Below are 111,370 nucleotides of genomic sequence, written 5' to 3'. Positions count from 1 at the left end.
TGCACGAAGCCTGGAGGCTCAGCGACAAGCTGGTTCCGGACCAGCGAGGATGATCTGGGGGCAAAGTGTCAGGAGTGTCTTGCTGTTAAGCACGGACACAAGTCTCCAGGCGCCGGAGGTCACCCACCTGAAAGGGGATCATGAGCGTTCGGAGCGTGTCTTTTCTCTGCTCAGTTCCCGGGGCTTTGCTCCGGGTTTTCAGGATGAAACGTGTGAGGGTAGAGAGAATTTTCTTCGGGCGTTGCTTTCCGAAGAACCGGCGGACCTCTGTGAGCTCCGACTTAATACCGGGATGAGTGAAGGAGAGTACCGGCTTGTCGGGCAATGTCTGGAAACCATTCGGGAGCAGGGTGTCCTCGTGATCTGTCTGGATGACAAGCGCGAAAGCCAGGTATCGCTGCATGACCGGCACCTGCGTGAGATGATCAACGGCTGGGTTCAGGACCAGCAGTGGGGTTCCGCGATCTCGGTCAAGGGCGGCCTGTCCGGTAACAGGCATAACCGTAAACTGGAAGATCCAACCGTGTGCCTCCTCAACGCCGCGTTTACGCTTGGCGGATGTAAATTCCCTCAGCGGATGTTCAGCAGCGGTATGAATAATGCTGGCCAGATGCTGTCCGGATTTGGCTGGATGCGGTAATCCCAATGGCCGGGAAACAGTTGCTGTCGATGCCATTGCGCGATCTTGCTGATGGGCTCCGATCCCGGGACATGACAGCGGAGTCTCTGGTTGAAGCCTCGATAGAAGCCAGCAAGGACTGTGATAACCGAGCCTATATCAGCTGGCGCCCCGAGCCGGCATTGGAACTTGCCCGCGCCGCTGATCAAGTCAGGGCTGCCGGTGGTTCCACCGGGCCTTTGATGGGTATACCGGTATCGGTAAAGGACATGTTCGGGGTGTCGGGTTTTCCCACCTACGCCGGTTGTGCGAGAGCCTTGCCGAAAAGCTGGGAGGCTGAAGGGCCTCTGGTTCGAGCCTTGCAATCCCAACTTGCTCCGGTGGTGGGTAAAACCCACTGCGTGGAGTTCGCTTTCGGGGGGCTGGGAACAAACGCCCATTGGCCAACCCCCCAAAACCCCTGGTGCAAGAATGAGCATCGGGTGCCTGGCGGGTCGAGTTCAGGTGCCGGAGTGTCTTTGATCAATGGAACCGCGGCGCTGGCTCTGGGCACTGATACCGCCGGCTCTGTGCGTGTTCCTGCAGCAATGACGGGTGTGGCCGGCCTCAAGACCACAGGCGGGCGCTGGTCCACCCGCGGAATTGTTCCGCTGTCGAGCACCCTGGATACACCCGGTTTGCTGGCCCGTCGTGTTGAGGATCTGGCCTTTGCGTTCGAGGCGCTTGACCCGATGTTAGCTCGCAGAGGCGCCGGGATACCTGCCAGCCCGGACCTGTCCCATTTGACCCTGGGGGTTCCGGATGGTTTTTTTTGGGAGAATTGCAGTCCCGGCATTGCGGAAACTGTCGAAGCATCCCTTAAACAGCTTGAAGCTGCCGGCGCCCGGCTGGTGAAGTTTGAGTTGTCCGGTCTGGCAACGGTTCATTCAATGTTCCTCAAGGGCGGCGTGGCAGCACCGGAACTGGCGGCTTTAATCAGGGAAGAGCTACCGGATTACAGATCGTCGCTTGATCCCGATGTGGCGGCCAGGCTTCACAAAGCCGAGGGATTACCCGCGTGGGAGTACATTCAACGCCGTACCCTGATTGATCGTTTGTCTGCTCAGGCGGCCGAAGAACTATCAACAGTGGATGCTCTTCTGACACCGACGGTTACGCTTACGCCGCCAACCGTGAGCAGTCTGGCGGACCCTGATGCCTATGTAGCGGCCAATATGCAGGTTCTGCGCAACACAGCCGTGGCGAATTATCTGGGCCTGTGTGGGCTGAGTTTGCCGGTCGGTTTCGATTCGATGGGTTTGCCGGTAGGGCTTCAATTGTTGATGGGGCCCTGGCGGGAAGAGCGGCTGCTGGCAGTCGGTCAGGCCGTTGAGCGCTGCCTCGGCACAGGTCCTGATATAATGGGCCTGGCGCCTGCAGACTAACGGCTTGTCTGCTTCCTCTGGGTGTCAAATTCGGCGGGCATTTTCTGAGCGGTGAGGTTCCCTTGGCAGGTCTGAAGATTTTAATGATGGGTGCCGGTGGCATTGGTGGATATTACGCGGCAAGACTCGCCCAGGCGGGACACGAGCTGGTCCTGACCGCGCGTGGTGATCATCTCAAGGCGTTGAAAACCGGTGGCCTGACTGTGGATTATGAAGGCGAGATTCTGCATCAGGCACTGCCGGCCTTTTCCCACACAGAGCTGATGCAGAAGCATGAACCCGATGACTTTGATCTGATCGTCATCGCCCTGAAGTCCACGGCGACAGCGCCGGTCATGGATGAGATTTCCGATTGGCTGGAGAACGCGTCTGTTCCGATACTGTCGCTCCAGAACGGGGTCGACAACGAGCTGGTGATTGCCGGGGTGGTTGGTGAGGATCGGGTACTGGGTGGGCTTGCGGTGCGCATTGGCGGCCACATTACCGAACCCGGGCATGTGTTCGCCGAGGGCGTTGCCCAGGTTGTGATGGGTGCCTGGCCCAGGCAGCGACCTGACGATCCCCGCGTTTCCCTGCTCAGACGGTTGGAAGCATTGTTCAACGCGGCCGGCATTCCAACCACCGTCTCTGAAAACATCCGTTACGAACTCTGGCGCAAGCTGGTGATCAACAACGGTGTGAATCCGCTGTCCGCCCTGACCGGTCTTGATACCCGGAGCCTCACACACCACCCAGAATTCCGGAAGATTGTCCATGGAATGATGGCGGAAACAGTGGCTGCATCGGAGGCCGACGACGTCAACCTCGGGCCGGAGGATCTGGCCGAGATGTTCGACCTGATCAGCAACTTCAACGCCATCAAGACATCCATGCTGGTCGACAAGGAAAAAGGGCGGCCCCTGGAGCTTGACAGTATTGCCGGCGCGGTCCTGCGACGCTGCGAGCGACTGGGCATTGAGGCGCCCTACACCATGACGGTCAGCGCCCTGCTGAGCCATTCCCAGGGCTAGCGATCCGTCAGCTTGAGCTCGATTCTCCGGTTTCTCTGAAGCGCTTCCGGTGAGGTGCCTTCCGCCACCGGGAAGAACTCGCCAAAGCCGGCAGCTGCCATGCGCCGTTCCGGTACACCCTGGGCGGCGAGATAGCGAACGACGGCGACGGCCCGGGCGGTGGACAGTTCCCAGTTCGAAGGGAATCTCTCGGTGTTGATGGGCAGAACGTCGGTGTGGCCATCAATCCTCAGGATCCAGTCTACGTCTTCGGGGATTTTTGCCGAAACATCCAGTAGCAGGTCGGCGAGCTTGTCCAGTTCCTGGCGGCCTTCCTCGCCCAGTTGGGCCGAGGCGGAAGCAAACAGCAGTTCGGACGGCAGCAAGAAACGGTCGCCGACAATCCGGACGTTCTCGTTACCTGCCAGAATATCCCGCAGACGGGCAAAGAATTCCGACTGATACTGTTCCAGCTGGCTGACCCGCTCCGCCAGCAGCGTATTCAGCCGTCGACTGACCTGCTCCAGTTCCTGCTCTTTCTCGGCGGTCATCTGTTCCTGGAGCTCCAGCGCGGAGGCAATCTGTCTGAGCTGTTCCCGGAGTGAGGCAATCTGGTTGGACAGCCTCAGGATCATGGCCTGCTGGCTGGCGGACATTTCGTCCTTCTCGTCGATGGACTCTTCCATGCTGGCCAGCCGTTCCGACTGGGCATCGGCCATGGCGGTCTGCCGCATCAGCTGCTCGCGGGTGGATTCAAGCTGACCAACCAGACTGTCGTTGCGAGCCTGAACACTGGTCAGCTGTTCTTCCAGCGCCTCGCTTCGACTTTCCTCAAGGCCCAACAGCTCCGAGAGTTCGTTCAACTGGGCATTCAGGCGCGCAAGCTGGGTATCCCGGTCGGACAGGGTCTGGGACAGATAGAGCTGGCTGACCACATACACAAGCAGCATGAAGATCACCAGCATCAGCAGTGCCGACAAGGCATCCACATACCCCGGCCAAACGTTGGTGGTGCTTCGGCTTCGGCGCCTGGATCCGATCATGACAGGTCTTTCTCGCTGTCTACGCGGTCTACAAGATTGGTCACGCCGGTCAGCCACTCCTCAAGGGCGTCATAGAAGCGGTTCTGGGCATGGCCGGCCTGGATGTCGAGAAAACCAAGAATCAGCGAGCCGCCAAGGCCCAGCAGGGAGGAACTGAAGGCCGTGCCCATGCCCTCAAGCGGTGTGAGCAGGCCTTCTTGCAGTTCGGCAAACACCTTGCCGAAATCCTCCTGGCTCATATCAAGGCCGGTGATCACCTGGCCGACCGAGTTGATGGTGCCGAGCAGGCCCCAGAAGGTACCCAGCAGGCCGAGGAAAACCAGAAGACTGATGAAGTAACGGGTGATCTCGCGCTGCTCATCCATACGCGAGTGAATACCATCAAGCACGGTCCGCAGGGAGAGCGTAGACAGAGTGAACCGGTCCTTGGTTGCATCTTCTCCGAGCTGTCTTGCCAGTGGCTTCAGCAGTTTAGGCTCCTGAACCACCGACAGTCCGGCATGCCCGGTCCGGAACTGTGCAATCCACTTTAATTCCGGAAAGAGGACAAATACCTGCCGGTATGTGAGTGCGATACCGACGATCAATACGCCGAGAATCAGCAGGTTGAAAACCCAGTTGGCCATGAAGGCCGAGATCAGAGGTTTGTGGATCAGGGCGCCGACGATGACGACCACGCCGAGGAACAGCGTCATCCAGAAAAGGGTGTGCTTCGGGTTGCTCATAGCGGTGGCCAGCTTTTTTGAGATATTCCTCAAAACGTTAGCACAGATATGAGAAGCTGTTGGCGACAGTAACTGAACTTTAATCGGAGCGCTTCATGGCTGGTCATCTGCCTTTCCGCTTTCGCTTCCGGGTTCGCTATGGCGAATGCGATGCCCAGGGTGTGGTGTTCAACGCCCGCTATGCGGATTTCGTTGATATTGCAGTGAATGAGTATATTCGCACGCTGTTTGGCGACTACCAGCATCTGCTGGATCAGGATCTGGATATTCAGGTTGTGAGTCTCACCGTAAACTGGAAAGCCCCGGCAAAGTTCGATGATGTGCTGGAGGCGCGTATTCGGGCGGGGCGAATCGGCAACACTTCGTTCACGTTGCATCTTGAATTCTTCAGGTATGGGGATGAGGCGTTTATCGCCGATGCCGATGTGACCTACGTGGTGATTCAGCCTTCAGTGATGGGAAAAGTGACGATACCGGATCATATTCGTGAACTGCTGGAGCAGGGCGCTCCTGGCCAGTTGATCAGTCACGCGGGGGAATGAACTCGAAGCGTAAGAAAAAGGCCAGATGAGAATCTCACCTGGCCTTGGGTTCATCTTCCGGTCTTTACCGGATCAGGCCTCCTGCAAAGCCTGCACAACGGCTTTCGCGGCACCCTCGGAGGACGCCGGATTCTGACCGGTGATCAGCTTGCCGTCCACCACGATGTGCGGTGCCCAGTCGTCACCGCGGGTGTAGGTGGCGGTATTTTCCTTCAGCATGTCTTCCAGCAGGAAGGGCACCACACCGCTCAGGCCTACCGCTTCTTCCTCGCTGTTGCTGAAGCCGGTGACTTCCCGGCCGCCAACGATGTTCTGGCCCGGCTTGACTTCCACGTTCTTGAATACGGCTGGCGCATGACAGACGGCACCAATGACTTTGTCCTGCTCGTAAGCCGTTTTGATCAGGGCAATGGACTTTTCGTCATTGACCAGGTCCCACAGCGGGCCGTGGCCGCCCGGATAGAAAATTGCGTCGTACTCGTTCATGTCCACATCGCTCAGCTTCTTGGTGCTGGCAAGGGATTCCTTGGCGTGGGCATCCTGCTGGAAACGACGGGTGGTTTCCGTGAGTGCCTCTTCCGCCTCGCTGTTGGGGTCCACTGGCGGCTGGCCGCCTTTTGGGGAGGCGATGGTGATGTCTGCACCGGCATCCCGGAAAACATAGTAGGGCGCGGTGAACTCTTCGAGCCAGAAACCGGTCTTATGGCCGGTGTCGCCCATCTGGTCATGTGAGGTGAGAACCATCAGAATCTTCATGGTGTCCGTCCTTTCTGTTGACGAATGAATGGCACTTTCGACGGCTATTGGTAAATAACGTGTAGCCGGTTTGGTGAATCACTTACTGACTGATCTGGTAATCGACCTTGTGCCATGGGTGGTTGATTTCAACCGTGATTACGTAAATCCGACGTTCCCGGATCTTGAACCGTCTATACTGGACACACATGACAAGACTGCATAAGAACCTGAAAGGCTCACAGGCAAGGACGACAGGAATGCGAGTGCTAACAGCCGCCCTTCTGATGATGTTGGTGTTTCCGGCTTGGGCCCAGCAGGGCACAGAAACTGTGGAACCTCTGACCATCACCGTGGGTGCCAACCATGCCCCCCCATACCGGATTCTCGAGGGTGGGGAGAGAACCGGCCTCTACGTGGAGATCTTCGAGGAGATTGCCGATCGGCTCGGCTGGGAAGTGCACTACCGGGAAGCCCCGTTCAGGCGCGTGTTGAGAATGGTCCAGCAAGGTGAGGTTGATGTCATGCTTGGTCCTTTGGAAACCGAGGAACGGGCCGAATTGATGGAATTTGTGGCACCGGCGTTTCCGCCAGAACGACGACTTTTCTTTTATCTGAACAAGGAGCACCGCATTGACCGTTACGCCGATCTGTACGGCAGGTCCATTGGCGTGCTGGAAGGCGCGTCGTATTTTCCGAGGTTTGATGATGACGAAGACCTGCTGAAAGAGCCAGCGCCTCGATATGAAAACCTGATGCTGATGCTTCAGAAGGGCCGGGTGGATGTGGTGATTGCGCCAGAACTGGTGGGTTTGTACGCGGTTGAGAAACTGGGTCTGGATATTGAGGTCTCGCCGTTCTTTGTGCCCGGAGAGCGCTCTTACATCGCCGTTGCGAAAAACTCGCCGGTGATTCAGTACGCCGACGATATCCGGGCGGCGCTGAAACTGATTGAAATGGAAGGCATACACGAGGACCTGGTGTTGAAGTATCTGGACCGAGCCGCCGAATGATTCCTGCGCAGTCTGATCTCTGGTTTCTGCCCCTGGGAGGCACCGGCGAAATTGGCATGAACCTCAACCTCTATGGCCACGACGGTGCCTGGTTGATGGTGGATTGCGGCGTCACCTTTCCAAAGCCTGGCCGTATTGCCGCTGACGGAACCGTGCACCACCGGGGGGAACCGCCGGTACAAATGGCGGATCCCGCTTTCATCGCTGACCGCCGTGACCGCCTGGCAGGCCTGATTATTACCCATGCCCATGAGGATCACGTTGGAGCCGTACCCTATCTCTGGCCGCTGTTGCAGTGTCCGATCTACACCAGTCGGTTCACTGCGGAAATTCTGCGACGAAAACTGTCGGAGTTCGATCTGCTGCACCGGGTTCCGATCATTGAAGTGGAGACCGGCCAGAGCAAACAGATCGGGCCGTTCAGCGTGCAGTGGCTGGCGCTGACGCATTCCATTCCGGACCCCAACGCCCTGATGATTAGAACCGCCGCAGGTAACATCTTTCACAGCGGTGACTGGAAGCTGGATGAGCAGCCGCTGGTCGGCCATGGCTATTCGCCACAGACCTTTACCGATCTGGCAAAAGAGGGTGTGAACGCCATGGTATGCGACTCCACCAACGCAACGGTGTCAGGTCACTCGGTGTCCGAGGCGGCCTTGCATACCGGATTGTTGCAGGCTATACGATCCGCTGAGGGGCGCGTTGTAGTGACCTGCTTCGGCAGCAATATTGCCCGCCTGCATACGCTCTCTTCGATTGCGCGACAAACCGGGCGCTATATGGGGCTTTTGGGCCGTTCGCTGATCAATATGAGCGGCGCCGCCAGGGCCGCCGGGCTGTGGGATTCGGCTGACCAGTTGATCAATCCCGCTCATCTTGGCTATCTGCCCCGGGATGAAGTCATGGCCGTGGCCACCGGCAGTCAGGGTGAACCCAGAACGGCCCTGCGCAGACTGGCTGCTGGTACGCATCCGGATTTCGAGCTGGAAACCGGCGATACGGTCATCTTTAGCGCCCGCGCCATTCCCGGCAATGAAGAAGCCATAGAGGCACTCGTGGCGAGACTCAGAGAGTTGGGTGTCCGGGTCATCACCGCCGAAGATGCGGATTTGCCAATTCATGCCTCAGGTCATCCTGCGCAGGAAGAACTGGAGTTAATGTACAAATGGGTCAGGCCTGCCATTGCCATTCCGGTGCATGGTGAGGCTGAACACATGGAAACGCACGCTGACATAGCCAAAGCAACTGGTGTACCCCGGGCCATGGTGGGCAGAAACGGCGATCTTTTCATGATCCGGCCAGTGCCGGGGATACGTCGCCAGGTTGTCGAAACCGGCCGTTTGGGCTGGCATAAAGAAGGTCTTGTCAGAGTTGAATAAGCTATTGTCTTCTGTTGTTGGTAAGTCACTTGTCTTTTTTGCAGCCGCGATGATTCTGGCGCCGGCTAATGCCACGGCAGTAACCCCGTGCAACACACTCACCGTGAGTGGTAATCCGGAATATCCGCCCCTGCTCTGGCGAGACGAGCAAAATCCTGGTTTCCTGAATGGCGCGGTACCAGCTTTGCTCCGGGAAATTACCCAACCCCTCGGCGTAACCGTGGAAGTGAAAGATATCGGTTCCTGGGCCCGGGTCCAACGGATGGCGCGCGAGGGGGAGATTGATATGGTGGCGGGGGCGTTCATCACGTCGGAACGCATTCGCTACATGGATTATCTGCTTCCTCCGATCACGCACTTGCCAACAGCGGTCTGGGTGCCTAAAGGGCGAGAATTTGTCTATCGCCACTGGCCAGACCTGAAGGGCAAGCGCGGTAGCACCCTGATCAACAACAGCTTTGGCCAGAACTTCGACCGGTATGCCGAGCAGAATCTGCGCATTGAAGGTGTCAGGTCCATTGAGCAATCCTTCCAGATGGCATTGATCGATCGTGTTGATTATGTGCTCTATGAAGTCCTTCAGGGAGAGGTGAAACTTGAATACTTGGGCATTGCTGACGAGTTCGTTCCGCTGGAAACGCCGGTCAGCCGTGAGGGCCTTTTTCTTACCTTTTCCAAAGCGTCACCGTGCAATTCCTTTGAGTTGAGAGAGCTTATTGCAGAGCGCCTTTATGAGCTTGTGAACTCCGGCTGGGTCGATGAGCTAATCTTGCAATACAAAGCAAGGTATACGAAGGCGAGTTGATGGGATGTAGCGTCGGCGCGTGAACCTTCAATGGTCATTCGTCGTAAACGAATACAGGCAGTTCCCTCGCAAGACAAATTTTATGAGAAGTATTGCTGGGAAGGAGTCCGTAGCAATGGGAAAGGCAGTTACATCGGACCAAAAGGATTTCGTGTACAGGTTGTCGCTCAACCTTGCCCGCTCGAAGATTGACGAACTGGATGGTTGCATCCATGGGGTTATTACTGAGCTCGGCGATTGGCTGGGAGCTGATCGCGCTTACCTGATCAATTTCGAAGAAGCCACCCAGACAATTTCCATCTCCCATGAGGCCTGCAGAGAAGGGGTCACACCCCAACGGGATGCCATTCAAAATCTTCCGAAGGACCGATATCCCTGGCTTATGGAACAGCTTCAGATCCTTCCGGTTCTGGTGATCCCCGAAGTCGAACAACTTCCCCCCGATGCAGAAGAAGAGAAACTGGAATTCCTTCGTGAAAGTATCCGGAGTCTGGTTCTCATTGGTTTGAAGTTGGAGGAGCAAGTCAGCGGTATTCTGGGGTTCGATTTTCTTGACCATTCCTGTGCACTGGATCCGGGTACAGAGGATTTTATGCTCCAGGTAGGCGAAGTTCTGGGGGCTGCGGTGCACCGACAGATATTGGCCAGTCGCAATGTGCGATTCGAAAACAGCCTCTATCGGTATTCAGACCAGTTTCCGGGGGTTATTTTCCAGTTCAGGATGTACCCCGACGGGCAAACTACGTTTCCCTTCATCAGTGAAAAAGTGAAGGAGCTGTTCGGACTCACGGCCGATGCACTCAGCTTCGATGCGAAGCCCCTTTTAGACCTCATTGATCCAGAAGACAAGAAATCCTTCGACGAAGATGTAGATGAATCAAGGCGGCAAATGACGCCGTTTGAAACAAACTTCCGGGCCAGGAAACAGGACGGAACAACGGCTTGGATGGAAGCGCGGTCGGTTCCTGCCCGGTTGGCCGATGACAGCATGATCTGGTACGGGTACTTCTACGATGTGAGTGACCGCAAGCAATCGGAATCAGAGATAGAGAAACTGGCGTTCTATGACGCGTTGACGGGCCTTCCAAACCGGCGCTTGTTGCGGGATCGCCTGGCCCAGGCGTTAACTGGAAGCACCCGGGATCATAACCACGGCGCCCTGGTCTTTATCGATCTGGATCACTTCAAGAACATCAATGACTCGGCGGGCCATATGACAGGAGATGAGCTGTTGATTCAGGTCGGCAAAAGGCTCAAGCAGACAGTCAGGGAGTGGGATACCGTCGCAAGGCTTGGTGGCGATGAGTTTGTTCTCGTTCTGAAGGGGTTTCCGGCCGATGCTGCCAGCGCTGCGGCCCGTGTGGAAAAGGTCTGTGAGAAAGTCCGGGAAGCACTGAACGAACCCTATGAACTGAATGGCTTTGAGTACACCGGTACGCCAAGTATTGGTGTCACCCTGTTTTTTGATCACGATGATTCCCTCGAAGAGCTCCTTGGTCAGGCCGACATGGCCATGTTTCGTGCCAAGGAAGACGGTCGCAACTGCATCCGTTTCTACGATGCCATGATGCAGAAAAAGGTGTCCGAACGCCTGGCCATGGAATCCGACCTTCGACTGGCCATTCGGAAGAACCAGCTGGCGGTGCACTATCAGGTTCTTGTTGACGAGAAAGGAAAGCCGATAGGTGCCGAGGCGTTGCTTCGGTGGCATTGCCCGGGCCGCGGCATGGTGTCTCCCGCCGAGTTCATTCCGTTGGCAGAGGAAACGGGCCTCATTGAATCGGTGGGCTACTGGGTACTTGAAGAGGTCATGTCCACGATAGCCAGTTGGAAGCAACGCGGCGGTGCTCTGGCACGGCTCCAGGTGTCGGTAAACGTGAGTGCGAGGCAGTTCCATCTGCCGTCTTTTTGCTCAACTGTGATGGCATTGCTCAGAAAAACGGGTGCATCCCCCAGAAACCTGAAAGTGGAAATTACCGAGAGTGCACTGGCTTACGATCTTGATTTGGTGGAGGAAACACTGCGAACCCTGAGAAGCATGGGCATACGCATTTCCCTGGACGATTTCGGCACGGGCTATTCATCCCTTGGTTACCTGAAACGGCTCTCGCTGGATGAGCTGAAGATTGACCAGGGGTTTGTCCGGGACATCCTTGATGATCCCAATGACGCAGCCATCGCCGAGACTATCCTGGCTCTTGCCTCTGCCCTGAAGTTATCCGCGGTGGCCGAAGGTGTCGAGACCAAAGGGCAGTTGGAACGCCTGGTGAGCATGGGGTGCACCCGCTTCCAGGGCTACTATTTCAGCCGGCCACTGCCTGCGACTGAGTTTGAGAGGTTGCTCGAAAAGTCCGGGACAGGTGAGCAAAGAAGGGCTTGGTAGTTCGCATCCTATCTGTATAAACTGGGCCCTTGCGTTTTTCCTGTTTCCAACAATATCGAGAGCAATTTCCCTATGGCAATCTGGACCCGCACCCCCAACATCGAACAACTGGCCAAATCCAGCGAAAACACCGCTGTCAGCTACATGGGCATCGAGTACCTTGAGATTGGCGATGATTATGTGAAGGGTCGCATGCCCGTTGATGAACGCACGGTGCAGCCATTCGGCATTCTTCATGGTGGCGCGTCGGTGTTGCTGGCGGAAACCCTGGGAAGCATGGCGGCCAACTGCTGCCTGAAAGATCCGGAAACCGTCGCAGTGGGGCTGGATATCAACGCCAACCACATCCGTCCGGTCACCAAAGGCTGGGTATACGGCACGGCCAGGCCCATTCATATTGGTGGTGCCACCCAGGTATGGGAGATTCTGCTTGAGAACGAAGAAGGGAAAACCACCTGCATTTCCCGGCTGACCATGGCGGTAACCAAGCGGCCGGGGTGACTAGTGTGATTTATTCCGGGTGCGGTTCAGGGCTTGATTCGCACCCGGCCCCTGCCAAGTGCTTTTGACTCATACATGGCGTTATCGGCCCTGGCCAGAAGGTTTTTGAGATCTGGCTCCTCGGGGTGAAGTGCTGAAATGCCGAAACTGGCAGTTGGCCGGATACGCACGTCACGGTACCGGACTGGCGTTTTTTGCATGAGTTCCAGTAGCCGCTCTGCCAGCTCTGAAGCCTGAACCGCATGAGCATCGGCAAGGAGGATTGCGAACTCTTCGCCGCCAATGCGTGCCGCGATATCCGCCTCACGTACATTGCTTTCCAGAAGCTGCCCGATGTGCCGCAACACCTCATCTCCGGCCTCGTGGCCGTGGTTATCATTGATCTTTTTGAAGTAGTCCAGATCAAACATGATGATCGCCAGGGGCGAACCGTTTCTTCGGGATTGCTTCAAAAGCTGGTTACCCAGTTCGAAAAAGGCTCTTCTGTTTCGAAGTCCGGTAAGATCGTCCTCCAAGGCAGCAGCCCGGGCTTTTTCATGGGCTTCCTTGAGTGCCAGTTCCATTTCTTTTCGCCCGGTGATGTCGGTAGCGATCTCCAGGCGGACCAGCCGGCCATCTATCCAGGGAATTGCCTGATCCCGGCACTGGTACCAGCGTTTATCCAATCGGTTCTGGAACTCCCAGATATGAGGTGGGGATGCTGTTCCTTCGGAATCAATCAGCAGGTGATTGGTGCAGAAGTTACATGGGCTGTCGTTGTTTTGCAGGACTTCCCAACACTTTCTCCCGTCTATAGAGCCCCAGACTCTCTGGCCATAGGCATTCATGTAAAGAAGTTCATACGTCTCGAAATCAGAGACGTAAACCAGGGCGTCCAGATTGTCGAGTATGGCTCTGAGTCCTTCGGGCGGAGTTATTTCCGAAGTACCAGCACCTTCTGGCGTGACCGGAATGTTCAGGGACGGGATGCCGGAATTCATGTTTTGGTGTGCCGCAGATTGTTTGAGGGCAGTATAGCAGGGCATTCCCGGTTAGAAAGTAACAGACTGTCCCTTTTATGTGGCGTCAGTGCCCGGGTTTGGCTTGGTTACAATCAGACCCTGGTCAACAAACTCCTGTAGCACGATGTCGTAGGTGCCGTCAGGGACTTCCCGGGCGATGCGATAGATTTCACCCGCGGCGTCTTCAGGACTGACTTTCAGGTCGACTGTCCGGTAGGGGTTCGTCAGGCTTTTATCGGCCTCCCTGACCAGAAGAACGCAGGGCTTCAGCTTGTGCTCTGGCCTGCTCTCCACAACGATGCCAACCTCGCCGTTCACCATTTCCACGATGGAGCCCGGCGGATACACGCCAATCATCTGGATAAAGGCATCTGCCAGTTCTTCATCGAACTGTGTGCCGCGGTGCTTGTGGATGATTTCCAGCGCCTGCATGGAGGCCCGACCCTTGTCGTAGACCCGGTTGCTGGTAATGGCATCGTAGGTATCCACCAAACCGATGATCTTGGCAAAGTAGGGGATCTGCTGGGCATGAAGTCCGCGAGGGTAGCCAGAACCATCCATCCGCTCATGGTGGCTGAATGCGACATCCACGGCGGTATTCAGGGAGTTGCTGGTACCCATCAGGATAGTGCGGCCGTGGGTGGTGTGGTGACGCATCACGTCGAACTCTTTCGGCGTCAGTGCTCCCGGCTTGTTCAGGATCTCATCGGGAATCCGGGTCTTGCCGACATCGTGGAGCAGGCCACACAGGGCCAGATTGCGGATTTCTCCTTCAAGCAATCCCAGATGCTTGCCAAAGGCCGCCGCCAGAATGGACACGTTGATGCAATGCTCGGCGGTGTATTCATCCTGGTGCTTGATTTTTGTGAGTAACAACAGCGCGTTTTCATTGCGGAGGACGCTTTCCACGCAGTGGTTTACCACTGTCCGGGCATTGTTAAGGTCCAGTGTGCGGCCCACCCTAAGGCCCGACATGATGGACTTGGCGGTCTTCTGAGCCTCTTCGAAGCGTATGATCGCGGTTTCCATCTCCCGGCCAGCGTCGATCTTGTTGATGTATCGAACGCGCTTTCGGGGTGGTACAGATTTAGGAGGATTGTGCACCGGTACGGTCGTCTGTTTCCTGCGGAAGAGTCCCATCAGGCCTGAAGGCTTTCGCCCGTGGCCGTTACCGTGTTGTGGAAGCGGTGCCCCATCGATACGTCCTTCAATGAAGACAAATTCGCACTGTGCCCGCAGCGCATCAATCTCCGTCTGGTCACGAATAACAAACCCCTGAATCAGGAAGTCCGTATCTTCCCAGGGGCGGTCCAGGCGTGTGACGTGCATGCCGATGGCGAGTTCTGACACGTCGATCTGGCTTTCAACAATTTCCTGATGGGGTGCACTCATACTCTAATCCTGAATCCCTGGAGCACTATTTTGAGGCAAAATCGCTCTAACAGGATGGACCGGATTGCAAAATCTGGTCAAATAATGTTCATTCAATGCATTGGCGAACAAGTTCGCCGGTGTTGCGTTGCCGGGCAAGGAGTCGGTCAGAGGGATTTTTCCAATGAATGACCATCGTTCCTTTCATCTGTGGTGGCTGGCTCTGGCAGCGGCTCTTATTCCGCTGTTGACCATACACACCACGTTTACCGTATCGGTGCTGGAAGGGTATGTGGAGCTGTGCAACCCCTACTGGGATAGCTGTACCAGCATCAGTCGTACCGGCCGTCACGGAACATCTTACTTCATTTTCAAAGGTACCATGCTGCCGGCGGCCTTGCTCGGGATTCTGTTCTGGTGGCTCAACGGCCGGTGGTTGCGCCAGCTCGGCGTACATTCGTCCGGGGTTGCCTGGATCCCGTGGCTGGGTATGGTGGCCAGTGTGTCGCTTGCCGCCTATACCCTGGCGCTGGGCCATGCCGGCGACGGCTTCAATCTGGTCCGCCGTGTTGGTGTGGTTCTGTATTTTTCGCTCACCTTCATCTGTGAGTTGCTGGTTAGCGCCGGCTTGCGCAGCCATCCACTTTGGAAACACACGGGCATGAGGCTGTTGAATCTCTGCCAACTGACCCTCGCTGTGGGGATTCTTTCAGTGATCCTGAATGGCGTGGCCCCGGAGTTCTATAGCCGCAAGGACGATGCTTTCGAGTGGATCCTGGCTTTCCTGATCAACGCCAATGCCATCTGGCTGGCGCTGCTCTGGCGCAAGAATCGGTTCCGTGTCCGGCTCTGGGCCGATTCCTAGAGCGGGAGCAGGCCGCGAATGAGGGCTGCGGTTCCGGCGATGGCCGCGATGCCGAGAATGACCGGGCGAAGGCCTTCAAAGGGCATGCGGTTGACGAGTTTGCCGGAAAGCCAGAAGCCCAGGAATACGCCCGGGAAGGTCACTGCGAACAGGAACAGCTCCCGCGTTCCCAGGTAGCCGGAAGCGAGCAGGCCTGACAGGCTCAGGACGCTGGCCGCCAGAAAGAACGCGGACATATTGGCCCTGACCAGAGGCCCCTTTTCATTCTGGTAGATCAAGGCGATCGGTGGCCCACCCACTGCGGTAATCGTGCCCATATAGGTCGAGGCGGCTCCGGCCATCACGCTGTTGCGGGCGTTCAGCGCAGGCTTTAGCCCACCAATGCTGAGCGCTACCCCGGCGAGAATCAGCACACCAAAAATCAGCTCGAAGCCCGCCGTCGAGATCACCAGCAATGTCAGAGCCGCCAGAATTGCGCCGACAACTCCGCCCACAATGGCAAAGCGCACTTCCCGGACCTGCAATGCGCCTCGATTGCGTATCAGCATGAAGACAGTAAGCAGAGTGGCATTCAGTATCAGGGGGCCGGGGACCAACACCGGGCTGATAAGAAAAAGCAATGGCGCAGCCAGTGTACCAATGCCATAGCCGGCCACGCCCTGCAGGCAGGCCCCGGCGAGAATGGCAAGGTTGGCCAGAAGAATCTGTAACAGCGATACATCCGTCAAAGGAAATCACCAGGAAGTCGTTGGAAAAGGCCGGAGCAGTACCGGTCAGATATTGATACACTGCGGGGCCAGGAGCAAAGTCGAAAAGAATGATCCCCGATGACCCAGCAGCCTGAACACCAAAGTTGCCCCTGTGGCAGCGGCAAATCCTACCCCGAATGCTGCCAGCCGTTCCATCAGGATAAACCGGCTCCGTCGCCGGAGGCACTGATGCGGTCCCGTTACGCAGCGTTCGTTCTCGATCTTCCGGATTACCTGCGAGCCACCTGGCACCAGAGCACACGACCACAGACGCTCACTCTGGCAGACTCGCCGGAATGGACCGGTTTGCAGATCCTGGACACCAGTGAGTCGGGCAATCGCGGCAGGGTTCATTTCCGAGCGCTCTACCGCCTGGGTAAAGACTGGGGCTTTCTCGAAGAAAAATCCGATTTCGTTCAGGAGCAGGGCCGCTGGTATTACCTTCGGGGAGACACCAGCGAGGGCCAGTTGAAGCCCGGTCGGAACGACGCCTGCCCCTGTGGCAGTGGCCGGAAGTACAAGACCTGCTGCCTGTAGGTATCCATTACTCGAACGAGGGCAGTTCCGGCTTGGCGACCGGTTTGCCTGCTTCCTGCCAGGCATCGAATCCACCGGCGATGGACTGCACATGCATGTAGCCCATTTCCTTCAGGGCCTTGGCGCTCAGGGCGGCTCGCCCGGATGTTTTGCAGTAGCAGACAATGTTCATGTCGCGGCTCTCAAACGCCGGATCGTTGGTAAACTTGAACTCCAGCAAGCCGCGGGAAATGTTCACCGCGCCCGGTATATGGCCAGCCCGGTATTCATCCGCATCCCGCACATCCAGCAGAAGATCGGCATTCCTGATGGCATCGTCCGCCTGATCCAGGGGCACTTCCTGGATTTCTTTCCTGGCGGCTTCTACAAGGTCATGGGCAGTTTTCATGGCTGAGCTCCTCAAACTTATGGAATAAGGTTATTCCAGAGGATAAGTGATTGGGCCGCAGTGAGTCACCCGCAGATATACGAAGGAGGTCCGATGAAGCAACCCATTACAGGCTATCACAAGGACGAAGAAGACCACTGGGTGGCCCAGTTAGCGTGTGGGCATAATCAGCATGTGCGCCACACGCCGCCCTGGGTGAATCGCCCATGGGTGACTACGGAAGACGGACGGGCATCCATGCTCGGGTTTGAGCTTGAGTGCCGCAAATGCGAAGAGGGGGCGCCGCCTGATTAGAGGCCAGCCTTCCACCATTAGGCCGCCCTGTTGTCGCCAATGGCACAGGCGTATTTCCGTTCATACCGCTTATCTGCCCATCTCCCGTAGATACGCGAGGCAATCTGGAAAATGCCGGGCCACAGCAGGGGCTTGAACAGAAAGCCATAGGGCGTGTGGGACCAGGCCCGAACGTTTGCAGGCAAGCCGATGACCCATTCCCCGGTCCAGGTCATCAGGTGCAGGCGTCGCAGCAGAGCTTCATGGCTCGGCAAATTGCCGCTGCCATCACGCTGTTCGTGGATGTCTGCGAAGATGAGATTGCCACGCTGCAGTTTGCGCAAGGTGCGAATCTCCTTGGCACATAGTGGGCATTGTCCGTCGTAAAACAGGGTGTCATAACGGGGCTCCATCAAGTCCTCCAAGGGTCAGAATCTGTTTCCGGGCGTCCACTTTGCGCTCTTCGAGGGTTTCCAGAATCCCGTCGAGGGCGGCGGGTAAGACCTCCGGGGCCGCCTTGCGGAACTGGTCAAGCAGTTCGATCTGAACATGTAGATCCTGGAAGCGGCCATACAGCTTTTGGCGTGCTTTCATCGTTTTCAGCTCGGACTTCCAGGTTTTCGAGTCCAGCTCCATCAGGTAACGGATTCGCTTGAGTTGCTTGCGAAGCCGATGAATATCCTCATCCGGGGAGGTATGCATCAGCTCAGCGGTCAATTTGTTGAATCCTTTTATACGGCTCTCCACCGCCTTTCGGATGTCTTTTGCCCTCAGAGTCTCCGCCAACTTCTGGAACTTTCGGGACTCAATGAGGTTCAGCCAGTGCTCCATGCTGTCGTGATAGCGCTTGCTCTGCAGGCGCTTGACCAGTTTTTTGTGGCGGTTGGCGGTTTCCTGTTCGAACCAGATCTGCAGGGCTGCCCGGATTTCCGAATTGTCGCCACACAATTCAGGCAAGTCCTGGAGAAAAACATGCAGATCGCGTAACGGTCCCGTCGCACGGGCATGACGTTTCAGGGTTTTAACCGCTTTTGCCAGCGTCTTGTCACCGGTCACTTCCTGCACCGATTCGGCAATGGCCCGGCTGCGCCGAATCGCAATCCGGTATTGGTGCAGGAATTCGTCGTCCAGGCCCAGGATAACACCACGCTCCAGTTGCCTTAGCCGATCATGTTGGTGGTGAAGGGCCTTGGGGATGTCCCTTGCCGGGTCGTCTCCCTCGGTTCTGGCTTTCTTTTTAAGTTTCCGTTCGAAGTGGGCATAGCTGTAATCCTGTGGCGTCATCAGAGCCACCAGCTTGCCCTTGCCCCGGTCTAGCTGGTGCCAATGTTTGATCGGGAGGCGGATGTGAATGAAGCTGGCGGTAGGTAGCTGTTCGGGAGGATGTTTCAGCAGCCACTGGGCCAGTTCCAGCAAGGCAGGATTGTGACCTACAAGCGTGATTCCGGAATCAGCGTCGCGATGTTCCAGCCAGGCGAGCAGACGCCGGTAGTCAAAGGTGTACAGCTCGGCAAGATGCTGGCAGCGCTCGCGAGCAGCCATCTCAGGCACTGCCCCCTCAAGTGTGGCGATGGCGCGGGTGGCATCACTGGTGAAGATCTCGCCCTGGAACGCGCCCGCTGCTTCCAGAGCCTTGCCCAGAGGTACCAGTTGACTCTCGCCCCGGGCGTTCAGTGGCCGCTCCCGGTCACAGAGCGTTTCATCGGCCCAGCTGGATTTGGCATGGCGTACCAGAAACAGGTGCTTCATTGGCCTACCTTCGTAGTGGTCCTTTAGTCTGACGCTTGCTCAAGACATTTACGTTACTGCCGTTACTCTACTTGTCTGAAAACATTGGCGGAAGGTCCGTTTATCCGTAGCGCTGAACACGCGCAGAGAGAGTCAGTGAAATCTCTTTTAACAAACTGGAACAGATCACCTGAGTTGGTCTGTGGATAATCCGCATCAATAGCAAGTTCCCGGGAGTTTGAAAGCATGAATGTTCTGAGCCGGTTAAAAATCCGAAGCCGCTTACTTATCGCCGTACTGATGCCTGTACTGATAACGGCGGCAACCCTCGCTTGGATCACCGCCAATCAGATTCAGGCGAACGGAGAAGCCGAACTCAAACGCCTGGAGACCAGTCTTCTCGAAGCACGCAAGACCGGGCTGCAGAACCTGATTGATGCTGCTGAGGCAGTGGTGTTGGAGGCCAAGAACGACCCCTCAATGACAGAAGCAGAGGCGAAGGAGGCGGCTGCCGCGCGTCTGCGTTCTATCCGTTTTGACGAAACCAATTACGTATTCGCCTACACCCGGGATGTTTTCAACCTGGCGTATGCTCCAGATCCTTCGAAAGAAGGCCCCACGTCAAACCCGGTTGTCAGGAAACTGGTTGGCAATCTTTTCGACGCGGCCCGCGGTGAGGGCTTCTATGGCTATGACTGGATGAACCCGGCCTCTGGCAATGAAGAACCCAAGATGTCCTACTCCACGATCATCCCGGACTGGGACTGGATGATCGGTGCTGGCGTCTACATTACCGACATTGATCGGCAGGTAGCAGCAGCTCGCGAAAAAATTGAAGCCGGTATGGCCGAAACCCTGGGCTTTATCCTGCTGGTGACAGTGCTGGTGGTTGTGATTGCCCTGGTAATCGGCATCTTCGTGGGTCGTAGCGTGACCCGGCCACTGAAGAGCGTGAGCAACATGATGCAGGAAATCGCCGACGGTGAGGGTGACCTGCGCCAGCGACTGCCAGACGAGGGCAATGACGAACTGGCCGAGCTGGGCCGGCGTTTTAACGCCTTCGTGGTCAAGATCCAGGACACCATGCGTGAGGTGGGCGCGACAACAGACCAGGTGGCTTCTGCAGCGGAAGAACTGAGCCGGGTTGCAAACGAGACCCGGGCTTCGGTTCAGGAGCAGGGGTCCGAGACGGATCAGATTGCCTCAGCCATCAACGAAATGGCCGCCACCATCCAGCAGATTTCCGGTAATGCCAATGAAGTTGAAAGTTCGGCCTCAGACGCCGATCGCATGGCCCGGGAAGGTGGCGAAACCATCAGCAGTGCTCAGGGCGCCGTGAACAAACTGTCCGAAGAGATTGAAGATACCGCCCGAAGCATCAATGCCCTGGCGGAAAAGTCCGATGAGATCCAGCAGGTGCTGGATGTCATTCATGCTGTGACTGAGCAGACCAATCTGCTGGCCCTTAATGCCGCCATCGAGGCTGCACGGGCTGGTGAGCATGGGCGTGGTTTCTCAGTGGTTGCGGATGAGGTTCGCCAGCTGGCGAAACGCAGCGCCGAGTCTGCTGATCAGATTCGCACCATGATTGACGGCTTTGTTACCGAATCCAAGGCATCGGTTGAGCGGATGAACAAATCACGCAACCGCTCGACGGAAACCGTCGAAAGAATCAATCATGCAACCAGCGCGTTGCGAACCATCGAAACGTCGGTCGGCAAGATTCATGACCAGGTGACTCAGATCGCCACGGCGTCAGAGCAGCAGAGCCAGGTTGCCGAAGAAATCAACCAGAACGTGGTCCGCATTGTCGATGCTGCCCAGCGCAGTGATACCGGCGTAAACCAGACCAACGAAGCCAGCCACGAACTGGCGCGCCTGGGTGAGAGCCTTCGGGAGCTGGTCGGTCAGTTCAAGGTTTGAGCCGGATTCATGGTGTTCTGCCGATTGGCGGAACACCATGAGGAAGCTATGATGGTTGCGCGAAAGAAATACCTGTTTTCATACCAACAATAATGGAAGCCAACACAATGACAATCCGGAAAACACTGTTTGCGGCCGTGGCCGCTGCGGCTACCGTGTTCAGCGTGTCCTCGGTGGCCGAGGAAAACTATACCTTGCGCCTTGCGCAAACCTGGGGGCCCAACTCTCCGGTACTGGGAGAGACGGTTCAGCACATGGCCGACATGGCAGAAAGCATGTCGGATGGCCGGTTGCAGATTCGTATAGATCCGTCCAACAAGCACAAGGCGCCGTTCGGGATTTTTGATCTGGTGCGTAACGGCCAGTACGACATGGGGCACACTGCGTCCTACTACTACAAGGGCACCATCCCGAACGCCATGTACTTCACCACCATCCCGTTCGGACTGATTGCGCCTGAAATGTACGCCTGGTTCTACCATGGCGAAGGCATGGAACTGATGCAGAAGGTCTACGAGCCGTACGGCATGCTGTCTTTCCCGGGCGGTAATACCGGTAACCAGATGGGTGGCTGGTTCCGCGAGGAAATCAACTCGCTGGAAGACCTGCAGGGTCTGAAGATGCGCACCCCCGGTTTTGCCGGCGAAGTCATGTCCGAGCTGGGGGTTGCCGTGACCAACCTGCCGCCGGGTGAGCTCTATACCGCACTTGAGCGTGGCACCGTGGATGCCGTTGAATGGGTCGGTCCCGCCCTGGATTTCCAGATGGGCTTCCATCAGATCGCCAAGTACTACTATTCGGGCTGGCAGGAGCCGGGCGCGGAAGTCCAGTTCCTGATCAACAAGAAGACCTGGGAAGAGCTGCCAAAGGATCTTCAGGAAATCCTGCGTGTGGCCATGCGCACCGCCGCCTATGACATGTACATCCAGAGCACCCACCAGAGTGGCGTGGCCTGGGATCGGATGAAGGAAGACTACCCGGATGTGACCCACAAGGTGTTCCCGCCGGAAGTCATTGATGCCCTGCGTAGCACCACCAACCGGCTGCTGGCCGAGGCCGCTGAGAACGATCCGCTGGCGAAGGAAATCATCGAGTCCCAGCGCGACTACCTTAAGCAGGTTCGTCAGTGGACCAACATTTCGGACAAGGCCTACCTGAACAGTGTGGCTGAGGACTGAAGCCTGACAATACCTGAGAGCCAGCCAAAGGCTTGAGGGCTTTGTCAGTCAAAGGGGCGCCGGGGCTGTAATACCCCAGCGCCCCTTTTTGTTTGCGTCGGTTTCTGGAAAAATAGGCCGCTCATTCTTTGGGCAGCGCCGATGAAACAGACACTGCTATCCCTGAGCAATCTTTCCAAGCAATTCGGTGGCAAAACGGTGCTCGACGGTCTGGATCTTGAGATCTACGACGGCGAGTTCATTACCCTGCTGGGCCCTTCCGGGTGCGGAAAAACCACCCTGCTGCGGCTGATGGCCGGTTTCGAACATCCCGATGAGGGCAGCATCACCCTGGCGGGACAAGATCTCACCCACACTGCCCCGGAAAAACGTCCGCTCAATACCGTATTCCAGCATTACGCGTTGTTTCCCCACATGTCGGTGTTCGACAACGTGGCCTATGGTCTGAAGATGGAAAAGCGCCCGAAGGACGAGATTCGCCAGCGAGTCGATGAAGCGCTGGCCATGGTCCAGTTGCAGGATTTTGCCCGCCGCAAGCCGCATCAGTTGTCCGGCGGCCAGCAGCAGCGGGTGGCCATCGCCCGGGCAGTGGTCAAGCGGCCGAGGCTGCTACTGCTCGATGAACCGCTCTCGGCCCTGGATTACAAGCTTCGCCGTACCATGCAGGTGGAACTGAAGCGTCTGCAACGAGAACTGGGCATCACCTTCGTGTTCGTAACCCACGATCAGGAAGAGGCCCTGTCCATGTCGGATCGCGTAGTGGTCCTCAAGGATGGCCTGGTGCAGCAGCTCGGCACTCCGCGGGAGGTTTACGAGCGGCCAGCCAACCTCTTTACCGCCCGGTTTGTGGGGGAAACCAATTTTTTCCCCGGCACGGTCGAGTCGGTTCACGATGGCTCTATTACCGTGGATGTCTTTGGCCTCAAACGAACCCTGCGGCGACCGGACTTCGCGGTAAGCGAAGGCCAGCCCTTGAGCGTGCTGCTGCGGCCTGAGGACATCCGGGTGCTGGATCCGGCCGATGCGCAGGGTGTCGCGGGCAAGATTGTCGAGCGTAACTACAAAGGCAGCACGCTGGATTCTGTCATTCACCTGGACGACGGCACCGAGGTATTGGCCAGCGAATTCTTTGATGAGGACGATCCCGCCTTCGATTACCGCCTGGGCGAGCCGGTCAAGGTCAGTTGGGTGGATGGCTGGGAATGGCTGCTGCCCGGCGAAACCGCAACGGAAGAGGAACTTGCGGCCGATGCATAGCGTTATGCAGCAGCCGTTCAAAACTGCCGTCCTGATCCTGGTCTGGGGTTGGCTCCTGTTTCTGGTGTTGGCACCGAATCTCCTGGTGGTAGGCGCCAGTGTCATGACCCGGGATCCGGCAACCTTTCTGTCCTTGCCCCTGAATCTGGATGCCTATCGCCAGCTGTTTGACCCGCTGTATCTGGAGGTTTTTCTCCACTCCCTGTACATGGCGGCGATGACCACCCTGGTGTGCCTGCTGATTGGTTACCCGTTTGCGTGGGCCTTGTCCAAAGTGGGCAAGCAGCGACAACTGATCCTGATCTTCCTGCTGATCGTGCCCTTCTGGACCAATTCCCTGGTGCGCACCTACGCCCTGAAGCTGATCCTGGCTACCAACGGTCTGCTGAACAGCGCCCTGATGTCGATCGGGCTGATTGATGAGCCCCTGCAGCTCCTCTATACCGAGGGCGCGGTAATCATCGGGCTGGTGTATCTGCTGCTGCCGTTTATGATCCTGCCGCTGTATTCGGTGTTCGAAGACCTGAAGCAGGAGTTGCTGCTGGCCTCCCACGATCTGGGCGCGGGTCGGCTGTCCACCTTTATCCATGTGATTGTGCCGCTCACCCTGCCGGGGGTTCTGGCCGGCGTGATGCTGGTCCTGCTGCCCGCCATGGGGCTTTTCTTCGTGCCGGATATTCTTGGCGGTTCGCGCAATCTGCTGGTGGGTAACGTGATCAAGAACCAGTTCCTCGATGCCCGCAACTGGCCCTTCGGGGCGGCGGCCAGCATTGTACTGACCCTGACCATGGCGTTCCTCATGTTCGCCCATCGCCTGAGTAAACGGCGAATCGGCGAGGAGGGTGCCTGATGACACGATGGTTGCCCCGGACCTATCTCAGCCTGGTCTACATTCTGCTCTATGTGCCCATCGTGGTGCTGGTGGTGTTCTCATTCAACGAATCCCGCACCGGTTATGCCTGGGGCGGGCTCAGCCTGCGCTGGTATGAGGCGCTGTTTGATAACCGGGCCATGGTCAATGCCATGTGGAATTCCCTCTGGCTGGCGCTGTCTGCCGCCACCGTGTCCACGGTGATTGGCGCCCTGACCGCCCTGGCCCTGCATCGTTACCGGTTCCGGGGCAAGAAGCTGCTCAATGGCATGCTGTTTGTGGTGATGATGTCGCCGGAGATTGTCCTGGCCATTTCGTTGCTGGCCCTGTTTCTGTTGGTGGGGCTGCAGCTCGGCTATGTATCGCTGCTACTGGCTCATGTCACCTTCTGTCTTCCGTTTGTGGTGATCACGGTGATGGCGCGGCTGAGCGGATTCGATGAGAGTCTTCCAGAGGCCGCCCGGGATCTTGGTGCTTCTGATTTCACCATGACCCGTACCGTGCTGATCCCGGTGATCATGCCGGCATTACTGGCAGGCTGGCTGCTAGGGTTTACACTGTCCCTCGATGATGTGGTAGTGAGTACTTTTGTGAGTGGCCCGAGCTACGAGATTCTGCCCCTGCGCATTTACTCCATGGTGCGTGTGGGCCTGAAACCCGAGGTGAATGCCCTGGGCACACTGTTGCTGGTGTTTTCACTGGTTATGCTGATGTTGTCTCAATGGATTCTGATAAGGAGCAAACGATGAAGAAACTGGCACTGGCCGGCTTGCTGGCAGTGGGATTGACGGGGTGCAGTTCTGAGGAGCCCCAGGTTCTCAACCTCTATAACTGGTCCGAGTATATGCCCCAGGAAGTGCTCGACCGCTTCACTGAAGAAACCGGTATCCAGGTGGTCTACACCACCTACGACAGCAACGAGGCCATGTATGCCCGCTTGAAATTGCTGGATGACAGTGCAGCCTACGACCTGGCGGTACCTTCTACCTACTACGTCAGCAAGATGCGTCAGGAAGACCTGCTGCTGCCGATCGATCGCAGCAAGATCGAGGGCTTCGATAATCTGGACCCGGAACTGGTGAACCTGGATATTGATCCGGAGAACAAATTCTCCGTCCCGTACCTCTGGGGTACCACGGGGCTGGCCGTGGACACCGCAGACATCGAAGGTGAGCCTGTCACTGCCTGGGAAGACCTGTGGGAAGACCGTTTCGATGGCCGGGTGATGCTGACCAACGACATGCGGGAGGTTTTCCACGTTGGCCTGCGGGTATTGGGCTATTCCGGCAACAGCACCAATCCGGATGAAATCGAGGCGGCCTATGAAAAGCTGTCCGAGCTCATGCCCTCGGTTCGTACTTTCAATTCCGATGCGCCCCGCATGCCTTACCTGGAGGGTGAGACCGACGTGGGTATGATCTGGAACGGCGAAGCCGTGATGGGCAAGGACACCATGGAGTCGCTGGAGTACGTCTATCCGGAAGAAGGCATCATTGCCTGGCTGGACAGTTTCGTGATTCCGAAGAACGCGAAGAATCCGGAAGCGGCCCACCAGTTCATCAGTTTCGTGTTGCAGCCGGAAATCTCCGCTTTGATCAGTAAGGAGATCGGTTATGCCACTCCGAACCTGGCAGCGCGGGACTTGCTGCCGGACGAAGTGGCGAATAACCGGGCAAGCTATCCGAACGCCACCGATATGATCAACGCGGAGTTCCAGACCGACATCGGCGACGACGCCCTGCAGGTCTACGCCAAGTACTGGGAAATGTTGAAGTCTGGCCGCTAAGCGCGCGGATTGTTAATGGTCCTGAAAAAGCGGAGGCTGCGGCCTCCGTTTTTTTGTATCGGGTTTCACAAAACTGCAATACATGGTCTATAACTTCCTGATAACAAATGGTTAGCAAACTTCTGAACTTGCCATCAGTAAGGACACGTTATGATCATGCCCTCTCGCTCGACACGGAACCGTGCTTTTTTGCTGTCTGCAGCCCTTGCCACCACAGGTTTTTCTGGCAGTACCCTGGCTGAAGAGCTGCGCCTGATTACCTGGGGTGGCTACGCCCCGGATGATGTGGTCGCCCAGTTTGAGGAGGAGACCGGCATCGATGTGAAGGTGACCCTCTCCAACAATGAAGACATGATTTCCAAGCTCCGTGCCACGGGCGGTGCCGGGTTTGACCTGGCCCAGCCGAGCCAGGACCGGATTGTTGGTGTGCAGCGCCAGTTCAATATCTACAAGCCGATCGATTTCAGCCGGGTGAACACGGATCAGTTGCAGCCGTCCATGGTCAAGGCGACCCAGGATTCCACCGAACTGGATGGCCAGTTTTATGGAGTGCCCTCGGTGTGGGGAACCAGTGGTCTGATCGTGCACAGCTCGGTAGCGGATACCGTGTCTGACTATACCGACCTGTGTGATCCTGCTGTCGAAGGACAGGTCAGCTACCGCCTCAAGCGACCCACACTGATCGGTTTTGCCTTTGCGATGGGTCTGGATCCGTTCGCAGCCTACGATGACCGGGACCAGTACGAGTCGATCATGGCAAAGGTTGAGGACAAACTGATCGACTGCAAAAGCAATGTGAAAACCTACTGGACCGGTGGCGACCAGTTGCTGGCCCTGCTGCGTACCGGTGAAGTGAAAGCGGCCATGGCCTGGGATGCCGGCGGCTGGAAGCTCAATGCCGAGAACCCGGACATCCGGTTTGTGGCCCCCGAATCCGGTGCCCTGGGCTGGATCGATACCTTCGCGATTCCCCGCCGTAGCGAGAACGAAGAAGCCGCCTACAAGTGGATCAATTTTGTGATGCAGCCGGAGATTGCGGCCCGTATTACCAATGCGTCAGGCAACTTTACCGCCTCAAAAGGTGCCGATGAGTTTGTCAAAGCTGATCTGAGGGACGCTTACCGCGAAAGCTTTGATGAAGCCGCCATCAACAATATCAAGTGGTATCCGCCGGTTCCCCCGGGACTGGAAACCATGGAAGGCCAGGTGCTGGATCGCGTCCAGGCCGCGAACTGATCCCTATGGGAATGGATTCGGATCTGTTCTGTGAGGGACTGGTCCGCCGCTTTGGCAGCAGTGCCGCGGTGGACCATGTGTCCCTGGACGTGCCTGCGGGCACGTTTTTCTCCATTCTTGGCCCCTCCGGTTGCGGCAAAACCACTCTCCTGCGACTGCTGGCCGGTTTTGACAAGCCCGATGCAGGTGACATCCACATCCGTGGCCAGCGCATGAACGATGTGCCACCAAACCGGCGGCCCGTGAACATGGTGTTCCAGCATCTGGCCCTGTTCCCCACCATGACCGTGGGCGACAACATCGGTTACGGGCTCAAGCGCCGGAAGATGCCACTGGCAGAACGTCGAAAGCGCATTGCCCGGGTGCTGGAGCAGGTTGGCCTGCCGGATCTTGAGCACCGAAATCCACAGGAGCTATCCGGTGGACAGCGACAGCGGGTGGCGCTGGCGCGCTGCCTGGTACTGGAGCCCACGCTTCTGCTGCTGGACGAACCCCTCGGCGCCCTCGATCTGAAACTCCGTGAGCAGATGAAGGTGGAGCTCAAGCACCTGCAGAAGCAGTTCGGCACCACCTTCGTGTACATCACCCACGACCAGTCGGAAGCCATGGTGATGTCGGATCAGGTGGCCGTCATGCGGGACGGGCGGTTTGATCAGGTGGCGCCACCGGAGGAACTTTACCGGGAACCGGCCACACCCTTCGTAGCCGGGTTCGTCGGCGATAACAATCGCCTGTCCGGTGAGCTGGTAGCGGTGCGGGATAATCTGGCAGACATCCGTCTGGATGACGGTGTTCTGGTTCAGGGACGGGTGGCATCGGACAACCTCAGAACCGGCCATCGGGCCGAACTGTATATCCGGCCCGAATCGCTGGTGCTGTCAGGTGATGCCCTCAGTGCCGGTTTCTCCTCGATGCAGGCGAAAGTGCGAACCACCCTGTTCGATGGTGCCAACAGTCGGATTGAGGCAGAGAGCTGTGGCCAGCCGGTGTATGCCCGCCTGCCCCAGGATGGTTCGGCACCCCGGCTGTCTGCCGACAGTTCAATCCGGCTGGCCTGGAATCCGGCTTTGGCCAGGGTCTTTGGAGCCGACAGTCCGTGAAGTCATCGGTCAGTCGCTTATCCCTCTGGTTGCTGCTTACCCCGTTCCTGCTCTGGATTGTGTTGCTGGTGTTGTTGCCCCACCTCCAGATGTTGCGGGTGTCGTTCCAGGTGCGGGAAAGCTGGGACACCATTGCCTGGGGCATTGAGCAGTATCAGAACTTCTTTACCGAGTCCTATTACTGGCGAACGTTCGTGCGTACCGGGGTGATGTCGTTGTTCACTACCTTTTTGACGCTGATCATCGCCTTCCCCATTGCCTGGTACATAGCCCGTCTTGCGAGGGGGCGCTCCAAGGGCATTCTGTTTCTGGCCTGCCTGATTCCGTTCTGGGCGAGTGAGTTGGTACGTACTTACGGCTGGATGATCCTGCTGCGTGAAAGTGGCCTGTTCAGTTCCTGGCTACAGGCCCTGGGCTGGGTGGATGGTCCGGTGGAAATGCTCTATAACGACGTGGCGGTCATTATCGGTCTGGTCTACAACGGGCTTCTGTTCATGGTGGTGCCACTGGTAACCACCCTCGATGGCATGGATGAGAACCTGGTGGAAGCCGGCTACGACCTGGGTGGCGGCCACGGTACCGTATTGCGCGAAATCGTTGTGCCCTGGGCCATGCCCGGCATTGTTTCCGGCTGCATCGTTGTGTTCATGCTTACCCTGGGTAGCTATCTGACCCCGGTGCTCATGGGCGGGAAGGACAGCGCCTGGTTTACCGAGAAGATCTTTACCCAGTTCATTACCCGCTTTAACTGGGAGCAGGGCGCCGCACTGGGTGTGCTGCTGCTGGTACTCTCTTCGGTCATCGTCTGGCTCGGGCTGAAAATCTCCGGCCAGTCGTTGCGCAAGGTGATGGGATGAGGGTGAAGCCATGATCCGTTCCGTCCCCCGGTCCCGTCTGTTCGATTGCCTCTACCTGGCGTACCTGGTGGCGTTTTTCGTTTACCTCGCACTGCCGCTGCTGGTTACAGCCGTGTTTGCCTTCAATGACGCGCCGTTTCCGTCGCTCCCATGGAAAGACTTCACTCTGGACTGGTATTTCGCCGATGGCAGCGAGGGCCGCACCGGACTCTTCCACGACGATGGGCTGCTTACGGCGCTCTGGGTCAGTGCCAAAATTGCGTTCTGGGTAACGCTGGTGAGCGTTGCCCTGGGGTGTGTTAACGCCGTGTTGTTCGAACGGGTACAGTTCCGGGGCAAGGAGTTCCTGTACCTGCTCATGTTGCTGCCTTTAGTGATTCCCGGTGTCATTCTGGGGGTGTCCATACTGGTGTTTTACAGCGGCATGGCCAATGATATGTCGGCCGCCTGGGGTATCGAACTGGACCTGTTCTGGCCCGGTATGACGCTGGTGGTAATGGGGCAGGTGACCTTCATCGCGACTCTGAGTACGTTGGTGATCGCTGCCCGTCTTCGCAAGTTTGATCCCCAGCTGGAAGAGGCTGCCCTTAACCTGGGCGCCACGCCCCTGGTGGCCTGGTTTACCGTTACCCTGCCATGGTTGTTGCCATCCATTTTCGGAGCGGCCGCCATGGCCTTCCTGATGTCATTTGAAAACTTCAATACCACCGTTATGCTGACAGGTAGTGATACACCATTGACGGTGGCCCTCTTCAATCGCCTTCGGGAAGGGTCGACGCCCGTGCTCAATGCGGTGGCACTGTTGCTGATGGTGGGCTCTGCGCTCCTGGCGTTGCTGGTGATGGGTCGCTCCTCACGTTAACGGTGTTCGCCGCCATCATGGGATAACGCGACCCGATTGAGCCGGCAGTCACCGGGAGGTCTCATGAAATTTATTTTCGAAGTGCATATCCGGGAAGGCCATACTGCCGAGGAATACGCGGATGCCTGGGTAAGAGCGAGCGAAATTATCCAGCAGGCGCCGGGGGCCCGCGGCACCGAGCTGCACCGCAAGATTGGCGACCCCAATACGCTGATTGCCATCGCCTCCTGGGAGAGCAAGGAACAGCGGGATGCCATGGAAGGGCAGCATAACCCCGAGGTGGCCGCGATCATCCGCAGCGCTGCGCCTTTCGTGGATATCAAACCCATCGGTGAGTTTGAGGACCCGGAATGGGTGGTGGAGCCGCCTCGATCATCGCATGGTCACGAATCGCCTTGAGCGCACCGGTCGTATGCCCCGAAAGAGTGCTCCGGATTTTCGGGGACTGGACTATAATCAGATCTGATCGCCCCACAACTCAGGTTTGCCTTCCTGATGCCACAGATTAGCCTGCTTCGTCTGGTTACCGCGTTTCTGGCCTTGATACTGCCTGCACTTACCTATGGAGCGTCTCAGCCGGTAGCCGAAGGTTGGGAGTATCGCTGGGGTGATTCTCCCTTTACCGAGGACGGTGTTCCGGAGTGGGTGGTGCAGGATGCACCCGAAAAGTGGCAAAGCATTGGTTTTCCCTCCAATCCACCCGGCCGTGAAGGGCGTGAGAATGTCTGGTTCCGGGTCACCCTGCCAACCGGCGAGTGGCAGGAGCCCGTCCTTTACATCTTCAGTGTCGATCTGATCGTTCAGGTCTGGGTTGAGGGTGAAAAAATCTACCAGTATGGCGAGTTTGATGACCAGGGCCGGGGCCGGTTTGAGGGCTGGCCGTGGCATGAAATCGTGCTGCCGGAGAACTATGAAGGCAAGCCGGTGTATTTCCGGATTTTCTCCAATTACACGGATATCGGGCTGTGGGGCGAAGTCTCCATCATGGATCATCCGGATCTGGTTCTCTACATTCTCAAGAATTCCCTCGAAGCACTGGTAATAGCGGGTTTCGCCACCTTGATTGCGTTGTTGGCGATCATCTTTGCACTGTTACAGGCGGAAAAGAAAACCTTTGCGACTATCTCTCTGTTCACTCTCTCATCTGCCCTGATGCTGGTTTCTGAGAGCCAGGCCAGTCTACTGATTGCTTACCAGCCGTTGATGTGGGATTACCTGGCTGCCGGCTCCTATTACATGCTGCCGGTGGCCCTGGCACTGCTGCTGGAGCAATGGCTGACCAATCATCGCCCCTGGGTGATAAATCTGATCTGGAAAGTGCATCTTGTTTACCTGGTGGGTGCGTTGCTGGGCGCGCTGGCGGGTGTGTTTGATCTCTCATCCACGTTCCCGCCATTTGATGCCATGTTTCTGGTTTCTCTGGTTATTATTTTTGCCGTCGTGCTTCGTCGTATCGGTAAAATGTTGCGCGAGCAACAGGTACTGCTGTTGGCCTTTGGCTTTTTCTGTGCGCTGCTGATTGTGGATATGGCAGTGGCCCATGGTGTGCTTCCCTGGGGCCGGGTCCCGGTCAGTTGGGGAATGCTCCTGTTCTCTCTGGCGGTGGTGGTTATTTCACTCTGGCACTACGCAGGCACCCAGGAGGCGTTGAAGCGGCTGAACGTGTCACTGGAAGAAAAGGTTGCCGAACGTACCGCCAAGGCGGAGGCTTTGGCCCGGCGCGAGCAGGCGCGGGTCCGGATGCTGACCTTTGAAAATGAGAAAAACCGGATTCTGGGCGACGTGATAACCGAGCTTCAGGACTGTCTGGGCCTGAAGCAGGCGTTCGGGTTGCTTATCCGGGCGCTCCCGGATATTTGCAGCCCGCTTAAAGGCGCCTTTTATCAGCGGGGCTCAGACGAGCGGTATGATCGGGTTGCCGTCTGGGGTTTCAGTCGCCCGGTTCCGCTCCCGGTGATTCTGGATGCCCGCAAAGGCCTCCCGGAGCCCTCCAGGCTGCCGCAACTGAAACAGTGGCAGGGCGCCGAGGGGGAGGGGAGAGAGGCTGAGAGCAGTACCTTGTGTTTCTGGGTGAATGTGGAGTCAGCCAGTGCCGGCAATGTGACTGAAGGTGTGCTTCTGCTCGAGGGCGATGGCGTTTTCGGTAAGGCAGAGAGCGAGTATGGCTCGGCACGTCTGCTTACGGCACTGGATCAGGCCATTCAGAGAATCGGTATCACCCTCTCAAGCATTGCCCTGCGGGAAGAGTTGCAGAAGTTTTCCTACGAGGATGCACTCACCGGACTGAAAAACCGCCGCTACTTTGATCAGCTTTTCGAACATGAAAGCGCCGTGGCGCAGCGTAATGATTTGTCGCTATCCCTGTTGATTGTCGACATCGATCACTTCAAACGGTTCAACGATACCCACGGCCACGAAGCGGGAGACCATGCCCTGAAGATCGTCGCTGGCATTCTTCAAAAGCAGTTCCGGGAGAGTGACATAGTTTGCCGGTACGGCGGTGAAGAGTTTGTGGTGGTCATGCCGGGAGCAACCTCCGAAGCAGCCCGGGATAAAGCGAACCAGCTGTGCGAAGCCGTTCGCAAGGTGCCTATTATTCATCGGGAGCAGGATCTTGGGGCACTGACGGTCTCGGTGGGCGTTGCCAGCTGGCCTGACGATGCTGAAAAGCCACTACAGATTCTGACCCTGGCCGACAAGGCGCTATATCGCGCCAAGGAAGCCGGCCGTAATCGGGTCGAAATCTCGGTTTAGACGGTCACACCACCAGGACCGGGCACTTGGCATGGGACGCAACCCGGTGGGAAACGCTGCCAAGGAACATGCCATCCTTGTCACTGTGCGTTCCTTTGGTGCCTACGACAATCAGGTCTGCGCCCTTGTCTTTGGCAAAATCGATGATAACTCTCGACGGCCTGCCCGCCTTCACAAAGCCCCGAACGTGGGTGGCGCCACGTTCCTTGGCAAGTTCCTTTGCGTGATTGACGACTTCCTTGGCGTATTCCGACAGCACCTTGTCCGGGATATCCATGTCGTCCGGGCGTCCTATCGACAGCGACGCCTCAAACAGGCTGTGGTGTTTGTAGACGCAGAGGAGAAAAATCTCTGCGTCGGTCAGTTTTTGCAGTTCGATGGCCTTGGTCAGAGCATCGAAGGAGGTCATCGAGCCATCGACTGCCACCAGAATCCGTTTGAACATCTTGCTCTCCTTTGTATTCACCCTTCAGGGTGATCAGATCACCTGAAGGCCAGGTCGCGCAGGAACAACGCAATTTGCGGGAACGCAATCAATAACCCGGCAGCGGCTATCAGCATGATTACGAACGGCGGCGTGCCGCGAATAACCTCCAGATAGGGGCGCTTGAATATCGCGATGGCGGTAAAGATGTCACAGCCGAACGGCGGCGTTGCCGAGCCGATGGCTACCTGCAGGGTAATGAGCACGCCGACCAGTACCGGGTCGATGCCCGAGGCCTCGATGGCTGGTGCAAAGATTGGCGTCAAAACCAGGATCACCACAATCGGGTCAACGAACATGCAGGCAATAAAGAAGGCGATACAGATGGTAATCATCACGCCTATCGGGCCCATGTCACTGATTCCGACCGCGTCCAGAATAGCCTGGGGGATTTGGGCAAAGGAAATAATCCAGGAGAAGCCGGTGCCCACGGCTACCAGAATAAATACGACAGCGGTGATCAAGCCTGTGGACTTCGCGATCCGATAGATGTCAGCAAGCTTGAGTGATCGGAACACCACGAACTCAAGCAGGAAGGCGTAGAGTACGCAAACTGCTGCAGCCTCTGTCGGACTGAAGATACCCCCGTAAATGCCGCCCACGATAATGACCGGGAAAAACAGCGGCCACAAAGCCTCGCGCATGGCTACGGCTCTCTGGCTCCAGGTGGACTTCTCCTCGGTCGGAAGGTTGTTGACGCGAGCATAGATCAGGCAGTAGATCGAAAACATTATCAGAATCATCAAGCCTGGCCCGATACCGGCAATGAACAGCTCGGCAATGGAGGTCTCCGAAATAACACCGTAAATAATGAAGCCGATGCTCGGGGGTATCAGAAACGCAATGTCACTGGAGTTGATAATCAGCGCGAGCGAGAACGGATCCGAATAGCCGGCCTTGAGCAGTTTGGGCCGCAACGGCGAGCCAACCGCCACAACCGTTGCCTGGGTAGAACCTGATACGGCACCGAAAAGGGTGCAGGAGGTGGCGGTACTGATCGCCAGACCGCCTTTTACGTGGCCGATGAACGCCATGACCATATTGATCAGGCGGTCAGCGGATTGACCGCGAGTCATGATGTCTGCGGCGAGAATGAACATCGGGACGGCAATGAGAGAGGCTGGCCGGATGCCACCCATCATCTGCTGGACGAAGGTGCCCATCTGGCCGAAGCCATCAAACATCATTACAAAACCGACCACAGCGCCGGTGATCAGGGGAATCATCATCGGGAAGCCCAGCAGCAATAGCCCGATCATGATCAACATCATTATAGTTGCCATGATTTCTTATCCTTCCTTTATGTCAGCTGCAGGGTTCATACTTCCGATTCGGTATCCGCGTAACCGTCTACCACCCCGGTAGAGAGGTACACGTCCTTGCTGGTGAAGTTCTTGATGGCCGTAAGGAGGTACTGAATTCCCGTAATGGCAAAACCGATGGGCACCCAGATATAGATCCACCAGATTTCAAAACCCAGCGCAGGCAGAATGCGGCCCCGGCTGTACAGGGTCTGGATATATTCGAACGAGTGATAGCAAAGGAAGAACATAACCACCGAGGTGAACAAAGCGATGATGATCATCAGCACTTTTCGCCCCTTGACCGGAATGGCGTCGTATATTGCAGACATCCGGATATGCCTGCCATGGCGCGCCGCATAGCCGATGCCGGCAAAGGTGATCAGGATAATGAGAATCCGGTTGATTTCACCGGAGAAGAAAAGGCCTTCGCCGAACACATACCGCGCAATAACATTCACACAGGTATTGATGGCCATCAGGATGACGCCAACGGCCAACATGAACGCCTCGACCTTGGCAATTATTTCATCGATGGTTCCAAGAAATCCGGGCAGGCCGGACTCGTAGATGCCGGTATCGTCTTCAAGATCCGGGGAATTCTCGGACATGGGGTCTGCTCCAGAGAATGTCGCTCCCGGCCGGTAGGAAGTCCCCGGCGGGGCGGGGTTAGTACAGCTACCCGCCGGCCGGAGCCGGCGGGAGTGGTTCCATCAGGTTCAGTTGTTCTGAACTTCTTTGAGGTCTTCCTTGAACTGGTTCAGCAGTTCTTTGCCGCTCTCGCCAGTCATTTCGATGAACTTCTCTTCAACCTGGGGCGCACGGGCCTTGAAGGCTTCGATCTGCTCATCGGTCAGACGGGTAACGGTGACCTCATCGCTGGCTTTCTTGATCTTGGCCAGGGCTTCATCGGCAAGACCGTTGATGTGCACGATGATTTCTTCAAAGGCATAGTCAGCGGCGTCTTGCACCAGCTTCTTGTCTTCATCAGACAGGCCGTTGTAGAAATCCTGGTTGGCCATCATGGCAGTGGTGAACCAACCGTGCTTGGTGAACACGAGGTTCGGAGACACTTCGTACAGACCGCCGGACTCGATCCAGAAAATGGGGTTTTCCTGACCCTGGATCATGTTGGTCTGCAGTGCGCCGTACACTTCGCCCCAGGGCAGCGGTGTGGGCGTTGCGCCGAAGGCAGAATAGGTTTCTGACAGAAGAGGGTTGGTCATGACCCGGATCTTCTTGTTGTTGAAGTCCTCAGGCTCAGTGACCGGCTCGTCCACGGTCACAACCATTTCACCTTCCGGGTACATCTTGAGGAGCTCGAGGCCCTTCTCTGCGTATAGCTCCGGGAAGTCCTCGTTGATGGCTTCACTCGTGCGGAAGAACTCGATAACCGTATCCATGTCGGTCGGCATCAGGTAAGGAATGAAGAAGATCTGGGCTTCAGGAATCAGGGAACCGGTAAAGCCGGGCGACTGGTTAACGAAGTTGAGGATGCCCGCCTGGGTCTGCTCCATGATGTCATCGGACTCACCCAGCTCGCCAAAACGGTAAACCTGCAGGGTGTGGTCGGAATTTTCCTCGATGTATTCCTTGAACTTGTAGGCGAACACATCCTGTACGTCGCCCTCGTATTCCTCGTGCGCGTACCGCCAGTTTGCGGCGTTTACAGAATTCGCCATGGTCATCGCAGCGAACGCGAACGCTGAAATTCCGGCCAGTTTTTTGAACTTGCTCATGCTGCTCATCGGGTTTTCTCCGTTCGTTTTTTTGCTGAAATTTATTGTTACGTTAATAAAGACTGGCAAAACAAAGTGGTTTTCGCAAGAAAATGGCCAAAACAATAAATTCCGAAGCGGTCGTTTCCCGATTTCGCAAGTTCATGAAATCACGGTTGATTCATATCTGAAAGGCAGGTTTGGAGGAATCCGCGGAACTCACTGACAACCCGATCGAGACTGTTTTCCAGCCGGTGGCCATCGGGCAGAACCAGTATGGGAAGGCCCTGCTCCCGTGCCAGGTCAAGCACCGGAGCGACCGGCACTACGTCATCCTCCCAACCGTGGATGATCTGGCAGTGGCGGGCCCGGATGATCGGGCTGGACTGGGGGTACCGGGTCATGGCAAGGGCTGGCGCCAGGATAAAGCAGCCCAGAACCGGAGTGTCAGAACTGGTTTGAGCGCACACCCAGCCGCCCATGCTGGAGCCGGCCAGTATGGTGTTTGCCGGATTGGCGCCGCTCTGAGCCATGGCCTCCTGCATTTGTTTCAGGCGGGTAGAAGGATCCTTGGTACTCCTGTGATCAATCGCATGGGCCTTGATGTTCGGGAAGGTTTCGGCTTCGGCTTTCATGGCCTGGATTTTCGTGCTGCCAGGGCCGCTTTCCAGGCCGTGGGAGAGGAAGACATGGATCGGGGTATCGGTCATGATGAAAATGGCTCCTGCTTTGAACACTGTTTACCCGGGATGATGAGCAGCCGAACCCTTTATGTCCACTTTGCAGGCTGAGCCAGCCGTCCGGTCGGCGCGTATAAAAAACAGCGAAGCGAACAGGGAAACGGGATCCATGAAACACCTTAAAAGCCTTCTGATGATGCCGGCAGTGGTTGCCAGCCTTGTGGGCGCGCCTGTGGCGCAAGCCGAGAGCTGCCCGGCGTTTCTCGATCATGAAATGCGCAAGCTGCACTCCTCCGACACCGTTAATCTCTGCGACCTGGCGGCCGGCAAGCCGATGCTGGTGGTCAATACCGCCAGCCGCTGCGGTTACACCGGCCAGTTTGGGGGGCTCGAGGCCCTGCACAAGCAATACGCGAAGGATGGGTTGGTGGTGGTCGGTTTTGCCAGCGACGATTTCCGTCAGGAGGCAGATTCGGAAGCCGAAGCAGCGACTGTCTGTTTCAAGAACTTCGGTGTGACCTTCACCATGATTGCCCCGGGCGCGGTTACCGGACCCGGGGCAAACCCTGTGTTCCAGGCCATTAACGAGCAGAGTCAGCCCCCGCGCTGGAATTTCACCAAGTATGTGATTGATCGATCAGGCACGGTGGTGGAGAGCTTCCCGAGCCGGGTGCGTCCCCAGGATCCGGAGCTGATCGATGCGGTGGAGTCTGTGCTCTAGGATAGTGCCTGCGGGGCCTTTCTGGTTTGACCAAGGATATCGAGCGCATGCCTGCGCTTCGCGGGATCGTAAATGTCCACGGTAAACATCAATTCATCGACCTCAATGCCTGAAAGGATCTGTTCAAGCTGGCGCTGGATGGTGTTGGCATCGCCGAGCAGCTGGAGCCCGAGGAAATCCTTTACGCTGGCTTTTTCGCCGGCGTTCCACAATCCCTCCATGGTGTCCACGGGAGGCTTCATCCAGAGTGGCTGGCCCCGGAACAGCGCGAGAATACGCTGGTAGCTGGTTGTGGCCAGATGCTCGGCTTCCTGCACCGAGTCCGCCGGAATGGCCGGCAGTGCGAGCATGGCGTAGGGCTTTTCGAGTCGCTCCGAAGGTTGGAAGTTGTCGCGGTAGACTCGCAGGGCTTCCCGATACAGTCTGGGGGCAAAATGCCCGGCGAAGGCATAGGGCAAGCCTCGCATGGCGGCAAGCTGGGCACTGTAAAGACTTGAACCCAGCAGCCACAGAGGCACGTTGGTGCCGGCCCCGGGTATCGCCTTCACGGGCTGGCCAGGCTGCAGAGGGCCAAGCAACGACTGAAGCCGCGCGACATCCTCCGGAAACTGTTCTGCCCCCAGGCCATCACGCCTGAGAGCCCGTGCGGTTACCGGGTCAGTGCCGGGTGCGCGGCCGAGTCCGAGATCAATCCGGCCAGGGTACAGGCTTTCCAGCGTTCCGAACTGCTCGGCGATCACCAGTGGGGGATGATTTGGCAGCATGACGCCGCCAGAACCGACCCGGATAGCTTCCGTCTTGCCCGCGATGTGCCCGATCAAAACCGAAGTAGCGGAGCTGCTGATGCCCTCCATGTTGTGATGTTCGGCCAGCCAGAAGCGCTTGAAGCCGAGTTTTTCAGCCCGTTGGGCATAGGCCACACTGTTGGCAAGCGTGGTGCCGACCGAGTCGCCCTCGCGTACGGAGGCCAGTTCGAGCAGCGAGTATTCAGGACAGTCAGGCATGGAGCTCCCGATGCAGAAAAGTCATTCGCGAACTCGCAAACATGGTGCCTGCGGGCGCTGGTTTCAAGATTAGCCCCAATCGGTGCTACAGATCGATCACAATCGGTGGGTTCAGAGGCTTGAAGCTCCCATTACAGGTGCTGGCGTTCACGTAGAGGCAGTCACCGATCTGTTCCCGGCCGTGGTCTTCGTGAATATGGCCGAAGATATGCAGCTTCAGAGTCAAGCTGGCTACGCGTTCGGCCAGTGCTTCGCAGCCGGGACGAATAATGCCGGTGGGCGAATCGATTTTGTCCCGGATACCCGCCGGAGGACCGTGGGTGATCAACACGTCGGTGTCTTCGGGAATACGGGCCCAGCGTTCGGCAAGAGCATCGCCCCGTTCAAGGTTGAACGCCCAGTTGAAGAACACCGGCGTCCATGGGCTTCCCCAGAACTTCAGGCCTTCCAGTTCCACCGGGCTGTCCTGCAAATAATGGGCATGGCGTATCAGTTCGCGAGCTTCGGCCGGCTCATCCTGGAAACACCAGTCGTGATTGCCGGCAATCAGGATTTTGTTTCTGTGGGGTAACTCGGAAAACCACCGGTCGAGATCCTCCAGTTCATCCAGGGTCCCGACGCCGAGGCAGTCGCCGGCGTGAATCAGCAGGTCGCCGTCAGGCACCTGGATCTGGCGATGCATGCTGTGGGTGTCGGAGATGCAGACTATTCTCATGGTGTTGAAGGTTCCGATCGGTGGCATTCGCGCATTATTGTTGAAACTACGATAGCATTTACGGCCCGTTCAGCCCTCATGATTTTCCAGTGATGCCATGCGATTGATTCTGAGCCGGAAGGGGTTCGATTCTTCTGCCGGTGGTTGTCCCAGCCCGGTTTTACCGGACGGTTCCCTGTGTGTACTGCCCATTCCGGATGCCCAGTCCCGAATCCGCTACAGCGAAGTCGTTTTCGAAGAACGCCGTCTGGGCAAGATCGCCCGGGATCTCACCGGCGGCAGAATTCGAGGCGGGGATGGCGCCCACCTGGACCCGGACCTGGTGGCTGATGCCTACCCACGTGAAAATGGCTGGCGACCTGTATTGGGGCAAACCGGTTCTGCCCAGGGGCATTTGCGCAATCAGGGGATTGAACCCGGAGACCTGTTCCTGTTCTTCGGGGTCTTCCGGCGCGCTGAACTGCATAATCGTCGCTGGCGCTTTGTGCCCGGTTCACGCCCGTTTCATGCCATCTGGGGCTGGCTGCAGATTGGCCAGATACATGTCATTGATGAACTGGCACCCGATGCGTTGCCCTGGGCCCGATATCATCCCCACTTCCACGGCCAGCCGGACGCTGGCAACACGCTCTATGAGTCTTCTGATGCCTGCCAATTGGCAACCGGGACAGCGGTCTTTCCCGGCAGTGGCGTGTTCCCGATGTTGCGGGATGATCTTGTACTTACGGATCCGCAAAGCCGGCTGCCGACCCGATGGCGTCTGCCGGCTGCATTTTTTCCGGGCGAGGACCGCCCGCCCCTGAGCTATCACACCAGAGCGGACCGCTGGCAGCTCGATTCACCCTGGTGCTACCTGACTTGCGCGGCCCGCGGACAGGAATTTGTGCTGGATCTGGATGCCTATCCGGATCTGATCGACTGGCTTGCGAGCCTGCTCAGAACTGGCCGTGGCGGCCAGCCCCCTCTTTAAATTTCCGGGCCCCGGCAATGGCCTCTTCGAAAACCACCGGGTAGCCCCCGGCCCCCTCGGCTTCCAGGGCTTCCCGGGTATCCAGATCCCATTGATGAATGGCAGACGCCCTGTCTGCCCGCATGCAGCGTTGCGGGAATCCGGCAATGGTTGCCGCCAGTTCCTGGGCCGCTTGCAGTGCTGTCCCGTCCGGAACGACCCGGTTTGCCAGTCCCATTTCCATGGCCTCCTCTGCGTTGACGGGGCGCCCGGTCAGTATCATGTCCATGGCTCGCCCATGGCCGACAATGCGGGGCAGCCGGACGGTGCCACCATCAATCAGGGGAACGCCCCAGCGCCGGCAGAAAACGCCAAATACCGAAGAGGCTTCCACAACCCGCAGGTCGCACATCAGTGCCAGCTCCAGACCTCCGGCCACGGCATAGCCGGAGACGGCAGCGATCACCGGTTTGGTAAAGTGCATACGGGTCGGGCCCATGGGGCCGTGGCCGGTGCCGTGGGGATCAATCCGGTTGCGCCGCTGCTCATCGCCGATCGCTTCCAGGTCGGCGCCGGAGCAGAAATTTCCCCCGGTGCCGCACAGCACCGCAACCTTCAGGGCATCGTTTTCCTCAAACTCGATGAATGCCCTGCGCAGGGCATCGGCTGTCGGGCCGTCCACGGCGTTGCGTTTGTCGGGCCGGTTGAGCGTGATAGTGTAGATGCCCTCATCGATACTGGTCAGAACCGCGTGCTCGGTCATTGCTTTACCCTGCAGTTGATCTGTCGGTGTGATATTCCCCTAAGATAGTAGAACAACGCGTCTCAGGGAGAGGGCAATGTATCGGTACAGTCTGGGTGACCGGCGATGGCAGTTCGCAACGCTGGCGGAGTTGATGGCCAAGGCCACGCCAGCGCGCTCTGGTGATCGCCTGGCGGGTGTCATCGCGCACACCGCCGAAGAGCGGGTGGTGGCCCAGATGGCTCTGGCGGACCTGCCTTTGAAAACCTTTCTGAACGAAGCGCTGATTCCCTACGAGCAGGACGAAGTCACCCGACTGATTTTCGACGATCATGATCCTGTGGCGTTCGAGCCGGTGTCCCATCTGACCGTCGGCGATTTCCGCAACTGGCTTCTCAGCGACCACGCCACTCCGGAGATGCTCGCAAGCATCCGGGCGGGTATCACACCGGAGATGATAGCGGCGGTCTCCAAGATCATGCGCAACCAGGACCTGATCCTGGTGGCGGCAAAGTGCCAGGTGCAGACTGCCTTTCGCAGCACCATCGGCTTGCCGGGGCGAATGTCGACACGGCTCCAACCCAACCATCCAACCGACGACATGACCGGCATCGCCGCCAGCATCCTGGATGGATTGCTTTACGGCAGTGGCGATGCCGTTATCGGGATCAATCCCGCGACTGACAGCGTGTCCCAGAGTGTCCGGCTGTTGCAGATGATGGATGAGGTGATCCGACAATACGAGATTCCGACCCAGTCCTGCGTCCTGACCCATGTTACCAACACCCTGGAAGCCATCGAACAGAAGGCGCCTGTGGATCTGGTATTCCAGTCCATCGGCGGTACCGAGGCGACTAACCGCAGCTTCGGATTTGATCTGGCAACTCTGGCCGAGGCCCGGGATGCGGCGCTCTCGCTGAACCGAGGCACCGTGGGCAACAATGTGATGTATTTCGAGACCGGCCAGGGCAGTGCGCTGTCCGCTGATGCCCATCACGGTGTGGACCAGCAGACCTGTGAAGCCCGGGCGTACGCCGTGGCCCGCAAATTCCAGCCGCTTCTGGTGAACACGGTGGTTGGATTCATCGGCCCCGAATACCTGTTTGACGGCAAGGAGATTACCCGGGCCGGTCTGGAAGATCACTTCTGTGGCAAGTTGCTGGGCCTGCCCATGGGGTGTGATATCTGTTACACCAATCATGCCGAGGCCGACCAGAACGACATGGACAACCTGCTCACACTTCTGGGCGTAGCCGGCTGCAATTTCATCATGGGCATACCCGGCTCGGACGATATCATGCTGAACTATCAGACCACGTCGTTTCACGATGCCCTGTATCTGCGACGGGTTCTGGACAAGCGACCGGCGCCGGAGTTCGAACAGTGGCTGACCAGGATGCAGATCTTCGGCGATTCCGAAGGAAAGGTGCCCTCCGAGGGCTTACCGGAGGCGTTCCGGGAGAGTCTGGCCCGGTTGCCGGAGGGGCAGGGCCATGACTGAGCGCAAACCGGTAGTTATTGAGAACCCGTGGCGTCGGCTGTCGGCCTGGACCGATGCCCGGATTGGTCTGGGTCGCGCAGGTGTCAGCCTGCCCACCCTGGAGATGCTGGCGTTTCAGTTGGCTCATGCCCAGGCCAGGGACGCGGTGCATCTGCCATTGGATACCGCTGCGTTAATGGCGCAACTGGGGGATCTGAGCGAACCAGGAAAATCACTGCTGCCACATGAGCCGGTTCATCTGCACAGTCAGGCCGACGACCGGGTAACCTACCTGCAGCGCCCGGATCTTGGTCGCAGGCTCAGCGCTCAGTCCTGTGAGAAGCTGGATCGGTTGGGCCACACCGGCGACTCGCCCGTCGACCTGGCACTGGTGATCGCAGACGGCCTGTCTTCCTTCGGTGTGCAGCAAAATGCCCTCGGCCTTCTCGATGCGCTACTGACAGATCTTGAAGCCGACGATCAGACCTGGGAACTGGCGCCCCTGATCGTTGTCTCTCAAGGACGGGTCGGGATCGGGGACGATGTGGGTCACCGGCTCAACGCCCGCTGTGTGGTGGTGCTGATTGGCGAGCGTCCTGGCCTGAGTTCTCCGGACAGCCTCGGGCTTTACCTGACCTGGGCGCCTGAGCCCGGGCTGACCGACGCCAGCCGGAACTGTATATCGAACATTCGGCCGGCGGGGCTGTCGTGGGCAGAGGCGAGCCGGCGGCTGATGTATCTGCTCAAAGAGGCCCGCCGACAGCAGGTTTCCGGGGTGCCGCTCAAGGATCGCTCGGAAGAGACGGTTATTGATCAGGGCATTGGCAACTTCCTGTTAGGCTAGCGATAACCGTTGAACCATTCAGGGTAGGAGAATTCCCTTGCAGCAAGCCGCGTACTATGAAAACGACACCACCCTCGCCCAATACCTGGAATTTCACTTTGGCGAACGGTGGCATGGTGAGGCCAACTTTCCCAAGGCCCTGGCCGACGCTGCCATGCATGCGATGGATGGAAGGCCGCTTGAGCGCGCACTGGATATCGGTTGCGCCGTTGGTCGCACCAGCTTCGAGTTGGCCCGGCATTTCCGGCACGTGGACGGCATTGATTTCTCCAACGCCTTCGTCAACAAAGGTCAGGAAGTGGCCCGGGAAACGAGTGCGCTATGCCCGTCCGGAAGAAGGTGAGCTGGTGAGCTTTCAGGATCAGAGCCTGGCATCCCTCGGGCTGGAGGAGGCCGCCGACCGTGTGGCTTTTCACCAGGGCGATGCTTGCGATCTGCCATCGCAGTTCGCGGGGTATGATCTGGTGCTCGCGGGCAACCTGATCGATCGGCTGTACCAGCCATCGCTGTTTCTGGAAACCATCCACGAACGGATTAACGAGCTCGGGCTTCTGGTGATTGCCTCACCCTACACCTGGCTCGAGGAATACACGCCCAGGGAACACTGGGTCGGTGGTTTCAAAAAGAATGGTGAGGACTTCTCGACGTTCGACGGTCTGAGGGAAATGCTGGCGCCACATTTCCGCCTGCTGTTCGAGCCCTGGAGCCTGCCGTTTGTTATACGGGAGACGAGAAACAAGTTTCAGCACAGCTTCTCCGAGCTGACCGTCTGGGAGAAGGTAAGTCAGTGAACAGGGAAAGTTTAACGATGGCCTGCCGGCTGTCATCAAACTGTCACCGGAAAAGCCTAACCTGAGATCTCATCAGGACGACATGCATTGTGTTGTGCATCGTGTGAATGCTTTAACCGGGGACTTCCCCGGTTTTTTTATGCCTGGATAAAAGGATCTGACAGGATGAGGACCATTGCGTTTTACAGTCTGAAGGGCGGTGTTGGCAAAACCGCCGCTGCCGTGAACATCGCTTATCTGGCCAGCCAGGCCGGGTATTCGACACTGTTGTGGGATCTGGACCCTCAGGGCGCTTCCAGCTGGTACCTGGCCGGTGCCGACAAGATCAAAGGTCACAAGTTGTCGCAGTTGCTCAAGGGGAAGACGCCCATCGCCGAGTTCATTCACGAGAGCGACTATGAAAACCTGGACTTCATCCCGTCCCACACCAGTTTCCGTAATCTGGATGTCAAACTGGACCAGGAGGATGGCAGTAACCTGATCAAACAGTGGCTGGCACCTCTGTCCGAAGAAACCAGTCTGGTGATACTGGATAGCCCGCCGTCGCTGTCCCGGCTTTCGGAGCAGGTGCTAAAAGCGGCAGACGAGGTGTTTGTGCCGGTGATTCCCACCTGGCTGTCCCTGAATAGCTGGAAACAGCTGGCGGAGTTTGCCAAGGACAAGAAGCTGAAGCCGGGTAAGCTGCACCCGTTTTATTCCATGGCCGATCGGCGCAAAGGGCTGCACCGGGAGCTGATCAATGCCCAGGATGAGATCCTGCCCAAAGGCCTGAAAACCATCATCCCGAACGCCAGTGTGGTTGAGAAAATGGGCGAAGAAGGCACGCCGGTGCAGCTGCTCGCGCCCAGCTCCGTGGCCGCCGATGCCTATCGCAGATTGTGGAAAGAGATCAATCGAATGCTCTGAGCACCGGACAGGGCTTGTTCAGGTTCGCGCCAGTTTGTCCCGCCGCAGGGACCGCTCCAGCCGACGGTTATTCTCGCTCCGTTCCGAGAGCACCTGCTGAACGTACAGAATGTGCTTGCCGGCCAGTTCCCGGGCTTCGTCGGCCCTACCTTCCGTGATGGCCTCGTACAGCATTCGATGCTGCTCCACCAGGCCCTGACGGGTCTCCGCCTCCCTCTGGTACATGCCGCCAATGTTGGTCACTACGTTGCTCTTCAGCATGTTGAAGAGGTTGCGAATGGTATGCAGAAGGATCACGTTGTGGCTGGCCTCGGCAATGGCCAGGTGAAAGCGTGCGTCCGCCGCGCCTTCGGCTTCCAGATCCCGCTCCTTTTCGGTGCTGTAGCAGGCTTGCAGCGCCTCATAGGCGGTTTTCAGGTGGGCGCGGTCCACCTCGGTGGCCCGCAATGCCGCGTAGTAGGCGCAGTCCGCTTCCAGGGTGCGTCGGAACTCCAGCAAATCCCGTTGGGCATCCGGCCGGTTTTCCAGCAAGGGAATCAGCGGGTCACTAAAACTGCCACCCAGGGACTCGGTGACATAGTTGCCGCCGCCCTGGCGGCTCACCAGCAGGCCCCTGGCCGTCAGTCGCTGGATAGCCTCGCGCAGCGAAGGGCGTGACACTCCGAATTGCTCTGACAACACCCGTTCTGGCGGCAGTCGCTCGCCTGGTTGCAGGGTGCCCTCCAGAATCATGGTTTCCAGCTGTTCCACAATGGTGTCTGCGAGTCTTTTCGGCGCGATCTGTCCGATGGCCATTCCTGATGTACCCGTATCGAAAATTTATTGGTAATACCAATATCACAAGAGACTTTATCGGCCAAGGGTTAGCATGAAGAAGTCCTTCAAAGTGTGTCTTTTGCACCAAAAACTTTTGACATTGGCGGACATTTTCCCATACCTTGGTTAACTATTGATGTCAATTGGTATTACCAATTTATAAATTGGTCAGTTTGAGAGTGTATTGAGGCACCAGCCAATGAGCGACCTGTTTTACGATGCCGCCCCCAATGCCACCCGTGTAGCCCCGGAGCGGGAGTCGGAGAGGTATTACCCTGAAAAGCCCGAGGCCGTCACCCTGTTTGGCACCTGCGTGGTGGATCTGTTCTTTCCGGAAGCCGGGCTGGACGCCATTCGTCTGCTGGAACGTGAAGGCGTCCGCGTGCATTTCCCTCAGGAGCAGAGCTGTTGCGGGCAGCCTGCCTGGACTTCGGGATACCGGGATGAGGCCAAAGCCGTGGCCCGTGCCCAACTGGAGATCCTGGATCGTTCGGGGCTGCCGGTCGTTGTGCCGTCCGGCTCCTGTGCCGGTATGTTCCGGCATCATTACCGGGCGCTGTTTGCCGACGAGCCGGACACACTCAAGCGGGTGGAAGCGCTGGCGGAGCGCACCTTCGAGCTGACCGAGTTCCTGCTGAAAGTCTGCAAAGTGCAACTGTCGGACCGGGGTGCGCCCAGCAAGATCGCCCTGCACACGTCCTGCTCGGCCCGGCGGGAAATGAACACACACCTCCATGCGCGTGAGCTTCTCCAGCAGCTCGAAGGAGTCGAGCGTGTCGACCATGACCATGAGAGTGAATGCTGCGGGTTCGGCGGCACCTTCTCGGTTCGGATGCCGGAAGTCTCGGGTGCCATGGTCAAGGACAAGACGCGCTCGCTGATGGATTCCGGCGCGGTGGAAATGGTTACCGCCGATGGCGGCTGCCTGATGAACATCAATGGTTCCCTCGAGAAACAGAAAGAGCGCTTCCGGGGACGGCATCTGGCCAGCTTCCTGTGGGAGCGAATCAATGGCGCCAGCGAAGGGGAGGTGGCATGAGCCAGCGTATTCCGGTGACCGAGCTGACTCCGGACTTCCGGGGCCGTGCCGAAGAAGCCCTGGCGGATGGGCAGCTGCGCAACAATTTCCGGGTGGCCATGGACTCTCTGATGACCAAGCGGGCCAACGCGTTTCCCGATGCCGATGAGCGTGAGGGGCTGCGGGAACTGGGTAACCGGCTCAAGGCCGGGGCCCTGTCGCGGTTGCCGGATCTGCTGGAGCAGCTTGAACAGAAACTCACTGAAAACGGCGTCAAGGTTCACTGGGCGGAGACCGTCGAGGAAGCCAACGACCTGGTGCACGGCATCATCGAAGCCCGCAAGGGCCGCCAGGTGGTGAAAGGCAAGTCCATGGTCAGTGAAGAGATGGAGATGAACGACTACCTGGCGGAGCGGGGCATCGAATGCCTGGAATCCGACATGGGGGAGTACATTGTCCAGCTCGATAACGAAAAGCCATCCCACATTATCATGCCGGCGATCCACAAGAACGCCCGACAGGTGTCCAAACTGTTTCACGACAAGCTGGGGGAGCCGGAGACCGACGACGTCAATCAACTGATCCAGATCGGCCGGCGAACTCTTCGTCGGAAATTCATGAATGCGGATGTGGGTGTATCCGGAGTGAACTTCGCCATCGCCGAAACCGGCACCCTGTTGCTGGTGGAAAACGAGGGCAACGGTCGCATGAGCACCACGGCACCGCCGGTGCACATTGCGGTAACTGGCATTGAAAAAGTGGTGCCGAACCTGAGAGACGTGGTGCCGCTGGTTTCCCTGCTCACCCGTTCGGCCCTGGGGCAGCCCATTACCACCTATGTGAACCTGATATCCGGGCCGCGCAAACCGGACGAACTGGACGGCCCGGAAGAGGTACATCTGGTACTGCTGGATAATGGTCGCACCGGCGCTTTTGCCGATGCCCAGATGCGTCAGACCCTGAACTGCATCCGCTGCGGCGCCTGTATGAACCACTGCCCGGTGTATACCCGGGTGGGCGGCCACACCTACGGTGAGGTATACCCCGGCCCCATCGGAAAGATTATCACACCGCATATGGCTGGCCTCGACAAGGTGCCAGACCACCCAAGCGCCTCCTCCCTGTGCGGGGCCTGCGGTGAGGTCTGCCCGGTCAAGATTCCGATTCCCGAGCTGCTTCAGCGTTTACGGCAGGAAAATGTGAAGGATCCGGAGCAGCCGCAGCAGGTGAAAGGTGGCGGCGCCAAGTATTCCCGGACGGAGCGCTGGATCTGGCGCGGCTGGCAGATGCTGAACACGCGGCCGGCGCTGTATCGCAGTTTCCTCTGGGCCGCGACCCGCTTCCGGGTGCTGGCTCCGAAAAAGGCCGGCCCCTGGACCGAGAATCACAGTGCACCGGTGCCCGCCCGTCGTTCCCTGCACGATCTTGCGGCTCAACATCTCGACCAGAAGGGAGGCCGGCCATCATGACCGCCCGCGCGAATATCCTTGGTAAATTGAGAAACAGCCTCGCCGGCACGACACCCCGCCCGGACGAGTTCGACGAGGGGCTGGTAACCCGCCCCTGGCGCTACGCGCCGGAAGACCGCGTCACCCGGTTGCGCAGCCTGATGGAGGCGGTCCACACGGAAGTGCACCAGTGCCATTCTGACAGCTGGCCGGACCTGGTGACGCAGCTGCTGAACAAACGCAATCTGCGAAATCTGTTGTGCGCACCGGGCACAGACCACGGCCGCGCCTTGCAAGCTCACTTCGAGGCCACGGAGCAGACGATCGAGTTACTGGCCTACGATCAGCCGGTGGAGGCCTGGAAGGAAGAGTTGTTCTGGAATGTGGATGCGAGCCTGACTGGCACCCTGGGCGGTATTGCCGCTACCGGCACAATCGTGCTGTGGCCGGATCGCCACGAACCGCGGTTGATGAGTCTTGTACCGCCGGTACACATTGCCCTGCTCAAGGCCAGCGAGATTCACGACAATCTGTATGACATGATGGTGGCTCAGGACTGGACGGCCGGGTTGCCCACCAATGTCCTGTTGGTGTCCGGCCCATCCAAGACCGCGGACATCGAACAGGTGCTGGCATACGGTGCCCACGGCCCCCGTGAGCTCATTGTGCTGGTGTTGGAGGACCTATGAGCTTTTCCGCAGCCACATTGGCCGATATCCGGCAACGGATTCCGGAAAACCGGGTGTTCAACGATCCGGTGTCCACCCTCGCGTTCGGAACCGACGCCAGTTTCTACCGGCTGATCCCCAAGGTGGTGGTGCGGGTTCAGGAAGAGGCCGAGGTGGTCGATCTTCTGGCGATTGCCCGCAACCACAAGGTGCCGGTGACTTTCCGGGCCGCCGGTACCAGCCTTTCCGGGCAGGCCATCAGCGACTCCATCCTGATTGTCCTTGGCGACCAGTGGAACGGGCACGACATCCGCGCTGAAGGCCGCCAGATTCGCCTGCAGCCGGGTGTGATCGGCGCCCAGGCCAACGCCTGGCTTGCGCCCAGGGGTTACAAGATCGGTCCCGATCCTGCTTCCATCAACGCCTGCAAGATCGGCGGCATTGTTGCCAATAACGCCAGTGGCATGTGCTGTGGCACGGCCCAGAACAGCTACCACACCCTGGCTGGCATGCGCCTGGTGCTGGCAGACGGCGCCGTGCTGGATACCGAGGACCCGGCGAGTGTGGCGGTGTTCCGCGACAGTCATGGCGAGTTGCTGGCGGCCCTGAAAAAGCTGGCTATCAATACCCGGGAGAATCCGGAGCTGGCGGAACGTATTCGGCACAAATACCGCCTGAAAAACACCACCGGGTTGTCCCTGAACTCCCTGGTGGACTTTGAGGATCCCATCGACATTCTCACCCATCTGATGGTGGGCTCCGAAGGCACCCTGGGTTTCGTGAGTGCTGTCACCTACAACACAGTGCCGGAATACCCCGACAAGGCCACGGCGCTGCTGGTGTTCCGTAATGCCGAGACCTGCTGCCGGGCGGCGTCGGCGTTGCGGTCGCAGCCTGTGGCGGCGGTGGAGCTGCTGGATCGCCGTAGCCTTCGCTCGGTGCAGGACAAGCCCGGCCTGCCTGACTGGATTCATGATCTGTCGGAGGATGCCTGCGCGCTGCTGGTGGAGACCCGGGCGCCCTCCTCGGAGAGTCTGGATGAACAGCTGGCCCGGATCAGTGCGTCCCTGGCGGATTTTCCGCTTGAGCAACAGGTGGATTTCACCCGCGATGCCAAAGTCTCTGACCAGCTGTGGGCCATTCGAAAGGGTACCTTCCCCGCTGTGGGCGCAGTGCGACCGAACGGTACCACCGTGATCATCGAGGATGTGACCTTCCCGATCGATCAGCTATCCGAGGGGGTTACCCGTCTCCAGGAGCTGTTTGTGAAGCATGGCTATGACGACGCGATCATCTTTGGCCACGCCCTGGAGGGCAACCTGCACTTCGTGTTCCCCCAGGGATTTGACGACCCTGCGGAAGTCGCCCGCTATGAGGCCTTCATGCAGGATGTGGCGCAGCTGGTGGCGGTGGAGTTTGGTGGTTCTTTGAAGGCGGAGCACGGGACTGGCCGCAACATGGCGCCGTTTGTGGAGCTGGAGTGGGGGCATGATGCCTGGCAGCTGATGTGGCAGATCAAGCGGCTGCTGGACCCGGAGAATCTGCTCAATCCGGATGTTGTGCTCTCGGAAGACCCGCAGATCCACCTCAAGAATCTGAAGCCCCTGCCGGAGGCCGATCCTCTAGTTGATAAATGCATTGAATGCGGTTTCTGCGAGCCGGTGTGTCCCTCGGAAGGGCTCACCCTTTCGCCTCGCCAGCGCATCGTGATCTGGCGGGATATCCAGGCCCGCCGCCGTGCCGGTGAAGATACGGCTGAACTGGAGAAGGCCTACCAGTATCACGGCCTGGATACCTGCGCCGCCACCGGTCTGTGTGCCCAGCGCTGTCCGGTGGGTATCAATACCGGTGATCTGGTGCGTAAGCTGCGTAGCGAGAAAGCCGGCGGCCAGTCCGTGGCCAATCAGCTGGCGAAGCATTTTGCCGGCGCACTGAAAGCCACCCGTTTTGTCCTTGCCAGCGCCTCCATGGCCGAACGGCTGCTGGGCGCGCCAATGCTGACCCGTCTCAGTGCGGGCGTCCGAAAGGTGTCCGGAGGCAAGGTCGCCCAATGGGATCCGACTCTGCCCCAACCGGTGCGGCTTGTGTCACCAGCAGCACAGGAGGATCCGGCCGATGGTCGGCCCCGGGTGGTGTATCTGGCCGCCTGTGTGTCCCGGACCATGGGCCCGGCCCGTAGCGATAAGGCGCAGGAGCCGTTGATCAGCGTGACCCGGAGGCTGCTGGAGAAAGGTGGTTACCAGGTGGTGTATCCGGAGGCGCTGGACAGTCTGTGCTGCGGCCAGCCATTTGCCTCCAAGGGCTATCCGGACCAGGCGGCATCCAAAAAAGATGAACTGATTTCGGCGCTGTTGCGGGCCAGCCGCAATGGTGTGGATCCGATCTATTGCGACACCAGCCCCTGCACCCTGCAGATCCGTGAAGCTGCCGAAGAGGCCGGGCTCACACTGTTCGACCCGGTCCGGTTTATTCGTGATCATCTTTACGAGCGCCTGGATTTCGAGCCGGAGCAGACCCCGCTGGCCGTGCACGTCACCTGTAGTACCCAGCATCTTGGGGAATCACAGGGTCTTATCGATATCGCTCGCCGCTGCAGTAGTAATGTGGTGATCCCCGAGGGCATCCACTGCTGTGGCTTTGCCGGGGATAAAGGCTTCAACGTGCCGGAGCTGAACGCCCATTCCCTGAAAACCCTGGCTGAACAGACGGCCGGCTGCGAGGAGGGTATCTCCACCAGCCGCACCTGCGAGATCGGCCTTAGCCGACACAGCGGCATCGACTACCACGGCCTGGTGTATCTGGTGGATCGGGTCACCCGGCCAAAAGCCACTGCCTAGTGTCTATTTCATCTCGAAGCCGCATTTGCGCAGGAAATCGCGCATGTGCGGCCGCAGTTTCGAGGTGAACAGCGGCTTGAGCTGCTCGGACCAGGTGGTGTCCTTGTTGCCTCCGGTCCGCTCCCGATAGTACTCGTTCATGGTGCGATCAAAGCCGGCCACCAGTTCTTCGTCACGGGCATCGGAGTAGTAGTCTTCCCTCAGGATGGCCTCCACCGGCAGCCGGGGTTTCATCTCCGGGTTCTGGTCCGGGTAGCCCAGACACATGCCGAACACCGGATAAACGTGTTCCGGAAGCCTGAGAATCTCGCTGATTTGGGCCGGGTTGTTGCGGATGCCACCGATATAGCACAGCCCGAGCCCTTCGGATTCCGCGGCAATCGCCACGTTCTGGGCCATCAGACTGGTGTCGATGGTGGCAACCAGTAACTGTTCCGTCATCCCTCGCACCACGTCAGCCCCGGCCCGTCCCGCGGCATCGGTTGAGCGCCGCATATCGGCACAGAACACCAGAAAGTCCGAGCAGTCGGCAATGTAGCTCTGGCCACCGGCGAGTTCCGCAATTTTCCGGCGGTTGTCGGGGTTGATCACGTGAATGATCGAATAGGCCTGCACATGATTCGAGGTGGCGGCGCACTGGCCGGCCCGAATCAGTTCCCTGAGCAGGTCAGGCGGGATCTTTTCACCGGTGAATTTGCGGATGGAGCGGTGGGATTTGAGCAGTTCTATGGTTGGATTCATGGGGTCTCGCAGTGAGTTCATGGATGTCGCGCCAGTCTGTGACAATTATCATACCAAACGCTACACATTACTCGCGCATGTGCGGAAGCCAAACTGATACGCTGACAGATCATACCGTCTAGCCTGGAACGCTTTGCCTTTATGGACCTGAACCTGCATCTGCCAACACTGCTGGTCACTTCGGTCATGATCAACCTCCTGATCGGCGGCATGCTCTGGGCGATCTATCACCTCCGCCATCGGGAGCGCTGTTTTCTGCTCTGGGCCCTAGCCTGCCTGACCTTTGTGTTGGGTACCGCATTCGCAGTAGCCAATGAGTTGCCCGGCGCTCCAGGGGGGCTGATATTCGTCGCCCACCTGTTTCTTGGTGCTTCACCGCTGTTGGTCCTTGCTGGTATCCACGCACTGATGGGGTTGCCAATAGCGGGCAAGAGACGGTCATCCCGTCTTATCCATGGCGCCTTGCTACTCTATCTGTCCGGCCTGGCTGTCAGCGCGGGTTGGGATCCGGTGGTGGCCAGATTCCTGACTGCGCTGTTCTCGGCATTGATCTTCAGCCTGGCGATCTACCGGCTGGGCTCAATTGGGCACAGGCCCAGACTGCCCCTTCGCATTCTGCAAACACTGTTCGGCATCCACGGGACGCTGATGATGACCCAGGTACTGGTAATCGCAGTCTACATGAGCGGAAGCGTACAGCTGGATCTTCAGGGGCTGTTGAAACTCATTCTGATGAACCACCTGCTGCTGGTGAGTGCCACGGCCATGGCGCTTCCGTTATTGGCATTCACCCGTTCCGAACAGGCTCTGGTGGTGCTGGCGGAGCGGGATGGGCTTACCCAGCTGTACAATCGCCGGGCGTTCTACCGGGAAGGTGAGCTGGCATTTGAAAAAGCCCGGCGGGCCGGGGACCTTGTCACCGTGCTCATGATCGATCTGGATCACTTCAAGCAGATCAACGACCGCTGGGGGCATGCCACCGGCGATGAGGTATTGAAGGTCGTTGCCAGTCTGATGAAAGCCGAACTCAGGGATGACGACATCGTTGGCCGCGTTGGCGGTGAAGAGTTCGCAGCCGTGCTTCGCAACAATAATCGCGAAGCGATCGAGGCGATAACCGGGCGCCTGTTGCAAAGAATCGTTGAGACTGGCCGGGAGGTCCACGGTGTTCCGGTGCATCTTTCGGCCAGCATCGGTGGTGCGACTCTTAGCCGGGACCATGGCTCTTTTAAAGACGTTATGGCGTCGGCGGACAAGGCGCTTTACCGGGCCAAGCACAATGGCCGCAACCGGGCCGAATTTGTTCCGACGTCAGCGGCCGCGAAACTCTGACGGCCGTTTGCCCAGAAACGCCGAAACACCCTCCGCGAAGTCTTCAGTACGGGTCATTTCGAGGAACGCAGCACGTTCCGCCTCCAGATGGTCGGCCAGCCGGCCACCGTTGGCCTGATCGATCAGTTTACGAAAGGCGCCATAGGCTCGGGTTGGTCCCTGGGCGACTTTCTCGATCATCCGGTTTAGCCGGTTGTCGAATTCGCTGTCGGGGACTACTTCGTTGACTATGCCCCAGTCCCGGGCTTCAGCAGCGCCCAGGGTGCGGCCCAGCAGCATCAGTTCGGCCGCTCTGCCGGCGCCGAGTTTGTGGGCCAGGGCCCAGCTGCCGCCACAGTCCGGAACTGCGCCAATGCCGTTGTAGGCGACCAGGAATTTTGCCTCTTCATCGGCGATCACCAGATCGGCCATCAGGGTGAGACTCAGCCCTGCGCCGGCCGCCACGCCCCTGACTGCGGCAATCACAGGCGCATTCATGCCGCGCAAAAGCAGGACGGCGGGGTTGACCGCGTCCAGGATGGCGCTGATGGCTGCGCCAGCCTGCTCGGAGGTGCCCGCCATACTGGATACATCGCCGCCTGCCATGAAGGCTCGCCCCGCGCCTGTCAGAACGATGCAACGAACACCGGAAAGATCCCGGATCTCCCGCACCGCCGCGAGGAAGGCCTCTGCCAGGGGCACATTGATGGCGTTGAGGGCCTTCGGACGGTTGAAGGTCAATCTGGCGACCCCTGTTCCGGCATCAAATGCGGTGGTTACCAGTGAATCTGCCATGGTCACATGCCCTCCCGGTAATGCAGGTCTCACGGTCAGAAACCTGCGTACTGATTTCGTGGTCTTTGGGATAACAAGATAGAGCGGTTTGCCTAATGTTGCCCGAATGGACTACTTTAAATCTGAATCGGGGTTCACCCCGACGACAAGAAAAAACAAAAAATACAATCATCTTCGGGCGTGGGATGGGTACTGTCAGGGCGTGTTCGCGTGCCTGTGTGCCCGGCGCCAGGGGTGCCGGGAGGAAGTTTGAGCATCCTTGAAATCAGTAACCTGTCTCTGTCGTTTGGTGGTGTGAAGGCGCTGCAGGACGTGAGTTTCCGGGTACCTGAGAACACCGTAACCACCATTATCGGCCCCAACGGCGCTGGCAAGACGTCGCTGTTCAACTGCATCTCCGGGTTCTACAAACCCCAGCAGGGCACGATTCAGTATCAGGGGCAGCCACTGCCGGGCAGCATCAAGCCACCGAAGCGAGCCGCCATGGGGCTGGCCCGAACCTTCCAGAACATTGCCCTGTTCCGGGGCATGACCGTGCTCGACAACATCAAGCTGGGCGCCCACGTGCATATGAAGAGCGGTCTGCTCAGTGCCCTGGCCTATTTCGGCCCGGCCCGACGCGAGGAAATGGCCGTTCGTAAAGATGTGGAAGAGCGGATCATCGATTTCCTGGAGATAGACCATATTCGCCGCCAGCCTGTGGCAAGTCTTTCCTATGGTCTACAAAAGCGCGTTGAGCTGGCCCGGGCGCTGGCCATGCAGCCGAAAGTACTGATGCTGGATGAGCCGGTGGCGGGCATGAACCGGGAAGAAAAGGAAGACATGGCCCGCTTTATTCTCGACATCCGGGAAGAGTGGGGTGTCACCGTGCTGATGGTGGAACACGACATGGGTATGGTGATGGATATTTCCGACCACATCGCGGTGCTCAACTTTGGTCAGGTCATCACCGAAGGCCTGCCCGCGGAGGTTCAGAACAACCCGGAGGTGATCAAGGCCTACCTGGGCAACAGTGATATCGAGAGCCTCCGCAAGAAACTCAACGCCGAGGGGGAGGCCGCCTGATGGATTGGTTGTTCTTCGGCGAAATCAGCCTGGCGGGCCTGGCCATGGGCGGCCTGTATGCCCTGATCGCTCTGGGTTTCGTGATCATCTATAAAGCCACGAGGGTCATCAATTTCGCCATCGGCGAGATCATGATGTTCGCGGCCTACCTGTTTCTGGCATTCGCCGGCGGCATGGAGCTGTCGCCCTGGATTGCCCTGCCGATGGCGGTGATCGGCGGTAGTATTCTCGGCGGTGTCATAGAGAAAACCATGATCCGGCCGATGCTGGGGGAATCGCCGATTTCCGTGGTGATGGTCACCATCGGTATTGCCAGCATTCTGGTGGGTCTGGTGGAGTTTATCTGGACCGCTGATCCGCAACTGCTGCCCAACTTCCTGCCCCGGGAGCCGGTGTTTATCGGGGAACTGTATCTGGCACCCAAGATCGCTTACGGCTTTCTCATTGGTTCCGCCCTACTGATCATTTACCTGCTGTATTTCCGGTTCTCCCGGGGTGGTGTAGCCCTGCGAGCCACGGCCTCGGATCAGGCGGCAGCCTATTCAATGGGTATCAACGTGCGCCGTGTCTTCAACATGGCCTGGGTGTTCGGTTCGCTTGCGGCGTCCCTGGCCGGCGTGCTGGTGGCGGCCACCGGTGGGCTGAGCCCGCAATTCGGGATCATCGGCCTCAGTGTACTGGTAGTGGTGATCGTGGGCGGCCTGGACAGCATTCTCGGCGCCCTGGTGGCCGGCGTATTCATCGGCTGGCTGGAAACTGTGGCGGGCGCCTATCTGGGCGGCGAGTACCGGATGCCGGCAACCTTCCTGGTGCTGGCGATCATCCTGGTGATCCGCCCCTACGGCCTGTTCGGCACCCACGAAATAGAGCGAGTGTAAGATGCGCATCGGTGACGCGAAACAGAGTTACGAGGCCGATGAGGCAATCTGGACCAGCCAGACCCAGAAGCTGTGGTTGGGGCTGTTCCTGCTGATTCTGCTGGTTTTCCCGTTTGTGGTGAATTCTTACCTGCTTTACCTGGGGTGCCTCGTGGGGATTGCCGTGATCAGCACCACCGGCCTGAACATCCTGACCGGTTTTACCGGCCTGATTTCCCTCGGGCAGGCCGGCTTCATGGGCGTGGGCGCCTATACAGTGGCCTGGTTATCCCTCAATACCGCCCTGCCGTTTCCGGTTACGCTTCTGATGGCCGGGCTGATGGCCGCCGCCGTGGGCATTCTGGTGGGCCTGCCCTCCCTTCGGGTCAAGGGCCTGTACCTGGCCATCGCCACCCTGGCGGCGAGCGTGTTCCTGCATTTCATTTTCGCCGAGTGGGAATCGGTGACCGGCGGGATGGGCGGTTTGAGCCTGGAGCCGGCGCACCTGTTCGGACTGACTTTCCAGAGCGATTTCAGGATGTATTTCATCATTGTGCCGCTGGCGGTGCTGATGGTGCTGGCGGCCCGCAATGTGTTCAGGACCCGGATTGGCCGGGCGTTTATCGCCATTCGCGACCGGGATATTTCCGCCGAGATTCTCGGGATCAACTTGCTGCGTTACAAGCTGATGTCGTTTGCCCTCAGCTCGTTCTATGCCGGGATCGCCGGTGGCCTGTTCGCCTATTTCTATCGGGTGGTGACGCCGGAAAGCTTCCCGCTTTCCATGTCGATTTTCTATCTGGCGGCGGTGATCGTCGGGGGCATGGGCAACCTGCTGGGGGGCATTCTCGGCGCCGCCTTCATGACTTTGGTGCCGGAAGCCCTGAAACTGCTGACCGCTGCGCTGACGCCTTTTTATCCCAACGCCCCGGTGTTCATGTCGCCGATGCTGGAAATTATCTTCGGTGCCCTGATCGTGGGCTTTCTGATCTTTGAACCCCATGGCCTGGCGGAGATCTGGCACCGCATCCGCCGGTTTTTCCGGCTGTGGCCATTCAGGAATTAACCGTGTTTCAACGGGCCTGGTACACAGAGCCCATGCACCACCAACAACAAGAAGCAGCAAGGAGAAGAAACATGTTCAGAAACATCCTCGAAAAAGGTCGCCGGCTTGCCGGGCTTGGTAGCCTGGTCGCTGCGCTGACCGTTGCTGCCCCGGCGATGGCTCAGGACAAAGAGCCCATCGTGTTCGGCGGCTCGATCCCGCTCTCCGGTGTTTTTGCCTTTGCAGGCATTCACCTGCACGCCGGCCTGACGGATTACACCGACTGGATCAACAGCCAGGGCGGTATCAATGGTCATCCGGTGGAATACGTGATGGAAGACACCGCCTATGAGGTGGACAGGTCAGTCGCAGCCTTCAAAAAGATTTCCGGCAGCAGCTCCCCGGCCACCTACTACGGCGACAGCACCGGTTTCATGAAAGCCATTGCCTCGGAGCTCAACAGCCAGGGCAATACGCTGATGAGCGGCGCGTCTTTCGCCACCGTACTGACCGACAATGAAACCTATCCGTACCAGTTTATCCCGGGCCCTAACTACAGCCAGATGTTCGGGATCATCCTGGAGTACATCGCCTCCCAGGGTAAGGATGGCGAGATGCCAAACGTGGCGTTTGTCTACAGCGATACCGAATTTGGCAAGGACCCGATCGAGAATGGCAAAGCCCGCGCGGCTGAGCTGGGTATCGAAGTGGTGGAAGAGATCGTCACCAAGCCGGGTAGCGTCGATGTCTCCGCCGAAGTGTTGAAGTTGCGCCGCGTGCGCCCGGATTACGTGGTATTTCACGGCTATGTGTTGTCACCGATCAACGAGTTCATGGTGCAGATGCGCCAGATGGGCCTGGATACCCAGTTCATGGGCACCTTCTGGTCCTCGGACAAGCTGATCATCGACAAGATGGGCGCGGATGCCGACGGCTATATGGGTGTGATGCCCTACAACTACTACGACAGCGAGGAAAGCGGTCCGATGCTTGATGCCCTGAGGGCTCAGGCAGAGAAAAGTGATCCAGAGGCTGGTTACCGTCCGACCGGCTATATTCAGGGCTGGTTCAACGCCATGGTCTGGACGGAGGTGATCAAGCGCACCCTCGATGCCGGTAAGGAGCTCAACGCGGACAACATGGCCGAAGCCCTGGCTTCCATTGAGGACTGGGACACCGGTGGCATCATCGGTATTCCGGTCACGGTGAAGGATATGTCGTTCCCGGTGGGCCGTATCTGGCGGGTGAATGCCGAGGCGGGCCGTTATGAGCCGGTATCGGACTGGATCCACCTCGACTGAGGGGCTGTATGGAAGCCTTACTGGAAATCGATAATATCGAGGTGGTCTACAACAAGTCAGTGCAGGTCCTCCGGGGCCTGTCACTGCGGGTGCCGGAGGGGGCCATTGTGGCGCTCCTCGGCTCCAATGGTGCTGGTAAATCCACCACCCTCAAAAGCGTCTCGGGGCTGCTGACCCTGGAAGACGGGGAGGTCACTGCCGGCGAAGTACGCTTCAGGGGTAAGGATGTAAAAGGCGTTCCGCCGGAGCGGCTTGTGCGCGACGGACTCTTCCATGTCATGGAAGGCCGGCGAGTGTTCGAGGATCTCACGGTTGAAGAGAATCTGATCGCCGCCACCTACGCGCTCAGTGGCAGTAAGCCTTCCCTGAGTGACAGCTACGAGTTGGTTTATAACTATTTCCCAAGACTGAAGGAGCGCCGTAAGCAGCTGGCCGGTTATCTCTCAGGCGGCGAGCAGCAGATGCTGGCCCTGGGTCGGGCGCTGATTGCGCAGCCAGACCTGATCATGCTGGATGAGCCCTCGCTTGGTCTGGCGCCGCTGCTGGTGGAAGAGATTTTTACCATCGTGGCCAGAATCAACCGGGAGCAGGGCACTGCCATCCTTCTGGTGGAACAGAACGCCGCGGTGTCACTGGCGATTGCGTCTTACGGTTACATCATGGAAAACGGCAAGATCGTGATCGACGGCCCGGCGGACAAACTCACGGCCAATGAAGATGTTCAGGAATTCTATTTGGGTGTGGGTGGCAAGGAAGGTGAGGCCCGCAGTTATCGAGACATCAAGCACTACAAACGCCGTAAACGGTGGCTGTCATGACAATGCCTTCCATCCCTGACCTGACGCTGACCCAGATGCTTCGAGCCCATGCCCGGGAGCGCCCGGACGCCCTGGCACTGCGTCAGAAAGATTTCGGTATCTGGCAGGCCTATTCCTGGCAGGATTATTACCGGCGGGCCCGGCACTTCGGGCTGGGGCTTCGTGCCATGGGGCTCGAACCAGGTGGCCATGTAGCCATTATCTCGGAAAACCGGGTGGAGTGGGTCATCGGCCAGATGGGTATCGGTCTGGTGCAGGGCATCTGCGTCGGGGTCTATCCCACCAGTCCCTGGAACGAGGTGGCCTATGTTCTTGAGCACAGCGACGCGGAATTCGTGATCTGCGAAGACCAGGAACAGACTGACAAGGTGCTGGAAGCCTGGCCAGAGCTGCCCAAACTGAAGCACTGCATTGCCATCGATATGAAAGGCCTGCGCTACTATCCGGAACCGCCGGCAGCGTTCGAGGATATCGAGGCCAGGGGCCGGGAATTCGAAACGCAACATCCCGGCCTGGTGGATGAATTGCTGGACAGCCAGAAAATGGATGACACCGCCCTGATGATCTATACCTCCGGGTCCACAGGCCGACCCAAGGGGGCAATGATCAGTTGGTACAACCTTCACGCCGCGGCGCCGGGACTCATCAAACTTTTACAGGCTGATGAACACGGGTCCACCCTTTCTTACCTGCCCCTCTGCCATGTGGCCGAACAGGCCTTTACCAACATCGCACCGGTTTATGTGGGCAGTACGGTCAGCTTTGGCGAGAGCCTGCGAACTATTCAGGAAGATCTGCGCGAGATAGCCCCGACCTTTTTCCTGGGCGTGCCGAGGATCTGGGAAAAACTGCACTCGTCCATCTACATCAAGATTCAGGAGACAGGACGATTGCGGCAGGCATTGTTCAACTGGGCGATTCGGGTGTGTTCACCCATGGCCACCAAGCCTCGTTCAGCGTGGAGCCTGAAGGAGAAATGCCTTTACGGCATCAGCTACTGGCTGGTGTTGCGTGCCTTGCAGAATTTTATCGGCCTGCGCCGATGCAGCATTGCCCTCACCGGGGCGGCCCCTATATCAACCGGCATACTGGAGTTCTTCCGGACCATCGGCATTCCCCTGGTAGAGGTTTATGGCCAGACGGAAAGCACTGGTGTTGCCACGGCGCAACCCGTTGATGACGTGCGCTTGGGAACGGTGGGTGTCGCTGTGTCCGGGGTTGAGGTAAAACTCGGGGAACACAACGAGATCATCATGCGTGGTGGCAGCATGTTCAAAGGCTATTACAAGAACGACGAGGCCACCGCCTCAACCCTGAAAGACGGCTGGCTGCACACCGGCGACGTGGGTGAATGGCGGGATGGCCAGCTCAAGATTGTCGACCGTCTGAAAGACATCATGATCACGGCTGGCGGCAAGAACCTGTCACCGACGGAAATCGAGAACACGATCAAGGCCAGCCCCTACATCAAGGAATGCATTGTGATCGGTGAGGCCAGAAAGTACGTGTCTGCGCTGATCCAGATTGATTTCGATACGGTGGCCAAGTGGGCAGAGCAGGAGCGGATTGCCTACACCACCTTCCGGAGCCTGACCGAACAGCCACAGGTGAATGAACTTATACAGGCCGAAGTGAACAAGGGCAACGAGCAGCTACCGCAGGTGGCGCAGATCAAGCGCTTCCACCTGCTGACCAAGGAACTGGACCACGACGACGATGAAGTCACGGCCACCATGAAAGTTCGCCGAAGCAACATCTATGAGAAGTACACGGAGGTGATTGAGTCGCTTTACGCCTGACTGCGAGGCGCCTAAAAACCGGCGCCTTCTTCCACCCGGCTGCGTTCCATGTACTGGGTCAGTGCCGCATTGAGCACCGCCAGAACCAGGAACAGCAGGATGCCCTTGGGCACCAGGGCGTGGATTTCCGGATTGGGCGCGGTGCTGGCGGTTACCAGGATCAGGCCCAGGATATTGCGGGCCAGACGCATCGTGAGCATGGCGCACAGATACCCGGACTGGAATGCCGAATCTGCCCCCTTGAGCAGACGGCCGAACGCCGGCATCAGGTGCACGGTGTTAAGTAACAGAACAGAAAAGATGACTAACTGAACAACGCTTAAAATGGTCATGACCAGAGACTACCAAACGACTCAGCTGGTTAAAAAACGGGCAAAATTATCCCCGATTGGGCAAATTTAATCCAGTTCAGGGCGCAGCTGGCTAATAACTGCTGTTCAGAAGGTCGTGATAGTCGCTTCGAAATCGTTGGAAACTCAGATAGTTATTTCGGTGGTCCACCAAACCTGCAGAATTGAACGCTTCCACAAAGGCCCGGGATTCTCCGGTGCTGACCTCGCCATAGAAACCGCCGTCCCAGTCCAGCACCTGAACCATCTCCAGTAGAACTGTTATTGCCAGCGCGCCGTTGGCTTTTTCCAGATAGCGGTACGCCAGGCCGTAGTGCTCGAAACGATAGGGCGTGTTGACAGCGTCAGTCGGAGTCACATCCCAGAGGGGATCGTAGTCATAGTGCTGATAAACCGGAGCAACGGGCTCCCCTGCTGCAACGACCGCCTGTCCCTCCGAGAACCAGTAGGGCAAAAGGCTGTAACCCGCATCATACCGGGACAGGTTTTCCTGGACGAAATGGGCCAGCTCGTGGGCAACAAACTGGCCGGTCTCATAGGGCCACTGACCGTAATACGGGTTGAACGCCACGGCGGCCGATGAGGCCGACACAAACTCAGTGTGTGGTACCTCTGGGCTGAGGCAGCCGATTACCTGTCCGGGATAGGGTACTGCCGCGCTGCGGTCCTCGACAAAATCGGACCAACGTAACTGGAACCGACTCAGCACACCGTCGATCCGACGTTCAAGCTCCGACGCGGCAGCCCGGAACGAGGTCTCGCTGTAGGCCGGTGAGCCATAGACCCGCACCCGACCGCTGTGAGTCTCGAAATACAGAGGTTCGTTCCGACAGGCCTCAGTGTCTATGCCTAGTGCCCAGGAGCTCGTGGGGTAGTGCCGGCCGGTATCCCGTGCGTCATAGAAGAGCCCGGATACGAAGCCATCGGAATCCGGGTAATGGAGACTGTCCGAGGTAGTGACCTTGCAACCGGTCAACGTCAGCACAAGAACACTGAGTACCAGCGTGGCTTTACTGGTTGTCATAAGAGACTCCCGAAACGATCCTGTTGTCCAGAATGATCGCAGGGTTTTCGTGGAGGCTCCGTCAACGGGGTGTAAAAATCAGGTAAAGCGAGCTAGCGTAGTGATTGATATGGACGAGGGAGAACAGATAGATGGACTACATCGCTCCTGTCAGCAGCGCCATCATGGCAATTGTCTGGATTGTTTACTTCCAGCTGTTTTTTCTGCAATACAAACGGAACAACCGTCCCTACCTTGTGATTCACCATGCCCAGAATGAAAACCCGGATGCCCTGTGTCTGCTGGTGAACATGGGTAAGGAAACGGTGCACGTGCAGTGCGTTCAGGTGGTCCTCCACACCCGTGCGGGTGAAGAGAAGGTCATGACGGTCACCGAGTATCGCCGGGTCGGAGCGGACGATGCGAACGTGCACCAGGTGTTGCGCCAGGGCCCGTTGCAGCCCGGTGGGTATCTGGTGCTGGGCTCGTTCAGGAACATCATCCTGGGGCGACGCAGCGAAGAAAGTGACAGCGATTACCTGTTCGAGGACATCACCGGTGTTGAGATCCGGGCCGCGGTGATTCACGGGCCGACAAAGTACCCGGTGGGTGTGAGACGGAGCTTTTCTCTCAGCCACGAGGGCGGCCCCCAGATCTTTCCGAGGAACATTCACAGCGAACAGCTGGTGCGCCGAAAGGACCGGCATCAGGTGCGTCGGTGGGTTGAAGAGGAACTGCAGCCGGTGCGTCGGGGCAGCTCAGAGTCTGACGACTCGGACCAATCCGGACAGGAGAGTTGAAATCCTGGTCTGTGACTGTGGCGGCCCTCTGCCCTGTTCAGTAGGCCCCTCGAATAAGATCAATGCCCGGCGTCAGAACTTCACGCCAAGCCGTATCCAGTTCGGGGGTGTATTCCGGATCGTGAAGGCGGACGGTTTTCATGAGTGAATCCAGCCAGAGGGAATACCACTCGGGCTTGATGTCGTAATGGGAGCGGTTATGGCTCTCACCAAGCGCTTTCAGCTTTCTGTCTGACATTCCCCGGGCGTGCAGGATCAATTGCATGATGCCGTTGCGCAGAAGGTGGCGTTGCGCGGCCATATCCGTTTTTAAAAACCGGTCCCGGATAATGTTCGAACTGGCCATGAAGAAGTCGTAGAAGTCGACAAAGAAAGCGTCGCGGTTGCAGCAGCGTCCGTAGCTTTGAAAAACGAGGTCCGTTTTATTCATTTGCAGTAAATGTCCTTGCCTGGTGGGTCACTTATCAAATGGAGGCGGGAGAATACTCGGCCCAGTAAACGGTTTCCGTTGAAATTTGTTACTGGTTTTCCGAAATAACTGTCGCTGTATCAGTCATATACCCCACTTCCGGGTTGCGTTACCCCCTATCTTTGTTGAGGATGGTGCCGTCACTTGCCAATCCAGCAAAGGAGGCATTTTATATGTCGCTGAAAGACGAACTGATCAGAAAAGCTGAAGCGCAACTGGAAGAATGGGAGAAGCAAGCCGATTCGTTGAAAGCCAAGGCCAAAGCAAAAGAAGCCGAAGCGGAAAACGAGAAGGCCAGCGCAGAGATCCAGCAGAGCGCGTCGGATACGCTGCGTTCGGTTGAAGAAAAAATCTCGGATGGCCGCAAGAAACTGGATGAGTTGAAGCAAAGCGGTGAAGACAATCTCGATTCGCTTCGCAAACAGCTGTCTGATCTGATCGGACCGGACGAAAAGCGGTAAGGTTACGGCAGCCAGGCAATTGCCGATATCTGTACACCCAGCCCCCGGGCGGGCAGAGACTCCGCCGGCCCGAGGGGGTGGATGTGATGATGTTTAGCCGAACAGTTTCTGTGCCGTCATACCGACCAACTCGCCCTGATGTCGTGCCCCTTCAAGCTCCACTTCGCTGGGAAGGCGAGAACCGTCGCCGTCGGCAATGGTTGTGGCACCGTAGGGTGAGCCACCCTTCACTTCATCGACACCAAGCTGCCCCTGGAAACTGTAGGGCAGGCCCACGATGGTCATGCCGAAGTGCAACAGGTTGGTGATCAGGGAAAACAATGTGGTTTCCTGGCCGCCATGCTGGCTGGCGGACGCGGTAAAGGCTGCGCCAACCTTGCCATTCAGGGCACCGCTGGCCCAAAGACCGCCGGCCTGGTCGAGGAACGCCGCCATCTGGCTGCTGATCCGGCCAAAACGCGTTCCCGTGCCCAGCACAATGCCATCGTAGTTTGCGAGTTCATCGACGGTTGCCACCGGTGCGGTTTGATGCAGTTTGAAGCCGGCATCGCTGGCGACCGATTGGGGGACCGTTTCCGGTACCCGTTTGATGTCGACCTCGGCACCTGATTTGCGAATGCCCTCGGCGATGGCGAACGCCATCAGTTCAATGTGACCGTAGCTGGAATAGTAGAGTACCAATACCTTAGCCATGGGGATGAGCCCTTCTGTATGGGTTAAAAGTAATAGCGGATCATTGCCCGGGGAGTGAACACGGTTTCGTCACCGCCGCCGAGGAAATCGGGGTTCTCGAAGTGGTGGATGTCAAAGCGCATGCCTGCATCCAGGGTCCGGGCTTCGTTCAGGAAAACAAAGAAGTCCGGACGGAACACGATCTCGTTGCCAAAATCGTCTTTGCGGTTGTTCACGATGAAGGTGGCCATGTGCTTGATGGCAATGTCACCGATCATGATGTCGTTGGACTGATAGAAAATCCGCGAGAACAGGTTGGCGTCCCGGACGACATTGCCGTCGAAGTCCGTCTTCCGATAGTAGAAGTCAGTTTCGAACCACTGGAAGCCCGGGATGTTCCAGGTGAGAAGGATCCCGTAGTTGTTGGCCTCAAAGCTGCCGTAGTCCGACTTCTCGTAGCGATAGGACAGCATTACGTCCGAGATGGGCCCAAGGCTGACGTTGGCACCGGTGAGCTTGCTGAGGCTGAACGCCGGGTTTGCAAAGATCACATAGGTGTTGTCGTTGCCCGGTATGCCACCCAGATCATCTCCGAACGTATGTTCCAGGTCGAACCAGTTGCGGCCGAACTTGTTGACGTCAAAATGCTCATACTGCAGCTGGTAGACCTCGCCGCTTTCATTACCGTTGCCGTACAGCACGTCCTCATCGGCGTCCCAGCTGTAGCCTGCGGCCACCGCGTTGACCTGGAACTGGATGTAATCCTCGGCCTGGGCGTTGGTACTGGTAAGGATCAAAGCGCTGGCCGAAAGACAAATACTTCCCATTAATTTTTTCATCGTTTCACCTGTTGTTTTTGTCGTAATGGTTCAGTGATTGAAGGGGGTCAGAAGGAGACCACCTTTTTCTTGGTTAGGTGTCGGAGGATTTCTTCCCGATTCTGGTCGAGCAGCGGCGGAGCGTTCACCGAGGTGTTTTGCTGACCGTCGTAGGAAATGGGTGAACGCACGGTTTTCCACTCCCCGCCGGAGGGATGCGGCGCCGACACCAGGAGATTGAGGTGCTTGGCTTGTGGGTCTTCAAGCGCCTCGTCCGGCCGGTACATCGGCGAGTGGGGCACGTCCTCCTGTTCCAGTCGTTCGCACCAGGTCGCCCTGGGTAGCGATTTGAAGATCGGGCCCATCAAATCGATCAGATCTTCCTGGTGAGCAATGCGGCCTTCGCGGGTTGCAAAGCGCTCGTCTTCAAACAGATCCGGTATTTCCATGGCATTGGCGAGGCCCTGCCAGAATTTTTCGGGCGAAGACATGTGCAGGGCGATCCAGTTGCCATCGGCGCACTCGAACACATAGGACTGGGATACCTGCGGACGGCTGTAGGGGCCCATCACTTCGTTTTCGGCATAGAAATGGGTGAAGGCGTCCAGGTTGAAATGGCACATGGCTTCCAGCATCGAGACATCCACCCGGCGGCCTTTTCCGGTCCGGTTACGCTCGTGCAGGGCGCCCAGAATTCCGTAAGCGGCGTAGAAGCCGGTCAGGGAATCGGCAACTGCCGGTCCCACCACCCTCGGATTTTCCGGGTTGATGAACAGCCCCAGGAATCCGCTGGCAGCCTGCGCAACGGTGTCATAGGCGGGGCGGGCGGCCGCTGGGCCGTCATTGCCAAAGCCGCTGATGCCGCAATAGATGAGCTTTTCGTTGATCGAGCGAAGGCGTTCCTCGCCAGCGCCCAGACGATCTGCCGTGCCCGGCCGAAAGTTCTGGATATACACGTCCGCCGAACGGATCAGCTCATCGAAAATGGCCAGATCTTCCTCGGACTTGGTGTCCAGGGTGATACTTTTCTTGTTGCGGTTGTAGGTCTGAAAGTGGGGGCTGTAGAGGCCACCTTTGAAGGCGCGGAAGGGGTCACCACTTCCTGGCCTTTCGACCTTGATAACCTCGGCTCCGAGGTCGGCCAGGAGCATGGATGCCGCCGGCCCGGTTATGAACGTTCCCTGTTCGATGACACGAATGCCTTCCAGAACGTTTGCCATGGGAATACCCTCTATACGAATATCAGATGGAGCTGGTGAAGCCGTCAGGTACTTCGCCTTCGTACACCGAGCTTTTCGAAGCCTGGTACGAGAGTGCGAAGCCGATGGAATGCTGCTGTTCCTCACGCAGATGGGCCAGCAGACCGGCGGTCCGGGCAAGAATCGGAATGCCTTTCAGGGACTCGATCGGGAAGCCGGCGTCCAGCAGGGTGGCGGGGATTGCTGCCGAGACATTCAGCTTCAGGTCCTTCCCGTAAATATCCGGGATGACTTTCTCCACCAGGTCAGCGGCTTGCATGTGCCGGCCCGCTACGCCCAGTTTCTCGGCCGTTCCGAACAGGGCATTGACCCTGGGGTCCCTCGCCTTGTGCAGCGGGTGGCCGTAGCCCGGCAAGGGGCGTTTCGCGGCGCGGTACTCGGAGACCACGGCATAGGCGGCCTGATCGAGCGAACACTGGTCCTGATCGGCCCGGTTGACCACTTCATCGAACAGCAGGCCGGCCTTGTCGGCCGCTCCGAGAATGACCGAACCGCATCCCAACAGGCCCGCAGCCACGGCACCCTGAAGCGCTTCCGGGGAAGCCGCGAGGGTCATCCGGCTGGCCTGAACGCTGGGGACCAGCCCGTGCTCGGTAATCGCGACGAGAGTCGCGTCCGTCATGGCTTTCAATCCGTCCGTGGGTTCTTTGCCGGTCAGCAGGAACAGGAAATACTCGGTAAAGCTGAGTTTCCCGATCAGATCCTGGGCCAGATCCTTGCCACGAATGATGATGGTCTCGTCGTTCGAGGTGCAGATGGACGTTCTGGGGACTGTCTCTTTCCCGATTTTCACTGGGTTACCTCACAGGTAGATCGTAGTTTCCGGTTTGCAGGAGCGTCGCGGAGGCAGCAGGATTACTGCTGCCAGCCTGCACCGCGCATGGTGTTGTTTGTGGGTACATCGTCTTCCTGCATCCACAGCGACAGGGTTTCGTGAGCGGTTTTGTAGGCTTCACTCATCAGTTCGTCGGTTTCAGGAACAGAGGAGGTAAGCTCGACCTGCAAGCCGCTCGGGTCGTGGAAGTAGATGGAGTAGCAATAGCCATGGTCGGTTTCCACAGCTTCGATACCGTGTTCACTGAGCTTGCGCTTGAATTCCAGCACCGCGTCCTTGCCGTCCACGGTCAGCGCGATGTGATGGCCAAACGGGTTGTTGTTCTCGAACTTGTTGATCGAGGCCTCCCGTGAGGACGCTTCGGATTTGAACTGGAAGAACGCCAGGCAGCTGCCATCGGCCATTTCGAAGAAGGTGTGAACGTAATTGTCCGGCTGACCGGTGACGGGATTGACACGCTCCACCCAGGTACCAATCAGCGGAAGCCCGAGAATGTCCTCGTAGAAATGCCGCGTCTCCTCCATGTCTTTCACCATGAAGGCATGGTGGTGGAGGCACCCGATCCGGTTATTGGCACGACGGGTCTTTGCATCAGCGAGATACGGATTCTGTTGTTGAGCAGTCATGTGTCTACCTCTTTTGTTGTTAGCAGATCCTTTTCTCGACCATCACCTGTCAGGCTCAGGCCGTTTCATCCGTGCGTTGGTTGCTTGGGTTGATTGCTGCGGTCAGCCAGGTTTGAAGCAGGGAGCCGACTGTGTCGGGTTGCTCCATCATGGGCATGTGTCCGCAGTTCGGAATGATTTCAAACTGGCAGTGCTTGATCAGAGACTGCATCCGGGCCATCACCGAGGCCGGTCGCAAGGTGTCTTCTTCGCCGGCAATCAGCATGACCGGACAGCTCAGGCTGCGGAGAACGTCGGTGGAATCCGGCCGTGCCTCGCCAGCCTTGATGTGCGATTCGAGGCGCGCAACGGGTTGGCGACCGATCATCCGGACCATCGCGTCCAGGAGTGCTTGATCGCCCCGGTTGTTCTCTGCCAGAAGATTGGGAGACCATCCTTCTGCCATGGCGGTCATGCCTCTGGACCGCGCCAGTTCAAGCATGCCCAGCCGGGCATTGGTTTCCTGAATACCTGCGTCGCCTTCCGGCTTGGGCGTGTGCTCGGTGGCGATCAGGCAGAGCCTCCTGACGCGCTCGGGGGCCAGCCGACAGATCTCCATGGCAACGCGGCCGCCCATGGAGTGGCCGGCCAGCGAGAATTGTTCGGGGGCGGAAGCCAACACCGACTCTGCCATACCAGCGAGGGAGTCCTCGTTGCCATAGTCTGCAACCCGGACCTCAGCAAACGACTCAAGAGGCGCAATTACAGGTGCCCAGCTTGCCCGGTCACAGACCATGCCTGGCAGCAATATCACGGTTTCCTGGTGCTGGTGCTGGCGCATTGTTCGGTGTTCCTCGGTTGATCCGGACCATGCCGGGTCTTTCTTGTTTTGAGTATTGATTAACTTTGATCAAAGATTACCCATGGTCAGGTATGAACAAAAGTGATATTTTTCGATGGAAACGATCGATGAGGTCACTGGTATGGAGCTGAGGCATCTACGTTATTTCCAGGCGCTCGCGGCGACGCTGAACTTCACCCGCGCGGCCGAGAAGTCCCACGTTACCCAGTCCACGTTGTCGCACCAGATCAGGCAACTGGAGGAAGAGCTTGGTGTGCCCCTGTTCGAGCGGGTGGGTAAAAAGGTCCTGCTGACCGAGGCTGGAGAAACCCTGCTGGACCAGATTGCGCCGGCCATGCGAATGATTGATGAGGCAACCTGGCACATAAAAGATGCTTCCGAGGTAGTGAAGGGAACAATACGTGTGGGAGCGACCCACAGCTTCAATATACGTCTGGTCCCGGATTGCGTGGCTGCTTTTCTGAATCGGCATCCCTCAATCAAGGTGGTGGTAGAAGAACTTTCCGGCAACGAAATTACCGAGCGTCTGAAGCAGGAGCAGATTGACCTGGGGATCAGCTACCGTCCCAGGGATCAGACCGACCTGCATTTCGAACCTCTCTATAACGAGGAAATGAAGCTGGTGGTAGGCAAAAATCATCCGCTCGCCAAGCGCAAGAAGATACGGATGGTGGAATTGCAGATGGTTCGAATGACTCTTCTGCCCGAGTATTTTTCCACGCGCCAGATTCTTGATGAATGTTTCGCCGCCGCCAGGGTGGAGCCCCAGATTGTGGTAGAGCTTAACTCGGTGATGCCGATGGTTGAGCTTGTGAAAAAAACCGACCTCGCAACCATCGTCAGCGAAATGGTGGTACCGAACCGTGAGGATCTGAGGGTGATTCCGATTGAGGATCCAACCCCCATGAGAACACCAGGCCTGCTCTGGGTGCGTGGCGGGCCCCAGTCGGAAGCGGTAAGGCACTTTGTGAATTCGGTACGGCGTTATTCTGCCCAGGGTTGATGGTCCGAAGTTTCGGTTTTTTCGAAACAGAAAGGGTTGCTCCAACATCTTACGGTGAGAGGTGGTATGCCCGAAGGTCCCGAAATACGCCGCATGGTCGATGACATCAACAAGGCGGTTGGCGGCAAGACTGCGCAATCTGTCTTCTTTGCATTTGAACACCTGAAACCTTTTGAAAGCACCCTTCGCGGCCGAAAAGTGGAACGGGTGGAAGCCCGGAGCAAAGCCGTCCTGGTGTTTTTCGAGGCGACAGATGAAGACGGCCCCTGGTGTGTTTACAGCCACAACCAGCTTTATGGGAAGTGGCGTATGGGTAAGCCTGATCGTGAACCCAGGACCAACCGGCAACTGCGGTTTGCGATTGTTGCTCCGAAGAAAGCCGCCCGTTTGTACAGCGCTTCGGATATTCAGCTGGTGCGGCCGGACGAATTGAACGCAGTCCCCTACCTTTCACGGCTGGGGCCGGACCCGCTCAATCAGGATGTCAGCGTCGATCAACTGCTGGCGGTGTTTGATGACAAGCGTTTCCGGGGCCGAAACCTCGGTGGCTTGCTTCTGGATCAGGGGTTTGTGGCCGGAATCGGTAATTATCTGCGCTCGGAAATCCTCTTTGAGGCGCGTCTCTCACCCTGGGCCAAACCTCGTGACCTGGATGCAGACCAGCAATCGAGACTGGCCGGGGCGATCCTGACTCTTGTGCAGCGAACCTATCAGTTAAAGGGGATCACCAATTCGCCCGAGAGGGCAGAGCAGTTGAAGCAGGCCGGATGGACGTTCGGTCAGCGCCGGCACATGGTGTTTAACCGCGATGGCCAACGCTGCCACGATTGCGCGTCGCCGCTTGTCAAAACCATGATGGCCAGCCGGCGGCTGTACTATTGCCCCGGGTGCCAGGGTGTGCCCGCTTAACCGAACTGTTCGGTACAGGCCCGTCCCAGCCGATCGTGGACGGCCAGCCACCGGCTTTCCCTTGGCGGGAGCTCGATGACGATTCGATCGACATTCGCCTGGTCCATTGAGTGCATCGCGGTGTAGAGCATGCGGGCATACTCGTTCGGATCGGCGCTGAGCATGATGGACTCGGAGGCCAACTCGCCCGGTGCTGACTGCCACCAGATCACGCCAATCCTTTCGCCTGACGGCGTGATTTCTGGTAGAAGCCGCGCGAATTGATCCGTTGCTACGCCAACGGTGGGCGTGACCGGTTGGTAGTGGCGCTTTACGCTTCCTGGTACCACCTGGCTGGCGCCTTTGCCCGGTGCCAGTGTGATTCCGAGGCAGGCTTCGATGTCGCTCTGGCTGATCTGCCCCGGTCGCGCGATGACCGGGGTTTCGCCGGTCAGGTCGACAATGGTGGATTCAATGCCCACCGAACAGTCGCCACCATCCAGAACCGCCGCGATTTTCCCGGATAATCCCCCGAGCACGTGCTCTGCGGTAGTCGGACTGATCCGGCCATAGGGATTGGCGGATGGGGCTACCAGATCCCGACCAAGCTTCTCCATGGTTGCCACCGTGGCCGGGTGCGCCGGCATCCTGACCGCCACGCCGGGATTGCCGCCGGTGATGAAATCGCTGACGTCGCTTTTCTTTGGAAGTAGCAACGTGAGCGGCCCTGGCCAGAAGGTGTTGATCAGCTTTTCGGCCGCCTCTGGCACCCGATCGACCCAGTATCTGATGCGTTCGGGCGAGGCTACGTGCACGATCAGCGGATGTCCGACAGGGCGCTGCTTTGCCTCAAACACTTTTCTGACCGCCTGTTCGTTGCTGGCATCGGCCGCCAGTCCATATACTGTTTCGGTTGGCATAGCCACGAGGTGGCCGGCGAGAAGCAGCGAGGCGGCTTTCTCGATGTCAGTCGTTTGTGTTGCGTCTAGTTTGATGGTTTCGGGCATAGGGTCTCACGGGTTGCTGGTCGGGCTGACCGCAATGGCTTGCCATTGATTCTTGTAAAAACGCTCGATCGAGGTTTGCTCATCGTCAATCCGGAACAGATACAGCCAGTCGTTGTCGATGAGGTCCTGAACGACCTGGTGCTTCTGGGCAATCTCGGCAATGGCTTCTTTCGGTGCGGCCAGATACACGCTCAAGCGCAGGGGTTCGTGAATCCAGCGTTCGCCATCGTGTACGGACTGCAGCGGCAAACCGATGCGCAGATCACCACCGTTGCCTTCAAACACACCCAGGTGACCGCCAACCACGTTGTGCAGCACTTTATTGCCGCTGCCGTAATGCAGGTTGTCGGTGACCGACATGAAGTACTGCAGGTTGATCCAGTGGGTGACCACCATGGGCGCGGTCATGATCAGCTCAAGAATCTTGAACCCTTCATCGTTCTGCCAGCGGTAATCGTGCAGGAAGCTGCGTCCACCCAGATCCAGGTGCCGGGTGGCCGAGCGAGGCGCCACGATAAAGCTGGCGTTGCCGGCCAGGCCCCATTCCGGGCGTACTTCGGACCAGTCCTGGCTGCGTTTTCTGATGGCGCTGTCCACGTCGTTGTCGCTTGCGACACCCAGACGAACGGCGCGTTCGCGACGGGCCTGGGCTCCGGCCTTGGCCAGGAATTTCCGGATGTCGTCGGGAACCTCACCGGCGCACTCGACCTCGTCGGTAGTGGTGTTATGCAGTGCTCCCACGAAGCGGGTTTCGGGAGGAATCGAGAGACCCTGTTCCGCCAGGGCCGCACGTACGTCCTTGTCGTTCAGCATGTCGGCAAGCACACGAACATTCACCGAGCCGGTCTGGCCGCCGCAGGCGCCGCAGTCCAGGCCGGCGGCGTGGGGGTTGTTGCGGGTGCTGCTGCCGTGCCCGACCAGCAATACCGTGGGGGCAAACCGGTCGGTCAGGGTCATCGCCCTGAGGATACCGCCAGCCAGTTCCGCTTTCTCTTTCGCTCCCAACAGGGTGCCATTCTGGCGGATCTCGAAGTTGGTATGTCCTTTATGGAGCTGGTCCACCGGCTTGGCTGATGATTTGCCAAAGAAGGTCTTGCGCACCATGCGTCCCAAACCGGCCAGCCCCATGCTCTCGATAAAGCTGAAACTGGCCGGCCCCGCGTTGGAAAACTGTGACCAGTGGGTATGGTTAGCCAACGATTGCTGGCTGAAGCGGCCGGAGGATTCGGCCTCTGTGACTTCAAGCGCGGGTGCCAGCAGTCCCGGCAGTTGGGGCCGGGAAAATTCAGTGCCCTTGGGGCGATACGAAATCGGCAGCCCGAAGAAACCGGCGAACCCGAGTGTCTGGATCGCAGGGTCCTGGGCTTCCAGTGCACGGCGAAAGACCTCCGAGCGAACATCAATGCAGAATGCGGCCTGCAGTTTGAGGGGCTCGTCGCCCGGCAACGGTTTTTCCGGCTTTGACAGAAGCTTGTCAGCCAGCTGTGACTGATAGGCGGCCTCCGCTTCTCTCAGCTGGCGCCAACCTGTGGTTTGAGACTGCTCATGGATTTCCTGCATTTCCGGCCAGGCGTCCCACTGTTTCAGCCAGTCCCGTTTCAGCTCAGCGAAGATGGCGCCGCCAACGTGCTGGACATGCCGCCAGATGGCCAGCTCCCAGGCCAGCCGGATTGCCAGAAGGCCCGGGAGAAGGTCCTCCTCGCTGCCACGCAGCCGTGCCTGCCAGCGCAGGTAAGCGGCCCAGGATGACCACCCGTTGATATCCAACAGTAGCGCGTGGGCATAATCGGCAGTGTAGGAGGGTTGCGCCGCGAGAGCGTTGAACGCGTCGGTGATCAGTTTTTCATGATCATTGGGTAGAACCTGAAATTGGGAAGGCAGGGATGGCTCTTCCATAACAATGGCAATGCCACGGTCTGCCCGGGTCATCTCCAGCCAGCTGTGATACAGATCCTGTGCATCCGCTTTGAAATCTCCCGCATCGAGGCGCTGGAAGTAGTCGCCGCAGAACTGGCTGATCTGGTGTACGACCTCATCCTGCCAACCCACGTGATGAGCGGTATCGCGGTTGCGATCCAGTTGCGCGCTGAGGTTCTGCCAGTGCTCCGGCATGCTGGCGGTCTCGGCGGCGACTACGCCATTACCCTGATGATCAAGCGCTGCCTGATTCTGGCAGCAGGTCCCATTGAGTGCCGCCATACGAGAGGCGACTCTGGAAAAGGGCAAGTCCCGCATTTCCCAGAACGGGTTGACCGCGATCATCTGATCCAGGGGCCAGGACGGTGCGATTCGCCGGCAGGCATCCGAGACAGCTGCCTGCCAATCCGGTGTCTGTCTGTTCTGTTCAATCGATGGATCGAGTTGCCTTGCTTGCATTATGCAGACTCCCTGGAACCGGAAGTTGAAGAAACGCTGACCATGGCCCTGGGACGCACCACATCAGGCAGTTTTGCTGGCCAGATTTTCAGGGTCAGGCGTGTGGACCACTCATCAAGGTAGCCCGCGGCAAACAGAAATCGGTAGAGCCTGGCGCCTGCGGAGGTGAACCGGTGATAGCGGATCTGGTAATAGCCGCGCACGAGCAGAGCGATAAGAACAGCGACAAACCCCACGGCTTCCAGGCCCGCCTGACTATCGGGTGGTGTCAGCACCAGACCAAAGAAGGTTTTCTGCAGCCAGTACAACGCCCAGAAAACCGCTCCAAGGAGTAAGCCCCTGCCAAGGGTAAGAACGCCGCCTGATGCAGACAGGAACTCTGAAAGCAGAATCGTCAACGCGATGCCCGGCACGACCCATGAAAACAGATCCGCCGGCGCTGACTCGTTGGCCAGGAAAATCGTCGGCAGCATGAACAGGGCCGCAAAAGAAGCAGCTGTTAGCCACTGCCGCGGCCCGGGCTCGTTGATCGCAACGAGTCGTTTCTTCATCGACAACTCAACCGTGTTGCCGGCATTGAGGAAGGTGTGGGCTTTGTAGGCGGAATGGGCCACCAGGTGCAGGAGTGCCAGCTCGTATAGACCCAGAGCGCATTCAACCAGCATCCAGCCCATCTGGGCGCAAGTCGACCAGGCCAGTTTCACCTTGATGGAAATGCGCGTCATCATGACAAGGCTGGCAAAGACCGCCGTGGGGCCCGCTACCAACAGCAAAAGCCATTGGGCAGCGCTTGCCTGGACAATCAGAGGCGCCATCAGAATCATCAGGAAGCCACCCAGGTTCACAACGCCAGCGTGAAGCAGGGCGGAGACAGGCGTGGGCGATTCAACCACCTGGATCAACCAACCGTGGAATGGCATTTGCGCGCATTTGAAGAGGGCCGCCGCCGCCATCAGAATCGCGGCAGCGTGCGCTGCGGCGGGCAATTCTGGTGACGCTGAAACCTGTGCCAGGATTCGATCAATGAACGGCGTGTCGTATTGAACATAAAGCAGCAGGAACCCCGCGCCCAGGCAGAGCTCTGCAATGCGCGCAAAAATGAACTTCTTGTGGGCGGCGAGGGCGGCACGCGGACGATCGGGGAAAAACATCAACAACTGATGCAGGCTGATGCTGATGGCGATCCAGCTGATGAGGAACACCAGCAAATGGTTGGTGATCGCGATAAAGGCAACACTGGCAAGGATCACCTGCAGCCAGACCATAAAGCTGCGCTGGCCCGGATCCCCCGCAAGATACCGTTCCGAGAAACGCCCCAGCACCATTCCCAGCAGAGTGATCAGCAACAACATGATAGAGGCGAGTGGCCCGTGGCTGAACCAGACGCCAGCTACGGGCCACAACCAACTTGTAATGGCGGCGGCCACAGCGGAAACGAAGGCGAGTTTGAAGGTCAGCGATCGTACGAGAAGGTTGTTCGGTTTGGTTGCAAACCCCGTCGCCACGGCCCCGGCGCCGTAAAGCAGCGGGACCAGCAGGTAGAACAAGGATTCGATCGCCTGAACGTCGAACATGTGAGGGCCTCGGAATCAAACGTGTGTGTACGCGTAGTATCCGAAAGTTTTTATGTGAACAAAAATATATATATCCGATCGAAGCGTTCTAGATTAAAGAACAATTGGCCTGTGGTTTGTAAAACCTTTCTTCAAACACCATCTTTTGGCCTCGTTAAAAGAGACAGCCACAGGGGGTTGGCGGCAGTAACCCGGTCGCCGTTCCTCGAAAAGGCGTTTTAGCAGTGACAACCGGAAAAGACCGAGGCAAAAGAAGTGGATCGTGAAAACAAGGGGGCATTCCTGGCTCGAAGGAAAAAGCACTCCACATTGACGGCCGGGCTATACCATCCCACGCCCGAAGCCATGATGACCGAATACTGGGGTGTGTTCGTGGATAATACGCCATACATCCTACTGCTATCTGACAACCAGCGGAGCGCTCGCGAGAAAGCTAAGCGGCTGGCCGAATCTGCGAATTTCCGGACGCTCCTTGAAGCAACGCTGACAGCCTGCAAGGCAATCGAGGCGAGGGCTATTGACGGCCGCACCGTAAATTGGGGGGAGCAACTCACCGTGATCAGCGCCAGTCGCTCTGGCGATGTGGAAACGGGGACCAGGGAAATCGGCGAGATCAGGGCGATCCTGATGCCAGGTTGTCATCAGGCCATAGCGGATACCCTCTGCATAGACACCACCCTCGCGACCATCATTGATGCGGATTTTCCCCAGGTGTCAGATTTTGAAAAGTTGCCAGAACTGTCCGAGCGTGATGTGCAGATGTCGCTGGGGAATCTGGAGGCCCGCAAACATCCCGGTGGGGGCCATTAAAGATGCGTTCTTTCTACGAGCTTGAGGTGTCTTCCGAAATCGGCCATCAGGCGAGGCGAATTCGATAGCGGGTAACGCCGTGGCTTTCTTCCCGAGTCCACTCAATCCGGTGGCCAGTGATCTCACACAGGGCTTGCAGGTCTTTGCGGCCGGTGGGGTCGTCCGCCAGAAAATCTACCTGTGTACCGCTGGGCAGGTCTTTGATCCGTTTTTTGAAGCGCAGGACGGGAAGGGGGCATACCAGACCGACGGCGTCGATCTGGTATACCTCAGACTGATCAGTCAAGGCGAACGCTCTCGGCGCTGGTTTGTGCGGCCGACGACCAGCCAAACTGGTTAAGCACCAGCGGTGCCGCCGTAGCAATCAGCAGAGCTGCGACAAACGCGGAAATCATGACCTTCACGATGATCCTCCTTTGCCTTGTTTGGCCTCAACCTCAGCTACCCACAGGTCGTGGTGCTGGCGAGCCCACTCGAGATCAACCTGCCCGTTGCCCATGGCGTCGAACGCGCCTTCCATACCGACGGAGCCGATGTAGATATGGGCAATGATGGCCAGCATCATCACAAACGCCACAATCGAGTGCCAGATGTTCGCGTATTGCATCTCTTCATGGGGCGCGAGATCGGTCGGGAAGCTGGTTCCCAGAACGCTGTTGATCACCGCGAATGTGTCGGCAAACATCGGCATCTGGAACGGAAACAGCAGTGACAGACCTGACAGGGATACCGAGACGCCGAGAATCATCACCGTCCAGAAAATGATCTTCTGGCCGGCATTGAACTTCTTGGCGGAAGGGTGGCCTTTGGTAAAGATACCGCCGCCAGCCTTGATCCACTGCCAATCGAGTTTGTTGGGTATGTTATGGGCAACCCACATCACGAAGGTCATCACCAGGCCGAGCATGAATGCCCAGGCCACATTGTTATGCAGCCATTTGGAACCGGCTGCCAACGTGGCAAACGCGTCCGGCCCCATAACCGGAATCAGGAAGCTGCGTCCCATCAGGGTGATCAGCCCGGTCAGGCCGAGTGCGATGAACGAACCGGCCAGTAACCAGTGACCAAAGCGCTCGACAGCCTTGAACCGCTCAATGGTGGTACCAGCAGGCCCGCCATCAATCATGATTTTGCCGCGAACAAAATAGAACACCACCAGCAGGCCGATGATCGCGAGCAGTGCGCCGCCGCCATAGGTGATCATCGGGCCTTCCCGAAGCTTCCACCAGGGCATGCCGCCGTCCTGAATCAGCACATCGGCGGCTGGGCCGCGTACCTGAGTGGTTGGCTCAATTTCGTTGTAGCGGATAGCCCGCCAGTTCTCCGAATCGGAGACGCCGCCCCGGGTTCCCAAAGGCGCCGAGACAGAGGGTGCGTTCTCCGGGTTACCGAGGTTCTGGGAGCGGAAACTGTCGTCGACTTCCAGCTGCTTTTGGCGTCGCAGGATGTCTTCGAGGGTTTGAGCCCCACCGGTTGCGCTTCGTTCCGGTTCGGGAATGTCCTGCGCCCAGGCAGGATTAAATAACAGCGTCGCTAGCACCAGGGCGACGACGCCTATCAGTTTTTTGTTCATCTAGAGCACTCCAGCGGAATCAGCAAGAAGAAATCTATGCCGTAACCGAATTCGGGGCTCCGAAGAGCCCCAAATCCGTCAGGCCAGTTTATGCACCCTTCTTCTCGTAGGCAGTGCCCCATCCCCATGCACCGGAACCGAAACCACGGTTCACAATACGCTGGCGATAGATATCCGCAACCTCGTCGCCGTCACCGGCCAACAGGGCTTTGGTTGAGCACATTTCCGCACAGATCGGCAATTTGCCCTCAGCAATACGGTTACGACCGTACTTCTGGAACTCAACAGTGGAATTGTCTTCTTCCGGACCGCCTGCACAGAACGTGCACTTGTCCATCTTGCCCCGGCTGCCAAAGTTGCCCGCTTGCGGGAACTGCGGCGCACCGAACGGGCATGCGTAGAAGCAATAGCCACAACCGATACACAGGTCCTTGGAGTGGAGCACGACACCGTCCTCGGTCTGGTAGAAGCAGTCCACCGGACAGACAGCCATGCAAGGCGCGTCTGAACAGTGCATGCATGCTACCGAGATCGAACGCTCTCCGGGTTTGCCATCTTCGATGGTTACCACCCGGCGACGGTTGATGCCCCAGGGAACCTCGTGCTCGTTCTTACAGGCCGTTACGCATGCATTGCATTCGATGCAGCGCTCGGCGTCGCAAAGGAATTTTGCTCTTGCTTGTCCTTCAAGTGCCATGGTCTACACCTCTTGTTATGCCGGCATGATCGAACACAGGGTTGCTTTGGTCTCTTGCATCTGCGTGACCGAGTCATACCCGTAGGTTTGAACCGTGTTGCTGGATTCGCCCAGAACGATGGGGTCGGCGCCCTTGGGATACTTGTCCCGCAGGTCCTTGCCCTGATAATGACCGCCGAAGTGGAATGGCATGAACGCCACGCCTTCTCCGACCCGTTCTGTGACCATGGCCTTGACCTTGATCTTGGCTCCTTCTGGGCCATGCACCCAAACGTCACTGCCATCACGGACGTTCAGATTGTTGGCGTCGCGAGGATTGATCTCAATGAACATATCCTGCTGAAGTTCCGCCAGCCAGGGGTTCGAGCGGGTTTCGTCACCACCACCCTCGTACTCAACCAGACGGCCGGAGGTGAGGATGATCGGGAACTCCTTGCTGAAATCCTTCTGCTGGATGGATTCATACATGGTCGGAACCCGCCAGAAGGTCTTGTCTTCGTAGGTCGGGTAGTCGGCCACGAGGTCGCGACGGTTGGTGTACAGGGGCTCGCGGTGCAGCGGTACCGGGTCCGGGAAGTTCCAGACGATGGCACGGGCCTTGGCATTGCCGAACGGCGCGCACTCGTGTTTGATGGCCACTCGCTGGATGCCGCCAGAGAGGTCGGTTTTCCAGTTGGTGGAGGGGCCTGCCACTGCTTCAATGCTGGCTCGCTCTTCGGCGGTGAGGTCACCATCCCAGCCCAGGTCCATCAGCATCTGCATGGTGAACTCGGGGTAGCCATCCTTGATTTCCGAGTTCTTGGAGTAAACACCGTCTGCCAGAATGTTCTGGCCGTTGTGTTCAACACCGAAACGGGCCCGGAACGTCAGGCCGCCCTCGGAGACTGGCAAGGACATGTCGTACAGGTTGGCGGTGCCCGGATGGTTCATCTCGGGGGTGCCCCAGCACGGCCACGGCATGCCATAGAAATCACCATCGCAAGGTCCACCCACGGCACGCAGTGTGGTCTTGTCGAAGTGATGCTGATACTGCATGTGCTGCTTGAGGCGCTCTGGAGACTGGCCGGTATAGCCGATGGTCCACATGCCGCGGTTGAATTCGCGGGTGATGTCTTCAATCGACGGCTCATCTCCGTCAATGGCGATGTTGCGGAACATGCGATCGGTAAAGCCGAACTTGTCCGCAAACAGTTTCATGATCTCGTGGTCGACCTTGGAGTCGAACAGCGGTTCAACCACCTTCTCCCGCCACTGCAGTGAGCGGTTGGAAGCGGTCACCGAGCCGTAAGTCTCGAACTGGGTCGTGGTGGGCAGCAGGTACGCGCCCTCCTTGCGATCATGCAGCACCGCAGAGACAGTGGGGAAGGGGTCAACCACGACCAGCAGGTCGAGTTTCTCCATGGCTTCCTTCATTTCTGTCATCCGGGTCTGGGAGTTGGGCGCGTGGCCCCACAGCACCATGGCGCGGGTGTTATCCGGCTGCTCGAGGTTTTCCTTGGCTTCCAGAACACCGTCAATCCAGCGTGAGACAGGAATACCCTTCTCGTTCATCATCGCCCTGGATTTGCCGTCTTTATCCATAACGGCAAAGCGGCCCTTCAGGTAGTCCAGATCCTCTTCCCAGACTCTTGCCCAATGGGCCCAGGAACCAGCAGACAGTCCGTAATAGCCCGGCAGTGTATCGGCGAGCACGCCCAGATCCGTTGCGCCCTGAACGTTGTCATGGCCACGGAAAATGTTGGTACCACCGCCGGCAACACCCATGTTACCCAGGGCCAGCTGCAGCACGCAGTAGGCACGGGTGTTGTTGTTGCCGTTGGTGTGCTGGGTACCGCCCATACACCAGATGACGGTGCCGGGACGGTTGTTCGCCAGGGTGCGGGCAACCCGCTCCAACTGCGCGCCCGGTGCGCCGGTAACACGCTCTACTTCTTCGGGATTCCAGCGCTTCACTTCCTCGCGGATGTCCTCCATGCCGTATACGCGGGTACGGATGAACTCTTTGTCTTCCCAGCCGTTCTCGAAGATGTGCCAGAGAATACCCCACACCAGCGCAACGTCTGAGCCCGGACGGAAACGCACAAACTCGTCGGCATGGGCTGCTGTGCGAGTGAAGCGCGGATCGCAGACGATCAGCGGAGCGTTGTTTTCTTCCTTGGCCTTCAGTACGTGCAACAGCGACACCGGGTGCGCTTCAGCGGGGTTGCCCCCGATGATGAAGATCGCCTTGGACTTGTGGATGTCGTTGTAGGAGTTGGTCATCGCTCCGTAGCCCCAGGTGTTGGCTACGCCGGCAACTGTGGTCGAGTGACAGATACGGGCCTGGTGATCAACGTTGTTGGTGCCCCAGTAGGCGGCAAACTTCCGGAACAGGTAGGCCTGCTCGTTGTTGAACTTGGCACTGCCGAGCCAGTAAACGGAATCGGGGCCGCTCTCCTCACGGATCTGCAGCATCTTGTCGCCGATTTCATTGATGGCCTGGTCCCAGGGAATCTTCTGCCACTGGCCGTTGACCATCTTCATGGGGCTCTTCAGACGGCGCTCGCCGTGAGCGTGCTCCCGAACCGATGCGCCTTTGGCGCAGTGGGCGCCCATGTTGAAGGGGCTGTCCCAGCCCGGTTCCTGGCCGGTCCAGACGCCGTTCTGTACTTCCGCTTCGACGGTACAGCCAACCGAGCAGTGCGTACACACCGATTTCTTGACGACCACTTCACCGCCACCGGTGGCTGGAGCTGCCGCTTCAACCCGACCCGATGTCAGCGACAGTGCCGCCAGACCACCCACTGCCACGCCAGACGTTGTCAGAAATTGACGACGATCCAGAGTCTTGGCAGCGAGAGAAGAAAGCAAAGAGCCTGCACGGGGGCCTTTCGCTACCCCGTTGGTCTTCTTCCTTAACATGTCGTATACCTCTCTCTTTTATTATTCTCGTTTTTCCGGAAAGCTCAGTCTCTCAAGGGCCTTTCGCAACCTTGATCAACTCAGACCACCGTTAAAAGCGAGCCGATTCGAAATATTTACGTGTGTGTTCGGTATCACGTAATCCGCGGCTTTTCGGCGCGTCAGTTCTGACGACCTCCGCTGCGGCGTTCGGTGCAACCGTCGCTGCCACCGCAGCTGGAGCTGCGAAAGCGGCCATTTTCAGAAAATGGCGACGGCTGTTTTCACGCTTCGGGTTGTCCATTGGACACCTCCCCCTGGGTTAAGGGATCTGTCGATCCCGGTTACTGAATTGCAAAGGCTTCGGCTTCCACTGCCATGAAGGCCCGGCCAAGCGAGCCCACCGGCGCGTAGAAGATGGCACTTTGCGCTTCTTCCAAGTCGGTAAAAAACAGTTCTGCCCACTTCGCCAAATGGGCATCAAAAAAAGCTTTCTGGGAGGCCACACCGCTGTCGCAGGGAAATTCGCCGGTGATAATCCCGGCCATGATTTCACACAGGGTGCAGATGTGGTCTTCCGGTTCCTTGACGTCGCTGCGGGCTTTGATACCACGTGACCGCAAATCGGTTCTGAGCTCGGCCAGGGGCTTTTCGTTCAGGAAGCCGGTGAGGTAGTAGCTGGCATAGGGAAGGAGCTCACCCCTGCCCAGACCGACGAACAGGTTGTTGAACTCCCGCTCGAGATCGTAGGGGTTGGTGCGCTCTGCGAGCTTGGCCAGGTTCTTCGAGGCGGTGCCCAGGGGTGTGTCGTCCCCCTGCAACGAGGCCAGACCTTGCAGCAATTCCGCCGAGGGTGGCCGGTCAAGCAGGACGCCCAGCAGCTGATAGATTTGGGCCCGCGCTCTATCTTCGTCAGTGATTGAGCGCGGGCACTGGATTTCGGCCGTGTCAGTCAAGTCGTTTTCCTTCTAATTATTATGTGCGCTCTCTCACACTATCTTAGTACACAAACAAGAATAGTGGGGTAAGCCACGTTTATTTCGCCAATAGGTGAAATGCATTCTGCTAATAGTCAAAACGCATGCGAGGGCGGAATCGCGGTTCCGGCACCTCTTCTGCTTGGCTGTTCTCCGGTTGTGCGGGCACTCGGTTGGTCAGCTCCGCCTGCCCGGTATAGTCGTCCTGCTCAATGGCTGCCTGTTCATCCTCATGCCCGTCAGCTTGCGCCTGCCCGGTGACCGTGGATTCGGCATCGGTCGGGGAGGGTTGGGCCAACGACTGTACAGGTTCATCAATGACATCCGCCGCCTTCTTGGCTTTATCCACCAGCCCTTCGCCGACCCGATAGAGTGATTTCACGGTTTGCCCGGCCGTCGACGCCAGGGTGTAATCCTCGTCGTAGTCATTCAGCCCATCGAGTACCGCCAGCACCGGATTGGATTTCCAGAGGCTTCTCAGGGCCTTTCGGCGCAGGAACTCGGGTATTTCCTTGCGCATGAAACCTGTGATATCCGTTCCGATCTCAATGGACGACGGATCGGGCAGTCCGTACTTCTCCAGAAGCTCCGGTTCTGACAGGCTCTCGTTAATGGCGAGTTCCTGTTCCTCCGGGGCCGGTTCGGCTTGCTCCGGCGCCGGAGGCGGCGTGGGTTCTACCGTTCTGTTGGCTTCGGCCTTTTTGCGCGCCCAGCGCTGCCAGCGTGATTCGACCATTACTGTAACCTGGGTTTCTTGATGTTGGCGGGAGCCCGGTATACATCGCTTTCCTGCCGAATACGTGGATCACCCTTGGCGTCTTCCACCGCGTCCACGCGCACCTCATCCCGGCGCCGTTTCTTGAACGGCTCCTCGATGTAATGCATGTCGACAAATTCCTTGATCCAGGCGGCCAGGGATTCCGGGATGGGGACGGCTTCAACAATGCTTTCGCCGCTGTCCAGGGAGTCCAGAGCCTCGTGGGCGCTGGCGGTAACGGTGCTGACCGCCCAGCCTGAGGGCGACTGGCCGGTGACGTCTCGGTCCAGGATGATCCAGACGGAAGGCGTGCTCATGTTGAGGGAGACGAGATAACCTTCGACATCGGCACGGAACAGCTCCATAGTGACCGTGCCGGCGTGGTAATCGACCACCTCGCCCTCGCGTACCAGTTCTTTCCAGAAGGCGTCCGGTGCCCCGGGGATGACAGCAACAGGTTTCCAGACGTGTTTCGCCCACCGCGTTACCCCCGGCGATCGGCGAACAACGGCACCCACCTGCAATGCTCGTTTCCAGTGATCGGTTCTACTGCTCATGATGTGTCTCTTTTTGTTATAGATAAAAGCTAGCAGGGCTCCAACAATTATCCAATTGTCCGAAAGTAGATGGCTGTGGCATGCTCGAAATAAGAGAGTGATTCGTATACGTATAACAACAACGAACAGAGTAAAGTTCCTGATGACATCAAAAAAATCTCTATTACTGTGCACCTGCGACAAGAGCCAGGGCTTCAATTCCGAGGCCCTTCATGCGGTTGCGGGTGCCGAGCAGGTCGTCGCGGTAGACCAGCTGTGCGGCAACGATATGAAAGTCGCAGCCGAGCACCTGGGCGCCAGCAACGACGTGCTTATCGCCTGTGGCCAGCAGGCAGCGCTGTTCGAGCGCCTGGCCGAGGACATTCACGCCGAGATCCAGCATGTAGCGCCACTGCACACCATCGATATACGTGACCGGGCGGGTTGGAGTTCTGCCGATGCCAACCCCAAGCGGTTGGAAGCCAAACAGGCGGCCCTGGTGGCCGCAGCCCAGTTGCCAGGGCCCACCGCCCCGGCGAAAAGCATCCAGTCCAACGGCGTCTGTTGCATCGTGGGCCCCACCGAGCAAGCCATCCGCATGGCCGGGTTGGTACAGGATGAGCTGGGCGTTACCTGTGTGGTCAACGATGCCGGCCCCATCCATTTGCCATCGGCCGCCTACGACGTGGCCAAGGGTCAACTGACCAGCGCTTATGGCGCCCTCGGCAACTTCAAGCTGGAGTTCGCCGGGTTGCAGACCCTGCATCCGGCCGGTCGGGGTGAGCTGGGTTACACGCCGGCGCAGACAACGGCTCGCAGCGAGTGCGACGTGTTTATTGATCTGCGCGGTGGCGCGCCGGCCTTCCCCAGCCACGAGAAGCGCAATGGGTATTTCTGGGCCGATCCGAACAAAGCCGGCGAACTGGAACGCATTGCCCTCACAGCCAGGGAAATGGTGGGCGAGTTCGAAAAAACCGTCTTTTTCCGGCTGGAAGAGTCCCTGTGTGCCCATTCCCGGGCTAATAAGCCGGGCTGTACCCGGTGCCTGGACGTTTGCCCCACGGAAGCGATCTTCTCTGCCGGCGACCACATCCAGATCGATTCTGACATCTGCGCAGGTTGTGGCTCATGCGCGGCGGTTTGCCCCACATCCGCAGTCACCATGAACGAAACGCCCTACGAGGCTATAGTCAAAGTCATGGACGTGATGGCGAAGACCTATCGCGAGCAGACCCACGAATCGCCACGCCTGGCATTCCATACCCTGGGCGCCGGCTCGGAAGCCATCACCTACCTGGCTCGCTACGACGATGGCCTGGCCGACGATCTGATCCCACTCGGACTGGAACATGTGGACCGTATTGGCCACGCCGAGATCATGGCGGCGTTCGGTGCCGGTTATGCCGAAGTGCTGATTCTGGCAGACAACGAACTGGATCGTCGGGCCCTGGCGGCCGAAGTAGAACTGGCCCAGGCCATGCTCAAAGGCACCCATAACTCGCCAAGCCGGGTTCGGGTGATTGATGCCATCGAGTTGTCCGCGCCGGGCGACAACGCGGGACGGGTCAGCGAGCCGGTGCTGCTGGTGGGCGGCCGTCGCGACATTACCCGGGTGACCGCCACAGCCATGGCGGAGAAGGTGGACGAGCCGATTCCATTACCCAAGGGCGCGCCCTACGGTGCCATCGAGATTGATTCAGACAAATGCACTCTGTGCCTTGCCTGCGTTTCCCTCTGCCCCACCGGCGCACTGGGGGATCATCCGGACCGGCCGGAAGTGCAGTTCACCGAGAACGCCTGTGTGCAGTGTGGTATCTGCGACAGCACCTGCCCCGAAACGGCGATTACGCTCAAGCCGCAGCTGGATCTGTCAAAGGCGGCGCTTAGCCCGAGGGCTTTGCATGGCGAAGAACCGTTCGAGTGCATCCAGTGCGGCAAACCGTTTGGTGTGGCCAGTACCATCAACCGGATTGTAGCCAAGCTGGAAAATCAGCACTGGATGTACACCAAATCTGATAATGTCCAGCTCATCAAGATGTGCGACGACTGCCGGGTGAAGGCACAGTTCCATGGCGACACGGCGCCCATGGCTGGCGCCGCAAGACCCAGGGTTCGTACCAGTGATGACTACCGGGACAATTGATTGATAGACAGGAATTTCCATGGTCCAGTACACCGAAGTAGGAAAAAGTAACCTGATTGGCACCGATGCGCCCCGGCCACAGGACAAGAACCCCAGGGGCGTGGATCGTATTATTGCGGTTGCCTCAGGCAAGGGCGGGGTGGGGAAATCCACCGTGTCCTCCAATCTGGCCGTGGCCATGGCGTCCAAGGGCCTGAAAGTCGGCCTGCTGGATGCCGACGTCTATGGCCCCAGCCAGCCGAGGATGCTGGGTGTGTCGGGCCGACCTTCCAGCCCGGACGGCAACACCATCCTGCCGCTTCGCAACCACGGCGTGACCCTTATGTCACTCGGGCTGATGACCTCCGAAGAGGAAGCCATTGTCTGGCGCGGACCCATGCTGATGGGCGCTCTGCAGCAAATGATGAACCAAGTGGACTGGGGAAGGCTGGACGTGTTGCTGGTGGATCTGCCGCCGGGCACTGGCGATGTCCAGATGACCCTGAGCCAGAAGTTTTTCGTGGCCGGCGCCATCGTGGTGTCGACGCCCCAGGACATTGCCCTGATGGATGCACGCAAAGGCATCGACATGTTCAAGCGCATGGACGTGCCATTGTTCGGCCTGGTGGAGAACATGGCTTCTTTCATCTGCGATGGCTGCGGCAAGGAGCATCATCCCTTCGGCCACGGTGGTGCCCGGGCTGAGGCCGAGAAGCTGGGGGCACCGTTCCTCGGTGAAATTCCTCTGGATCTCGATATCCGGATCGGCTCCGATGGCGGGGTACCCATTGTGGTGTCCAAGCCCGACAGTCCGCAGGCCCAGGCTTTCCAAAGACTGGCCGATGAAATCATTGCCTCCGAACAATACGCCCGGGCCGTCCAATGATCATTGAGTCTCCCCGTTTCCCACCGCTACTGAGCGGCGAGATTGTGCCCCCGCATACGGATCCTTTCGATAAGGCCGTCAGCCGCGCCATCGCCGGCGTGGATTCCGGCACCATTTTCTATTCCGAGGCCGTGGATACTCTACGGGCGGCACTGGTACTGGCACCCGAGACGCCGTTGGAAGAGGCCATTCAGGCGGTGTACGTGGCCCAGATTGGCCTGGCTGAGAGCCTCGGGGCCCTGGCGCCGCCCGAGGTGCCGGTGCAGTTCCAGTGGCCTGACCGCATCAAGGTCAACGGGGCCCTGTGTGGCAGCGTACGGTTTGCGGCCGATGTGTCCGACCCCAAAGAAACGCCGAACTGGCTGGTGATCGGTATCGTGGTGCCCTTCACCCACCCTGGCGGCGAGCCCGGTGAAACGCCGGATCAGACCTGCCTGTACGAAGAGGGCTGTGTAGAGATAATGCCCATGGCGTTGCTGGAGAGCTGGTCCAAACATACGCTGTTATGGCTGACCTATTTTCTGGACAGCGGGTTCGAGCGGGTCCACAACGAGTGGCGTCCGCGCTGCGATACCATTGGCAAGCGCATCGAGGAACCCAGAGCCGGCCTGTTCGTGGGTCTGGATGAAAAGGGGCGCATGCTGTTGCGCCAGGATGTGATGACCGAAACTGTTAGCCTGATTGATTATGCGGAGCACCTATGAAACTGGCCCGAACCCTGAGACTGGACATTTCCGATGAAAACGTCTTCGAGCGGCCGGCACCCAGTGGGGAGTGGGCCATTTCTGGCGGCTTCGAGTTTTCCAACTGGACCGAGGCGGACCTGACAGGCAAAGCCCGGCAAGCCTTCACCAATGGCTGGTACAGCATTGAGTCGGGTGGTCGTGCCAGCTTTGTTGGCGTGTGCGACATTACCGAGCCGGAGCTGGAGCGGCTACGCCAGACGCTCGCGCAGACTTTTGTGGAGATCTATGGCGCGCCGGACATCGAGGCCGCTTACCCGGTGGCCTGTGAAGAAATCGACCAGATGCGCAGCATGTGCGAAGACTTTGAGGACAACACCCTGCTGATGGTCAGCCGCACCCTTACCGACCTGGGCGTTGAGGAAACCTACCGCTCCCGTGGCCCGCAGGATGCCTCACTGGAGGCCTTTGCGGTCCACGGCAGCGTTGACTGATTACAGGCCGAAGCTGCCGTAGGGAATAAACCGGACGGGGGTGCCGGGCTCGATCTGCTGGGCGCTCTCATCCAGTTCCACCAGACCCTCGGACCAGGCCAGACCGGTCACCCGGCCAGAGCCTTCCGACCCGAATACCTCGACCTTCCCATCGCGAACCCGTGCCCGCAGCATCTCGCTGCGCCCGGGTTTTTTGTTCTTCGAGAAGTCAGCCGGCATGGTATACGCCTGGGGCTCGAACCATTCGGCCCCTGCCAACAATGCCATGGCAGGCGCACCAAATCTCAGCGCACAGACCCAGGCGGCCACCGGATTACCCGGCAGACCGACTACCGGCGTGCCCCGGAACATGGCAAGCGCCAGAGGACGGCCGGGTTTGATGGCAATGCGCCAGTTACTGATGTCACCGTGTTCTTTCAGGGTTTTCGACACATGATCCTCGTCTCCGGCGGACACGCCGCCGCTGGTCAGGATCAGGTCACACTGCTCCGCGCCCCGCTCCAGGGCCGCCTTCACCTCCTCGGCCCGATCCAGCACATGGCCAAGATCCACGAGTTCGTAGCCGAGTTGTGATACCAGGGCACTGAGCATAGGGCGATTGGCGTCATAGATCTGCCATTCTGTGACGGGGGCGCCCACTGGCTTTACCTCATCACCGGTGGACAGCACGCCCACCCGCAGTCGCTGATAAACATCAACGGCTTCCACGCCCACGCTGGCAAGCACCGAAATCTGGGTCGGACTGAGCCGGGTTCCGGCAGTGAGAATCCGGTCCTCGACTTTGATGTCTTCACCGGCTTTGCGGGCATTGGCGCCTGCCTTTAGCGTACCGTTCAGATGCAACTGGCCATCCAGCACTTCGCAGTCTTCCTCCAGAACCACGGTATCCGTGCCGGCGGGAATAACCGCGCCTGTCAGAATCCGGATTGCGTATCCCTTGGGCACCTGCCTCATGTAAGGCTCACCGGCGGCGCTGCGGCCATCCACAAGAGGCAGGGTGCAGGGCACGTCCGTTAACGGCCCGGCAAGAGCATAGCCATCCACGGCGGAATTGGTGCTTGGGGGATGAGCCCGGGGCGCATAGACATCACTTGCCAGGATTCGGTCGTTCACCTGTGACAGCGGAACCTCACGCTCCACCTCCACCACGGGATGCAACCTTGAACGCAACCGCTCAAGGGCTTCTTCGACCGGCGTCCAGTTCACGCCCGGGGGAAGGGCAAAACAGTCATTGCGAAGCGGCTTCATGACTCTCTCGCTGGTGGCTGTACATGATCAATAATAAAATCGGCAATGCCGGTGACGTCATTGATATCGAACAAAGGCCCGGAAAAATCGGCGGCATAGTCGCTGGCAACGGCGATGATGTTGGCGTCTTCCCGGTAAAGGGGCGATCGGCCCGATTCCTGCCGGTGTACTTCAATCTTCGGGTGCGCGTGGGTTTTGTAACCCTCCACCACGACCCAGTCGCAGGGCGACAGGCGGGCCAGCAAATCCTCCAGTGAGGGCTCACCTGCGCCCCGCAGCTCGTGCATGATGGCAATGCGCTGGCCCCCGGCCAGAATCACTTCGCGGGCACCGGCTTCACGGTGTTTGTAGCTGTCCGTTCCGGGCTGATCCACGTCCACCATGTGGTGGGCGTGCTTGATCGAGCTGACCGTTAAACCCCGGCCGGACAGTTCGCGAATCAGAGCGGCTGCCAGTGTGGTCTTGCCGGAGTTTTTCCAACCTACGATGCCTATAACGTTCACTTCAGATGCTGCTCCGCCCAGGCCAGATCGTCCGGGGTGTTGATGTTGAAAAAATCTCCCTCGTCAAAAACCACCAGAGTTTCGCCCTGGGCCTGTGTCCACTGGCGGATCTTGCGTACGCCCTCGTTCAGGGCGGCTCTCAGATCGTCTCTCAAAGCGACCCGCCAGCGCCCGAAGGTCGGCTGTGGCAGTCGGCCGCGCTCTGGGTCTGGCGTGGCTGCCAGCACCACCGGGGTGTCATGTTCCGCCAGTCTGGCAGCCAGATCCCTGGGAAAGGAAGGTGTGTCGGCGGCCACGCTGATGAGCCATTCGTGGCCCTGTTCGGCGGCCCAGTCCATGCCCGCGAGGACGCCGGCAAGCGGGCCGGGGAAGCCTTCGATGGAGTCCGCCACCACCGGCAGATCCAGGTCGTCGAACCGGCTTAAATCCCCGTTGGCATTCAATACCACGGCATCGACCTGAGGGGTGATCCGTTCGATTACCCGCTGGATCAGCGACTGGTCGCCGAGCATGAGCCTGCCTTTGTCGCCACCACCCATGCGGTTTGCCTGGCCGCCGGCCAGGATAACTGCACATTGGCTCATGCAGTGCCTCCGTCAATCATGTTGAGCGCCTTTTCGACGCAGCTTCTTGTCTTCATCGGGTACCTGCGACAAGTCCTGATCGAACACCAGGCGGTGCTGGCCGCTCAGGCAGGTGAATTTCTTGCCACGCATCCGGCCGATCAGGGTCAGCCCGACCTGGCGGGCAATGTCGACTCCCCAGGCGGTGAAGCCCGAGCGGCTGATCAGAGTGGGAATGCCCATCAGGGATGTTTTTATCACCATCTCCGAGGTCAGGCGGCCGGTGGTATACAGAACCTTGTCTGCGGCCGAAATGTTATTCAGGTGCATCCAGCCGGCAATTTTATCGACCGCGTTGTGCCTTCCAACATCCTCCATGTACGCCAGGATTGTTTGTCCCTGGCAAAGCGCGGTGCCGTGGATGGCGCCGGTTTCCATATACAGGCTAGGCGTGTGGTTGATCTGATAGGAAAGATCGTAAAAGGTGCTGGTGTGCACCGGCGTATCCGGCAGTGACAGGCCTTCCAGCCCGGCCATCATGTCACCGAACACCGTACCCACGGCGCAACCGGAGGTGCGGGTTTTCTTTTCCAGCTTGTCCTCGACATCGGTAACGCCTGACGTGCGCACCACCGCAACCTCGAGTTCTTCGTCAAAATCGATCCCGGTGACCGTGTCTGTTTCTTTCAGCATGCCCTGGTTGAGCAGGAAGCCGAGGGCCAGATACTCCGGATGGTCGCCGATGGTCATGGCTGTGACGATCTCCTGGCTGTTCAGGTAGATGGTCAGGGGGCGTTCCTCGATCACGCTGATCGATTTGGCCTCGCCGTTCTCGTCCACGCCCTCCACTGGGCGGGACAGACGGGGATCCTTGGGATCGGGAAGTATGGGATCAATCGTCATTTTTGTTATAGCCGTTTCCTGGTCGTACTGGAATGGATGTTGTACGGAGATTGCCAGAGATTAGCCTATTTGGCATTGAGGAAAAACAGCTGCTTTTTGCCAATAAAAAACCCCGGCAATGCCGGGGTTCGATCTGGGCAGGGTAAACAGACGCTCAGTTCAGTCGCCCTTAATCCTTTTGCCTCACTGGGCGTTCGGGAAGAACAGTTGCTGCCCGTCCACTTTGAAGTCGGCAATCGCCTGCTGGCCTTCTTCCGACAGCAGCCAGTTGTGCCACTGGGCTGCCAGGTCGTGTTTGAGGTGTGGGTGCTTTTCTTCGGAGAGCAGCAGGCTGCCGTACTGGTTAAAAAGTACTTTGTCGCCCGAGAACAGCAGCTCGAGATTCTGGCGATTTTCGAACGCGACCCAGGTAGCACGGTCGGACATCACATAGGCGTCCATGCCGGCGGCGGTGTTCAGGGTCGGACCCATGCCGCTACCCAGTTCCCGGTACCAGCTGCCGCCCGGTTCCACGCCGGCGTTTTCCCAAAGCCTGAGCTCGGCCCGGTTGGTGCCGCTGTCATCGCCTCGCGATGCAAACGGTGCCTCTGCTTCGGCGATGGCAGAGAAGGCTTCGGCGGCGCTTTCCGCTTTACGGATTTTGGCGGGATCGTCTTTCGGGCCGATCAGCACGAAGTCGTTGTACATAACGTCTGCCCGCTCGGTGGCAAAGCCATTCTCGACAAACCGTTTTTCCCCGGCGGTGTCATGCACCAGCAGGCTGTCGGCGTCGCCCCGGCGGGCGAGCTCAAACGCCTGGCCGGTGCCGACGGCTACAACGCGAACTTCGATGCCGGTCGCCTCCTCAAACTTGGGCAGGATCGAGTCGAACAGGCCGGAGTTCTGGGTGGACGTGGTTGAGGCCAGCGTAATGTAGTCGTCGGCCTGGGCACTGAAGGTCAGGCCCATGGTCGTTACGGCTGCCAGAACCAGATTCAGGGTTTTTTTCATCTTGTTCTCTCCTTTGTCGTGTCTTATTCGTAGAGCGAGCGATGGTTCGGTACGTTTGTTTTTTTGGTGGGTGATCAGGCCACGAGCTCTCCGCTCAGGAAGGCTTGTGCCTGGCGCGAAGCAGGGGCGTTGAAAAAGATGTCGGCAGGCGTGTGCTCCTGCACTTTTCCGCCGGCGAGAAACAGCACGTCCCCCGCCAGCCTCCGGGCCTGATGCAGGTCATGGGTTGTCATTACGATGCGTGTTCCTCTCTCGTGAAATTCCTGAACGGCGGCTTCCACGTCCTTTATGGCAGCGGGGTCCAGTGCGGAGGTGGGCTCATCCAGAAACAGTACCGAGGGTGAAAGAGCCCAGGCCCGGGCCAGAGCGAGGCGCTGCTTCTCGCCACCCGATAACACCCGCGCGGGCGTATCGGCGCAGGCGGACAGTCCGAAGCGTGCCAGGGCTTCCCGTGCCAGCTCGGCACGCCGCTTGCGTGGGACGTTATTGACGGCCAGCGCGTGCGTGAGGTTGGCCAGTGCGGAACGGCGCAGAAGAACCGGGGTCTGGAATACCATGGCCTGGCGGGGTGTTTCGTCACCGGACCAGGTTATGGCTCCCTCCGTTGCCGCGAGCAGCCCGTGAGCCAGGCGGAGCATCAGGCTCTTGCCCGCGCCATTGGGGCCCATCACCAGTGTGGGGCCGGGGCCGTCCAGCGTGAATGAGCAGGGGCCAAAAAGCTGGTGGCCGAGAAGGTTGAACTCGACGTTGTCAAAGCGCAGCGACGGCGGTGCACTGAGTTCGATTGGTCTGTTAACGGGCACGTTCAACGATGTCATCCCATGCGCCTCTTGGCCGTTTCACTCAAAATGTACGCAGTAGCGTTGATCGCCATGACAAGCGTCAGCAGGACAATGCCGAGGCCTAACGCCAGGGGCAGGGCGCCCTTGCTGGTCTCAAGCACAATGGCCGTTGTCATGACCCGGGTGACGCCGTCGATGTTTCCGCCAACCATCATGACCGCGCCGACTTCCGCGCTGGCCCGGCCGAACCCTGCGAGCAGAATCGTCAGGAGGGCAAAGCGGGCGTCCCACAGCAGCGTGGGCATCATGCGAGCCTTAGACATGCCCAGCGAGACGAATTGCTCGCGATATTCGCCCAGCAACTCCTCCACTTTTTGCCGCGAGAGCGCGGCGAGAATCGGCAACACCAGTATCACCTGCGCAATTACCATGGCCCCGGGCGTGAACAGAAGACCCAGTTCGCCAAGCGGTCCGGCCCTCGACAGCAGCAGGTAAACGCCTAGCCCTGCCACAACCGGCGGCAGCCCCATCAGCGCATTCAGCGCGACAATAACCCCGCCGCGTCCGGGGAACTGCCATAACGCAACCGCAGCGCCCAGTGGAAAACCCAAAAGCGCCGCTATCAGGACCGCAACGAGCGAAACCTGCAGCGATAGCACCACGATCTGGTACAGCGAAGCGTCGAAATTCACCAGTAGCGAGAGCGCCACGTAAAGCGCGTTTTCTTCCACAGCTGCGTCTCCTTAGTCTTGAGCATCGTGGCGTTTTTAACTACGCTTTGCGATGCTTGCCGTAAATAATGCAGCCAAAAACAGCATTATGCGTATCAATTGACTCCGGAGGTTCGATGTCTCTGCCTGACTATCTCACTACGGCCGAGGCTGCCGAGTATCTGCGCCTGAAAGAACGCAAGGTCTACGATCTGGTGGGCCAGGGCGTGATCCCCTGCGTGCGGGTGACGGGAAAGCTTTTATTTCCGCGCCAGCGTATAGATCTCTGGTTGATGAATCATCTGGAGGGTGACGAGGGCGTCAGCGCGCCAACGCCACCCGTGCTGGTGGGTAGCCAGGATCCGCTGCTGGAGTGGGCGGTGAAGGAGAGCAATGCCGAGCTGGCGATGCTGTGCCAGGGCAGCGGAGACGGGGTGCAGCGCCTGGTTGACGGTCGCGCCATGGTTGCTGGCATGCATATCTGGCACGCGCAGACTGAGCGTTACAACGACCCGGTGACCCTGGGCTTGAGCGGGATGCGTGACCTGGTGCTGATCCGCTGGGCCAAACGCCGGCAGGGCCTGCTTCTGGCGCCGGACAACCCCCACGGAATTGTGCAGCTGGAAGACATCGCCCGGCCGGGCCTGCGCCTGGCCCACCGCCAGCCCGAGGCCGGTGTCAGTCATCTGCTGCAGAGCCTGCTGGCCCGCTACCGAATTGATGGCAGCAAGCTTGCCTGGACCGAACATCCCTCGCTCAGCGAGGACGATCTGGCTCTGGCTGTTCGTCAGGGGGAAGCGGATGTGGGTGTGGGTATTGAAGCGGCGGCCAGGCGCCAGGGCTTGGCATTTATCCCCCTGCAGCAGGAGCACTTCGACCTGGCCATGCGCCGGCGCCATTATTTTGAGCCGGCCATGCAGCGTTTGCTGGCCTTTGCCGGTAGCGAACGATTCACGCATCGGGCCGAGACATTGGGCGGGTATGATGTCAGTGAACTTGGTAAAGTAGTGTATAACGCTTGAACGACAACAATAAGCAGACCATTCAGGCAGGAGCCCTCATGGGTTCGACCATGAAGAAGGTGATCAGTGAAAGCAGCGGCGCGCTGGGCGATATTGGCACATTGCTGCCCTTGACTCTCGGTGCCATTGGCGTGGCCGGACTTGCTCCAGTACCGGTACTCCTGGGTTTTGCCGTGTTTTACATCGTGACAGGCCTGTATTACCGCCTTCCTGTTCCGGTACAGCCCATGAAAGCCGTGGCCGCGTTGCTGTTGACCACCCAGGTCAGTGCCCAGAGCCTGATCGCCAGTGGCGTTCTGATCGGTGCCATCCTGTTGCTTCTGGGGGCAACCGGATGGATCAACCGGGCGGCCCGCCTGGTGCCGGGGTCGGTATTGAGCGGCCTGCAACTGGGGCTGGGTTTGTTGTTGGCCAGCATGAGCCTGGAATTGATGGCTACCTCCCTGCCGCTGGGCCTGGTCGTGCTGGGGTTGCTGGTGGTTACCCTGAAACTGTTCCCCAGCTGGCCGGCGGCGCTGATGGGGCTGGCGTTGGCCATGGTCCTCGGTGCGCTGCTGGGTTCACCCGGGCTGCCATTGCCGGCGGATCCCGCCATCTTCTCGATGCCGACATTGCCCTCGATGGATGAGTGGCAGCAGGGGTTCTCTATCCTGGTGTTGCCGCAACTGGCGCTAACCATCACCAACGCCATCGTTCTGACGGCTCTGGTGGTGGGGGATTATTTCGGAGATCAGTCCCACCGGGTCTCACCGGCAAGGCTGTCCGTCACAACTGGCCTGGCCAACCTGTTCCTGGTGCCGTTCGGTGCCTTGCCCATGTGCCACGGCGCCGGTGGTGTTGCGGCCCATTATCGCTTTGGCGCCCGCACCGGTCTGGCGCCGGTCCTGCTGGGCACGGGGTTACTCCTGGTGGCGATCGTGCCCGGTGGTCTTTCTTTCATTGCCGCCGTGCCCGCGGCGGGTCTTGGCGCTCTGCTCATGGTTGCTGCTGTTGAACTGGGCCTCACCAAACGTCTCTGGACCGCCAAACCCTCCTGCTGGCCGGTGATTGGCATCACGGCTCTGATCACCTTCTGGGCCGACCCGTTTTTCGGCTTCCTCGTCGGGGTGGCCGCGGAGACGTTCCGGTCAGCCTGGTTGCGTGGAAGGTTCAGCGGTGCTCATCAGGATTGAGGATATCGTCCGATTCGGCTGATACACTCTCCCTACCACACCCACCACACCCAGTGAGGGTTCAGCACCCGTTATTCTGAACACTTCATCTTTTGAAATGATATCCTCGTACACCGCTATGAGGGACGCAAATCAATCCTGAGTGCCGACCTCTTTGAAGCAATCGTTAACTGGAAACCCGGAGCTTTAACCGTACCCATGAGAGTCGTTATCCGTTATTTTTTCCGAACGCTGCGCCTGATACTGACACCTTTCATGCTGCTCAGTGAAAAACTTAGCACGCCGGAAAGCGTCACCCGAAGCGCTGATGACCAGGCCAGGGCCAACGAGGCCAGCAAGGATCTGGCGCTATACCAATTCAAAGCCTGCCCGTTCTGTATCAAGGTAAGGAAGGAAATCGCCCGGCTCGGCCTCAATATCGAAACCCGGGACGCCCAGCATAACCCGGAGCATCGGGCAGAGCTGGAGGCTGGCGGTGGTCAGGTCAAGGTGCCCTGCCTGAAGATTCAGCAAGAGGATGGCAGTGTCCGCTGGCTGTACGAGTCTGACGATATCAAGGCGTGGCTGCAGGAGCGGTTTGAACCGGCCTGATTGCCGGTACTGGTTGGATCGTCCTCGTCATTTATCCCGCATTATTTCTCGGGGGTGGCTGAGTCCAGGGAAATATCGATAAGTTCATGCTGCAGTTTTTTCAGAAGGTGCAGCAGGCTGACGCTGTCATCAAAACTCATTCCCTGCATGGCCTGCCGGTAAAACTCGGCAATCGAGTCCTGCAGCCGATCCCAGAAGGTCCGGCCAGATTCGGTCAATACCACCAGTCTGGCCCGCCGATCCTGGGGGTCCGGTACCCGAATGACATGCCCGTCCCGTTCCATTCGTTTGAGCACGCCGTCGAGGTTCTGGCGGCTGACGTACAGGTACTCTTTGAGCTGATTGAACGAGGTGCCTTCCTCGAAACCCTCCCGTGACAGCGCCCCGAGCACCGCCCATTGCACGGCGCTGATGCCCATTTCATTCTGAACCTGACGCTGGAGAATGTTTCCGGTCTGGAACAGGCGGAAAAACAGGCGGTTGGGAATGCCTCCGGATTCGTTGACGATCATCTGTGCTCCTTTGGTGCCCCGCTGGCGGTTGGGCCGGCGAGGGCGGTTCTCGGCGTCCTGAATCACGGAAGGCATGGGACGCGTCACTTCGGCAGGTACTCACGCGCAATGATGTTCTTCATGATCTGCGCGGTACCGTCACCAATCTGCAGCCCCAGGACATCCCGCAAGCGCTGGGCGAACGGTAAATCCTCTCCCCACCCGGTGTGGCCATGGGCCAGCAGGCACTGTTTCACCACATCAAACGCGAGCTTGGGACCCCACCATTTGTTCATCGCCGCCTCGGCGTTGTGGGGCAGGTTGTTGTCCTTGAGCCAGAGCGCATGGTAGCACTGCATGCGCGCGGCATGAACGTAGGTCTGGTATTCCGCCAGCGGATGAGTCAGGCCCTGGAAGGCGGACAGGTTCTGGCCAAAGGCAGTACGCTCGGTCAGCCACTGCCAGGTTTCTTCCAGGGACTGCTGGGCCACCGCCAGGCACTGCAGGCCGATCAGGGCGCGGCTGTAGTCGAAACCCTGCATGACCTGTTTGAAGCCTTTCCCTTCCTCCCCCATCATGTGGCTCGCGGGTACTTCCACGTTATCGAAGAAGATCGAACCGCGGCCGATGGCACGTTGGCCATTGTCCTCAAAGCGGGTGGTGGTGATGCCCGGCGTGTTCATGGGCACCAGGAACGCGCTGATCCCGGAGGCGCGCTGTTCCACCGTGCCGGTGCGGGCGAACACCACCGCCACGTCAGCCTGGTCGGCCATGGAGATGGAGGTTTTCTCGCCGTTGAGCACGTAGATGTCGCCCTTTTTCTCGGCTTTCAGGCGCAGGTTGGCAGCGTCCGAGCCACCATGGGGTTCGGTCAGTGCGATGCAAGCCACCTTCTGACCGGTAGTCATGCCGTGCAGCCATTCCTTTGCCAGGTCCGGCGCGGCGTGGCTGGCGATGATCTGGCCGTTCAGCGAGGTCAGTAGCGGAATGTAACCCACGTTGAAATCCCCTTTGGAAATTTCCTCGATGATCAGGCCGCTGGTGACGCAATCCATGCCGCTGCCACCGAATTCCTCGGGCAGCTCGCCACCGAGCAGGCCCATCTCGCCGAGCTGGCGGATCACGTCCCGCTCGATCACGCCTTCCTGATCCCGCTTGCGATAGCCCGGGGCCAGCACCTCGGCGCTGAAGCGGGCCACAACCTCGCGGATCGCGTTTTGTTCTTCATTGAAAGCGAAATTCATGGTGTTCTCCGGGCTATCGGGCCGTTACTTGTAGTACTTGCGGAACTCAGGCTTGCGCTTTTCCTTGAAGGCGTTGACGCCCTCTTTGGACTCGTCGGTGTCGTAGTACAGGCTCAGGGCCTGCATGCCGAGGGCACCGATGCCGGCGATGTTGTCGCTGTCGGCGTTGAACGAGCGCTTGGCGATGGAAATGGCGGTCGGACTCTTCTCGAGGATCTCGTCACACCACTTGCGCACTTCCTCGTCCAGCTGCTCCGGGGGTACCACGGCGTTCACCAGGCCCCAGTCCAGCGCCTGTTGGGCGGAATACTTGCGGCACAGGTACCAGATTTCCCGGGCCCGTTTCTCGCCCACAACCCGCGCCAGATAGGCGGTGCCGAAACCGGGATCGACGGAGCCGACCTTGGGGCCAACCTGACCGAAAATGGCGGTTTCCGAGGCGATGCTCAGGTCACAGATCACGTGCAGCACGTGGCCGCCGCCGATGGCGAAGCCGTTGACCCGGGCAATCACCGGCTTGGGTACTTCCCGGATCAGGCGCTGCAGTTCTTCCACCGGCAGGCCGATCAGGCCGCGACCGTCGTACTGGCCCTCGTGGGCGCCCTGGTCGCCACCGGTGCAGAAGGCCTTCTCGCCGGCGCCGGTGAACACGATCACGCCGATGTCCTTGTTCCAGCCGGCACGGTGGAAGGCGTCGATCAGTTCCATGCAGGTCTGGCCGCGGAAGGCGTTGTAGCGGTCCGGGCGGTTGATGGTGATGGTGGCGACGCCATCGGTTTCGTCGTACAGGATGTCTTCGTAATTCATGCTGTGTTCTCCGTGTTCGTGAAAGTGGGCGTTAGCCGGCCATGGTCAGGCCGCCGGACACACTGATGACCTGGCCGGTGATGAAGTTGGCGTCGTCACTGGCGAGCAGGGCGATGATGCCGGGGTAATCCTCGGGCTGAGCCAGGCGTTTCATGGGCACGGCGTTGCGGAAGGCTTCCAGCAGCTTTTCCGGGTTGGGTGCGGATTCCGCGACACCCTTGAGCAGGGCGGTGTCGGTGGGGCCGGGACAGACCACGTTCAGGCACACGTTTTTGGTGGCCAGTTCCCGGGCCACGGTCTTGCTGAAGCCCACGAGCCCGGCCTTGCAGGCGGCGTAGACGGATTCACCGGAGGAACCGACCCGTGCGGCATCGGAAGCCACATTGATGACCTTGCCGCCACCGGCGGCCACCATTTTCGGCAGCACCACGTGGTGCATGTTCAGGGCGCCGGTGAGGTTTACCGCAATCAGTTGGTCCCAGAGTTTTGGTTCGGTCTTCAGGAATGGCATGAAGCGGTCGAAACCGGCATTGTTGACCAGCACCGTGGGCACACCCAGATCGCTTTCCATCGCAGCCACGGTCTCAGTGATCGCGGCATAATCGGTGATGTCTGCGGCGTAGGCCTTGGCCTCGCCGCCTGCCTCGGTAATCAGGTCTACCGTGGCCTGGGCCGCGTTTTCGTCACGGTCCAGTACGGCCACCAGGCTGCCTTCCTCGGCAAAGCGCTGGCACACGGCGCGTCCGATGCCGCCGCCACCACCGGTGACGATGACTGTTTTTCCGTTCAGGCCTCTCATGATGACTTGCTCCTGTTGTTGTTAAATCAAATGGGTCAACTGCGCTTGGCCGGTTCGAGGCGCACCTCTTTGGCTTGCTCACGCAGCTTGAATTTCTGGATCTTGCCGGAGGCAGTGCGGGGCATGGCCTCAATCACTTCCAGGTATTCCGGCAGGTAGTTTTTGGACAGTTGCTGTTCGGTCAGGTAGGCCTTGATCTGGTCCAGGGTCAGGTCGGTGGCGTTCTCGTCGAGGGTCACGTAGGCGCACAGGCGCTCGCCCAGGCGTTCGTCGGGGCAGCCCACCAGGGCAACATCGACGATGCCCGGGTACTTGTAGAGCAGGTTTTCTACCTCCACCACCGGGATGTTCTCGCCGCCCCGGATCACCACGTCTTTGGTGCGACCGGTGATGCGGATATAACCGTCCTTGTCCATGCGCGCGAGGTCACCGGTGTTGAACCAGCCGTCCTCGTCCACGCCATAGAGTTCCGGGCGCTTCAGGTAACCGATAAACAGGCTGGAGCCGCGAACCAGCAGGCTGCCTTCCTCACCGGCAGGCAGTTCGTTGCCCTGGAAGTCGGTGACTTTCACTTCCATCCAGGGCAGGGCCTTGCCGTCGGACTGGCTGGCCCGCTCGGCCGGATCTTCCGGGCAGGTCATGGTGACCGCGCCGTTTTCGGTCATGCCCCAGGCTGAGACAATTTTGGCTTTCAGCACCTTGCCGGCCTGCTCGACCACAGCGCTGGGGATCGGTGCGCCGGCGGAAACGAAGATGCGCAGCGAATCCAGTTCGCCCTCGTGCTTGGGCGCGGTCTTGACCAGGTCGGCCAGGAAAGGTGTGGCGGCCATGGTGAAGGCCGGTTTCTCGGCGCCAATTACCTTGCAGACGTTCCGCGTCCCAGATGTCCTGCAGGATGGCGGTGGTGCCCAGGTATATGGGCATCATGATGCCGTACATGAAGCCGGTCTGGTGGGCCAGCGGGGAGGCCATCAGTACCTTGTCATCCGGGGTCAGGTGCAGGCGCTCGGCGTAGGGTCGCACATTGGAAAACAGTGTGTTGGAGCTGTGCATGACGCCTTTAGGCTCACCGGTGGTGCCGGAGGTGTAGAGGATCTGAATGGCGTCGTCGGCGGTGAGCTGGCGCTCGGCAAACAGGGCTCTGGTGTCCTGCTGTTCTTCCCAGGCGGTCTCCATCAGGCCCTGCTCGAAGCTGCGTTCGCCTTCGCCGCCGATCACCAGCAGGGTTTCAAGATTGGGCAGTTCGTTGAGGATTCCGTCGATCATGGCCTCGTAGTCAAAGTCCCGGAAGACCTTTGGAATCACCAGCAGTTTGGCTTCGCCATGCTTGAGCATGAAGCGCAGTTCCCGCTCCCGGAAGATCGGCATGAGGGGGTTCAGTATGGCGCCGATACGCATGCAGGCCAGGTGCAGGGCTGTGGTCTGCCACCAGTTCGGCAACTGGCAGGCCACAACCTCGCCTTTCCCGATGCCGATGGCCGCCAGGCCCGCTGCCATGCGGGTGACCTTGTCATTGAGCTGGCGATAGGTGAGAGCGGTGCGGGTGTCACCGGTGACCTGGTAACCGACGATGGCTTCCCGGTCCGGGGTGCTGGCCACGGCCTGGTCCAGATAGTCGGTAATGAGCTTGTTGTTCCATGCGCCAATCTCGACCATGGCGGCGCGGCGTTCCGGATTGAGAGTGATGCCTGTATCCATCTGATTCACCTGTTGTGTCCGGTTTGTTGTTGTTAGGAGGGCTGGCCGCAAGCTGACGCAGTATCCAGCCGTATCAGTTTAAAAATACGCCTTTCCAAAATAATATGTCAACATATTGCTTTATAGGTTTTTATTCGGAACTTCAGGGTTTGAGAAAATTGTACTGGATTTTCTGGGATCGTAAGGCAGGTCTGGGAGGCAATTCTATCGATATGTAGCAATATGTTGTTTTAAAGGTGGTGGGTCGCAGCAGGCTCAATTGGCAGTTTTTCTGAGCAATCTACTATCTTGGCTGGGAGGCGGGTGCCACGTTGGCGGGTCATTCCAGGTTTGCCAATTCCAGAACCATGGAACGCAGTTCAACTGCTGCAGGGGAAAGGGGTCTCCCGCTGCGCTGCAGGAGACCATACCGGGTCTGCAGAGTCTCAATCCCTGTTACCGGAAGGGTTTTCACCTTTCCGCTATTGAGTAAGCCGGCCACGATCGGTCTGGGTGCGATACTGATGGCCTTGCTGCCAGAAACAATGGCCGCGAGCATGGCGATATTGTCGCACTCGATTCGCCGTTTCAGCCCCCCTTGTTGCGCACTCATGGTCTGAACCTTCCTCTCCATATCCTCAGGCAGACGGGTCATGGCCAATGGATAATCCAGCAAATCTCCCCATACCACTGCCTCCTCCCGAGTCAGCGGATGGTCGTGGCGACAAAACACAACAACTTCGGGCTGTGGCAAGTGGGTTATTTCCAGGTCCGGATCGCCCGACAATTCGCCGGTATCGGCCACAAACAGTTCTATCTCATGATCCAGCAGCGCAAGGCGTAGTTCCTGCCAGTTATCGGTTCGAATATTGAGGCGAATGGCCGGGTACCGATCAACAAATCTGGCACAGACCCTGTCCATCAGGGCGAGCGCCGGATAAGGCCCGGTGCCGATACTCAGCTCCCCTGTTTCAAGCTCATCAATGGCTTCAACTTCTTGTCGCAAAGACTCTGCCGCGGCCAGCAGGCCCCGGACATGAGGCAGGGCTGCTCGCCCGTGCGCGGTCAAAACCACCCCGAAGCGCCCCCGATCGAACAGCCTTGCACCGAGTTGGCGCTCCAGCTCCTGGATGCTGCGGCTCAGGGCAGGCTGGGACAGGTGCACGACTTCACAAGCGCGGGCGAAACTGCCGCACTCAACCAACGCCATGAAATGCCGGATGTGTCTTGTATCCATAACCTGAACTATGCGTCAGGCGCATGGAAAGTCAATAAACATTGCATTGGATAAGCTCAAAATCCCGCTTCAAACTGCAGTTACCTGGCGCGCCATGCACAACCAATAAAACCCGGATGCCGCCAAAAACAGGAGATTTCGCATGTTACCCCTACTCAAGAAGGCCGCGCTGTCGGCGTTAAGTGCCGGTTTACTGTTTCCGATGATTGCTCATGCCGACATGTCCAAGCCGGCTACCGAGGCGACGGCGCAGTTCAATCAGGCGGTACTGAATGCACTGCCGTTTTCTGACACTCAATCGTTTGAAGATGCGCGCCGGGGTTTTATTGGGGCGTTACCCAATGGAAGGGTACTGGATAAGGAGGGGCATGTGGCTTGGGATATGGCGCCCTATGCTTTTCTGGAGGCCGATGCAGCTCCGGATTCGGTCAATCCGAGCCTTTGGCGCATGGCACAACTGAATGCCATTCATGGGCTGTTCGAAGTGGTCGAGGGCATGTACCAGATCCGAAACATGGACCTGTCAAACATGACCATCATCGAGGGCGACAGCGGACTGATTGTTATCGATCCCCTTCTGACACCTGCCACGGCCCGCGCGGCTCTGGAACTCTATTACCAGCACCGAAGCAGGAAGCCGGTCGTGGCCGTGCTTTATACACACAACCATGCGGATCATTTCGGGGGTGTGAAAGGGGTGGTAAGTGAGGAGGATGTCCGGGCCGGGAAGGTTCGGGTCTACGCTCCGGAAGGGTTCATGGAGCATGCCATTGCCGAGAACGTGATTGCCGGCAATGCCATGACCCGTCGCGCCACCTATCAGTTTGGTGCCGGCCTGACGCCGGGTGTGAGAGGTCATGTCGATACCGGGCTCGGCAAGGCGCTGGGTAGTGGACCGCTGAGTTTGATTGCGCCCACAGATACGGTGCCGGACGACGCCACCCTGACCATCGATGGTATCGAAATCGAATTCCAGATGGCCCATGGCACCGAGGCGGAATCGGAAATGATGATGTATTTCCCCCAGTTCCGGGTGCTCAACACCGCCGAGATCACCAGCCAGCAATTGCATAACATCTACACTATCCGCGGAGCCGCTATCCGGGACGCCAGCGCCTGGTCCCGGTTCATCGACAGGGTACTGGTACGCTTTGGTGATCGTGCGGATATTCTGGTGGCCCAGCACCACTGGCCGATCTGGAATCCGCAGGAGATCACGCACTTCCTCGAAGTTCAAAGGGACCTTTACAAGCATATCCACGACCAGACGGTCCGTATGATGAACCGAGGTATGTTGCCCGGGGATATTGCCGAAAACCTGCAGTTGCCTGAAAGCCTGAGCCAGGAATGGTCGGCCCGCGGCTATTACGGCACTGTCAGCCACAATGCCCGCGGCGTTTATCAGCGCTACATGGGCTGGTACGACGCCAATCCCGCCAACCTCAACCCCCTGCCACCCCGTGAAGAATCCAGGCGCACCATTGACTATATGGGCGGTGAGGCAGAAGTGCTCCGCAAGGCCCGCAAAGACTTCGCCGACGGCGACTACCGCTGGGTAGCATCGGTGATGCGAGATCTGGTCTATGCCAACCCCGAGAATCGCGAAGCGCGAGAGCTGGGGGCGGACGCTCTGGAGCAGCTGGGCTATCAGGCTGAGGCGGGCACCTGGCGCAGCGCCTATCTGGTTGGCGCACACGAATTGCGCCATGGGGTAATTGCGCCGAAACATGTGGGTTTGCAGCCGGATCTGATGCAGGCGCTGGAAACCAGCATGTTTTTCGATGCCCTGGCGGTCAAGGTCGACCCGGAAAAAGCGGCTGGGAAGCACCTGGTGATCAACTGGTCGATCACTGACCTGGGCGAGGATTTCCGGCTCAACCTGCAGAATGCCACGCTGACTCACCGGTCAGGGGAGCTGGACGAAGAAGCACACGCCAGTGTGAGTATGCCCAGGGCGGTACTCGATAAGATCCTTTTGCAGAGAACCAGTTTCCCGGAGGCAGTGCAGGCAGGTGAAATAAAGGTTGAAGGCTCGGTAGATGCCTTCTTTGGCCTGCTGCAAATGCTGGAACAGCCGCAGGCAAACTTCGCCATCATTGAACCGGTGGAGCAGCAATGATGAACGAGAGCTTCGATTACATCGTGGTCGGTGCCGGCTCTGCCGGCTGCGTACTGGCGGATCGTTTGTCAGCTGATGGTCGATATTCGGTTTGTGTGCTGGAGGCAGGGTCGGGCAAGGGTTCGTTCACCATCAGCACACCCGGCGCCTTTGCCGCCCACATGTTTCTCAAAACCTACAACTGGGCATTCAACGCCAGGCCCGACCAGAAACTGCGCGGTGGTCAGCCTCTGTTTACCCCCAGGGGAAAAGGGCTGGGTGGCAGTTCGTCAATCAACGGTATGCTCTACGTGCGCGGCCAGAAAGAGGACTACGACGAGTGGCAGGCGCTTGGCAATGAAGGCTGGGGTTATCGTGATATGCTGCCTTACTTCATTAGATCGGAACACCACGAGACGCTGGCTGGAACTCCCTACCACGGCAAAGGTGGCAACCTTCATATCAGTGCCCCGGAATCGGCCGAATACCCCATGTCTGAGGCTTTCGTGGACGCGGCGCGGCAGGCCGGTTTTGTCTACAGCAGCGATTTTAACGGCGCCAACCAGGAAGGCGTGGGCTATTTCCATCTGAACATCAAGAATGGCCGTCGGTTTGGTGCGGCCGATGCCTATCTGAAGCCGGCCATGAATCGCCAGAACCTGACCGTCCTTACGGACGCACACGTCAAAAAAGTGGTGTTCGAGGGCAAGCGCGCTGTTGCAGTGGAGCTACGCCACAAAGGCCAGGACCGGGTGTTGCGCGCAGATCGGGAAATCATTCTTAGCGGTGGCGCCATCAATTCGCCCCAGTTGCTTCAGCTTTCCGGCGTCGGAGAGCGGGCCGAACTGGAAAAACTGGGTATTCAATGCCATCACGAACTACCGGGCGTAGGCAAGAATCTCCAGGAGCATGTAGACGCCTGCGTGCTGGTCTCAAGCCGAAAGAACAATGGCTTCACCGCCTCGGTGTTGGGCCTGCTGAAAATGCTCCCCGATACGGTCCGGTACATGGTTAATAAACAGGGCAAACTGGCCAAGTCCATCACCGAGGCCGGCGGGTTTATTCGATCCCGCGAAACCCTTGATCGCCCGGATGTTCAGCTTCACATGCTACCGCTGTTGTTCGATGACAGCGGCCGTAACCTGAAACTTATGTCTAAACCCGGTTACTCGGTGCATGTCTGTGTGCTGCGGCCCAAGAGCACAGGCACCGTTGGCATCACCTCAGCCAACCCCTTTGCAGCGCCGGAAATTGACTACAACTTCTTTGCCGAACCCGATGACTGCAAAGTGATGGTGGACGGTATCCACCAGGCGCGCCAGATCCTTTCCGCCAAAGCCTTTGACGAGTACCGGGGTGAGGAAATCCACCCCGGCTCAGATTGCCAATCGGACGAGCAGATTATTGAAAAGGTAAAGGAAAAAGTAGGCCTCGTTTACCACCCGGTGGGTACCTGCAAAATGGGCATTGACAGGATGGCAGTGGTCGACCCGCAGCTCAGAGTGCACGGGCTCGAAGGGCTGCGGGTAGTGGACGCGTCCATTATGCCGCGGTTGATCAGTGGCAATACCAACGCACCGACGATCGCCATTGCTGAAAAGGCGGCCGACCTGATTCTTGAGGCGGCGGAGGGCTGCCACATCTGATTGTCAGCTTTTAAACAAAAGCGAACGTTCGGCCGCCCAAGATTCAATGGAGGGCTTGGCACCCTGGGAATACCTGGTGGACCACCAACGTACGGAAAAATCCCATCAGCAATGCAACTGAAAAACGGATGTTTACCCTTGCAAGGTGATGGCTATTACATTGTGCCTTCGGCTCAATTCTTCGGTGCATATGCGCAAGCGTCAGATCACGTTAATATGTGACGATGAATACACAATGTATTGAATTTTCGTTGCTAGACAACGCCAGAGATTCAATTGTTCACGCAGTTGACCTATTGGCCTATGAGGGCGAGATGGAACCCTCGACGAAATACAAGCGGGCCATATTGGCGGTCGCTCATGCAATAGAGCTCTTGCTAAAGGAACGGCTTAGAAGAATTCATCCATCTCTCATTTGGGAAAATGTAGATAACTTTCCGGATCTGGGTGCAAAGACTGTCAGTTTAGACAAGGCGATAACTCGGCTAAAAAGAATTGGCGGACTGGAGTTCTCTGAGAAAGATGAAAAGTTGATTCGCTCGATCAAGAGAACTCGCAATGCGATTGAGCACTATAGCTGGTCAATCGCATCTCAAGAAGCAGAGTACATCATTGGTACCTCTCTCAGCTTGGCGATATTCTTTTCTGAAACTCATTTGCGCCACACAATAATGGGTTACGGAGAGGTCACTGAGGGCATGTTTTCCGATCTTCTTGCGAGTAATCCACATTTCGCTCAAGCGCACTCCTATCGCCAAAGTGAAGAGTACAAGAAACACGTAAAAAGCAAAGCCGAATGCGCTTTTTGTAAGTCTCTCGTTGAGAGCAACCAAGAGGCCTGTCCAAAATGCGGCCATTGGAACCTGCTAATCGGCGATGGTTGGCTAGAGTTTGATCCGGATGACGACGAACCTTTTTAGCCTAACAAGCCAATGTTGACGTGCAGTTTTCCATAGCTTCGCGGTTCAAAAGCGCTGCAAAGTTTTAGCGCTATCGGACCATCTGAATGCCCACTATGCGACCACAGAGAAAGGCTCTAATTCGCGATGCAACTGAAACAGGGATGTTTACACTTGAGGCCATGATTAAGTAGCCACACTTTGCAATTCGGGGCTCAATACGGGTCAGGGTCAAGGAGATTGGTGTGTCAAAAAAGTTGCTGACTACCCCAAGTGATTGAGCTTCGAGCCTGAAGGTGGGTGCAGGTCAGGATGACCTAGTTCTCATTTACGTCACTTCCTCAAGCACTGGTCGAATTCCGATCTATACTCCGGAGGAAAAAACGACAAGGGAGTATAAGAATGAGGAAGTTAATGCTGTATTTTTTGGTTGTTCTACCTAGCATTTCTTTAGCGGAGCAACCTTCATGTGAAGATGTCAGTGATTTGGCCAGGGATGTGATGCGTAATCGTCAGGCTAACATTCCCATGGCGGAGATGATGAAAGCGACAGAAGGCATGCCCATGGTGCAGAGCATCATCAAAGAAGCCTATAAGATTCCTAGGTATGGCTCAGAAGAATTCAAGCGGGACGCGATGACTGATTTCAGTAACAACTGGTATATGGCTTGCCTGGAGTCCGGTGAATAGAGTGCGGCTAGGACCGGGTTGACTTACAACGGTTTACTAGCGGAAGTAAAAAATTGTGGTTCCACTCCGTTCCCCAAAATCGGTTTCAAAATGGGGGCGTGGCAATGCTCCTCTATAGATTGAAATTCTTTGTCTGGGGTCATTTTTGCTACATTGGCACGTTGCGCCAAAGCCAGCCTCTTTTTAGGAATGTCCGCAGTAACGGGGGAGAACCCCCAGAGCCTAGAAAAGATGAAAACCACGGGAGAGACGTTGCAGAATAGCACTAATCTAAAGTACGCGTTTACGCTCGAAGAAGCTGTCAAGCTACTAAAAAACCGGGAAGTATCGAATTCGGCTAAAATGCGATTCAGTGAAGCCGTATCAATATAATATGCGTGAATGGGAAGCTGTCGAGTTGATTTACTGATAGGTATTTTAAGGGATATATTCTGGAAAAAACACAAGGACATAATAATGAAAAAAATTACTACGACTTTTGCTTTTTCTTTGGTTATTTTGGGTTGCGCATCTAACGGAGTTGGTTCAGGTTATAATCGCTCATTCCAGGAGGCTGATCCCGTGACCGGTCAAGTAAAGAATATATATTCAATTGGGCTCGATAATAGTACTGGATCGATATTCACTGCCGGCAGTGTAGGTGGGAGAATTAATATTATTTGTTCGAGCGGAGAGCTGACTTCCGTAAAGATAGATCCAACAAGTGGCCTAGCAAATGGTTGGCTTCAGATAAGGTTCGATTACGATCCGCCTTATGAAATTCAGGGTAGCAATGCTTATCCCTATGATGTTCAAGTGATGAACCCTGAGGATGCAAAAAGATTCACTTTAGACGTCGTAGATAGTAAAAGTGCAGTTGTCAAAGTGGGCTTCAGTAGAGGTTATAAGGTAATGAAGATGCATCTTGAAAACCTGCCAAGTCATGATATTAGATATTCTTGCGGTTTATCGTGAAAAGTAGTCGGGGATGCAGGGTATTAAAACTACCGTTTAAGTTTTTATATCCTGTGAATGTTTTTAACAATACGCGGAAGTCCACCGCCCTCGTCTCCGCTTTTCTGCATCAAGGACGCGAGTGCGCTCAGCGTTACTCCAGAGTATGAACATTCGCGTTGCCACCACCCGAGCTAAACAAAAGCGGATGTTAGCGAGCCTCAATTCGAGGTAACGCCATTCCTCGTTTTTGGGGGACTGACCCCGTATTGGGCTCAAACGCACTTGCCATGGCTGCGATTGGTAGGCTCTGTCGTGTGGTGCAGAACCAAAGTGTTAATTACTTCCAGATTTCAATGACCTAATCGAATAGAATAAGTTTCTATAATTCTCTCAATAATCGAGGTAAGGACCTCGGTTCATGGCCAAACAATGGATGCTGGTATGGGGTTTACTGCTGGGTTCTGCTCTGTGTCATGGTGGGTCGGAAAACTTCCAATAAGCAGAAAATAAACTGATTATCTTGGAGATATAAGGAAGAAGCCGCCATGAACGTTTTTGCTCGAAATCCCCATCAATCGAAGCACAAGATGAGGTGACTCGCAATCATCAAACATCCGCCCCCCCAAACTTTCACGCTGGCCCTAAAGGAATGCAAAAATAAAGAAGGAGTGGTGTTTTGAAAATCTTCGTGGTTGTTCTTTCCTTGATCTCTTTTGTCTTGTTGTCGGGGTGCAGTTCTACACCGGCCAAATCCACCAGTAAACGTGACAATGTTGGCCAACATAAGCTTTACGCTCTGTTGGTAAAGTCTGATGACGGTTACACATTTAGTAACCTTTCGGCGTCGCCGGGGCCCACGTCAGAGCCTTGGGTTCGACTCAATGATATGCAGCCGGTGTTCGATACGGCGGCTGAAATAGACTGCTATTTGGGATTCGGGCTCGCCGCACCTGGTGCTAAAGCCAATGGACGGACTTGCAAGACAGACTCAGCGGCGTTGTTTCGTCGTGAAAGCATGGGGGCTGGAAATGCGGTGGTGAACGCAATGTTCCTCGGCGTGACTATGGGCGCAACGGGGACGGGACGCTTCACGAGCCTGCTGTTTGACAGAGAGGCATACGAACAGGCTGTCGACGAAGCCATTGTTAATTCCAGCCTCGATGTTGCAGCCGTGTTCCGTGTTTATGATGGGCTGTGGAAAGAATGGAAGACCAACA

At 58.1% G+C, this 111,370-nt stretch carries 114 protein-coding genes and 1 pseudogene (1 of these 115 running past the window's edge); 60 read left to right on the top strand and 55 right to left on the bottom strand.

The window, feature by feature from the left end:
* The first annotated feature begins 79 nt into the window (after positions 1-79).
* The 3 genes from ABNF92_RS09315 to ABNF92_RS09305 all read left to right on the top strand — a co-directional run bounded on the left by ABNF92_RS09315 (position 80) and on the right by ABNF92_RS09305 (position 3,053).
* Positions 80-640, top strand: a complete 561-nt coding sequence (locus ABNF92_RS09315) for a hypothetical protein (protein WP_349343987.1) — start codon at positions 80-82, stop codon at positions 638-640.
* A 5-nt stretch (positions 641-645) separates the two neighbouring features.
* A complete protein-coding gene (locus ABNF92_RS09310; protein WP_069182678.1) occupies positions 646-2,043 on the top strand; it encodes an amidase family protein in 1,398 nt (465 codons plus the stop codon).
* A gap of 62 nt (positions 2,044-2,105) precedes the next feature.
* Positions 2,106-3,053 (top strand): 2-dehydropantoate 2-reductase, encoded by a 948-nt coding sequence (locus tag ABNF92_RS09305; protein WP_227549319.1) that lies wholly within the window; start codon positions 2,106-2,108, stop codon positions 3,051-3,053.
* Here ABNF92_RS09305 and ABNF92_RS09300 read toward each other — a convergent pair.
* Positions 3,050-4,075 carry a peptidoglycan -binding protein gene (locus ABNF92_RS09300; protein WP_349343986.1) on the bottom strand — a complete coding sequence of 342 codons (1,026 nt, stop codon included), beginning with the start codon at positions 4,073-4,075 and terminating at the stop codon, positions 3,050-3,052. The two genes, ABNF92_RS09305 and ABNF92_RS09300, sit on opposite strands and share 4 nt — an antisense overlap.
* Positions 4,072-4,800, bottom strand: a complete 729-nt coding sequence (locus ABNF92_RS09295; protein ID WP_349343985.1) for a MotA/TolQ/ExbB proton channel family protein — start codon at positions 4,798-4,800, stop codon at positions 4,072-4,074. Before ABNF92_RS09295 ends, ABNF92_RS09300 begins: the two co-directional genes overlap by 4 nt.
* A 95-nt stretch (positions 4,801-4,895) precedes the next feature.
* On the opposite strand from ABNF92_RS09295, the gene ABNF92_RS09290 reads away from it, so the two are divergent.
* Complete coding sequence (locus ABNF92_RS09290) at positions 4,896-5,342, top strand: thioesterase family protein (RefSeq protein ID WP_069182682.1); 447 nt, start codon at positions 4,896-4,898, stop codon at positions 5,340-5,342.
* Between the two features lie 72 nt (positions 5,343-5,414).
* On the opposite strand, the gene ABNF92_RS09285 is transcribed toward ABNF92_RS09290, so the two are convergent.
* A complete protein-coding gene (locus ABNF92_RS09285; protein ID WP_349343984.1) occupies positions 5,415-6,098 on the bottom strand; it encodes a type 1 glutamine amidotransferase domain-containing protein in 684 nt (227 codons plus the stop codon).
* A 239-nt stretch (positions 6,099-6,337) separates the two neighbouring features.
* Here ABNF92_RS09285 and ABNF92_RS09280 point away from each other — a divergent pair, with 239 nt between their 5' ends.
* The 5 genes from ABNF92_RS09280 to ABNF92_RS09260 all read left to right on the top strand — a co-directional run bounded on the left by ABNF92_RS09280 (position 6,338) and on the right by ABNF92_RS09260 (position 12,158).
* The gene (locus tag ABNF92_RS09280; RefSeq protein WP_349343983.1) at positions 6,338-7,090 is read left to right on the top strand and encodes a transporter substrate-binding domain-containing protein; all 753 of its coding nucleotides are present in this window, start codon (positions 6,338-6,340) and stop codon (positions 7,088-7,090) included.
* Complete coding sequence (locus tag ABNF92_RS09275; protein WP_349343982.1) at positions 7,087-8,469, top strand: ribonuclease J; 1,383 nt, start codon at positions 7,087-7,089, stop codon at positions 8,467-8,469. The genes ABNF92_RS09280 and ABNF92_RS09275 overlap by 4 nt, the downstream gene beginning before the upstream one ends.
* Positions 8,414-9,274, top strand: coding sequence for a transporter substrate-binding domain-containing protein (locus ABNF92_RS09270; RefSeq protein WP_227514453.1), 861 nt, complete (start codon positions 8,414-8,416; stop codon positions 9,272-9,274). Before ABNF92_RS09275 ends, ABNF92_RS09270 begins: the two co-directional genes overlap by 56 nt.
* A 115-nt stretch (positions 9,275-9,389) precedes the next feature.
* Positions 9,390-11,657, top strand: a complete 2,268-nt coding sequence (locus ABNF92_RS09265) for an EAL domain-containing protein (protein ID WP_349343981.1) — start codon at positions 9,390-9,392, stop codon at positions 11,655-11,657.
* A gap of 72 nt (positions 11,658-11,729) precedes the next feature.
* Entirely contained in the window at positions 11,730-12,158 is a 429-nt protein-coding gene (locus ABNF92_RS09260) for a hotdog fold thioesterase (RefSeq protein WP_222465948.1), read from the top strand.
* Positions 12,159-12,184: 26 nt separating this feature from the next.
* Here ABNF92_RS09260 and ABNF92_RS09255 read toward each other — a convergent pair whose 3' ends face one another.
* Both ABNF92_RS09255 and ABNF92_RS09250 read right to left on the bottom strand, forming a co-directional pair.
* A complete protein-coding gene (locus ABNF92_RS09255; RefSeq protein ID WP_349343980.1) occupies positions 12,185-13,138 on the bottom strand; it encodes a GGDEF domain-containing protein in 954 nt (317 codons plus the stop codon).
* A gap of 75 nt (positions 13,139-13,213) precedes the next feature.
* On the bottom strand, positions 13,214-14,551 hold the full coding sequence (locus tag ABNF92_RS09250) for an HD-GYP domain-containing protein (RefSeq protein WP_349343979.1): 1,338 nt from the start codon (positions 14,549-14,551) through the stop codon (positions 13,214-13,216).
* A gap of 163 nt (positions 14,552-14,714) precedes the next feature.
* Here ABNF92_RS09250 and ABNF92_RS09245 point away from each other — a divergent pair, with 163 nt between their 5' ends.
* Positions 14,715-15,395, top strand: a complete 681-nt coding sequence (locus ABNF92_RS09245; RefSeq protein ID WP_136630704.1) for a hypothetical protein — start codon at positions 14,715-14,717, stop codon at positions 15,393-15,395.
* On the opposite strand, the gene ABNF92_RS09240 is transcribed toward ABNF92_RS09245, so the two are convergent.
* On the bottom strand, positions 15,392-16,123 hold the full coding sequence (locus tag ABNF92_RS09240; protein ID WP_136630705.1) for a sulfite exporter TauE/SafE family protein: 732 nt from the start codon (positions 16,121-16,123) through the stop codon (positions 15,392-15,394). The two genes, ABNF92_RS09245 and ABNF92_RS09240, sit on opposite strands and share 4 nt — an antisense overlap.
* Positions 16,124-16,222: 99 nt before the next feature.
* On the opposite strand from ABNF92_RS09240, the gene ABNF92_RS09235 reads away from it, so the two are divergent.
* Entirely contained in the window at positions 16,223-16,681 is a 459-nt protein-coding gene (locus ABNF92_RS09235) for a YchJ family protein (protein ID WP_349343978.1), read from the top strand.
* A gap of 7 nt (positions 16,682-16,688) precedes the next feature.
* Here the strand turns inward: ABNF92_RS09235 and ABNF92_RS09230 are convergent, their stop codons facing one another.
* Positions 16,689-17,069, bottom strand: coding sequence for a rhodanese-like domain-containing protein (locus tag ABNF92_RS09230; protein WP_349343977.1), 381 nt, complete (start codon positions 17,067-17,069; stop codon positions 16,689-16,691).
* Between the two features lie 93 nt (positions 17,070-17,162).
* Between ABNF92_RS09230 and ABNF92_RS09225 the strand changes: the two genes are divergently transcribed.
* Positions 17,163-17,363, top strand: a complete 201-nt coding sequence (locus tag ABNF92_RS09225; protein WP_069182693.1) for a DUF3565 domain-containing protein — start codon at positions 17,163-17,165, stop codon at positions 17,361-17,363.
* 17 nt (positions 17,364-17,380) lie between these two features.
* Here ABNF92_RS09225 and ABNF92_RS09220 read toward each other — a convergent pair whose 3' ends face one another.
* The gene (locus ABNF92_RS09220) at positions 17,381-17,755 is read right to left on the bottom strand and encodes a DUF393 domain-containing protein (protein WP_349343976.1); all 375 of its coding nucleotides are present in this window, start codon (positions 17,753-17,755) and stop codon (positions 17,381-17,383) included.
* Complete coding sequence (locus ABNF92_RS09215; protein ID WP_136630707.1) at positions 17,739-19,091, bottom strand: CHAD domain-containing protein; 1,353 nt, start codon at positions 19,089-19,091, stop codon at positions 17,739-17,741. The genes ABNF92_RS09220 and ABNF92_RS09215 overlap by 17 nt, the downstream gene beginning before the upstream one ends.
* Before the next feature lie 225 nt (positions 19,092-19,316).
* On the opposite strand from ABNF92_RS09215, the gene ABNF92_RS09210 reads away from it, so the two are divergent.
* The 12 genes from ABNF92_RS09210 to ABNF92_RS09155 all read left to right on the top strand — a co-directional run bounded on the left by ABNF92_RS09210 (position 19,317) and on the right by ABNF92_RS09155 (position 32,894).
* Positions 19,317-20,993: a methyl-accepting chemotaxis protein gene (locus tag ABNF92_RS09210; protein WP_349343975.1), complete on the top strand. Its 1,677-nt coding sequence runs from the start codon at positions 19,317-19,319 to the stop codon at positions 20,991-20,993.
* A gap of 107 nt (positions 20,994-21,100) precedes the next feature.
* Positions 21,101-22,171, top strand: coding sequence for a TRAP transporter substrate-binding protein (locus tag ABNF92_RS09205; RefSeq protein WP_349343974.1), 1,071 nt, complete (start codon positions 21,101-21,103; stop codon positions 22,169-22,171).
* 141 nt (positions 22,172-22,312) lie between these two features.
* Positions 22,313-23,428 carry a spermidine/putrescine ABC transporter ATP-binding protein PotA gene (gene potA / locus ABNF92_RS09200; protein ID WP_136630710.1) on the top strand — a complete coding sequence of 372 codons (1,116 nt, stop codon included), beginning with the start codon at positions 22,313-22,315 and terminating at the stop codon, positions 23,426-23,428.
* Positions 23,421-24,278 carry a spermidine/putrescine ABC transporter permease PotB gene (gene potB / locus ABNF92_RS09195; protein WP_136630711.1) on the top strand — a complete coding sequence of 286 codons (858 nt, stop codon included), beginning with the start codon at positions 23,421-23,423 and terminating at the stop codon, positions 24,276-24,278. Before potA ends, potB begins: the two co-directional genes overlap by 8 nt.
* Positions 24,278-25,048, top strand: coding sequence for a spermidine/putrescine ABC transporter permease PotC (gene potC / locus ABNF92_RS09190; protein ID WP_069182701.1), 771 nt, complete (start codon positions 24,278-24,280; stop codon positions 25,046-25,048). The genes potB and potC overlap by 1 nt, the downstream gene beginning before the upstream one ends.
* Positions 25,045-26,085: an extracellular solute-binding protein gene (locus ABNF92_RS09185; protein ID WP_069182702.1), complete on the top strand. Its 1,041-nt coding sequence runs from the start codon at positions 25,045-25,047 to the stop codon at positions 26,083-26,085. Before potC ends, ABNF92_RS09185 begins: the two co-directional genes overlap by 4 nt.
* A gap of 150 nt (positions 26,086-26,235) precedes the next feature.
* The gene (locus tag ABNF92_RS09180; protein ID WP_167352684.1) at positions 26,236-27,321 is read left to right on the top strand and encodes an extracellular solute-binding protein; all 1,086 of its coding nucleotides are present in this window, start codon (positions 26,236-26,238) and stop codon (positions 27,319-27,321) included.
* A 5-nt stretch (positions 27,322-27,326) separates the two neighbouring features.
* The gene (locus tag ABNF92_RS09175) at positions 27,327-28,421 is read left to right on the top strand and encodes an ABC transporter ATP-binding protein (protein WP_136630712.1); all 1,095 of its coding nucleotides are present in this window, start codon (positions 27,327-27,329) and stop codon (positions 28,419-28,421) included.
* Positions 28,418-29,278, top strand: coding sequence for an ABC transporter permease (locus ABNF92_RS09170; RefSeq protein WP_349343973.1), 861 nt, complete (start codon positions 28,418-28,420; stop codon positions 29,276-29,278). The genes ABNF92_RS09175 and ABNF92_RS09170 overlap by 4 nt, the downstream gene beginning before the upstream one ends.
* A 10-nt stretch (positions 29,279-29,288) precedes the next feature.
* Positions 29,289-30,140: an ABC transporter permease gene (locus ABNF92_RS09165; protein WP_349343972.1), complete on the top strand. Its 852-nt coding sequence runs from the start codon at positions 29,289-29,291 to the stop codon at positions 30,138-30,140.
* Between the two features lie 63 nt (positions 30,141-30,203).
* Positions 30,204-30,539, top strand: a complete 336-nt coding sequence (locus ABNF92_RS09160; protein WP_069182706.1) for an antibiotic biosynthesis monooxygenase — start codon at positions 30,204-30,206, stop codon at positions 30,537-30,539.
* 96 nt (positions 30,540-30,635) lie between these two features.
* Complete coding sequence (locus ABNF92_RS09155) at positions 30,636-32,894, top strand: diguanylate cyclase (RefSeq protein WP_349343971.1); 2,259 nt, start codon at positions 30,636-30,638, stop codon at positions 32,892-32,894.
* A 4-nt stretch (positions 32,895-32,898) separates the two neighbouring features.
* Here the strand turns inward: ABNF92_RS09155 and ABNF92_RS09150 are convergent, their stop codons facing one another.
* From ABNF92_RS09150 to ABNF92_RS09130, 5 genes are all read right to left on the bottom strand, one after another.
* Positions 32,899-33,339, bottom strand: coding sequence for a universal stress protein (locus ABNF92_RS09150; RefSeq protein WP_069182708.1), 441 nt, complete (start codon positions 33,337-33,339; stop codon positions 32,899-32,901).
* 38 nt (positions 33,340-33,377) lie between these two features.
* Positions 33,378-34,661: a TRAP transporter large permease gene (locus ABNF92_RS09145; protein WP_069182709.1), complete on the bottom strand. Its 1,284-nt coding sequence runs from the start codon at positions 34,659-34,661 to the stop codon at positions 33,378-33,380.
* Positions 34,662-34,696: 35 nt separating this feature from the next.
* Entirely contained in the window at positions 34,697-35,290 is a 594-nt protein-coding gene (locus ABNF92_RS09140) for a TRAP transporter small permease (RefSeq protein ID WP_069182710.1), read from the bottom strand.
* Positions 35,291-35,398: 108 nt separating this feature from the next.
* A complete protein-coding gene (dctP, locus tag ABNF92_RS09135) occupies positions 35,399-36,427 on the bottom strand; it encodes a TRAP transporter substrate-binding protein DctP (RefSeq protein ID WP_349343970.1) in 1,029 nt (342 codons plus the stop codon).
* A gap of 140 nt (positions 36,428-36,567) precedes the next feature.
* Entirely contained in the window at positions 36,568-37,107 is a 540-nt protein-coding gene (locus ABNF92_RS09130) for a YqiA/YcfP family alpha/beta fold hydrolase (protein WP_349343969.1), read from the bottom strand.
* A 139-nt stretch (positions 37,108-37,246) separates the two neighbouring features.
* Between ABNF92_RS09130 and ABNF92_RS09125 the strand changes: the two genes are divergently transcribed.
* Positions 37,247-37,798, top strand: a complete 552-nt coding sequence (locus tag ABNF92_RS09125) for a glutathione peroxidase (protein ID WP_291905539.1) — start codon at positions 37,247-37,249, stop codon at positions 37,796-37,798.
* Here ABNF92_RS09125 and ABNF92_RS09120 read toward each other — a convergent pair.
* Entirely contained in the window at positions 37,795-38,802 is a 1,008-nt protein-coding gene (locus ABNF92_RS09120; protein WP_291905540.1) for an LLM class flavin-dependent oxidoreductase, read from the bottom strand. The genes ABNF92_RS09125 and ABNF92_RS09120 overlap by 4 nt on opposite strands.
* Positions 38,803-38,887: 85 nt before the next feature.
* Positions 38,888-39,544: a metallophosphatase domain-containing protein gene (locus ABNF92_RS09115; RefSeq protein ID WP_136630721.1), complete on the bottom strand. Its 657-nt coding sequence runs from the start codon at positions 39,542-39,544 to the stop codon at positions 38,888-38,890.
* 70 nt (positions 39,545-39,614) lie between these two features.
* On the opposite strand from ABNF92_RS09115, the gene ABNF92_RS09110 reads away from it, so the two are divergent.
* The gene (locus ABNF92_RS09110; RefSeq protein WP_349343968.1) at positions 39,615-40,487 is read left to right on the top strand and encodes a hypothetical protein; all 873 of its coding nucleotides are present in this window, start codon (positions 39,615-39,617) and stop codon (positions 40,485-40,487) included.
* Here the strand turns inward: ABNF92_RS09110 and ABNF92_RS09105 are convergent.
* Positions 40,453-41,229: a crotonase/enoyl-CoA hydratase family protein gene (locus ABNF92_RS09105; RefSeq protein WP_349343967.1), complete on the bottom strand. Its 777-nt coding sequence runs from the start codon at positions 41,227-41,229 to the stop codon at positions 40,453-40,455. The genes ABNF92_RS09110 and ABNF92_RS09105 overlap by 35 nt on opposite strands.
* A gap of 76 nt (positions 41,230-41,305) precedes the next feature.
* Here ABNF92_RS09105 and ABNF92_RS09100 point away from each other — a divergent pair, with 76 nt between their 5' ends.
* From ABNF92_RS09100 to ABNF92_RS09080, 5 genes are all read left to right on the top strand, one after another.
* On the top strand, positions 41,306-42,709 hold the full coding sequence (locus ABNF92_RS09100; protein ID WP_349343966.1) for an ethanolamine ammonia-lyase subunit EutB: 1,404 nt from the start codon (positions 41,306-41,308) through the stop codon (positions 42,707-42,709).
* Positions 42,702-43,532 carry an ethanolamine ammonia-lyase subunit EutC gene (gene eutC, locus ABNF92_RS09095; RefSeq protein ID WP_349343965.1) on the top strand — a complete coding sequence of 277 codons (831 nt, stop codon included), beginning with the start codon at positions 42,702-42,704 and terminating at the stop codon, positions 43,530-43,532. Before ABNF92_RS09100 ends, eutC begins: the two co-directional genes overlap by 8 nt.
* A gap of 37 nt (positions 43,533-43,569) precedes the next feature.
* The gene (locus tag ABNF92_RS09090; protein ID WP_349343964.1) at positions 43,570-43,875 is read left to right on the top strand and encodes a methyltransferase domain-containing protein; all 306 of its coding nucleotides are present in this window, start codon (positions 43,570-43,572) and stop codon (positions 43,873-43,875) included.
* Complete coding sequence (locus tag ABNF92_RS09085; RefSeq protein ID WP_349343963.1) at positions 43,847-44,323, top strand: putative 4-mercaptohistidine N1-methyltransferase; 477 nt, start codon at positions 43,847-43,849, stop codon at positions 44,321-44,323. The genes ABNF92_RS09090 and ABNF92_RS09085 overlap by 29 nt, the downstream gene beginning before the upstream one ends.
* Before the next feature lie 165 nt (positions 44,324-44,488).
* Entirely contained in the window at positions 44,489-45,229 is a 741-nt protein-coding gene (locus ABNF92_RS09080) for an AAA family ATPase (protein WP_349343962.1), read from the top strand.
* Positions 45,230-45,247: 18 nt separating this feature from the next.
* Here ABNF92_RS09080 and ABNF92_RS09075 read toward each other — a convergent pair whose 3' ends face one another.
* Entirely contained in the window at positions 45,248-46,024 is a 777-nt protein-coding gene (locus ABNF92_RS09075) for a GntR family transcriptional regulator (RefSeq protein ID WP_069182721.1), read from the bottom strand.
* Between the two features lie 220 nt (positions 46,025-46,244).
* On the opposite strand from ABNF92_RS09075, the gene ABNF92_RS09070 reads away from it, so the two are divergent.
* Genes ABNF92_RS09070 through ABNF92_RS09055 form a run of 4 tightly spaced genes read left to right on the top strand, consistent with a single transcriptional unit; the run spans position 46,245 to position 52,016 of the window.
* Positions 46,245-47,084: a (Fe-S)-binding protein gene (locus ABNF92_RS09070; RefSeq protein WP_349343961.1), complete on the top strand. Its 840-nt coding sequence runs from the start codon at positions 46,245-46,247 to the stop codon at positions 47,082-47,084.
* Positions 47,081-48,532, top strand: a complete 1,452-nt coding sequence (locus ABNF92_RS09065; RefSeq protein WP_349343960.1) for a LutB/LldF family L-lactate oxidation iron-sulfur protein — start codon at positions 47,081-47,083, stop codon at positions 48,530-48,532. The genes ABNF92_RS09070 and ABNF92_RS09065 overlap by 4 nt, the downstream gene beginning before the upstream one ends.
* Positions 48,529-49,200, top strand: a complete 672-nt coding sequence (locus ABNF92_RS09060; protein WP_349343959.1) for a lactate utilization protein C — start codon at positions 48,529-48,531, stop codon at positions 49,198-49,200. Before ABNF92_RS09065 ends, ABNF92_RS09060 begins: the two co-directional genes overlap by 4 nt.
* The gene (locus tag ABNF92_RS09055) at positions 49,197-52,016 is read left to right on the top strand and encodes an FAD-binding and (Fe-S)-binding domain-containing protein (RefSeq protein WP_349343958.1); all 2,820 of its coding nucleotides are present in this window, start codon (positions 49,197-49,199) and stop codon (positions 52,014-52,016) included. The genes ABNF92_RS09060 and ABNF92_RS09055 overlap by 4 nt, the downstream gene beginning before the upstream one ends.
* A gap of 3 nt (positions 52,017-52,019) precedes the next feature.
* On the opposite strand, the gene nfsA is transcribed toward ABNF92_RS09055, so the two are convergent.
* Positions 52,020-52,757, bottom strand: coding sequence for an oxygen-insensitive NADPH nitroreductase (gene nfsA, locus ABNF92_RS09050; protein WP_349344073.1), 738 nt, complete (start codon positions 52,755-52,757; stop codon positions 52,020-52,022).
* A 141-nt stretch (positions 52,758-52,898) separates the two neighbouring features.
* On the opposite strand from nfsA, the gene ABNF92_RS09045 reads away from it, so the two are divergent.
* Positions 52,899-54,089 (top strand): diguanylate cyclase, encoded by a 1,191-nt coding sequence (locus tag ABNF92_RS09045; protein ID WP_349343957.1) that lies wholly within the window; start codon positions 52,899-52,901, stop codon positions 54,087-54,089.
* Here ABNF92_RS09045 and ABNF92_RS09040 read toward each other — a convergent pair.
* The gene (locus ABNF92_RS09040) at positions 54,069-54,863 is read right to left on the bottom strand and encodes an enoyl-CoA hydratase-related protein (protein WP_349343956.1); all 795 of its coding nucleotides are present in this window, start codon (positions 54,861-54,863) and stop codon (positions 54,069-54,071) included. The genes ABNF92_RS09045 and ABNF92_RS09040 overlap by 21 nt on opposite strands.
* 249 nt (positions 54,864-55,112) lie before the next feature.
* Between ABNF92_RS09040 and ABNF92_RS09035 the strand changes: the two genes are divergently transcribed.
* The 6 genes from ABNF92_RS09035 to ABNF92_RS09010 all read left to right on the top strand — a co-directional run bounded on the left by ABNF92_RS09035 (position 55,113) and on the right by ABNF92_RS09010 (position 61,748).
* Complete coding sequence (locus ABNF92_RS09035) at positions 55,113-55,928, top strand: ABC transporter ATP-binding protein (protein ID WP_349343955.1); 816 nt, start codon at positions 55,113-55,115, stop codon at positions 55,926-55,928.
* Positions 55,928-56,806: a branched-chain amino acid ABC transporter permease gene (locus ABNF92_RS09030; RefSeq protein ID WP_064229120.1), complete on the top strand. Its 879-nt coding sequence runs from the start codon at positions 55,928-55,930 to the stop codon at positions 56,804-56,806. The genes ABNF92_RS09035 and ABNF92_RS09030 overlap by 1 nt, the downstream gene beginning before the upstream one ends.
* A gap of 1 nt (position 56,807) precedes the next feature.
* Entirely contained in the window at positions 56,808-57,851 is a 1,044-nt protein-coding gene (locus ABNF92_RS09025; RefSeq protein ID WP_069182730.1) for a branched-chain amino acid ABC transporter permease, read from the top strand.
* A gap of 71 nt (positions 57,852-57,922) precedes the next feature.
* Positions 57,923-59,131: an ABC transporter substrate-binding protein gene (locus tag ABNF92_RS09020; RefSeq protein WP_136629982.1), complete on the top strand. Its 1,209-nt coding sequence runs from the start codon at positions 57,923-57,925 to the stop codon at positions 59,129-59,131.
* Between the two features lie 8 nt (positions 59,132-59,139).
* Positions 59,140-59,949 carry an ABC transporter ATP-binding protein gene (locus ABNF92_RS09015; RefSeq protein WP_069182732.1) on the top strand — a complete coding sequence of 270 codons (810 nt, stop codon included), beginning with the start codon at positions 59,140-59,142 and terminating at the stop codon, positions 59,947-59,949.
* Positions 59,946-61,748 (top strand): AMP-binding protein, encoded by a 1,803-nt coding sequence (locus ABNF92_RS09010; protein WP_349343954.1) that lies wholly within the window; start codon positions 59,946-59,948, stop codon positions 61,746-61,748. Before ABNF92_RS09015 ends, ABNF92_RS09010 begins: the two co-directional genes overlap by 4 nt.
* 11 nt (positions 61,749-61,759) lie before the next feature.
* Here ABNF92_RS09010 and ABNF92_RS09005 read toward each other — a convergent pair whose 3' ends face one another.
* Positions 61,760-62,080: a hypothetical protein gene (locus tag ABNF92_RS09005; RefSeq protein ID WP_349343953.1), complete on the bottom strand. Its 321-nt coding sequence runs from the start codon at positions 62,078-62,080 to the stop codon at positions 61,760-61,762.
* Positions 62,081-62,171: 91 nt separating this feature from the next.
* Positions 62,172-63,122, bottom strand: a complete 951-nt coding sequence (locus ABNF92_RS09000; protein WP_349343952.1) for a hypothetical protein — start codon at positions 63,120-63,122, stop codon at positions 62,172-62,174.
* A 131-nt stretch (positions 63,123-63,253) separates the two neighbouring features.
* On the opposite strand from ABNF92_RS09000, the gene ABNF92_RS08995 reads away from it, so the two are divergent.
* Positions 63,254-63,901, top strand: coding sequence for a hypothetical protein (locus ABNF92_RS08995; protein ID WP_349343951.1), 648 nt, complete (start codon positions 63,254-63,256; stop codon positions 63,899-63,901).
* 37 nt (positions 63,902-63,938) lie between these two features.
* Here ABNF92_RS08995 and ABNF92_RS08990 read toward each other — a convergent pair whose 3' ends face one another.
* Positions 63,939-64,331 (bottom strand): globin, encoded by a 393-nt coding sequence (locus ABNF92_RS08990; protein ID WP_349343950.1) that lies wholly within the window; start codon positions 64,329-64,331, stop codon positions 63,939-63,941.
* Positions 64,332-64,543: 212 nt separating this feature from the next.
* On the opposite strand from ABNF92_RS08990, the gene ABNF92_RS08985 reads away from it, so the two are divergent.
* Complete coding sequence (locus ABNF92_RS08985) at positions 64,544-64,831, top strand: hypothetical protein (RefSeq protein WP_349343949.1); 288 nt, start codon at positions 64,544-64,546, stop codon at positions 64,829-64,831.
* A 93-nt stretch (positions 64,832-64,924) separates the two neighbouring features.
* Here the strand turns inward: ABNF92_RS08985 and wrbA are convergent, their stop codons facing one another.
* From wrbA to ABNF92_RS08955, 6 genes are all read right to left on the bottom strand, one after another.
* Positions 64,925-65,524: an NAD(P)H:quinone oxidoreductase gene (wrbA, locus tag ABNF92_RS08980; protein ID WP_349343948.1), complete on the bottom strand. Its 600-nt coding sequence runs from the start codon at positions 65,522-65,524 to the stop codon at positions 64,925-64,927.
* Positions 65,525-65,547: 23 nt separating this feature from the next.
* Positions 65,548-66,342, bottom strand: a complete 795-nt coding sequence (locus tag ABNF92_RS08975; protein ID WP_349343947.1) for a hypothetical protein — start codon at positions 66,340-66,342, stop codon at positions 65,548-65,550.
* 47 nt (positions 66,343-66,389) lie between these two features.
* The gene (locus ABNF92_RS08970) at positions 66,390-67,541 is read right to left on the bottom strand and encodes a CaiB/BaiF CoA-transferase family protein (protein WP_349343946.1); all 1,152 of its coding nucleotides are present in this window, start codon (positions 67,539-67,541) and stop codon (positions 66,390-66,392) included.
* Between the two features lie 22 nt (positions 67,542-67,563).
* Positions 67,564-68,373, bottom strand: a complete 810-nt coding sequence (locus ABNF92_RS08965) for a citryl-CoA lyase (protein ID WP_349343945.1) — start codon at positions 68,371-68,373, stop codon at positions 67,564-67,566.
* Between the two features lie 62 nt (positions 68,374-68,435).
* Positions 68,436-69,041 (bottom strand): VOC family protein, encoded by a 606-nt coding sequence (locus tag ABNF92_RS08960; protein WP_349343944.1) that lies wholly within the window; start codon positions 69,039-69,041, stop codon positions 68,436-68,438.
* Between the two features lie 55 nt (positions 69,042-69,096).
* Positions 69,097-69,861, bottom strand: a complete 765-nt coding sequence (locus ABNF92_RS08955) for an alpha/beta hydrolase (RefSeq protein WP_349343943.1) — start codon at positions 69,859-69,861, stop codon at positions 69,097-69,099.
* Positions 69,862-69,976: 115 nt separating this feature from the next.
* Here ABNF92_RS08955 and ABNF92_RS08950 point away from each other — a divergent pair, with 115 nt between their 5' ends.
* Both ABNF92_RS08950 and nei read left to right on the top strand, forming a co-directional pair.
* Entirely contained in the window at positions 69,977-70,885 is a 909-nt protein-coding gene (locus ABNF92_RS08950) for a LysR substrate-binding domain-containing protein (protein ID WP_349343942.1), read from the top strand.
* 66 nt (positions 70,886-70,951) lie between these two features.
* Complete coding sequence (nei, locus tag ABNF92_RS08945) at positions 70,952-71,794, top strand: endonuclease VIII (RefSeq protein ID WP_349343941.1); 843 nt, start codon at positions 70,952-70,954, stop codon at positions 71,792-71,794.
* On the opposite strand, the gene ABNF92_RS08940 is transcribed toward nei, so the two are convergent.
* From ABNF92_RS08940 to ABNF92_RS08930, 3 genes are read right to left on the bottom strand one after another with little or no spacing between them, the layout of a single operon-like run.
* Positions 71,791-72,780, bottom strand: a complete 990-nt coding sequence (locus tag ABNF92_RS08940; protein ID WP_349343940.1) for an L-threonylcarbamoyladenylate synthase — start codon at positions 72,778-72,780, stop codon at positions 71,791-71,793. The two genes, nei and ABNF92_RS08940, sit on opposite strands and share 4 nt — an antisense overlap.
* Before the next feature lie 6 nt (positions 72,781-72,786).
* Positions 72,787-75,156 carry a DUF2309 domain-containing protein gene (locus ABNF92_RS08935; protein WP_349343939.1) on the bottom strand — a complete coding sequence of 790 codons (2,370 nt, stop codon included), beginning with the start codon at positions 75,154-75,156 and terminating at the stop codon, positions 72,787-72,789.
* Complete coding sequence (locus ABNF92_RS08930) at positions 75,156-76,730, bottom strand: NADH-quinone oxidoreductase subunit L (RefSeq protein WP_349343938.1); 1,575 nt, start codon at positions 76,728-76,730, stop codon at positions 75,156-75,158. Before ABNF92_RS08930 ends, ABNF92_RS08935 begins: the two co-directional genes overlap by 1 nt.
* 255 nt (positions 76,731-76,985) lie before the next feature.
* On the opposite strand from ABNF92_RS08930, the gene ABNF92_RS08925 reads away from it, so the two are divergent.
* Positions 76,986-77,540 carry a hypothetical protein gene (locus tag ABNF92_RS08925; protein WP_349343937.1) on the top strand — a complete coding sequence of 185 codons (555 nt, stop codon included), beginning with the start codon at positions 76,986-76,988 and terminating at the stop codon, positions 77,538-77,540.
* 46 nt (positions 77,541-77,586) lie between these two features.
* Here the strand turns inward: ABNF92_RS08925 and ABNF92_RS08920 are convergent, their stop codons facing one another.
* The 9 genes from ABNF92_RS08920 to ABNF92_RS08880 form a co-directional block, all read right to left on the bottom strand.
* Complete coding sequence (locus tag ABNF92_RS08920; RefSeq protein WP_136629275.1) at positions 77,587-77,826, bottom strand: sulfurtransferase TusA family protein; 240 nt, start codon at positions 77,824-77,826, stop codon at positions 77,587-77,589.
* Positions 77,819-77,944: a hypothetical protein gene (locus ABNF92_RS08915; protein ID WP_264754179.1), complete on the bottom strand. Its 126-nt coding sequence runs from the start codon at positions 77,942-77,944 to the stop codon at positions 77,819-77,821. The genes ABNF92_RS08920 and ABNF92_RS08915 overlap by 8 nt, the downstream gene beginning before the upstream one ends.
* Entirely contained in the window at positions 77,941-79,113 is a 1,173-nt protein-coding gene (locus ABNF92_RS08910; RefSeq protein WP_349343936.1) for a formate dehydrogenase subunit gamma, read from the bottom strand. Before ABNF92_RS08910 ends, ABNF92_RS08915 begins: the two co-directional genes overlap by 4 nt.
* An 88-nt stretch (positions 79,114-79,201) precedes the next feature.
* Positions 79,202-79,810, bottom strand: a complete 609-nt coding sequence (gene fdh3B, locus ABNF92_RS08905) for a formate dehydrogenase FDH3 subunit beta (RefSeq protein WP_069182749.1) — start codon at positions 79,808-79,810, stop codon at positions 79,202-79,204.
* Between the two features lie 15 nt (positions 79,811-79,825).
* Positions 79,826-82,711 (bottom strand): formate dehydrogenase subunit alpha, encoded by a 2,886-nt coding sequence (locus ABNF92_RS08900; RefSeq protein WP_349343935.1) that lies wholly within the window; start codon positions 82,709-82,711, stop codon positions 79,826-79,828.
* A gap of 91 nt (positions 82,712-82,802) precedes the next feature.
* Positions 82,803-82,994 (bottom strand): twin-arginine translocation signal domain-containing protein, encoded by a 192-nt coding sequence (locus ABNF92_RS08895; protein ID WP_153634352.1) that lies wholly within the window; start codon positions 82,992-82,994, stop codon positions 82,803-82,805.
* 40 nt (positions 82,995-83,034) lie between these two features.
* A complete protein-coding gene (locus tag ABNF92_RS08890) occupies positions 83,035-83,646 on the bottom strand; it encodes a molecular chaperone TorD family protein (RefSeq protein ID WP_349343934.1) in 612 nt (203 codons plus the stop codon).
* 109 nt (positions 83,647-83,755) lie between these two features.
* Entirely contained in the window at positions 83,756-84,403 is a 648-nt protein-coding gene (locus ABNF92_RS08885) for a DUF3306 domain-containing protein (protein ID WP_349343933.1), read from the bottom strand.
* Positions 84,403-84,981, bottom strand: coding sequence for a DUF3305 domain-containing protein (locus tag ABNF92_RS08880; protein WP_069182754.1), 579 nt, complete (start codon positions 84,979-84,981; stop codon positions 84,403-84,405). Before ABNF92_RS08880 ends, ABNF92_RS08885 begins: the two co-directional genes overlap by 1 nt.
* Before the next feature lie 142 nt (positions 84,982-85,123).
* On the opposite strand from ABNF92_RS08880, the gene ABNF92_RS08875 reads away from it, so the two are divergent.
* From ABNF92_RS08875 to ABNF92_RS08860, 4 genes are read left to right on the top strand one after another with little or no spacing between them, the layout of a single operon-like run.
* On the top strand, positions 85,124-87,103 hold the full coding sequence (locus ABNF92_RS08875) for a 4Fe-4S binding protein (protein WP_349343932.1): 1,980 nt from the start codon (positions 85,124-85,126) through the stop codon (positions 87,101-87,103).
* Positions 87,104-87,122: 19 nt separating this feature from the next.
* Positions 87,123-87,968, top strand: a complete 846-nt coding sequence (locus tag ABNF92_RS08870) for an Mrp/NBP35 family ATP-binding protein (protein WP_136629940.1) — start codon at positions 87,123-87,125, stop codon at positions 87,966-87,968.
* Positions 87,965-88,672 carry a biotin/lipoate--protein ligase family protein gene (locus tag ABNF92_RS08865; protein ID WP_349343931.1) on the top strand — a complete coding sequence of 236 codons (708 nt, stop codon included), beginning with the start codon at positions 87,965-87,967 and terminating at the stop codon, positions 88,670-88,672. The genes ABNF92_RS08870 and ABNF92_RS08865 overlap by 4 nt, the downstream gene beginning before the upstream one ends.
* Positions 88,669-89,145: a DUF6505 family protein gene (locus ABNF92_RS08860; protein WP_136629941.1), complete on the top strand. Its 477-nt coding sequence runs from the start codon at positions 88,669-88,671 to the stop codon at positions 89,143-89,145. The genes ABNF92_RS08865 and ABNF92_RS08860 overlap by 4 nt, the downstream gene beginning before the upstream one ends.
* On the opposite strand, the gene ABNF92_RS08855 is transcribed toward ABNF92_RS08860, so the two are convergent.
* The 7 genes from ABNF92_RS08855 to ABNF92_RS08825 form a co-directional block, all read right to left on the bottom strand.
* Positions 89,146-90,393: a molybdopterin-binding protein gene (locus ABNF92_RS08855; RefSeq protein ID WP_349343930.1), complete on the bottom strand. Its 1,248-nt coding sequence runs from the start codon at positions 90,391-90,393 to the stop codon at positions 89,146-89,148. It lies immediately after the preceding gene.
* Complete coding sequence (mobB, locus tag ABNF92_RS08850; protein ID WP_069182758.1) at positions 90,390-90,896, bottom strand: molybdopterin-guanine dinucleotide biosynthesis protein B; 507 nt, start codon at positions 90,894-90,896, stop codon at positions 90,390-90,392. The genes ABNF92_RS08855 and mobB overlap by 4 nt, the downstream gene beginning before the upstream one ends.
* Positions 90,893-91,480, bottom strand: a complete 588-nt coding sequence (mobA, locus tag ABNF92_RS08845) for a molybdenum cofactor guanylyltransferase MobA (RefSeq protein ID WP_069182759.1) — start codon at positions 91,478-91,480, stop codon at positions 90,893-90,895. The genes mobB and mobA overlap by 4 nt, the downstream gene beginning before the upstream one ends.
* A 12-nt stretch (positions 91,481-91,492) precedes the next feature.
* A complete protein-coding gene (locus ABNF92_RS08840; RefSeq protein WP_136629943.1) occupies positions 91,493-92,362 on the bottom strand; it encodes a formate dehydrogenase accessory sulfurtransferase FdhD in 870 nt (289 codons plus the stop codon).
* Positions 92,363-92,545: 183 nt separating this feature from the next.
* Positions 92,546-93,352 carry a substrate-binding domain-containing protein gene (locus ABNF92_RS08835; protein WP_296936645.1) on the bottom strand — a complete coding sequence of 269 codons (807 nt, stop codon included), beginning with the start codon at positions 93,350-93,352 and terminating at the stop codon, positions 92,546-92,548.
* A 74-nt stretch (positions 93,353-93,426) separates the two neighbouring features.
* Positions 93,427-94,170, bottom strand: coding sequence for an ATP-binding cassette domain-containing protein (locus tag ABNF92_RS08830; RefSeq protein WP_349343929.1), 744 nt, complete (start codon positions 94,168-94,170; stop codon positions 93,427-93,429).
* Positions 94,167-94,865 (bottom strand): ABC transporter permease, encoded by a 699-nt coding sequence (locus tag ABNF92_RS08825; protein WP_291905579.1) that lies wholly within the window; start codon positions 94,863-94,865, stop codon positions 94,167-94,169. The genes ABNF92_RS08830 and ABNF92_RS08825 overlap by 4 nt, the downstream gene beginning before the upstream one ends.
* 116 nt (positions 94,866-94,981) lie before the next feature.
* On the opposite strand from ABNF92_RS08825, the gene ABNF92_RS08820 reads away from it, so the two are divergent.
* From ABNF92_RS08820 to ABNF92_RS08810, 3 genes are all read left to right on the top strand, one after another.
* Positions 94,982-95,866, top strand: coding sequence for a helix-turn-helix transcriptional regulator (locus ABNF92_RS08820; RefSeq protein ID WP_296936639.1), 885 nt, complete (start codon positions 94,982-94,984; stop codon positions 95,864-95,866).
* A gap of 38 nt (positions 95,867-95,904) precedes the next feature.
* A complete protein-coding gene (locus tag ABNF92_RS08815; RefSeq protein WP_349343928.1) occupies positions 95,905-97,038 on the top strand; it encodes a putative sulfate/molybdate transporter in 1,134 nt (377 codons plus the stop codon).
* Positions 97,039-97,236: 198 nt separating this feature from the next.
* Positions 97,237-97,629, top strand: a complete 393-nt coding sequence (locus ABNF92_RS08810) for a glutaredoxin (RefSeq protein ID WP_349343927.1) — start codon at positions 97,237-97,239, stop codon at positions 97,627-97,629.
* 41 nt (positions 97,630-97,670) lie between these two features.
* Here ABNF92_RS08810 and ABNF92_RS08805 read toward each other — a convergent pair whose 3' ends face one another.
* From ABNF92_RS08805 to ABNF92_RS08775, 7 genes and pseudogenes are all read right to left on the bottom strand, one after another.
* Entirely contained in the window at positions 97,671-98,141 is a 471-nt protein-coding gene (locus tag ABNF92_RS08805) for a MarR family transcriptional regulator (protein ID WP_209399140.1), read from the bottom strand.
* An 83-nt stretch (positions 98,142-98,224) separates the two neighbouring features.
* Complete coding sequence (aliB, locus tag ABNF92_RS08800) at positions 98,225-99,364, bottom strand: cyclohexanecarboxyl-CoA dehydrogenase (RefSeq protein WP_305965611.1); 1,140 nt, start codon at positions 99,362-99,364, stop codon at positions 98,225-98,227.
* Between the two features lie 24 nt (positions 99,365-99,388).
* Entirely contained in the window at positions 99,389-100,171 is a 783-nt protein-coding gene (locus ABNF92_RS08795; protein ID WP_349343926.1) for an enoyl-CoA hydratase-related protein, read from the bottom strand.
* A 31-nt stretch (positions 100,172-100,202) separates the two neighbouring features.
* On the bottom strand, positions 100,203-100,970 hold the full coding sequence (locus tag ABNF92_RS08790) for an SDR family oxidoreductase (protein WP_349343925.1): 768 nt from the start codon (positions 100,968-100,970) through the stop codon (positions 100,203-100,205).
* A gap of 35 nt (positions 100,971-101,005) precedes the next feature.
* Positions 101,006-101,386 (bottom strand): hypothetical protein, encoded by a 381-nt coding sequence (locus tag ABNF92_RS08785; protein ID WP_349344072.1) that lies wholly within the window; start codon positions 101,384-101,386, stop codon positions 101,006-101,008.
* A 123-nt stretch (positions 101,387-101,509) separates the two neighbouring features.
* Positions 101,510-102,626 (bottom strand): annotated as a pseudogene (locus ABNF92_RS08780) (AMP-binding protein); the annotation flags it as partial.
* A 361-nt stretch (positions 102,627-102,987) separates the two neighbouring features.
* The gene (locus ABNF92_RS08775; RefSeq protein WP_349343924.1) at positions 102,988-103,884 is read right to left on the bottom strand and encodes a LysR family transcriptional regulator; all 897 of its coding nucleotides are present in this window, start codon (positions 103,882-103,884) and stop codon (positions 102,988-102,990) included.
* Between the two features lie 142 nt (positions 103,885-104,026).
* On the opposite strand from ABNF92_RS08775, the gene ABNF92_RS08770 reads away from it, so the two are divergent.
* The 6 genes from ABNF92_RS08770 to ABNF92_RS08745 all read left to right on the top strand — a co-directional run.
* Positions 104,027-106,003 (top strand): alkyl sulfatase dimerization domain-containing protein, encoded by a 1,977-nt coding sequence (locus ABNF92_RS08770; RefSeq protein WP_349343923.1) that lies wholly within the window; start codon positions 104,027-104,029, stop codon positions 106,001-106,003.
* Complete coding sequence (locus ABNF92_RS08765) at positions 106,000-107,628, top strand: choline dehydrogenase (protein WP_349343922.1); 1,629 nt, start codon at positions 106,000-106,002, stop codon at positions 107,626-107,628. The genes ABNF92_RS08770 and ABNF92_RS08765 overlap by 4 nt, the downstream gene beginning before the upstream one ends.
* A gap of 218 nt (positions 107,629-107,846) precedes the next feature.
* Positions 107,847-108,548, top strand: a complete 702-nt coding sequence (locus ABNF92_RS08760; protein WP_349343921.1) for a hypothetical protein — start codon at positions 107,847-107,849, stop codon at positions 108,546-108,548.
* Positions 108,549-108,929: 381 nt separating this feature from the next.
* Positions 108,930-109,217, top strand: a complete 288-nt coding sequence (locus tag ABNF92_RS08755; protein ID WP_349343920.1) for a hypothetical protein — start codon at positions 108,930-108,932, stop codon at positions 109,215-109,217.
* Between the two features lie 456 nt (positions 109,218-109,673).
* Complete coding sequence (locus ABNF92_RS08750; protein WP_349343919.1) at positions 109,674-110,171, top strand: hypothetical protein; 498 nt, start codon at positions 109,674-109,676, stop codon at positions 110,169-110,171.
* A gap of 658 nt (positions 110,172-110,829) precedes the next feature.
* Positions 110,830-111,370 carry the beginning of a hypothetical protein gene (locus ABNF92_RS08745; protein ID WP_349343918.1) on the top strand. 764 nt of this gene lie beyond the right edge of the window, so 541 of the gene's 1,305 nt are visible here — the first part of the coding sequence; the start codon lies at positions 110,830-110,832; its stop codon lies beyond the right edge, outside the window.

Origin of the sequence: Marinobacter sp. MMG032 (genome assembly GCF_040112695.1) — a bacterium.
GTDB lineage: Bacteria > Pseudomonadota > Gammaproteobacteria > Pseudomonadales > Oleiphilaceae > Marinobacter > Marinobacter salsuginis.
This window is presented reverse-complemented; position numbering and strand designations above follow the sequence as displayed.

Coding starts and splice junctions, on each gene's coding strand:
- ABNF92_RS09310 (WP_069182678.1), top strand. CDS start 646: ATGGCCGGGAAACAGTTGCTGTCGATGCCATTGCGCGATCTTGCTGAT.
- ABNF92_RS09300 (WP_349343986.1), bottom strand. CDS start 4,075: ATGATCGGATCCAGGCGCCGAAGCCGAAGCACCACCAACGTTTGGCCG.
- ABNF92_RS09295 (WP_349343985.1), bottom strand. CDS start 4,800: ATGAGCAACCCGAAGCACACCCTTTTCTGGATGACGCTGTTCCTCGGC.
- ABNF92_RS09290 (WP_069182682.1), top strand. CDS start 4,896: ATGGCTGGTCATCTGCCTTTCCGCTTTCGCTTCCGGGTTCGCTATGGC.
- ABNF92_RS09285 (WP_349343984.1), bottom strand. CDS start 6,098: ATGAAGATTCTGATGGTTCTCACCTCACATGACCAGATGGGCGACACC.
- ABNF92_RS09280 (WP_349343983.1), top strand. CDS start 6,338: ATGCGAGTGCTAACAGCCGCCCTTCTGATGATGTTGGTGTTTCCGGCT.
- ABNF92_RS09275 (WP_349343982.1), top strand. CDS start 7,087: ATGATTCCTGCGCAGTCTGATCTCTGGTTTCTGCCCCTGGGAGGCACC.
- ABNF92_RS09265 (WP_349343981.1), top strand. CDS start 9,390: ATGGGAAAGGCAGTTACATCGGACCAAAAGGATTTCGTGTACAGGTTG.
- ABNF92_RS09260 (WP_222465948.1), top strand. CDS start 11,730: ATGGCAATCTGGACCCGCACCCCCAACATCGAACAACTGGCCAAATCC.
- ABNF92_RS09255 (WP_349343980.1), bottom strand. CDS start 13,138: ATGAATTCCGGCATCCCGTCCCTGAACATTCCGGTCACGCCAGAAGGT.
- ABNF92_RS09250 (WP_349343979.1), bottom strand. CDS start 14,551: ATGAGTGCACCCCATCAGGAAATTGTTGAAAGCCAGATCGACGTGTCA.
- ABNF92_RS09245 (WP_136630704.1), top strand. CDS start 14,715: ATGAATGACCATCGTTCCTTTCATCTGTGGTGGCTGGCTCTGGCAGCG.
- ABNF92_RS09235 (WP_349343978.1), top strand. CDS start 16,223: ATGACCCAGCAGCCTGAACACCAAAGTTGCCCCTGTGGCAGCGGCAAA.
- ABNF92_RS09230 (WP_349343977.1), bottom strand. CDS start 17,069: ATGAAAACTGCCCATGACCTTGTAGAAGCCGCCAGGAAAGAAATCCAG.
- ABNF92_RS09225 (WP_069182693.1), top strand. CDS start 17,163: ATGAAGCAACCCATTACAGGCTATCACAAGGACGAAGAAGACCACTGG.
- ABNF92_RS09220 (WP_349343976.1), bottom strand. CDS start 17,755: ATGGAGCCCCGTTATGACACCCTGTTTTACGACGGACAATGCCCACTA.
- ABNF92_RS09215 (WP_136630707.1), bottom strand. CDS start 19,091: ATGAAGCACCTGTTTCTGGTACGCCATGCCAAATCCAGCTGGGCCGAT.
- ABNF92_RS09210 (WP_349343975.1), top strand. CDS start 19,317: ATGAATGTTCTGAGCCGGTTAAAAATCCGAAGCCGCTTACTTATCGCC.
- ABNF92_RS09205 (WP_349343974.1), top strand. CDS start 21,101: ATGACAATCCGGAAAACACTGTTTGCGGCCGTGGCCGCTGCGGCTACC.
- potA (WP_136630710.1), top strand. CDS start 22,313: ATGAAACAGACACTGCTATCCCTGAGCAATCTTTCCAAGCAATTCGGT.
- potB (WP_136630711.1), top strand. CDS start 23,421: ATGCATAGCGTTATGCAGCAGCCGTTCAAAACTGCCGTCCTGATCCTG.
- potC (WP_069182701.1), top strand. CDS start 24,278: ATGACACGATGGTTGCCCCGGACCTATCTCAGCCTGGTCTACATTCTG.
- ABNF92_RS09185 (WP_069182702.1), top strand. CDS start 25,045: ATGAAGAAACTGGCACTGGCCGGCTTGCTGGCAGTGGGATTGACGGGG.
- ABNF92_RS09180 (WP_167352684.1), top strand. CDS start 26,236: ATGATCATGCCCTCTCGCTCGACACGGAACCGTGCTTTTTTGCTGTCT.
- ABNF92_RS09175 (WP_136630712.1), top strand. CDS start 27,327: ATGGGAATGGATTCGGATCTGTTCTGTGAGGGACTGGTCCGCCGCTTT.
- ABNF92_RS09165 (WP_349343972.1), top strand. CDS start 29,289: ATGATCCGTTCCGTCCCCCGGTCCCGTCTGTTCGATTGCCTCTACCTG.
- ABNF92_RS09160 (WP_069182706.1), top strand. CDS start 30,204: ATGAAATTTATTTTCGAAGTGCATATCCGGGAAGGCCATACTGCCGAG.
- ABNF92_RS09155 (WP_349343971.1), top strand. CDS start 30,636: ATGCCACAGATTAGCCTGCTTCGTCTGGTTACCGCGTTTCTGGCCTTG.
- ABNF92_RS09150 (WP_069182708.1), bottom strand. CDS start 33,339: ATGTTCAAACGGATTCTGGTGGCAGTCGATGGCTCGATGACCTCCTTC.
- ABNF92_RS09145 (WP_069182709.1), bottom strand. CDS start 34,661: ATGGCAACTATAATGATGTTGATCATGATCGGGCTATTGCTGCTGGGC.
- ABNF92_RS09140 (WP_069182710.1), bottom strand. CDS start 35,290: ATGTCCGAGAATTCCCCGGATCTTGAAGACGATACCGGCATCTACGAG.
- dctP (WP_349343970.1), bottom strand. CDS start 36,427: ATGAGCAGCATGAGCAAGTTCAAAAAACTGGCCGGAATTTCAGCGTTC.
- ABNF92_RS09130 (WP_349343969.1), bottom strand. CDS start 37,107: ATGACCGATACCCCGATCCATGTCTTCCTCTCCCACGGCCTGGAAAGC.
- ABNF92_RS09125 (WP_291905539.1), top strand. CDS start 37,247: ATGAAACACCTTAAAAGCCTTCTGATGATGCCGGCAGTGGTTGCCAGC.
- ABNF92_RS09120 (WP_291905540.1), bottom strand. CDS start 38,802: ATGCCTGACTGTCCTGAATACTCGCTGCTCGAACTGGCCTCCGTACGC.
- ABNF92_RS09115 (WP_136630721.1), bottom strand. CDS start 39,544: ATGCCACCGATCGGAACCTTCAACACCATGAGAATAGTCTGCATCTCC.
- ABNF92_RS09110 (WP_349343968.1), top strand. CDS start 39,615: ATGCGATTGATTCTGAGCCGGAAGGGGTTCGATTCTTCTGCCGGTGGT.
- ABNF92_RS09105 (WP_349343967.1), bottom strand. CDS start 41,229: ATGACCGAGCACGCGGTTCTGACCAGTATCGATGAGGGCATCTACACT.
- ABNF92_RS09100 (WP_349343966.1), top strand. CDS start 41,306: ATGTATCGGTACAGTCTGGGTGACCGGCGATGGCAGTTCGCAACGCTG.
- eutC (WP_349343965.1), top strand. CDS start 42,702: ATGACTGAGCGCAAACCGGTAGTTATTGAGAACCCGTGGCGTCGGCTG.
- ABNF92_RS09080 (WP_349343962.1), top strand. CDS start 44,489: ATGAGGACCATTGCGTTTTACAGTCTGAAGGGCGGTGTTGGCAAAACC.
- ABNF92_RS09075 (WP_069182721.1), bottom strand. CDS start 46,024: ATGGCCATCGGACAGATCGCGCCGAAAAGACTCGCAGACACCATTGTG.
- ABNF92_RS09070 (WP_349343961.1), top strand. CDS start 46,245: ATGAGCGACCTGTTTTACGATGCCGCCCCCAATGCCACCCGTGTAGCC.
- ABNF92_RS09065 (WP_349343960.1), top strand. CDS start 47,081: ATGAGCCAGCGTATTCCGGTGACCGAGCTGACTCCGGACTTCCGGGGC.
- ABNF92_RS09060 (WP_349343959.1), top strand. CDS start 48,529: ATGACCGCCCGCGCGAATATCCTTGGTAAATTGAGAAACAGCCTCGCC.
- ABNF92_RS09055 (WP_349343958.1), top strand. CDS start 49,197: ATGAGCTTTTCCGCAGCCACATTGGCCGATATCCGGCAACGGATTCCG.
- nfsA (WP_349344073.1), bottom strand. CDS start 52,757: ATGAATCCAACCATAGAACTGCTCAAATCCCACCGCTCCATCCGCAAA.
- ABNF92_RS09045 (WP_349343957.1), top strand. CDS start 52,899: ATGGACCTGAACCTGCATCTGCCAACACTGCTGGTCACTTCGGTCATG.
- ABNF92_RS09040 (WP_349343956.1), bottom strand. CDS start 54,863: ATGGCAGATTCACTGGTAACCACCGCATTTGATGCCGGAACAGGGGTC.
- ABNF92_RS09030 (WP_064229120.1), top strand. CDS start 55,928: ATGGATTGGTTGTTCTTCGGCGAAATCAGCCTGGCGGGCCTGGCCATG.
- ABNF92_RS09025 (WP_069182730.1), top strand. CDS start 56,808: ATGCGCATCGGTGACGCGAAACAGAGTTACGAGGCCGATGAGGCAATC.
- ABNF92_RS09020 (WP_136629982.1), top strand. CDS start 57,923: ATGTTCAGAAACATCCTCGAAAAAGGTCGCCGGCTTGCCGGGCTTGGT.
- ABNF92_RS09015 (WP_069182732.1), top strand. CDS start 59,140: ATGGAAGCCTTACTGGAAATCGATAATATCGAGGTGGTCTACAACAAG.
- ABNF92_RS09010 (WP_349343954.1), top strand. CDS start 59,946: ATGACAATGCCTTCCATCCCTGACCTGACGCTGACCCAGATGCTTCGA.
- ABNF92_RS09005 (WP_349343953.1), bottom strand. CDS start 62,080: ATGACCATTTTAAGCGTTGTTCAGTTAGTCATCTTTTCTGTTCTGTTA.
- ABNF92_RS09000 (WP_349343952.1), bottom strand. CDS start 63,122: ATGACAACCAGTAAAGCCACGCTGGTACTCAGTGTTCTTGTGCTGACG.
- ABNF92_RS08995 (WP_349343951.1), top strand. CDS start 63,254: ATGGACTACATCGCTCCTGTCAGCAGCGCCATCATGGCAATTGTCTGG.
- ABNF92_RS08990 (WP_349343950.1), bottom strand. CDS start 64,331: ATGAATAAAACGGACCTCGTTTTTCAAAGCTACGGACGCTGCTGCAAC.
- ABNF92_RS08985 (WP_349343949.1), top strand. CDS start 64,544: ATGTCGCTGAAAGACGAACTGATCAGAAAAGCTGAAGCGCAACTGGAA.
- wrbA (WP_349343948.1), bottom strand. CDS start 65,524: ATGGCTAAGGTATTGGTACTCTACTATTCCAGCTACGGTCACATTGAA.
- ABNF92_RS08975 (WP_349343947.1), bottom strand. CDS start 66,342: ATGAAAAAATTAATGGGAAGTATTTGTCTTTCGGCCAGCGCTTTGATC.
- ABNF92_RS08970 (WP_349343946.1), bottom strand. CDS start 67,541: ATGGCAAACGTTCTGGAAGGCATTCGTGTCATCGAACAGGGAACGTTC.
- ABNF92_RS08960 (WP_349343944.1), bottom strand. CDS start 69,041: ATGACTGCTCAACAACAGAATCCGTATCTCGCTGATGCAAAGACCCGT.
- ABNF92_RS08955 (WP_349343943.1), bottom strand. CDS start 69,861: ATGCGCCAGCACCAGCACCAGGAAACCGTGATATTGCTGCCAGGCATG.
- ABNF92_RS08950 (WP_349343942.1), top strand. CDS start 69,977: ATGGAAACGATCGATGAGGTCACTGGTATGGAGCTGAGGCATCTACGT.
- nei (WP_349343941.1), top strand. CDS start 70,952: ATGCCCGAAGGTCCCGAAATACGCCGCATGGTCGATGACATCAACAAG.
- ABNF92_RS08940 (WP_349343940.1), bottom strand. CDS start 72,780: ATGCCCGAAACCATCAAACTAGACGCAACACAAACGACTGACATCGAG.
- ABNF92_RS08935 (WP_349343939.1), bottom strand. CDS start 75,156: ATGCAAGCAAGGCAACTCGATCCATCGATTGAACAGAACAGACAGACA.
- ABNF92_RS08930 (WP_349343938.1), bottom strand. CDS start 76,730: ATGTTCGACGTTCAGGCGATCGAATCCTTGTTCTACCTGCTGGTCCCG.
- ABNF92_RS08910 (WP_349343936.1), bottom strand. CDS start 79,113: ATGAACAAAAAACTGATAGGCGTCGTCGCCCTGGTGCTAGCGACGCTG.
- fdh3B (WP_069182749.1), bottom strand. CDS start 79,810: ATGGCACTTGAAGGACAAGCAAGAGCAAAATTCCTTTGCGACGCCGAG.
- ABNF92_RS08900 (WP_349343935.1), bottom strand. CDS start 82,711: ATGTTAAGGAAGAAGACCAACGGGGTAGCGAAAGGCCCCCGTGCAGGC.
- ABNF92_RS08895 (WP_153634352.1), bottom strand. CDS start 82,994: ATGGACAACCCGAAGCGTGAAAACAGCCGTCGCCATTTTCTGAAAATG.
- ABNF92_RS08885 (WP_349343933.1), bottom strand. CDS start 84,403: ATGGTCGAATCACGCTGGCAGCGCTGGGCGCGCAAAAAGGCCGAAGCC.
- ABNF92_RS08880 (WP_069182754.1), bottom strand. CDS start 84,981: ATGAGCAGTAGAACCGATCACTGGAAACGAGCATTGCAGGTGGGTGCC.
- ABNF92_RS08875 (WP_349343932.1), top strand. CDS start 85,124: ATGACATCAAAAAAATCTCTATTACTGTGCACCTGCGACAAGAGCCAG.
- ABNF92_RS08870 (WP_136629940.1), top strand. CDS start 87,123: ATGGTCCAGTACACCGAAGTAGGAAAAAGTAACCTGATTGGCACCGAT.
- ABNF92_RS08865 (WP_349343931.1), top strand. CDS start 87,965: ATGATCATTGAGTCTCCCCGTTTCCCACCGCTACTGAGCGGCGAGATT.
- ABNF92_RS08860 (WP_136629941.1), top strand. CDS start 88,669: ATGAAACTGGCCCGAACCCTGAGACTGGACATTTCCGATGAAAACGTC.
- ABNF92_RS08855 (WP_349343930.1), bottom strand. CDS start 90,393: ATGAAGCCGCTTCGCAATGACTGTTTTGCCCTTCCCCCGGGCGTGAAC.
- mobA (WP_069182759.1), bottom strand. CDS start 91,480: ATGAGCCAATGTGCAGTTATCCTGGCCGGCGGCCAGGCAAACCGCATG.
- ABNF92_RS08840 (WP_136629943.1), bottom strand. CDS start 92,362: ATGACGATTGATCCCATACTTCCCGATCCCAAGGATCCCCGTCTGTCC.
- ABNF92_RS08835 (WP_296936645.1), bottom strand. CDS start 93,352: ATGAAAAAAACCCTGAATCTGGTTCTGGCAGCCGTAACGACCATGGGC.
- ABNF92_RS08830 (WP_349343929.1), bottom strand. CDS start 94,170: ATGACATCGTTGAACGTGCCCGTTAACAGACCAATCGAACTCAGTGCA.
- ABNF92_RS08820 (WP_296936639.1), top strand. CDS start 94,982: ATGTCTCTGCCTGACTATCTCACTACGGCCGAGGCTGCCGAGTATCTG.
- ABNF92_RS08815 (WP_349343928.1), top strand. CDS start 95,905: ATGGGTTCGACCATGAAGAAGGTGATCAGTGAAAGCAGCGGCGCGCTG.
- ABNF92_RS08810 (WP_349343927.1), top strand. CDS start 97,237: ATGAGAGTCGTTATCCGTTATTTTTTCCGAACGCTGCGCCTGATACTG.
- ABNF92_RS08805 (WP_209399140.1), bottom strand. CDS start 98,141: ATGATCGTCAACGAATCCGGAGGCATTCCCAACCGCCTGTTTTTCCGC.
- aliB (WP_305965611.1), bottom strand. CDS start 99,364: ATGAATTTCGCTTTCAATGAAGAACAAAACGCGATCCGCGAGGTTGTG.
- ABNF92_RS08795 (WP_349343926.1), bottom strand. CDS start 100,171: ATGAATTACGAAGACATCCTGTACGACGAAACCGATGGCGTCGCCACC.
- ABNF92_RS08790 (WP_349343925.1), bottom strand. CDS start 100,970: ATGAGAGGCCTGAACGGAAAAACAGTCATCGTCACCGGTGGTGGCGGC.
- ABNF92_RS08785 (WP_349344072.1), bottom strand. CDS start 101,386: ATGGACAAGGACGGTTATATCCGCATCACCGGTCGCACCAAAGACGTG.
- ABNF92_RS08775 (WP_349343924.1), bottom strand. CDS start 103,884: ATGGATACAAGACACATCCGGCATTTCATGGCGTTGGTTGAGTGCGGC.
- ABNF92_RS08770 (WP_349343923.1), top strand. CDS start 104,027: ATGTTACCCCTACTCAAGAAGGCCGCGCTGTCGGCGTTAAGTGCCGGT.
- ABNF92_RS08765 (WP_349343922.1), top strand. CDS start 106,000: ATGATGAACGAGAGCTTCGATTACATCGTGGTCGGTGCCGGCTCTGCC.
- ABNF92_RS08755 (WP_349343920.1), top strand. CDS start 108,930: ATGAGGAAGTTAATGCTGTATTTTTTGGTTGTTCTACCTAGCATTTCT.
- ABNF92_RS08750 (WP_349343919.1), top strand. CDS start 109,674: ATGAAAAAAATTACTACGACTTTTGCTTTTTCTTTGGTTATTTTGGGT.